At 40.9% G+C, this 115,343-nt stretch carries 119 protein-coding genes and 1 pseudogene (1 of these 120 only partly in view); 69 read left to right on the top strand and 51 right to left on the bottom strand.

Translation table 11 applies throughout. The features are described from left to right. The 9 genes from NSQ36_RS09175 to NSQ36_RS09135 form a co-directional block, all read left to right on the top strand. Positions 1-584 carry the 3' end of a family 10 glycosylhydrolase gene (locus NSQ36_RS09175; protein WP_339207283.1) on the top strand. It extends 958 nt beyond the left edge of the window, so only the last 584 of its 1,542 coding nucleotides appear in the window; its start codon lies off the left edge, out of view; the stop codon is at positions 582-584. Between the two features lie 142 nt (positions 585-726). Further along, entirely contained in the window at positions 727-1,869 is a 1,143-nt protein-coding gene (locus tag NSQ36_RS09170) for an acyl-CoA dehydrogenase family protein (RefSeq protein WP_251190445.1), read from the top strand. Positions 1,870-1,911: 42 nt separating this feature from the next. Further along, positions 1,912-3,549 carry an AMP-binding protein gene (locus tag NSQ36_RS09165; RefSeq protein WP_339207281.1) on the top strand — a complete coding sequence of 546 codons (1,638 nt, stop codon included), beginning with the start codon at positions 1,912-1,914 and terminating at the stop codon, positions 3,547-3,549. Between the two features lie 8 nt (positions 3,550-3,557). Continuing rightward, positions 3,558-4,907 carry an acetyl-CoA carboxylase biotin carboxylase subunit gene (locus NSQ36_RS09160; RefSeq protein WP_050944833.1) on the top strand — a complete coding sequence of 450 codons (1,350 nt, stop codon included), beginning with the start codon at positions 3,558-3,560 and terminating at the stop codon, positions 4,905-4,907. Continuing rightward, positions 4,904-5,119 (top strand): acetyl-CoA carboxylase biotin carboxyl carrier protein subunit, encoded by a 216-nt coding sequence (locus NSQ36_RS09155; protein ID WP_050944834.1) that lies wholly within the window; start codon positions 4,904-4,906, stop codon positions 5,117-5,119. Before NSQ36_RS09160 ends, NSQ36_RS09155 begins: the two co-directional genes overlap by 4 nt. Positions 5,120-5,130: 11 nt before the next feature. After that, entirely contained in the window at positions 5,131-6,039 is a 909-nt protein-coding gene (locus tag NSQ36_RS09150) for a hydroxymethylglutaryl-CoA lyase (RefSeq protein WP_339207279.1), read from the top strand. A gap of 14 nt (positions 6,040-6,053) precedes the next feature. Next, positions 6,054-6,836: an enoyl-CoA hydratase gene (locus tag NSQ36_RS09145; RefSeq protein WP_212046640.1), complete on the top strand. Its 783-nt coding sequence runs from the start codon at positions 6,054-6,056 to the stop codon at positions 6,834-6,836. Positions 6,837-6,854: 18 nt separating this feature from the next. Beyond that, a complete protein-coding gene (locus NSQ36_RS09140) occupies positions 6,855-8,378 on the top strand; it encodes an acyl-CoA carboxylase subunit beta (RefSeq protein WP_339207276.1) in 1,524 nt (507 codons plus the stop codon). A 14-nt stretch (positions 8,379-8,392) separates the two neighbouring features. Continuing rightward, a complete protein-coding gene (locus NSQ36_RS09135) occupies positions 8,393-10,330 on the top strand; it encodes an AMP-binding protein (RefSeq protein WP_339207274.1) in 1,938 nt (645 codons plus the stop codon). Positions 10,331-10,424: 94 nt separating this feature from the next. Here NSQ36_RS09135 and cysI read toward each other — a convergent pair whose 3' ends face one another. Next, positions 10,425-12,143, bottom strand: coding sequence for an assimilatory sulfite reductase (NADPH) hemoprotein subunit (gene cysI / locus NSQ36_RS09130; RefSeq protein ID WP_339207272.1), 1,719 nt, complete (start codon positions 12,141-12,143; stop codon positions 10,425-10,427). A gap of 37 nt (positions 12,144-12,180) precedes the next feature. Then, on the bottom strand, positions 12,181-14,001 hold the full coding sequence (locus NSQ36_RS09125; protein ID WP_339207270.1) for an assimilatory sulfite reductase (NADPH) flavoprotein subunit: 1,821 nt from the start codon (positions 13,999-14,001) through the stop codon (positions 12,181-12,183). Between the two features lie 180 nt (positions 14,002-14,181). On the opposite strand from NSQ36_RS09125, the gene NSQ36_RS09120 reads away from it, so the two are divergent. Then, on the top strand, positions 14,182-14,856 hold the full coding sequence (locus NSQ36_RS09120) for a hypothetical protein (protein ID WP_339207268.1): 675 nt from the start codon (positions 14,182-14,184) through the stop codon (positions 14,854-14,856). Positions 14,857-15,035: 179 nt separating this feature from the next. On the opposite strand, the gene NSQ36_RS09115 is transcribed toward NSQ36_RS09120, so the two are convergent. Then, positions 15,036-16,463 carry an aldehyde dehydrogenase family protein gene (locus NSQ36_RS09115; protein WP_251190451.1) on the bottom strand — a complete coding sequence of 476 codons (1,428 nt, stop codon included), beginning with the start codon at positions 16,461-16,463 and terminating at the stop codon, positions 15,036-15,038. Positions 16,464-16,674: 211 nt separating this feature from the next. Between NSQ36_RS09115 and NSQ36_RS09110 the strand changes: the two genes are divergently transcribed. The 3 genes from NSQ36_RS09110 to NSQ36_RS09100 are packed head-to-tail and all read left to right on the top strand — an operon-like array spanning position 16,675 to position 18,301. After that, positions 16,675-17,100 (top strand): DMT family transporter, encoded by a 426-nt coding sequence (locus NSQ36_RS09110; protein ID WP_012010174.1) that lies wholly within the window; start codon positions 16,675-16,677, stop codon positions 17,098-17,100. Between the two features lie 13 nt (positions 17,101-17,113). After that, entirely contained in the window at positions 17,114-17,794 is a 681-nt protein-coding gene (locus NSQ36_RS09105) for a Crp/Fnr family transcriptional regulator (protein WP_003211382.1), read from the top strand. 21 nt (positions 17,795-17,815) lie between these two features. After that, on the top strand, positions 17,816-18,301 hold the full coding sequence (locus NSQ36_RS09100) for a DMT family transporter (RefSeq protein ID WP_106035454.1): 486 nt from the start codon (positions 17,816-17,818) through the stop codon (positions 18,299-18,301). Positions 18,302-18,311: 10 nt separating this feature from the next. Here NSQ36_RS09100 and NSQ36_RS09095 read toward each other — a convergent pair whose 3' ends face one another. Then, entirely contained in the window at positions 18,312-19,718 is a 1,407-nt protein-coding gene (locus NSQ36_RS09095) for a phospholipase D family protein (RefSeq protein WP_339207346.1), read from the bottom strand. A gap of 159 nt (positions 19,719-19,877) precedes the next feature. Here NSQ36_RS09095 and NSQ36_RS09090 point away from each other — a divergent pair, with 159 nt between their 5' ends. From NSQ36_RS09090 to NSQ36_RS09070, 5 genes are all read left to right on the top strand, one after another. After that, positions 19,878-20,654, top strand: coding sequence for a MurR/RpiR family transcriptional regulator (locus NSQ36_RS09090; RefSeq protein WP_339207265.1), 777 nt, complete (start codon positions 19,878-19,880; stop codon positions 20,652-20,654). Positions 20,655-20,784: 130 nt separating this feature from the next. Continuing rightward, entirely contained in the window at positions 20,785-21,699 is a 915-nt protein-coding gene (gene pfkB / locus NSQ36_RS09085; protein ID WP_339207263.1) for a 1-phosphofructokinase, read from the top strand. Between the two features lie 12 nt (positions 21,700-21,711). Further along, complete coding sequence (locus tag NSQ36_RS09080) at positions 21,712-23,130, top strand: PTS fructose transporter subunit IIBC (RefSeq protein ID WP_268460070.1); 1,419 nt, start codon at positions 21,712-21,714, stop codon at positions 23,128-23,130. 15 nt (positions 23,131-23,145) lie between these two features. Then, entirely contained in the window at positions 23,146-23,604 is a 459-nt protein-coding gene (locus NSQ36_RS09075; protein WP_339207260.1) for a fructose PTS transporter subunit IIA, read from the top strand. 2 nt (positions 23,605-23,606) lie between these two features. Continuing rightward, complete coding sequence (locus tag NSQ36_RS09070) at positions 23,607-24,476, top strand: class II fructose-bisphosphate aldolase (protein WP_226805267.1); 870 nt, start codon at positions 23,607-23,609, stop codon at positions 24,474-24,476. Positions 24,477-24,515: 39 nt separating this feature from the next. On the opposite strand, the gene NSQ36_RS09065 is transcribed toward NSQ36_RS09070, so the two are convergent. Beyond that, positions 24,516-26,036 (bottom strand): MDR family MFS transporter, encoded by a 1,521-nt coding sequence (locus NSQ36_RS09065; protein WP_226805266.1) that lies wholly within the window; start codon positions 26,034-26,036, stop codon positions 24,516-24,518. A gap of 170 nt (positions 26,037-26,206) precedes the next feature. Between NSQ36_RS09065 and NSQ36_RS09060 the strand changes: the two genes are divergently transcribed. From NSQ36_RS09060 to NSQ36_RS08980, 17 genes are all read left to right on the top strand, one after another. After that, positions 26,207-26,626, top strand: a complete 420-nt coding sequence (locus NSQ36_RS09060) for a MarR family transcriptional regulator (RefSeq protein WP_226805343.1) — start codon at positions 26,207-26,209, stop codon at positions 26,624-26,626. Positions 26,627-26,949: 323 nt separating this feature from the next. Continuing rightward, positions 26,950-28,467, top strand: a complete 1,518-nt coding sequence (locus NSQ36_RS09055; RefSeq protein ID WP_339207343.1) for a T7SS effector LXG polymorphic toxin — start codon at positions 26,950-26,952, stop codon at positions 28,465-28,467. A 14-nt stretch (positions 28,468-28,481) separates the two neighbouring features. Then, a complete protein-coding gene (locus NSQ36_RS09050) occupies positions 28,482-28,922 on the top strand; it encodes a rhs-associated protein (protein WP_212046441.1) in 441 nt (146 codons plus the stop codon). A gap of 445 nt (positions 28,923-29,367) precedes the next feature. Beyond that, positions 29,368-31,440 carry a BglG family transcription antiterminator gene (locus NSQ36_RS09045; protein ID WP_267875504.1) on the top strand — a complete coding sequence of 691 codons (2,073 nt, stop codon included), beginning with the start codon at positions 29,368-29,370 and terminating at the stop codon, positions 31,438-31,440. Positions 31,441-31,455: 15 nt separating this feature from the next. Next, positions 31,456-31,722, top strand: a complete 267-nt coding sequence (locus tag NSQ36_RS09040; protein WP_050944853.1) for a PTS sugar transporter subunit IIB — start codon at positions 31,456-31,458, stop codon at positions 31,720-31,722. Between the two features lie 25 nt (positions 31,723-31,747). Beyond that, positions 31,748-33,010 (top strand): PTS ascorbate transporter subunit IIC, encoded by a 1,263-nt coding sequence (locus NSQ36_RS09035; protein ID WP_106028859.1) that lies wholly within the window; start codon positions 31,748-31,750, stop codon positions 33,008-33,010. Positions 33,011-33,027: 17 nt separating this feature from the next. Further along, positions 33,028-33,720, top strand: a complete 693-nt coding sequence (gene alsE, locus NSQ36_RS09030) for a D-allulose 6-phosphate 3-epimerase (protein ID WP_226805264.1) — start codon at positions 33,028-33,030, stop codon at positions 33,718-33,720. Positions 33,721-33,901: 181 nt separating this feature from the next. Beyond that, positions 33,902-34,942, top strand: coding sequence for a LacI family DNA-binding transcriptional regulator (locus tag NSQ36_RS09025; RefSeq protein WP_226805263.1), 1,041 nt, complete (start codon positions 33,902-33,904; stop codon positions 34,940-34,942). A 216-nt stretch (positions 34,943-35,158) separates the two neighbouring features. Continuing rightward, positions 35,159-36,415, top strand: a complete 1,257-nt coding sequence (locus NSQ36_RS09020; RefSeq protein ID WP_226805262.1) for an ABC transporter substrate-binding protein — start codon at positions 35,159-35,161, stop codon at positions 36,413-36,415. A 30-nt stretch (positions 36,416-36,445) separates the two neighbouring features. After that, entirely contained in the window at positions 36,446-37,378 is a 933-nt protein-coding gene (locus NSQ36_RS09015) for a sugar ABC transporter permease (RefSeq protein WP_226805260.1), read from the top strand. After that, positions 37,378-38,208, top strand: a complete 831-nt coding sequence (locus tag NSQ36_RS09010) for a carbohydrate ABC transporter permease (protein ID WP_339207254.1) — start codon at positions 37,378-37,380, stop codon at positions 38,206-38,208. The genes NSQ36_RS09015 and NSQ36_RS09010 overlap by 1 nt, the downstream gene beginning before the upstream one ends. A 31-nt stretch (positions 38,209-38,239) precedes the next feature. Then, positions 38,240-39,580 carry an alpha-glucosidase/alpha-galactosidase gene (locus NSQ36_RS09005; RefSeq protein ID WP_226805256.1) on the top strand — a complete coding sequence of 447 codons (1,341 nt, stop codon included), beginning with the start codon at positions 38,240-38,242 and terminating at the stop codon, positions 39,578-39,580. A 336-nt stretch (positions 39,581-39,916) separates the two neighbouring features. Beyond that, positions 39,917-41,377: a CoA-acylating methylmalonate-semialdehyde dehydrogenase gene (locus tag NSQ36_RS09000; RefSeq protein WP_003211356.1), complete on the top strand. Its 1,461-nt coding sequence runs from the start codon at positions 39,917-39,919 to the stop codon at positions 41,375-41,377. Positions 41,378-41,599: 222 nt separating this feature from the next. Continuing rightward, entirely contained in the window at positions 41,600-43,135 is a 1,536-nt protein-coding gene (locus NSQ36_RS08995) for a glycoside hydrolase family 43 protein (protein ID WP_003212282.1), read from the top strand. A 53-nt stretch (positions 43,136-43,188) separates the two neighbouring features. After that, positions 43,189-44,454, top strand: coding sequence for a glucuronoxylanase (locus NSQ36_RS08990; RefSeq protein WP_226805255.1), 1,266 nt, complete (start codon positions 43,189-43,191; stop codon positions 44,452-44,454). 128 nt (positions 44,455-44,582) lie between these two features. Beyond that, positions 44,583-45,290: a response regulator transcription factor gene (locus NSQ36_RS08985; protein WP_180310718.1), complete on the top strand. Its 708-nt coding sequence runs from the start codon at positions 44,583-44,585 to the stop codon at positions 45,288-45,290. 2 nt (positions 45,291-45,292) lie between these two features. Beyond that, positions 45,293-46,696 carry a HAMP domain-containing sensor histidine kinase gene (locus NSQ36_RS08980; RefSeq protein WP_226805254.1) on the top strand — a complete coding sequence of 468 codons (1,404 nt, stop codon included), beginning with the start codon at positions 45,293-45,295 and terminating at the stop codon, positions 46,694-46,696. Between the two features lie 55 nt (positions 46,697-46,751). Here the strand turns inward: NSQ36_RS08980 and NSQ36_RS08975 are convergent, their stop codons facing one another. Further along, on the bottom strand, positions 46,752-47,060 hold the full coding sequence (locus NSQ36_RS08975; RefSeq protein ID WP_050944865.1) for a DUF4870 domain-containing protein: 309 nt from the start codon (positions 47,058-47,060) through the stop codon (positions 46,752-46,754). 345 nt (positions 47,061-47,405) lie between these two features. Here NSQ36_RS08975 and NSQ36_RS08970 point away from each other — a divergent pair, with 345 nt between their 5' ends. The 4 genes from NSQ36_RS08970 (at position 47,406) to NSQ36_RS08955 (ending at position 49,814) form a co-directional block, all read left to right on the top strand. Beyond that, entirely contained in the window at positions 47,406-47,816 is a 411-nt protein-coding gene (locus NSQ36_RS08970) for a MerR family transcriptional regulator (RefSeq protein ID WP_268458538.1), read from the top strand. An 18-nt stretch (positions 47,817-47,834) separates the two neighbouring features. Then, entirely contained in the window at positions 47,835-48,761 is a 927-nt protein-coding gene (locus NSQ36_RS08965; protein WP_339207248.1) for an alpha/beta hydrolase, read from the top strand. 233 nt (positions 48,762-48,994) lie between these two features. After that, positions 48,995-49,267 (top strand): DUF2651 family protein, encoded by a 273-nt coding sequence (locus NSQ36_RS08960; RefSeq protein ID WP_050944871.1) that lies wholly within the window; start codon positions 48,995-48,997, stop codon positions 49,265-49,267. Positions 49,268-49,391: 124 nt separating this feature from the next. After that, positions 49,392-49,814, top strand: coding sequence for a cytidine deaminase (locus NSQ36_RS08955; RefSeq protein ID WP_310023920.1), 423 nt, complete (start codon positions 49,392-49,394; stop codon positions 49,812-49,814). Positions 49,815-49,857: 43 nt separating this feature from the next. Here the strand turns inward: NSQ36_RS08955 and NSQ36_RS08950 are convergent, their stop codons facing one another. Beyond that, on the bottom strand, positions 49,858-50,625 hold the full coding sequence (locus NSQ36_RS08950; RefSeq protein ID WP_226805249.1) for a pentapeptide repeat-containing protein: 768 nt from the start codon (positions 50,623-50,625) through the stop codon (positions 49,858-49,860). A 168-nt stretch (positions 50,626-50,793) separates the two neighbouring features. Between NSQ36_RS08950 and NSQ36_RS08945 the strand changes: the two genes are divergently transcribed. Continuing rightward, complete coding sequence (locus NSQ36_RS08945) at positions 50,794-51,939, top strand: choline esterase (RefSeq protein WP_310023918.1); 1,146 nt, start codon at positions 50,794-50,796, stop codon at positions 51,937-51,939. 95 nt (positions 51,940-52,034) lie between these two features. Here the strand turns inward: NSQ36_RS08945 and NSQ36_RS08940 are convergent, their stop codons facing one another. Then, complete coding sequence (locus NSQ36_RS08940; RefSeq protein WP_003210842.1) at positions 52,035-52,352, bottom strand: monooxygenase; 318 nt, start codon at positions 52,350-52,352, stop codon at positions 52,035-52,037. An 11-nt stretch (positions 52,353-52,363) separates the two neighbouring features. Continuing rightward, the gene (locus NSQ36_RS08935; protein WP_339207244.1) at positions 52,364-53,287 is read right to left on the bottom strand and encodes a DsbA family protein; all 924 of its coding nucleotides are present in this window, start codon (positions 53,285-53,287) and stop codon (positions 52,364-52,366) included. Between the two features lie 268 nt (positions 53,288-53,555). Here NSQ36_RS08935 and NSQ36_RS08930 point away from each other — a divergent pair, with 268 nt between their 5' ends. The 3 genes from NSQ36_RS08930 to NSQ36_RS08920 all read left to right on the top strand — a co-directional run bounded on the left by NSQ36_RS08930 (position 53,556) and on the right by NSQ36_RS08920 (position 55,062). Next, complete coding sequence (locus NSQ36_RS08930) at positions 53,556-54,125, top strand: TetR/AcrR family transcriptional regulator (protein WP_251190474.1); 570 nt, start codon at positions 53,556-53,558, stop codon at positions 54,123-54,125. Positions 54,126-54,197: 72 nt separating this feature from the next. Then, entirely contained in the window at positions 54,198-54,623 is a 426-nt protein-coding gene (locus NSQ36_RS08925) for a MarR family transcriptional regulator (RefSeq protein WP_339207242.1), read from the top strand. Between the two features lie 91 nt (positions 54,624-54,714). Then, the gene (locus NSQ36_RS08920; protein WP_339207240.1) at positions 54,715-55,062 is read left to right on the top strand and encodes a DoxX family protein; all 348 of its coding nucleotides are present in this window, start codon (positions 54,715-54,717) and stop codon (positions 55,060-55,062) included. A gap of 71 nt (positions 55,063-55,133) precedes the next feature. On the opposite strand, the gene NSQ36_RS08915 is transcribed toward NSQ36_RS08920, so the two are convergent. Beyond that, the gene (locus tag NSQ36_RS08915) at positions 55,134-55,322 is read right to left on the bottom strand and encodes a hypothetical protein (protein WP_339207239.1); all 189 of its coding nucleotides are present in this window, start codon (positions 55,320-55,322) and stop codon (positions 55,134-55,136) included. Between the two features lie 219 nt (positions 55,323-55,541). Between NSQ36_RS08915 and NSQ36_RS08910 the strand changes: the two genes are divergently transcribed. From NSQ36_RS08910 to NSQ36_RS08885, 6 genes are all read left to right on the top strand, one after another. Continuing rightward, positions 55,542-56,711, top strand: a complete 1,170-nt coding sequence (locus tag NSQ36_RS08910; protein WP_339207237.1) for an NAD(P)/FAD-dependent oxidoreductase — start codon at positions 55,542-55,544, stop codon at positions 56,709-56,711. Positions 56,712-56,753: 42 nt separating this feature from the next. Then, complete coding sequence (locus NSQ36_RS08905; protein ID WP_335355818.1) at positions 56,754-57,434, top strand: TetR/AcrR family transcriptional regulator; 681 nt, start codon at positions 56,754-56,756, stop codon at positions 57,432-57,434. A gap of 162 nt (positions 57,435-57,596) precedes the next feature. Next, the gene (locus NSQ36_RS08900; protein WP_339207233.1) at positions 57,597-58,247 is read left to right on the top strand and encodes a PAS domain-containing protein; all 651 of its coding nucleotides are present in this window, start codon (positions 57,597-57,599) and stop codon (positions 58,245-58,247) included. Positions 58,248-58,258: 11 nt separating this feature from the next. Then, positions 58,259-58,633 (top strand): RidA family protein, encoded by a 375-nt coding sequence (locus NSQ36_RS08895; protein ID WP_050944882.1) that lies wholly within the window; start codon positions 58,259-58,261, stop codon positions 58,631-58,633. Between the two features lie 72 nt (positions 58,634-58,705). After that, positions 58,706-59,809: a threonine synthase gene (locus NSQ36_RS08890; protein ID WP_339207231.1), complete on the top strand. Its 1,104-nt coding sequence runs from the start codon at positions 58,706-58,708 to the stop codon at positions 59,807-59,809. A gap of 33 nt (positions 59,810-59,842) precedes the next feature. Further along, positions 59,843-59,989 (top strand): hypothetical protein, encoded by a 147-nt coding sequence (locus NSQ36_RS08885; protein ID WP_251190478.1) that lies wholly within the window; start codon positions 59,843-59,845, stop codon positions 59,987-59,989. Between the two features lie 282 nt (positions 59,990-60,271). On the opposite strand, the gene uxaC is transcribed toward NSQ36_RS08885, so the two are convergent. The 3 genes from uxaC to NSQ36_RS08870 all read right to left on the bottom strand — a co-directional run bounded on the left by uxaC (position 60,272) and on the right by NSQ36_RS08870 (position 64,105). Further along, entirely contained in the window at positions 60,272-61,705 is a 1,434-nt protein-coding gene (uxaC, locus tag NSQ36_RS08880; protein ID WP_137054570.1) for a glucuronate isomerase, read from the bottom strand. Positions 61,706-61,788: 83 nt separating this feature from the next. After that, complete coding sequence (locus NSQ36_RS08875) at positions 61,789-62,886, bottom strand: Gfo/Idh/MocA family oxidoreductase (protein ID WP_137054571.1); 1,098 nt, start codon at positions 62,884-62,886, stop codon at positions 61,789-61,791. A gap of 52 nt (positions 62,887-62,938) precedes the next feature. Next, positions 62,939-64,105: a Gfo/Idh/MocA family oxidoreductase gene (locus tag NSQ36_RS08870; RefSeq protein WP_137054572.1), complete on the bottom strand. Its 1,167-nt coding sequence runs from the start codon at positions 64,103-64,105 to the stop codon at positions 62,939-62,941. Between the two features lie 347 nt (positions 64,106-64,452). Between NSQ36_RS08870 and NSQ36_RS08865 the strand changes: the two genes are divergently transcribed. From NSQ36_RS08865 to NSQ36_RS08850, 4 genes are all read left to right on the top strand, one after another. Further along, positions 64,453-65,130, top strand: coding sequence for a GntR family transcriptional regulator (locus NSQ36_RS08865; RefSeq protein ID WP_339207227.1), 678 nt, complete (start codon positions 64,453-64,455; stop codon positions 65,128-65,130). A 38-nt stretch (positions 65,131-65,168) separates the two neighbouring features. Further along, the gene (gene uxuA, locus NSQ36_RS08860; RefSeq protein WP_339207226.1) at positions 65,169-66,266 is read left to right on the top strand and encodes a mannonate dehydratase; all 1,098 of its coding nucleotides are present in this window, start codon (positions 65,169-65,171) and stop codon (positions 66,264-66,266) included. Then, entirely contained in the window at positions 66,260-67,114 is an 855-nt protein-coding gene (locus NSQ36_RS08855; protein WP_137054575.1) for an SDR family oxidoreductase, read from the top strand. Before uxuA ends, NSQ36_RS08855 begins: the two co-directional genes overlap by 7 nt. An 84-nt stretch (positions 67,115-67,198) precedes the next feature. Next, the gene (locus NSQ36_RS08850; RefSeq protein ID WP_137054576.1) at positions 67,199-68,752 is read left to right on the top strand and encodes an MFS transporter; all 1,554 of its coding nucleotides are present in this window, start codon (positions 67,199-67,201) and stop codon (positions 68,750-68,752) included. A gap of 470 nt (positions 68,753-69,222) precedes the next feature. On the opposite strand, the pseudogene NSQ36_RS08845 reads toward NSQ36_RS08850, so the two are convergent. Then, positions 69,223-69,391, bottom strand: a pseudogene (locus NSQ36_RS08845) (acetyltransferase); the annotation flags it as partial. Beyond that, on the bottom strand, positions 69,382-69,555 hold the full coding sequence (locus NSQ36_RS08840; protein ID WP_249118362.1) for a maltose acetyltransferase domain-containing protein: 174 nt from the start codon (positions 69,553-69,555) through the stop codon (positions 69,382-69,384). The pseudogene NSQ36_RS08845 and the gene NSQ36_RS08840, both read right to left, overlap by 10 nt. Positions 69,556-69,760: 205 nt before the next feature. Between NSQ36_RS08840 and NSQ36_RS08835 the strand changes: the two genes are divergently transcribed. The 3 genes from NSQ36_RS08835 to NSQ36_RS08825 all read left to right on the top strand — a co-directional run bounded on the left by NSQ36_RS08835 (position 69,761) and on the right by NSQ36_RS08825 (position 71,637). Then, positions 69,761-70,939 (top strand): MFS transporter, encoded by a 1,179-nt coding sequence (locus NSQ36_RS08835; protein ID WP_253622574.1) that lies wholly within the window; start codon positions 69,761-69,763, stop codon positions 70,937-70,939. A 193-nt stretch (positions 70,940-71,132) separates the two neighbouring features. Further along, positions 71,133-71,468 carry a hypothetical protein gene (locus NSQ36_RS08830; RefSeq protein WP_003210975.1) on the top strand — a complete coding sequence of 112 codons (336 nt, stop codon included), beginning with the start codon at positions 71,133-71,135 and terminating at the stop codon, positions 71,466-71,468. A 43-nt stretch (positions 71,469-71,511) separates the two neighbouring features. Further along, positions 71,512-71,637, top strand: coding sequence for a hypothetical protein (locus NSQ36_RS08825; protein WP_003210976.1), 126 nt, complete (start codon positions 71,512-71,514; stop codon positions 71,635-71,637). Positions 71,638-71,691: 54 nt separating this feature from the next. Here NSQ36_RS08825 and parC read toward each other — a convergent pair whose 3' ends face one another. The 3 genes from parC to NSQ36_RS08810 all read right to left on the bottom strand — a co-directional run bounded on the left by parC (position 71,692) and on the right by NSQ36_RS08810 (position 76,930). Continuing rightward, complete coding sequence (parC, locus tag NSQ36_RS08820; protein ID WP_251190484.1) at positions 71,692-74,130, bottom strand: DNA topoisomerase IV subunit A; 2,439 nt, start codon at positions 74,128-74,130, stop codon at positions 71,692-71,694. Positions 74,131-74,132: 2 nt separating this feature from the next. Beyond that, complete coding sequence (parE, locus tag NSQ36_RS08815) at positions 74,133-76,100, bottom strand: DNA topoisomerase IV subunit B (RefSeq protein ID WP_095117801.1); 1,968 nt, start codon at positions 76,098-76,100, stop codon at positions 74,133-74,135. A 416-nt stretch (positions 76,101-76,516) separates the two neighbouring features. Beyond that, positions 76,517-76,930, bottom strand: a complete 414-nt coding sequence (locus NSQ36_RS08810; protein WP_050944892.1) for a CoA-binding protein — start codon at positions 76,928-76,930, stop codon at positions 76,517-76,519. 154 nt (positions 76,931-77,084) lie between these two features. Here NSQ36_RS08810 and plsY point away from each other — a divergent pair, with 154 nt between their 5' ends. Together plsY and NSQ36_RS08800 are read left to right on the top strand one after the other, a co-directional pair. Then, positions 77,085-77,666 (top strand): glycerol-3-phosphate 1-O-acyltransferase PlsY, encoded by a 582-nt coding sequence (gene plsY, locus NSQ36_RS08805; RefSeq protein WP_003212462.1) that lies wholly within the window; start codon positions 77,085-77,087, stop codon positions 77,664-77,666. Between the two features lie 99 nt (positions 77,667-77,765). After that, on the top strand, positions 77,766-78,053 hold the full coding sequence (locus tag NSQ36_RS08800) for a HesB/YadR/YfhF family protein (protein ID WP_003210876.1): 288 nt from the start codon (positions 77,766-77,768) through the stop codon (positions 78,051-78,053). 39 nt (positions 78,054-78,092) lie between these two features. Here NSQ36_RS08800 and NSQ36_RS08795 read toward each other — a convergent pair whose 3' ends face one another. The 7 genes from NSQ36_RS08795 to acnA form a co-directional block, all read right to left on the bottom strand. Beyond that, positions 78,093-78,404, bottom strand: a complete 312-nt coding sequence (locus tag NSQ36_RS08795) for a hypothetical protein (RefSeq protein WP_113387039.1) — start codon at positions 78,402-78,404, stop codon at positions 78,093-78,095. 3 nt (positions 78,405-78,407) lie between these two features. After that, the gene (locus NSQ36_RS08790) at positions 78,408-78,830 is read right to left on the bottom strand and encodes a thioesterase family protein (RefSeq protein ID WP_003211985.1); all 423 of its coding nucleotides are present in this window, start codon (positions 78,828-78,830) and stop codon (positions 78,408-78,410) included. A gap of 103 nt (positions 78,831-78,933) precedes the next feature. Continuing rightward, a complete protein-coding gene (gene tlp / locus NSQ36_RS08785) occupies positions 78,934-79,176 on the bottom strand; it encodes a small acid-soluble spore protein Tlp (RefSeq protein WP_003211760.1) in 243 nt (80 codons plus the stop codon). A 13-nt stretch (positions 79,177-79,189) separates the two neighbouring features. Then, on the bottom strand, positions 79,190-79,333 hold the full coding sequence (locus tag NSQ36_RS08780) for an acid-soluble spore protein N (protein WP_008357830.1): 144 nt from the start codon (positions 79,331-79,333) through the stop codon (positions 79,190-79,192). Between the two features lie 51 nt (positions 79,334-79,384). Further along, the gene (locus tag NSQ36_RS08775; protein WP_003211002.1) at positions 79,385-79,510 is read right to left on the bottom strand and encodes an FbpB family small basic protein; all 126 of its coding nucleotides are present in this window, start codon (positions 79,508-79,510) and stop codon (positions 79,385-79,387) included. 71 nt (positions 79,511-79,581) lie between these two features. Continuing rightward, a complete protein-coding gene (locus NSQ36_RS08770) occupies positions 79,582-80,085 on the bottom strand; it encodes a TlpA disulfide reductase family protein (protein ID WP_050944895.1) in 504 nt (167 codons plus the stop codon). 72 nt (positions 80,086-80,157) lie between these two features. Beyond that, the gene (acnA, locus tag NSQ36_RS08765; RefSeq protein WP_003212077.1) at positions 80,158-82,887 is read right to left on the bottom strand and encodes an aconitate hydratase AcnA; all 2,730 of its coding nucleotides are present in this window, start codon (positions 82,885-82,887) and stop codon (positions 80,158-80,160) included. A gap of 220 nt (positions 82,888-83,107) precedes the next feature. Here acnA and sspO point away from each other — a divergent pair, with 220 nt between their 5' ends. The 4 genes from sspO to NSQ36_RS08745 all read left to right on the top strand — a co-directional run bounded on the left by sspO (position 83,108) and on the right by NSQ36_RS08745 (position 84,610). Continuing rightward, positions 83,108-83,254: a small acid-soluble spore protein O gene (sspO, locus tag NSQ36_RS08760; protein WP_113387037.1), complete on the top strand. Its 147-nt coding sequence runs from the start codon at positions 83,108-83,110 to the stop codon at positions 83,252-83,254. Between the two features lie 16 nt (positions 83,255-83,270). After that, the gene (locus NSQ36_RS08755; protein WP_012010105.1) at positions 83,271-83,417 is read left to right on the top strand and encodes a small acid-soluble spore protein P; all 147 of its coding nucleotides are present in this window, start codon (positions 83,271-83,273) and stop codon (positions 83,415-83,417) included. A gap of 102 nt (positions 83,418-83,519) precedes the next feature. Continuing rightward, the gene (locus NSQ36_RS08750) at positions 83,520-83,921 is read left to right on the top strand and encodes a spore coat protein (protein ID WP_050944897.1); all 402 of its coding nucleotides are present in this window, start codon (positions 83,520-83,522) and stop codon (positions 83,919-83,921) included. A gap of 260 nt (positions 83,922-84,181) precedes the next feature. Beyond that, positions 84,182-84,610: a DUF2621 domain-containing protein gene (locus NSQ36_RS08745; protein WP_044141405.1), complete on the top strand. Its 429-nt coding sequence runs from the start codon at positions 84,182-84,184 to the stop codon at positions 84,608-84,610. A 172-nt stretch (positions 84,611-84,782) separates the two neighbouring features. On the opposite strand, the gene NSQ36_RS08740 is transcribed toward NSQ36_RS08745, so the two are convergent. Then, positions 84,783-85,265, bottom strand: coding sequence for a CcdC protein domain-containing protein (locus NSQ36_RS08740; protein ID WP_050944898.1), 483 nt, complete (start codon positions 85,263-85,265; stop codon positions 84,783-84,785). Positions 85,266-85,359: 94 nt separating this feature from the next. Then, positions 85,360-86,067, bottom strand: a complete 708-nt coding sequence (locus NSQ36_RS08735; protein ID WP_113387035.1) for a cytochrome c biogenesis protein CcdA — start codon at positions 86,065-86,067, stop codon at positions 85,360-85,362. A 214-nt stretch (positions 86,068-86,281) separates the two neighbouring features. Between NSQ36_RS08735 and NSQ36_RS08730 the strand changes: the two genes are divergently transcribed. Continuing rightward, on the top strand, positions 86,282-86,449 hold the full coding sequence (locus NSQ36_RS08730; protein WP_003211291.1) for an aspartyl-phosphate phosphatase Spo0E family protein: 168 nt from the start codon (positions 86,282-86,284) through the stop codon (positions 86,447-86,449). A 263-nt stretch (positions 86,450-86,712) separates the two neighbouring features. On the opposite strand, the gene NSQ36_RS08725 is transcribed toward NSQ36_RS08730, so the two are convergent. The 6 genes from NSQ36_RS08725 to yneA form a co-directional block, all read right to left on the bottom strand. Then, positions 86,713-86,931 carry a YneF family protein gene (locus tag NSQ36_RS08725; protein ID WP_003212379.1) on the bottom strand — a complete coding sequence of 73 codons (219 nt, stop codon included), beginning with the start codon at positions 86,929-86,931 and terminating at the stop codon, positions 86,713-86,715. 84 nt (positions 86,932-87,015) lie between these two features. Continuing rightward, positions 87,016-87,462: a sporulation inhibitor of replication protein SirA gene (gene sirA / locus NSQ36_RS08720; RefSeq protein ID WP_003212113.1), complete on the bottom strand. Its 447-nt coding sequence runs from the start codon at positions 87,460-87,462 to the stop codon at positions 87,016-87,018. Positions 87,463-87,660: 198 nt separating this feature from the next. Next, positions 87,661-89,664 carry a transketolase gene (gene tkt / locus NSQ36_RS08715; RefSeq protein ID WP_137054580.1) on the bottom strand — a complete coding sequence of 668 codons (2,004 nt, stop codon included), beginning with the start codon at positions 89,662-89,664 and terminating at the stop codon, positions 87,661-87,663. 187 nt (positions 89,665-89,851) lie between these two features. Then, entirely contained in the window at positions 89,852-90,082 is a 231-nt protein-coding gene (locus NSQ36_RS08710) for a DUF896 domain-containing protein (RefSeq protein ID WP_212046465.1), read from the bottom strand. A gap of 69 nt (positions 90,083-90,151) precedes the next feature. Then, entirely contained in the window at positions 90,152-90,799 is a 648-nt protein-coding gene (locus tag NSQ36_RS08705) for a recombinase family protein (RefSeq protein ID WP_003211322.1), read from the bottom strand. A 17-nt stretch (positions 90,800-90,816) separates the two neighbouring features. Continuing rightward, positions 90,817-91,128: a cell division suppressor protein YneA gene (yneA, locus tag NSQ36_RS08700; RefSeq protein ID WP_003211955.1), complete on the bottom strand. Its 312-nt coding sequence runs from the start codon at positions 91,126-91,128 to the stop codon at positions 90,817-90,819. 159 nt (positions 91,129-91,287) lie between these two features. On the opposite strand from yneA, the gene lexA reads away from it, so the two are divergent. Continuing rightward, positions 91,288-91,908 carry a transcriptional repressor LexA gene (gene lexA / locus NSQ36_RS08695; RefSeq protein ID WP_003212311.1) on the top strand — a complete coding sequence of 207 codons (621 nt, stop codon included), beginning with the start codon at positions 91,288-91,290 and terminating at the stop codon, positions 91,906-91,908. Between the two features lie 46 nt (positions 91,909-91,954). On the opposite strand, the gene NSQ36_RS08690 is transcribed toward lexA, so the two are convergent. Continuing rightward, positions 91,955-92,389 (bottom strand): hypothetical protein, encoded by a 435-nt coding sequence (locus NSQ36_RS08690; RefSeq protein WP_003212431.1) that lies wholly within the window; start codon positions 92,387-92,389, stop codon positions 91,955-91,957. Between the two features lie 294 nt (positions 92,390-92,683). Here NSQ36_RS08690 and NSQ36_RS08685 point away from each other — a divergent pair, with 294 nt between their 5' ends. Further along, positions 92,684-93,226, top strand: a complete 543-nt coding sequence (locus NSQ36_RS08685) for an IseA DL-endopeptidase inhibitor family protein (RefSeq protein ID WP_003211360.1) — start codon at positions 92,684-92,686, stop codon at positions 93,224-93,226. Positions 93,227-93,258: 32 nt separating this feature from the next. On the opposite strand, the gene NSQ36_RS08680 is transcribed toward NSQ36_RS08685, so the two are convergent. The 7 genes from NSQ36_RS08680 to NSQ36_RS08650 all read right to left on the bottom strand — a co-directional run bounded on the left by NSQ36_RS08680 (position 93,259) and on the right by NSQ36_RS08650 (position 102,962). After that, positions 93,259-94,107 carry an STAS domain-containing protein gene (locus NSQ36_RS08680; protein ID WP_044141412.1) on the bottom strand — a complete coding sequence of 283 codons (849 nt, stop codon included), beginning with the start codon at positions 94,105-94,107 and terminating at the stop codon, positions 93,259-93,261. 148 nt (positions 94,108-94,255) lie between these two features. Beyond that, positions 94,256-94,636 (bottom strand): NucA/NucB deoxyribonuclease domain-containing protein, encoded by a 381-nt coding sequence (locus NSQ36_RS08675; protein ID WP_223251181.1) that lies wholly within the window; start codon positions 94,634-94,636, stop codon positions 94,256-94,258. A gap of 262 nt (positions 94,637-94,898) precedes the next feature. Further along, positions 94,899-95,807: a trypsin-like serine protease gene (locus NSQ36_RS08670; protein WP_003212025.1), complete on the bottom strand. Its 909-nt coding sequence runs from the start codon at positions 95,805-95,807 to the stop codon at positions 94,899-94,901. A gap of 196 nt (positions 95,808-96,003) precedes the next feature. Then, positions 96,004-99,147 (bottom strand): bifunctional cytochrome P450/NADPH--P450 reductase, encoded by a 3,144-nt coding sequence (locus NSQ36_RS08665; RefSeq protein ID WP_339207220.1) that lies wholly within the window; start codon positions 99,145-99,147, stop codon positions 96,004-96,006. Between the two features lie 21 nt (positions 99,148-99,168). Beyond that, complete coding sequence (locus NSQ36_RS08660) at positions 99,169-99,714, bottom strand: TetR/AcrR family transcriptional regulator (RefSeq protein WP_050945461.1); 546 nt, start codon at positions 99,712-99,714, stop codon at positions 99,169-99,171. 256 nt (positions 99,715-99,970) lie between these two features. Then, positions 99,971-100,681, bottom strand: coding sequence for a DUF421 domain-containing protein (locus tag NSQ36_RS08655; RefSeq protein WP_113387033.1), 711 nt, complete (start codon positions 100,679-100,681; stop codon positions 99,971-99,973). Between the two features lie 64 nt (positions 100,682-100,745). Beyond that, entirely contained in the window at positions 100,746-102,962 is a 2,217-nt protein-coding gene (locus tag NSQ36_RS08650; RefSeq protein WP_339207218.1) for an RNA ligase, read from the bottom strand. A gap of 110 nt (positions 102,963-103,072) precedes the next feature. Here NSQ36_RS08650 and NSQ36_RS08645 point away from each other — a divergent pair, with 110 nt between their 5' ends. Further along, entirely contained in the window at positions 103,073-103,264 is a 192-nt protein-coding gene (locus NSQ36_RS08645) for a TIGR00366 family protein (RefSeq protein ID WP_137054585.1), read from the top strand. Between the two features lie 12 nt (positions 103,265-103,276). Here NSQ36_RS08645 and NSQ36_RS08640 read toward each other — a convergent pair whose 3' ends face one another. From NSQ36_RS08640 to NSQ36_RS08610, 7 genes are all read right to left on the bottom strand, one after another. Next, complete coding sequence (locus NSQ36_RS08640; protein WP_050944906.1) at positions 103,277-104,185, bottom strand: DMT family transporter; 909 nt, start codon at positions 104,183-104,185, stop codon at positions 103,277-103,279. Positions 104,186-104,329: 144 nt separating this feature from the next. Next, the gene (locus NSQ36_RS08635; RefSeq protein ID WP_339207216.1) at positions 104,330-105,052 is read right to left on the bottom strand and encodes a lactate utilization protein C; all 723 of its coding nucleotides are present in this window, start codon (positions 105,050-105,052) and stop codon (positions 104,330-104,332) included. Then, on the bottom strand, positions 105,052-106,473 hold the full coding sequence (locus NSQ36_RS08630; protein WP_113387029.1) for a LutB/LldF family L-lactate oxidation iron-sulfur protein: 1,422 nt from the start codon (positions 106,471-106,473) through the stop codon (positions 105,052-105,054). The genes NSQ36_RS08635 and NSQ36_RS08630 overlap by 1 nt, the downstream gene beginning before the upstream one ends. 21 nt (positions 106,474-106,494) lie before the next feature. Then, on the bottom strand, positions 106,495-107,211 hold the full coding sequence (locus tag NSQ36_RS08625; RefSeq protein ID WP_339207338.1) for a (Fe-S)-binding protein: 717 nt from the start codon (positions 107,209-107,211) through the stop codon (positions 106,495-106,497). A gap of 191 nt (positions 107,212-107,402) precedes the next feature. Beyond that, entirely contained in the window at positions 107,403-108,254 is an 852-nt protein-coding gene (locus NSQ36_RS08620; RefSeq protein ID WP_339207214.1) for an SDR family oxidoreductase, read from the bottom strand. A 101-nt stretch (positions 108,255-108,355) separates the two neighbouring features. Beyond that, on the bottom strand, positions 108,356-108,769 hold the full coding sequence (locus NSQ36_RS08615; protein ID WP_251190495.1) for an Rrf2 family transcriptional regulator: 414 nt from the start codon (positions 108,767-108,769) through the stop codon (positions 108,356-108,358). A gap of 48 nt (positions 108,770-108,817) precedes the next feature. Next, positions 108,818-109,291, bottom strand: coding sequence for a VOC family protein (locus tag NSQ36_RS08610; RefSeq protein WP_106028907.1), 474 nt, complete (start codon positions 109,289-109,291; stop codon positions 108,818-108,820). Between the two features lie 160 nt (positions 109,292-109,451). Here NSQ36_RS08610 and NSQ36_RS08605 point away from each other — a divergent pair, with 160 nt between their 5' ends. Continuing rightward, positions 109,452-109,895 carry a DUF2188 domain-containing protein gene (locus tag NSQ36_RS08605; RefSeq protein ID WP_268493759.1) on the top strand — a complete coding sequence of 148 codons (444 nt, stop codon included), beginning with the start codon at positions 109,452-109,454 and terminating at the stop codon, positions 109,893-109,895. Positions 109,896-109,918: 23 nt separating this feature from the next. Here the strand turns inward: NSQ36_RS08605 and NSQ36_RS08600 are convergent, their stop codons facing one another. Beyond that, the gene (locus NSQ36_RS08600; RefSeq protein WP_003211891.1) at positions 109,919-110,767 is read right to left on the bottom strand and encodes a Ku protein; all 849 of its coding nucleotides are present in this window, start codon (positions 110,765-110,767) and stop codon (positions 109,919-109,921) included. A gap of 116 nt (positions 110,768-110,883) precedes the next feature. Between NSQ36_RS08600 and NSQ36_RS08595 the strand changes: the two genes are divergently transcribed. Continuing rightward, a complete protein-coding gene (locus NSQ36_RS08595) occupies positions 110,884-112,749 on the top strand; it encodes a DNA ligase D (RefSeq protein WP_339207210.1) in 1,866 nt (621 codons plus the stop codon). A gap of 34 nt (positions 112,750-112,783) precedes the next feature. Further along, complete coding sequence (locus tag NSQ36_RS08590; RefSeq protein WP_310426692.1) at positions 112,784-113,479, top strand: YoaK family protein; 696 nt, start codon at positions 112,784-112,786, stop codon at positions 113,477-113,479. 41 nt (positions 113,480-113,520) lie between these two features. On the opposite strand, the gene NSQ36_RS08585 is transcribed toward NSQ36_RS08590, so the two are convergent. Both NSQ36_RS08585 and NSQ36_RS08580 read right to left on the bottom strand, forming a co-directional pair. Next, entirely contained in the window at positions 113,521-113,739 is a 219-nt protein-coding gene (locus tag NSQ36_RS08585; protein WP_339207208.1) for a hypothetical protein, read from the bottom strand. A gap of 458 nt (positions 113,740-114,197) precedes the next feature. Continuing rightward, a complete protein-coding gene (locus tag NSQ36_RS08580) occupies positions 114,198-115,310 on the bottom strand; it encodes a tetratricopeptide repeat protein (RefSeq protein WP_339207207.1) in 1,113 nt (370 codons plus the stop codon). Positions 115,311-115,343 lie beyond the last annotated feature (33 nt).

Raw genomic sequence — 115,343 nt, 5'->3', positions numbered from 1 at the left:
AGGCAGCCGCCTATGACGTGCTCACGAAATGGTGGTCAAATGAAGTGAAGGGAGAGCCTGTTCACCTGTACATTGGTCAGGCGACGTATAAAATTAATCAAAACAGTGATCCTGCTTGGTCAGATCCAGAAGAATACTTTCGGCAGATCAAACTAAACAGACAGTCACCTCTCGTACAGGGAAGCATGCACTTTAGCCTAAAGGATATCAACCGTAACCCTTTGAATGTCAAAAATCGATTGATAGAAGACGCCTACCGTAAACCGGCTCTCATTCCAGAAATGCCTTGGCTTCATCAGAATGCGCCAAAAAAACCAATCATTCAATCTATTAAAAAAACAGCAGATGGTGCAGCTTTACAGATCAAAAATGATCCGCAATCTACCGCATCCTATTATGCAGTCTATCGATTGACGACGAAAGGAACATATGAGTTGCTTCAAACTGTTAGAAAAGAAACTGGTACGCTGACATCCGTCAAAGATGATCTTTCAGTTCACCAGAATAAGAGTGTTACTTACAAAGTAACGGCTCTCAATCGTCTTCATCACGAAAGCAAACCTTCTACAAAAAGAGTGAGATAACGAAAAAGCATGAATGAGGATTTTCTTCGTTCATGCTTTTTTCTATTATTTTTGTTTTAATTTTCTGAATTCAGCCAAGCTTGGCATGAAGCAGCCACTTGATTAATAAATATGATAGAAAAGAGCCAAAGGGGGAAACATGATGGATTTTGAATTAACGAAAGAACAACAAATGATTCGGCAGATGGTCAAAGAATTCGCCAAGGAAGAAATTGCACCACTCGCTCAAACCATTGATGAACAGGCTATATTCCCAGCCCAAACTTTTCAAAAAATGGGGGAGCTCGGCTTGATGGGTATTCCTTTTCCAGAGAAATACGGAGGCTCAGGTGGAGATACAATCTCATATGCGCTCGCTGTAGAAGAAATCGGAAAACAGTGTGCCAGTACAGGTCTTAGCTATGCCGCGGCCGTTTCCTTAGGCGCAAGCCCGCTGTATTATTTCGGTACAGAGGAACAAAAAATGGATCACCTCGTCCCTCTGGCATCTGGAACAGCACTCGGTTCCTTCGGATTGACGGAACCAAATGCAGGATCAGATGCTAAAGGGACAAAAACAAAAGCGGTCAAAGACGGACAAGAATATGTGATTAGCGGGGAGAAATGCTGGATCACAAACGCCAATTTTGCCAGAACCATTATCGTTACCGCCGTATCGGATCACGATGAGCACGGCCGCCCGATCATTTCCGCCTTCATTGTAGAGAAAGGGCAAAAAGGGCTGACCATTACAAATCCATATGACAAAATGGGGGTGCGCGGTTCAGATACGGCTGAAATCATTTTAGACAACGTACGTGTACCAGCACATCATATATTAGGAGATCCAAACAAAGGCTTCAAGCAATTTTTATACACTTTAGACGGAGGACGCATATCCATTGCTGCCTTATCTGTTGGGATCGCACAAGCTGCACTAGATGCTTCTCTCTCCTATGCAAAGGAAAGAAAGCAATTTGGGCAGACCCTTTCTTCCTTTCAAGCCATTCAGTTTAAGCTGGCAGATATGGCGATGCAAATAGAACTCGCTAGACAAATGGTGTGGAAAGCCGCCTGGCTGAAAGATCATGGCAAGCCATTTACAAAAGAAGCTGCCTATGCCAAACTTTTCGCTTCAGAAATGGCGACAAAAGCAAGTCTTGATGCTGTCCAAATTCACGGAGGAACAGGCTATATGAAAGAGTGCGGGGTAGAACGGCTTGTGAGAGATGCCAAGCTCATGGAAATTGGAGAAGGCACCTCTGAAATTCAGCGTTTAGTCATCGCAAGACAATTGTTAGCTTAATTCTGTTATGAAAACGCTTACTATTGGTGGAGGAGGAAATTCATGATGTCGATTCATCCACAAACGATTGGCTCCCTATTAAAAGAGAAAAAGGAGCAGCACCCAGCACATGAAGCCATTGTGTATCCAGAACGTTCATTACGTTATTCATACGAAGCGTTTTTTAAAGAGGTCAAGGAAACAGGGAAAGGTCTTATGGCATTAGGCGTTCAAAAAGGAGATCATATCGCCATTATGGCACCCAATGTACCTGAATGGCTCATGCTGCAATTCGCCTGCGCTTCTATTGGAGCCGTTCTTGTCACCGTGAATACGAACTTTCAATCACAAGAACTCGCTTACTTACTAAAGCACTCTGATAGCAGCATGCTGTTTATCGTAGACGGGTTTAAAGAGACATCCTATGTCAGAATGCTTGAAGACCTCATCCCAGAGCTCCAAACAGCTCATCAGGGCGAGATCACTTCAACAGCATTTCCATATTTAAAAAGTGTCGTTTATATTGGCGAGCACACGCCAAAGGGCATGCGCAGCTGGGACAGTATTCAAGCTGCTGCCAAAAGAACGGGGGATGATGAATGGGAGAAACGAATGGAGGAGCTGACGCCTGATGACGTCATTAATATGCAATATACGTCAGGGACAACCGGCTACCCAAAAGGTGTCATGCTCAGCCATACAAACATCGTCTGCAATGCCAGTCAAATCGCAGATTGCATGAAGCTCACCCGTGAAGACCGCATGTGTATCCCCGTGCCGTTTTTTCATTGCTTTGGGTCTGTTCTTGGCGTACTTGCTTGTCTCGCAAAAGGTGGCACGATCATTCCAATTGAATCTTTCCACCCAGAGCGAGTCCTTCAAACAGTGGAAAAAGAGAAGTGCACGGTTCTTCACGGCGTCCCGACAATGTTCATCGCAGAGCTTGATCATCCGAATTTCCACAAGTACAATCTGTCCACATTACGCACCGGCATTATGGCAGGATCTCTCTGCCCATCCCATGTGATGAAAGCCGTCATTGAACAAATGGGTCTGAAGGAGCTCACGATTGCCTACGGCCAGACTGAAAGCTCACCTGTCATTACCCAAACAAGAACGGATGATTCATTTGAAAGGCGGGTTCAAACAGTCGGACGGGCGCTTCCTCACATCGAGGTAAAAATCACCGCCCCAGGTACCCCATATGAAGTACCAAGAGGAGAACAAGGCGAGCTGTGCACGAAAGGCTATCACGTGATGAAAGGCTACTATAAAAATGAAGAAGCCACAAATGAAGTCATTGATGAGGACGGGTGGCTTCATACAGGAGATTTAGCGGAGATGGATGAGGATGGCTATGTGAAAATCACAGGACGGCTAAAAGATATGATCATTAGAGGCGGGGAAAATGTTTATCCAAAAGAGATTGAAGACGTTCTTTACACGCATCCAGCCATTCTTGATGCACAGGTCGTCGGTATTCCTGACGAGACTTACGGAGAAGAAGCCGCCGCATTCATTCGGCTCAAACAAGGTCGCACGGTGACGATTGAGACATTAACCAGCTACTGTCAGTCACAAATGGCACGCTACAAAATTCCGAAATATTTTTTCATCACAGACGAGTATCCGATGACCGCCTCAGGGAAGATTCAAAAATTTCGTCTGAAAAAACAGGCACTTGATCTAATAAAGGAGTGAGGGCAGCGATGTTCAAAAAAGTATTGATCGCCAATCGAGGCGAAATTGCTCGTCGAATTATTCGGACTTGTAAAAGGCTCGGGATCAACACCGTGGCTGTTTATTCAGAGGCAGATCAGCATGCACTTCATGTGCAAGAAGCAGACAGCGCCTATCTTATTGGAGGTGCAAAAGTATCTGAAAGCTATTTAAACATGGAAGTGATCATCGAGGTAGCCAAGCAGACAAATACAGACGCCATCCACCCTGGGTATGGCCTTTTATCAGAAAATGCCGCCTTTGCAGAACGCTGCCGCAGCGAAGGAATCGCTTTTATTGGTCCATCTGCACAGGTCATTCAGCGCATGGGGAATAAAATTGAAGCGAGAAAAACGATGGATCATGCGGGAATCCCCATTGTACCTGGCGTTTCAGCACCTCTCCATGACGCAGAAGAAGGAGTCAGTAAAGCGCAGTCACTCGGTTATCCGATCATGCTCAAGGCATCAAGCGGAGGCGGAGGTATCGGCATGCAGCTTGTCCGAAATGATGAGGAGCTGCGTAAAGCTTTTGAGGGAAATCAAAAAAGAGCGCAAAGTTTTTTTAACGACGGGACGCTTTATATGGAAAAGGTCATTGAAGACGCGCGGCACATTGAAATCCAGGTCCTCTTTGATTCATTCGGCCACGGGGTTCACTTATTTGAGCGCGACTGTTCACTCCAGAGAAGACACCAGAAAATCATCGAAGAAGCACCAGCTGCCTGTCTCGATGAATCCGTAAGACAAGAGATGGGACGGGTGGCGGTGAAAGCAGCCAAAGCCATTGGCTATGAAAATGCAGGGACAATTGAATGTTTAGTCGATCAAAACCAACAATTTTACTTTTTAGAGATGAACACGAGATTACAAGTAGAGCACCCTGTCACAGAAGAAATTACAGGTATTGATCTTGTCGAGGAGCAACTGAAAATCGCTGCATCAGAGCCGCTTTCCTTCAATCAGGGGGACATTCATCAAATCGGGCATGCCATCGAGGTCAGAATCTATGCGGAGGATCCCGTCACCTTTTATCCGTCACCAGGAACAATCACTCGGCTATCTATACCAGAAGCTCCCTATATACGCCATGAATCAAGTGTGACAAGCGGGAGCGTCATTACCCCATATTACGATCCAATGATTGCGAAGATGGTCGTTTACGGTGATACACGAAAACTTGCAATAGAACGATTAAAACAGGCGTTACAAGCATATGAAATAGAAGGGATCAAAACCAACTTACCGCTTTTGAGGGAAATGGCTGAATCATCTACTTTCTTACATGGCAGCATCACAACCGATTTTCTCATGAAAAAAAGGGAGGGGAACCGTTCATGAAAACGGTCACGATACAAATGGCGGGAAACTTATGGAAGCTTCTTGTGAAACAAGGCGATGAAGTGCAAAAAGGGCAGGAGGTCGCTATCTTGGAATCAATGAAAATGGAGATTCCAATAGTGGCAGAAGAGGCAGGTGTCATCAGCAAAGTGTATAAAAGAGAGGGAGAATTTGTCGATGAAGGGGAGGTTCTTCTAGAGCTGACAGAATAGGGGGAAGCGAGATGGCATTACCAAAGCGTGTACTTATTAGGGAGGTTGGCCCGCGGGACGGATTGCAAAATGAATCCACTTGGCTGGACACAAGTGAGAAACAAAGATGGATTGAACTGCTCACAACAGCCCGGCTTCCTTATATTGAAGTCACCTCATTTGTTCATCCTAAATGGGTCCCAGCCTTAAAAGACGCCAAAGAGTTAGCCCAATCCTTACACAAAAGAGGCGACATCACCTATGCAGCACTCATTCCTAACGAAAAAGGCTTAGCTCACTTTTTTGAAGCAAATCTTGACACAGGCGCTATGTTTATCTCCTCGAGTGAAACACATAACAAAAAGAATATGAATCAATCCATCCACGAAACACTTCCTGTCATCAAACAAATGACAGCTGATTTAAAAGTAGCAGGAAAACAGACACGCGCATATATTTCCACCGTGTTTGGCTGTCCTTATGAACATCAAGTGTCGATGGATCAAGTGTTGCGGTTAACGGATATGCTGCTTTCTTATGGCATTGATGAAATATCACTCGGCGACACCATTGGAGAAGCCCATCCGCTTCAAGTAGAAAGACGCTTAGACATTTTACTTGAACGTTTTCCTGCTGATAAAATCGCTCTTCATTTTCATGATACGAAAGGGATGGGTCTTGCCAATATTTATACGGCATTAAAAGCTGGAATCACCACATTTGACGCCTCTAGCGGCGGGCTAGGCGGCTGTCCATATGCGCCTGGCTCTAGTGGAAATGTCGCGACAGAAGATGTCGTGCATATGCTTCAAAAACTAGGAATTGAAACCAATATCGATTTTCCAGCATTGATAAAAGCGGCAGAATGGATCGAATCAAAAGTAAATCGAACCTTGCCTAGTCATTGTTTACGCGCTTTTCACTCTCATACTACTTCATAAAGGATGAATGTGACATGACATCATTGGTCAATTTTACGATACAAGATGAACAGATTGGAATCATGACCTTAAACAGACCAGCACAAGCAAATTCCCTATCTGCTGCGATGCTTGAGGAGATCAATCAACTCATTCAAGAAATCAAACATGATGAAAGCATCCGCTGCCTGCTCATGACAGGAGCTGGTTCTAACGTTTTTTGCGCAGGTGCTGATTTAAAAGAGCGACGATTGATGACAGAAGAAGAAGCAAAAGCGGCAGTTCTGTCAATTCAGCAAACCTTTACAGAAATTGAATCCCTTCCTGTACCTGTCATTGCCGTCATGAATGGACACGCACTTGGCGGAGGACTTGAGCTCGCACTGGCTTGTGATATTCGCATCGCACGAGCCGGAGCAAGACTCGGTCTGCCAGAAACAGGACTAGCTATCATACCAGGGGCAGGAGGGACGCAGCGGCTTCCTCGTCTCATTGGACTCGGTAAAGCAAAAGAACTCATTTTCACAGGTGCTTCATTACAAGCTGAAGAAGCCATTCAAATTGGACTAATTGAGCACCTCTCTTTAGCAGATTCCCTTATGAATGACGCCATTTCTCTCGCAAAACAAATCGCCAAAAACGGCCCAATTGCTTTAAAAGAAGCGAAACGAGCGATTCAAATGAGTCTTGATCACGATCTGCGTACAGGTTTGATGAAGGAATACGAAGCCTATGTACGGCTCATTGATACAGAAGATCGAATGGAGGGTCTTCAAGCTTTCCAAGAAAAACGAACGCCTCAATACAGAGGCAACTAGCAAGAAAGGGGAATGGGTATGATTGAAGAATATGAAGTGAAAAAACAGCGGATTGTCAAAGGAGGAGCTGAACGATACCATCAAAAAAACAAAGAAAAAGGAAAATTGTTCGTCCGTGACCGGCTCCAGTTGTTATTAGATCAGGATTCGTTCATTGAGGATGCGATGTTTGCCGAGTGTAAAGATGAGCATTTACCAGCAGATGGTGTTGTTACAGGGACGGGGCGGATGAATGGGCAAACCGTATGCGTTATGGCAAATGATTCTACTGTCAAAGCTGGATCATGGGGCGTCAAAACGGTCGAAAAAATCATCAGAATCCAAGAAACAGCAGAAAAGCTCAACTGCCCAATGCTGTATTTAGTCGACTCTGCGGGTGCTAGAATCACCGATCAAATTGCGATGTTTCCAGGCAGAAGAGGAGCGGGACGCATTTTTTATAACCAAGTGAAGCTGTCTGGACGTATCCCGCAAGTTTGTTTACTATTTGGTCCTTCTGCGGCAGGAGGTGCTTATATTCCTGCTTTTTGTGACATCGTTGTGATGGTCGAAGGGAATGCCTCGATGTATTTAGGCTCTCCGAGAATGGCCGAAATGGTGATTGGAGAAAAAGTAACACTTGAAGAAATGGGCGGGGCAAACATGCACTGCAGCATATCAGGATGTGGTGATATTTTAGCCAAAACCGAGGAAGAAGCCATTCAAATCGCTCTCGACTATTTAACCTACATGCCTGCCAACTATACAGAAAAACCAAAACTGGCAGCCGCAAAAGCACCTAAAGCATCTGAGAGGACCATCCAAGACCTTATTCCTAAAGGGCAGAATACCCCTTTTGATATGTATCAGCTCATTGATTTACTCATTGATGAAGGATCATTTTTTGAAATCAAAAAACTGTTTGCCGCAGAGCTGATCACAGGCTTTGGCCGCATGAACGGGCAGCCTGTCGGTCTTATTGCCAACCAGCCGAGGGTAAAAGGCGGGGTGCTGTTCCATGACTCAGCTGACAAAGCTGCCAAGTTTATTCAGCTATGTGACGCCTTTCATATCCCGCTCCTTTTCCTTGCGGATATACCGGGATTTATGATCGGAACAAAAGTGGAACAAGCTGGCATTATTAGGCACGGGGCGAAAATGATCTCCGCTATGTCAGAGGCAACCGTTCCGAAAATATCGGTCATTGTGCGTAAAGCATACGGTGCAGGTTTATATGCAATGGCAGGACCAGCGTTTGAACCAGACTGCTGTCTTGCTCTTCCATCAGCGCAAATTGCTGTCATGGGGCCAGAAGCGGCTGTAAATGCTGTCTATGCAAATAAGATTGCCGAATTGCCTGCTGAAGAGAGAGCTGCATTTATCCAAGAGAAACGCAAGGAATATCAAGAAGATATGAATATATATGAGCTTGCATCTGAAATGATTGTCGACGGTGTCATCCCGTTCGACCACCTGCGAGATGAGCTTTGTCATCGATTACAAGCCTATTCCTCAAAAGAGATGACATTTACAAGACGAAAACATCCGGTCTATCCGGTCTAAAGGGGGGCATCCTCATGATGAACCTGAAACCAGTGTGGAAACCGGAAGAGCAAATGATCAAACAGACACGTCTTTACCAATGGATGCACTCGCTTGGTTTTTCTACTTATGATGCATTCTACAAAGCTAGTATCGAGCGTACCGATTGGTTTTGGAGAGAAGCTGAAAAGGCGGTCGGTATCAAGTGGAAGATGCCGTATGAAGCCGCATTAGGTCAAGATTCACTCATGTGGCCAAACTGGTATAAAGGCGGCCAACTCAACATAACCGAAACGGCCGTGGACAAATGGGCAGAGAACGAAGAAGCGCAGCATCAGCCAGCCGTGATTTGGAAAAACGAAATGGGCGAAGAGAGTAGATGGACGTATCTCGATCTTCAGGAAAAGGTGAATCGCCTCGCTGCTGGCTTTTTGAAGAATGGGCTTCAAAAAGGAGATGTGGCAGTCATTTATATGCCGATGCTTCCTGAAACGGTCGCTGTCATGCTAGCCTTTGCAAAAATTGGCGTTATCTTTAGCCCCGTCTTCTCTGGATATGGAAGCGAGCCTCTTGCCGTACGTATTCGTGCGTCAGGTGCAGCCATTGTCGTTACAGGCTCAGGCATGACGCGCCGCGGGAAGAAGATCAATATGCGGGAATGTGCAGCAGAAGCCATAGGCAAAACCACGACCGTCAAAACCGTCATTGTACACACCTCCTCTGATACTGAATATGAAGGAGATATCAGGCTAAATGATTTGTTAAAAGAAAATCCGATAAGTGAAACGACCTATCTCTCAAATGAAGAGCCTCTCATGATCTTATACACTTCTGGAACGACTGGTACGCCAAAAGGAGCGGTTCATACACACGCAGGATTCCCTGTAAAAGCAGCTTTTGATGCCGGTCTTTGTATGGACGTTGCAAAAGGAGACCGCTTGTTTTGGCTCACAGATATGGGCTGGATGATGGGGCCATTTCTCGTCTTTGGCGGCTTGATCAATGGAGCTGCGATTGTTTTATATGACGGCGCACCCGATTATCCAGATGGACAGCACCTCTGGTCATTCATTCACGAGCAAAAGATCACCCACTTTGGCCTTTCACCTACGTTTGTTCGATCCGCGATGCAGCAAAATCTTGCAGGTATAAAGCTGCCGCATGTCAAAGCCATCATATCTACAGGTGAGCCATGGAATGAAGCACCATGGCAATGGCTTTTTGACAGTATTGGTCATAAGCATATTCCAATTCTCAACTATTCGGGAGGAACAGAAGTCTCAGGCGGAATTGTAGGAAGTACGCTGCTTCGCCCAATTAAACCAGTCCTTTTTAATGCGGTGATTTTAGGAATGGCAGCTGATGTATATAATGAAGCAGGTGAGAGCGTCATAAATGAAGTAGGAGAGCTCGTTGTGAAAAAGCCATGGGTTGGCATGACATGTGGGTTTTGGAAAGATCCTAAGCGTTATGAAGACACGTATTTCAAACGATTTGATGGGGTGTGGACACATGGGGATTGGGTGGTGCAATCAGAGGATGGCACGTTTCATATCACTGGCAGGTCGGATGATGTCATTAATACAGCAGGAAAACGTGTCGGTCCAGCAGAAATTGAATCCATTCTTGTCGGACACCCAGCTGTACACGAGGCCGCTGTGATTGGGGTAAAGGATGAGGTGAAGGGGGAGGCACTCGTGTGCTTCATCGTGAGCAGCCCGCAGTCTTGTGACGAATCAAAACTGATTCAAGAGCTCAAAACTCATGTTGGTTCATTTGCGGGAAAAGCGCTCACGCCAAAGGAAATTCATCTTATTTCAGCTTTACCGAAAACAAGAAACGGAAAAATCGTCCGGCGTTTATTAAAAGGAGCTTATGAACAGCAGCCTCCACCAGATCTTTCTTCTTTAGACAATCCTCATGTGTACAAAAGCATTTGCGAGTACTTGAAACGGAAACAGAACAGCGTGTAAACAAGAGCCATCGCATCGGTGTTGAGGTCTGCGTGCCGGTACTCGTTCTTCCTTCCTAGGGATGAAAAAAGACAGGAGAGTGTCCTGTCTTTTTCTATTGCACATGAAAATTCGTGCCATCTGTTGTTTCTTTGACAATCTCTGCCCGAACAACAAAATCACCGAAATGTTCTCGGTCTTCTCGTTCTTTTGCATAGCGGGGGAGAAGAGAGCCAAGCTCGTTTAAAATCTCTTCCTCACCAACATTTTCACGGTACAGCTTACTTAATCTGCTACCATCAAACGCAGCGCCAAGATACATGTTGTATTTGCCAGGTGATTTGCCGATAAAACCAATTTCACCTAGCGCATGGCGGGCACAGCCATTTGGACAACCAGTCATACGAATCGTGATTTCTTTATCACTTAAGCCGTTTTCTTCAACAATCTCTTCAATTTTGTCAATCAAGCGCGGGAGGTAGCGTTCTGCTTCTGCCATTGCTAAGCCGCATGTTGGAAGAGAAACACAGGCCATTGAACTGCGGCGGAGTGCAGAGTGCTGCTGACCAGCTGATAAACCGAACTCCTGTATGAGCTGCTCGATTTGTTTCTTTTTATGAGAAGTGACATTTCCAATGATCAAATTTTGATTCGCTGTTAAGCGGAAGTCACCCGTATGAATTTTTGCGATTTCACGAATGCCTGTCATCAGCGGATAATCATCATAATCTGTGATACGTCCGCCTTCTACAAACATCGTATAATGCCATCTGCCATTGATGCCTTTTACCCAGCCATAGCGGTCCCCATTATGATCAAAGTGATAATCTCTTGCGCCTAAAAGGGCAAACCCGAGGCGGCGCTCCAGCTCTTCTTTTACATTCTCAAGACCAAGGCGGTCCACTGTATATTTAAAGCGGGCATTTTTTCGCACGGAACGGTTTCCGTAGTCACGCTGAATAGTAATCACTTGTTTCGCAATCTCTACAACTTGTTCCGGTGTACAAAAGCCAATTACTTTTGCAAGCTGAGGATAGGTCGCTGTATCACCATGAGTCATACCCATTCCGCCGCCAATTGCGACATTAAAGCCGATTAATTGCTCATTTTCGATGATCGCAATGAAGCCTAAATCCTGCGAAAAGACATCAATATCATTAGCAGGAGGGACCGCCACACCAATTTTGAATTTCCTTGGTAAATAAAGCGGGCCATACATCGGTTCAACTTCTGTATCTGGCGTTGCCGCAACCTTTTCCTCATCAAGCCAAATTTCGTGATACGCTCTTGTTTGCGGAAGCAGGTCATCACTTAATTTTTTCGCCAGCTCGTATACATCATGGTGCACTTCTGATTGATAGGGGTTTGATGTACACATGACATTCCGGTTCACGTCGCCGCAAGCAGCAATTGTATCAAGCATAGTAGAATGAATGTCTTGAATGGTTTTTTTCATATTCCATTTTAAAATACCGTGAAGCTGAAAGGTTTCACGAGTAGTCAGCTTTAACGTACCGTTTCCGTATGTGTGAGCAAGCTCATCCATCACTAGCCACTGCTTAGATGTGGCGATTCCGCCAGGCAGGCGTACGCGCAGCATAAATTGATAGGCAGGCTCAAGTTTTTGTTTCTGCCGTTCATTTCTGAGGTCCCGATCATCCTGTAAATAACTGCCGTGATGTTTCATCAGGCGGTTGTCATCATCAGGAATTCCCGCTGAAATCGGATCAAGCATTACTTCTTTTAACGTACCCCGTAAATAATCACTTTTTTCTTTGATTTCTTCTACGTCGCTCGGAGGTCCATCCGGCGCTGTTAATGCTGTCTTCACCATGTAAGTAAAAGCTCCTTTCTTTCAAGCATCAAGTCCATTAATATACGTCGCGCTGATAGCGTTTTTGCTGCTGCAAGTTAGCTAGATAGCTTTCTGCTTTCTCTTTGCTCATCGCTCCTTCTTCTTGGATAATCGATAGAAGGGTACGATGCACATCATGCGCCATATGCTTTTCATCTCCGCAAACATATACATACGCACCTTGCTCCAGCCATTCGAATAATTCTTTACTTTGTTTCCTCATTTGATGCTGAACATATACTTTTTCCTCTGAATCTCTTGAAAAAGCCACATCCATTTTCGTTAAGACGCCATCTTTTAACCACTTTTGCCATTCGGTTTGATATAAGAAGTCCGTCACAAAGTGCTGATCGCCGAAGAATAACCACGACTTTCCGCTTGCACCGATTTCTTCTCGTTCCTGCATAAACGAACGGAAAGGGGCGATACCTGTGCCTGGTCCCACCATAATGATCGGTGCATCAGGGTTTTCAGGAAGCTTAAAGTTTTGATTGTGCTGAATATAAACAGGCAGCGTATCACCTGGCTCTAAGCGCTCTGCACATAGAATGGAGCAGACACCTTGACGTTCTCTTCCGTGCGCATCATATCTCACAGCACCGATCGTCAAGTGAACTTCTTCTTCATTCGCTTTCAGACTGCTTGCAATCGAATAAAGGCGGGCAGGAATTTTTCTTAAAATCGCAGTGAAGTCTGCGGCTGTTCCTTCAAAAGGACCGAAGTCGCGCGCAGCATCGACTAAATCTCTTCCTGCTAAATACGCTTTTAACTTTTCTTCATTTCCTTCTTTTAAAAGGGCATGGAGGGCTTCATTTTTCGTCAAGTCCGTCAACTTTTGAAGAAGGGGTTTTGTTAATACTGTAATCTCAAAATGTGAGGTAAGTGCTTCTTTTAAAGGAAGAGTGTCACCGTTTTTATGAACAGTTACGGCTTCTTCCACGCTCCATCCACATGTCGTGATCAGTTCATCAACAAGCGCAGGATCATTTGTTGGATAAATCCCAAGGCTGTCACCCGGTTCATACACAAGTCCTGATCCTTCTAATGAAAGCTCCAAATGGCGGGTTTCTTTGTTCGAGCCGCGGCCATTTAGGTTGATATTTTCAAGAACTTCCGCATAAAAAGGATTCGTTCTTGAGTATTCAGTAGCTGCTGTTTGGTTGCTCTCTCCTGCTGATTCTTGCGGGAATGCTGCGGCTTCACCTTCGCTAAGTGACGATGTCACCCCTTGAAGCCATTCAGAAAACGGCTCATCATAATCAAGGTCACAATCCACTCGATCTGTCAGGCGCGTTCCGCCAAGCTCTTTGAAGCGCTCATCAAATTCTTTTCCAGTCTGACAGAAGAATTCGTAGGAGCTGTCACCAAGCGATAGAACAGAAAAGCTTAAATGATCGAGCTTTGGCGCACGTCTACCATGGACATATTCATGGAAAGAAAGGGCATTGTCAGGCGGATCTCCCTCGCCATGTGTGCTGACGATCAACAGTAAATTGTGTATTTTTTTCAGATTATTTGGTTTAAAATCTGACATAGAAGAGAGCGTCACTTGAAAGCCTTTCTCTTCAAGATGCTGTGCTGTCTTTTTCGCTAACCCTTCGGAATTACCTGTTTGCGACCCGTAAAGCACGGTCACATCTTTACTGACAGGCTGCGCAGGTGCTGCGGCAGAAGGAGATAGGGCTTGAGTAGCTGTTTCTGATCCGGCTAGCGCAGCTTGTGCTGATAAATAACCGGTAAGCCAAATTTTTTGTTGATCTGTTAAAGTCGGAAGCAGCTGATTAAGCAAGTCTGCCTGCTGCTGACTAAAAGGACTGTTCAATACATGAAGTTGCAACGATATCCACCTCACAAGGAATATAAACATAGATTAATTCGATAGGAATTATATATATAGGTTCAATTTGAACTTTACCGAAAGTTTGCCATTAAGTAAAATATATAATATTGATTGTCATGATTAAGATTTCTAATAGCTGTGCATGGTGAAATGAATATGTTTAGTCAAGGAGGTAATATGAGTATTATTAGAGATTTAGAAGATCCAAAAGTTAAGTTTAAATTAGCAAAGAATGTGTCAATCCATAGAAAGGAATTAGAAAAATTAAATCTGAGTCAAGTTTCTGATTTGCGAATTTATGCGAAAGATAAATACGAAAGAGCTGCCAACTTTTCTACAAAAGCTTCAATTATTACAATAACAATTGTGCCAATATTTTTATTTTTGAACTCTTACTTTAATTCATATTTTAACTTTGGATTAAATTTCATTTCTACAAAATACAATTCTAACGATCCGAAATTACTTGATAGCTCACATGAGCAGCAGAATGATTTTGATAAACTTTCATTCAGTATATTTGATACTTATTTATATTTTGCTTCAAGTATTTTAATAATTGTTTTTATTGTTCTTCTCATTAGAAGATTTGATGTTTCCAAAACAAATAAACTTTTCAATTTAATTGATGAAATATATGTAATGAAATTAAAACGAGAGGAAAAATTCCAAGAGGATTATAAACAATTGCAAAAGATAAGAGCTGTAAATTGGAAAATAATCTCTTTTGGTTATTATTCTGATCGTTTAGAGATTTTGATGAAATCTCCAAATCTAAAAGAAGCTGAATTTTTTATGTTCTATGAATTAGATCATATTAAAGAAGTTGAAGTAATCTTGGGAATTAGTTAAAAATTAAATTCTCGATTATTCATCAAATAAAACTCTTCTTATTAATAAGTATTATCATGATCTAATCATTATGGATAAGAATAAATAGGAGAGTATGAGATGTTCTTAAAATTCGAACTGGGTTCTTATTGTTAAATAAAGAAAGGAGAAAAACCTTAAGGTTTTTCTCCTTTCTTAAATTACGCCGTTGGAAGTCCCATCACTGCTTTCACTTCTAAATATTCCTCGATGCCGAAGTCTCCCCATTCTCTTCCGATACCTGATTGCTTGAAGCCGCCAAATGGGGCAAAGTAATCTGTTTCGGCATTGTTAATGGTGATTTGGCCAGCACGAATATGTTCAGCGACATATTTTAATGTTTTTTCATCTTTTCCAACAACATACCCAGCAAGGCCATACACTGTATCATTGGCGATCTCAAGGGCATGATCCAGGTCCTGATACGTGATAACACTCATGACTGGTCCAAAGATTTCTTCTTGTGCAATGGTCATATCATTTTTTACATTGGTGAAAATGGTATGCTTGGCGAAATATCCTTTATCGATTCCGTCTGGCTTTCCAGTTCCCCCTGCAAGAAGGGTAGCACCTTCTTCGATTCCTTTTTCAATATAAGATTGCACGGTATCCCATTGCTTTTTAGATACAAGCGGGCCTGTAGCGTGATCTTCTCTCGGATCACCCACTGTAAACTTCGGCAGGGCGTTCAGCAGCGCTTTTTCAAACTTGTCTTTCATTGATTCTGGAATAAGCACACGCGTAGCTGCAGAACACACTTGACCTGTATTCATCGCAATATGATGAACAGCGGTTTCTGCTGCTACATCCACATCTGCATCATCTAAGACGATAAGAGGGGATTTCCCGCCAAGCTCAAGAGCCACTTTCTTCACATTGTCCGCCGCGTTTTCCATAATTTTAGAGCCGACGGCACCTGATCCGGTAAATGAAACAAAGTCAATATCAGGATGTGAGCTAATGCCGTCACCAATCACGTCACCCGTTCCGTTTACTAAGTTGAAGACTCCTTTCGGTACACCAGCTTCATCCATAATTTCTGCAAGAATCATCGCAGCAAATGGTGTAATTTCCGCTGGCTTTAAGACAACTGGTGAGCCTGCCGCAATGGCACCTGCGATTTTAAGAGATGTCTGATTCGTTGGGAAGTTCCACGGTGTAATCAATCCGCTGACGCCAATCGCTTCTTTTATAATGGTATGTCCGCCGCGGTCCTCTGTAAATGTATAAGATTTAAGTGCTTCCGCTGCTTTAGAAAAATGTTCATAGCCCATTTTGTAATGAACTTCTTCGGATACTTTTAGCGGTGCACCGAGCTCTTGTGTCATCACTTCTACAAGTTCATCTTTGCGTTTTTCGTAGCCGCGCACAATGTTTTCCAGCATCTTCACTCGGTCATTTCGAGATGTTTTGGAGAAAGAAGGGAAGGCGGCACGAGCTGCTTTCACTGCCTTATCTAAATCTTCTTTTGTTCCTAAGCTAATGGTGCCAATGACTTCCTCTGTCGCAGGGTTGATGACCTCTGTCGTTTCGTTTCCTGTTGATGCAATCCATTCTCCGTTAATAAAATGTTTCTCTTGATTTCTCATTCTGACATGTCTCCTTTTTGTATATGATTCATTCAATATTCTGTTTTCAGCTGATATAAAACTGTACCCACTGTGAAAAATCTAAAACGAACAAACTGCAAAAGAAAAAGTTTCTGATATAATACGCAAAGTGGGACATATGTCCTTTTCAACCGGCAGGCATGTATCATTTAATGGAACTAGACTGAAAAAAGAAGGAGCTTTTGAACGAATGAAAGGTGTTATTTTCGCTTTATTAGGAGGCGCTTGTATTACACTACAAGGCGTAGCCAACGCAAGAATTAGCCAGGATATCGGCACATGGCAGGCAGCCACCATCACGCAGCTGACCGGCTTTATCATCTCGCTCGTCATTTTACTCATCGTACGAGACGGACACTTTAGGGAATATCGAAAGGTGCAGCCACTTTATTTAATAGGCGGCGCATTTGCAGCGATTATTATTTTTAATGAAGTCACCGCGATTCAAATAATCGGTGTGACACTCACTATCGCAGCTTTATTGATTGCACAGCTTGCTTTTACCTTTGCAATCGATGCAAAAGGATGGTTTGGTGTTCAGAAAAAGAAAATGAAATGGCCACATTACGCAGGAATTTTATTGATGGTCACAGGCGTGATCATTTTAAAACTATAAAGGAGGGCGTCAGATGGAGGAGCTTCAAGATGAATCTCTTTTTGCCTCATATATGAAGGCACATCAATTAGAAAGTGTCTTTCATCAAAAGCTCATATCACACGTAAGTTTGTGGCGCTATGAGCAAGGGGAGCTCGTTTGTTCAAAAGGGGATAAGAGGGAGTACCTGTACTTGTTAGTGAAAGGAAAATTAAAGATTTTCACGACAACAAAAGAAGGGAAAACCTTTATTCTTAGCTTTAAACATCCCCTTGAAGCGATTGGAGATATCGAATACGTTCAGCAGACGGACATGGTCAATACAGTCGAAGCGGTCACAGAAGTACATATGTTAAGGGTTTCTCATCAAGCGCTCATGCGCCATGCGAAGGATGACCCGCGCATGCTAACCTTTCTGCTAAAAGGGATCACAAACAAATTTTATACAAAATCAAACGATTTGAGTTTCCACCTGTTATATCCTGTGGAGGTCAGGCTCGCAAGCTACTTATTGTCTGTTGTCACAGATGACGACAGCGCGAGCGCCCTTCGTCTCACTGATGCGGCAAGCTTAATCGGTACGAGCTACCGTCATATTAACCGAGTCATTCAGCAATTCTGTGAAAAAGGGCTGATAGAAAGGCAGAGAGGAAAGATTACGATTTGTGATCGCAAAGGGCTCCTAGAAATAGCCGAGCACAACATTTATGAATAGAGGAAATGAAGGGATTTATATATGATCATAGGAATAGTATTAGCCATCACGGCTGGCGCACTCGTCAGCTTACAAACCATTTTTAACAGTAAGGTCAACGAGCACACAGGCTCTTGGTCAACGACAACCCTCGTTCTTGGAATGGGCTTTATTGCTTCACTCCTGATGGGGCTCTTACTAGAGGGGACTGGCATGTTTCGATTAAGACATATGGAAGCATGGTACTGGATCAGCGGGGCCATTGGGGTAGGAGTGGTCATTTGTCTTGTTCAAAGTATCAAACGTCTTGGACCGACTTATGGCATCTCGATTGTCCTCACGTCACAGCTCGGCTGCGCGCTTTTGTTTGATTCGCTTGGCTGGCTTGGGTTAGAAAAAGTAGAATTCTCTTTGACAAAACTTTTAGGTGTTATTGTGATTGTTGCTGGAATCTTGGTGTTTAAATTGACCAAATTGGAGTCAGCTGAAGAGCAGCAATCGCAAGAAAAAGGGCTGCCACAGGAGTAGCTGCCCTTTTTTAAATCAATCTCCTCCATAAAACCGTTATCGCGGATAATCCATTTAAAAGGAGCCTTTTCATCAAAGGCTTTTTTTTCTGTCCATAAGCGCTCGTCTGGTAGACAGTTCGATCTTTAGCAACGAGATAACTATAGGCGATTTTTCGTTCAATTGCTTGCGTAAGTGATAACGCAAACGGGGCACTGTCAATGACCAAAATGGACTCTGTGTTTAAAAAACTAGACCTCGCATCTAAGTTATATGTCCCAATAATACTCAGGTAATCATCAATCACCATTGATTTCGCATGAATCGAATATGGACCTTCGTATTCATACAAATGAACGCCTGTTTTCATCAATTCCTTTTTTGTACTTAAATATCCAGCAAAGGCTAATGGATTTGGCGTCGCCGTAAGAGAATTCGTCACCACTGTCGTCTGAATCTCACTAGGTAAGGGGGTGAGTCCGGATTTCATTGGGCGTGTTGGAATGACATAAGGCGTCTGTATAAGCACAGAACGCTTTGCCCGGTGCGCAAGATCGTTCAGTTTTTTCAGCACAAGTGGCCGCTTATTAAAGCGTTCCACAGGATTTGTGAAAAAGGCAACCTGTTTCACAGAAGTGGAATCTGCTGCCCAATCAAATGAGGACATCACAAAAGGTTCTTTCGTGCGCACTGCATCATGATAAGATCTGAGCAGCTGTTTTCTTAGCTTTAACCCTTTTTTCGCTTTTGGCTTAGAGAACACAGCTTTTGTTCTTTTTGTGAAATCATGATTCCACAGATAAACGAAATATTGTTCCATTTCATCTAATACTTTTCCCTTTTTGGGGTTATAGAGCAGCACATCACGGTCAAAAGCAAAGTCTTTCGGCGGCTGGTCTGCAAAGTATTTATCACCGATATTTCTTCCGCCCATCACAGCCACTCGGCCATCTGCTAGTAGCAGCTTATCGTGTAGCCGATTATGCCACGTCCAAGGCTTGAACAAACGAAAGGGCTCATAAAAACGAATCGACATGTTCGGATGATTTGCTACCGCATAGCGCAAATGCTTTAGCGGACCGCGCAAACTGTGACAGATGCCATCTAACAACAGCTGCACTTTCACACCTCGATCAGCTGCTTCAATTAAAGCACCTAGTATCCATTCGGCTGTTTTTCCCTTTTGAATGGAATAGTAACTGAGACGGATCATCTTCTTTGCCTCACGAATCATTTGAATCCTCACCTGACCAGATTCAAACCCGTCGTCAAGAAGCATCACTTGATTTGTCCCCTGATCGTCTCCTGAAATAGAAGAGGCTTTATAAATGCAATGTTCTTTGCATGTTTTTCGTATCGGTAAATAAAACAAAACAAATGCGGTCAAAAATACATAGACGACATAAAGAAGGATGAGATAAAACAAAAGATGAAGCATCATGATCAGCTCCTTTCACACAGACACAACTTTTCCTTAGTGTATGTCAAAAATGAAATTTCACTCATTTTGGCTTTTTAACAAAATACATGACAAAAGAATCAACTTGTTTTTATTGGGCATTTAATTATAGTATGAAATGAGTAAGGGGGAATCAAATTGAATGAACCACTATTTAACATTCCAACCGAAGTGTATCAAACGTTAAGTGAAACAGAACGTTATTTACTCAACTATATTCACCAGCATTTAGAGGATATCTCCACCTTATCCATCGTCACATTGAGTGAAAGAGCGAATGTGTCGACAGCCACAATTGTCAGACTGATGAAAAAAATTGGCTACAACGGCTATACATCCTTTAAATATCGATTGAAACAAGAAAAGAAAATGACCGATGCAAGTGATCAGCTCAAAAACATTGATGAAGACATTAAACTAGCGATTCGGAAAAATGAAGAAGAGGTTTTAAAGACGATCCAGCTGCAAAGTATTGGGCAAATTGAAGATGCCGTTCAAAAAATACATAATGCGGACAAAATTTATATTTTCGGCAGAGGCTTCTCAGAGATGATTGCCAAAGAAATGACCATCAAATTACAGCTCATCGGAAAAACATGCGAAGTACATGACGATCCGAATATCATTCGGCTGAAATCGAGAGACATCAGTAAAAACGAACTTGCGATCTTTGTTTCATTAAATGGCGAAACAGCGGAGCTCGTTGAAGCGTGTCAAAACCTTAGCATGAAGCAAGTCACGACCATTACCGTCACCACAAGAATAGATTCTACATTAAGTAAAATATCAGATATGACTCTAGTCGGATATAAAGGCGAACAATCTTTCTTCCCAGATTATGAGGTCAGATCGCGCCTGTCTCTTCATGTCATTGCCCGCATTTTACTAGATGCCTACGTGATTCGAATGAAATAACCGATAAAGAAGCCTTCGAGACTTTGATCTAGAAGGCTTTTTATCATGAAAACCTTTACACAATCTGAAAACATTTTCACTCCTGCGTATGAGATACTTTCTTTAGAGAAAAGAAAGAAGGTGAAACCAATTGATTTATACCTGCACCTTAAATCCTGCTATTGACCTATATATTGCATTAAAAGAAATGAAGGCAAATGCAGTCAACCGCACGGAAGATGAAGATTATCAGCCGAACGGCAAGGGAGTCAATGTCTCCATTATGCTAAAGAAATATGGATTCACCAGCACTGCATTAGGATTTATTGCTGGGTTTTCAGGCTCTTATATTGAACAATCCTTAAAGGACCTTTCCATTCAAACCGATTTTATCTCAGTTGAAGGAATTACACGCATTAATGTTTTTATTAATACGACAGAAGAATACAAGCTCGTGAACCAAGGACCTGCGATTGAAGAAAAAGCACTTCACGCCTTTCGTGAAAAAATAGCGGCCATTCCGCAGGGGGACATCCTGATCATGTCAGGCAGCCTGCCAAAGGGCATACCAGCCAGCATTTTTTCAGAAGTAGCAGCTATTTGTCATCAGCACAACGTCAAGTTTATTTTAGACACAAGCTCCGCAGCAGTTCTTGAGACGCTTCAATACAAGCCGTATTTATTAAAACCGAATGAAGAAGAAATCGCTGCTTTTTTCGGCAAAACACATCCTATGTCAGAAAAAGAACTCATTCAATCAGGAGAAAAGCTCATTGAGATGGGTGCAGAGCAAGTGCTTATTTCCCGCGGGGGAGAAGGGGCTTTGTTCATTACAAAAGACGCCGTCTTAAAAGGAAACGCACCGACAGGCACTGTAGTAAATACAGCTTGCTCTGGAGATGCGATGCTCGCAGCCTTTCTTAGTAAACAGCTTGAAGGTCATTCACCTGAAGAGTGCTTACGTTACGGCATTGCAACAGGCGCATCTACTGCATTTTCTAAAGGCTTAAGTGATTTACATGACATTCATTCATTAATTGATCAAGTACACATTGACAAGATATAAGGGGGAATAGACATGAGCCGCAAAAAAATTGTCGCTGCAACTGGCTGTCCAACAGGCATTGCACACACATTTATGGCAGCTGAGGCATTAAAAATAGCTGCTGAGCAACTAGGGGTCGACATCAAAGTTGAAACGCACGGTCAAGTAGGAATTGAAAACGCTTTAACCGATCAAGACATTCTGGAGGCCGATGGGGTCATTGTCGCAGCTGACAAAGATGTGAATACAGATCGTTTTCACGGCAAACCACTGATTGAAGTGCCTGTAGCGAAGGGTATCCGCACGCCAAATGAACTGATCCAAGGCATTATCAATGGAGAAGCTCCCGTTCATCAAGTGAAAGGAAGAGCTACTGGAACAGAAAAAACATCTGCTTCTTCTTCACCAGCTCAACAAAAGTCGGCGAATAAGTGGATACACACCATCTACAAACATTTAATGAACGGTGTATCACACATGCTTCCATTTGTTGTTGGAGGCGGGGTCTTAATTGCTTTATCTTTTCTATTCGGTATTTACTCAGCTGATCCTCAGCATGAAACGTATCATCCGTTTGCTGCCTATTTGAAAAGCATTGGTGGACTCGGCTTTAGCTTAATGGTGCCTATTTTAGCAGCATTTATCGCTGATTCAATCGCCAGACGCCCAGGGATGGTTGTCGGATTTATCGGCGGCCTGCTTGCAAACGATGGAGGCGCTGGATTCTTAGGTGGTATTATCGCAGGTTTTGCAGCAGGGTATATCATCGTACTCCTTCAATTCCTGCTTCAAAAATTACCTGCATCACTTGACGGATTAAAATCAATCTTCATCTATCCTGTTATCGGTATTTTCTTAATTGGGGCTGTGATGACACCACTATTAGTTCCAATCACAGGGCTAAATAATTCATTAATGGATTTTCTCTCAGCTGTTCAATCCACGAATCCGCTGCTCTTAGGTTTAATTGTTGGAGCGATGTGTGGATTTGACATGGGAGGACCTTTTAACAAAGCAGCCTATGTCACAGGAACGGCTTTACTTGCAGAAGGTAACCTTTACTTCATGGCAGGTGTGTCAGCAGCATGCATCACACCACCGCTTATCATTGCGATTGCCACAACGATTTTCCGAAAACATTTCACACCGCAGGAACGAAATGCAGGGGCCATCAACTATATTCTAGGAGCGACACATATAACAGAAGGGGCCATCCCATTTGCGGCAAAGAACCCGATCGTTGTCCTGCCAATTATCATGTTTGGCTCCGCCATCTCTGCTATATTGACGTATCTCTTTGGCGTACAGGTTCCAGCTCCGCATGGCGGGTTCCTTGTCCTTCCAGTCGTCACAGGCGCATTCCAGTGGGTACTATCCATACTGATCGGATCATTTGTAGGTGCCATTCTATACGGACTTTATCGTAAAAAAATAGACAAACCAGCAGTTTAATAGGGAGGAAGAGAAATGATGGAACATATTTATATGAATCTTCATGAAACCGCGTCGTCACAGGCTGGCGTTTTCGCAGCCATTGCTGACATTGCCTACAAAGCAGGTATTTGTACATCACCAGAGGATGTTAAAAAAGGCTTAGCTGAAAGAGAAGCACTGAGTACAACTGGATTTCAAGATGGATTTGCGATTCCACATACACAAACAGACGCCATCACAAAACCAGCACTCGTGATCGTCCGCACGGAAACAGGCATTGAATGGGACGCTTTTGATGGGAAGCCTTGCTTCTTCTTCTTATCCTTACTGATCCCCAAAAGTGAAGCAGGGACCACTCATCTAAAGGCTCTTTCTGACCTTTCACGAGGATTAATGGATGAAGCGAAACGACAAAAGCTACTGGAAACAAGAACAAATGAAGAGATGCTAACTGTATTAGAAACAGATATTTTAACGAGAGAGGATGTTTGATCATGCCTTTACTATCCACAACACCGATGCTTGAGACTGCGAAAAAAGAAAAATACGGAATCGTTGCATTCAATGTACATTCCTTTGACAGTATTTATTGGGTGCTCGAAACGGCCGCAGAATTAAAGTCACCTGTCATTTTGCAAACAACGGTTGGAACCGTTCAATCTCTTGGAGCAAAAGCGATTGCAGATACAGTCAAAGCCGCGGCTGATCAATATCAAATCCCGATCGGCCTGCACCTCGATCACTGTACGGACTTTGATGTGGTTCTCACCTGTATTCGTGCGGGATATACATCCGTCATGATCGATGCATCAATGCATTCATATGAAGAAAATGTTCGCCGCACAAAAGAAGTGGTGGACCTCGCATTAAAAGTAGGGGTGAACGTTGAAGCTGAACTAGGCAAGGTGGGCGGCGTAGAGGATGATATCGTTGTTGATGAAAAGGATGCTGAAAAAGCCATTCCATCAGAATGCCGTCAATTTGTAGAAGAAACTGGGGTACCAACTTTAGCACCTGCAATTGGTACCGCACACGGCATTTATAAAGGGGTACCGGATATTGACTTTGACCGCATTGAACAAATTGCATCGCTGGTCGATGTTCCCCTTGTGCTACACGGGGGTTCCGCTGTACCGGATGAAGACGTCAGACGATGTGTGGCACTTGGTATGGCAAAGGTCAATGTCTCAACTGAATTAAAAAATGCGTACTCTGAAGCCATTCGTGATCATTTCTCAAACGAACCGGAAAGCTTAGATCCACGGATGTATTTACAAAAAGCGAAACAAGCAGCAAAAGATATGGTCACATCGAAAATACGTATCGTTGGCAGTGAGGGCAAAGCCCATCCTCTATATCAGTGAAACAAAAAAGCAGAGCCGCTTAAGCTCTGCTTTTTCACATTATTCGTTTTCTTTCATTTCATTTGATGTGCGTACCCGTGCATTTCCCATAAACAGGACCGTAATCGCTGCAAGGGCAATAGGGAATAACGCAATCAAAAATACGTACGTGATACTTTGTGACATCGCATCGATGACTTTATTTAAAATATCAGGCGGAATTTGTGAACGGGCACCCTCTTGAAAAATGGCCTGTGGATCACCTATTTGAGAAGGGGCTCCTTTCATTCCGCTAAAGGCATCTGCTAAGCGATTCGATAGGACATTGGTTTGAATCGTCCCAAAAATCGTGACACCAAGTGTCATCCCAAGTGATCTCATAAATGAATTGGTCGAGTTTGCACTGCCTCGGTAACGAGGGGCAAGATCATTCATTGAAGCTGACGGCAGAAGGGAGAAGCTGAAGCCGACACCAAAGCCTGATATCATCATAAAGATTGTGAGCCACAGTCTAGCTGTATCTGGTGACATATTGGCAAGCAGCAGCATCCCCGCGAAAAATGAAATGACAGAGATCGCCATAAGACGTCTGAAAGGCACTTTCGTCTGCATCGTTCCGCCAATCATACTGCCAATGACAGACCCTATCATCATCGGTGTTAAAATGAATCCTGCACTTGTCGCTGATTCACCGTACACCGCCTGGACGAAAATAGGAATGAAGACGGCAAGAATAATAAATGTTCCGCCATATAAAAACGCCAAAATTTGAGATGTCGCAAATAAACGATTTTTAAACATCCAAAATGAAATAATCGGTTCCTCCGCTTTACGCTCAACAATAAAGAAGATGGTACCAAACACAACAAACACGGCAAAAAGTGTGAGGATTTGCACCGAATCCCATGCATAGGATTTACCGCCAAGCTCAAGAGCGAACATCAAGCTCACAACCGCCACGACAAGTGTAATAGCACCTGACCAGTCAATTTTCTGCTTGCGATGTTCTAGGGATTCATGATAGTATCTGGCGATCAAGAACACACTAACAATACCAATTGGCACGTTAATATAGAAAACCCAATGCCAGCCGATTGAATCTGTGATAATAGCTCCTAATAGTGGTCCTAGTACACTCGATAAACCAAACACTGCACCAAACATACCGGACATTTTCCCGCGTTTTTCAGGCGGGAAGATATCAAAGATGATCGTAAACGCGATCGGAAGAAGGGCACCGCCTCCAAGCCCTTGAATGGCTCGGTAAATAATGAGCTGATCCATCGTTTGTGCGATACCGCAAAGCGCAGATCCAATTAAAAAGAAAATAAGTCCAAACAGAAAAAAACGCTTTCGACCATACATATCAGAAAGCTTTCCGTAAATCGGCATTCCAGCCATTACTGCCACCATATAAGAAGCCGTCACCCAAGCAAATTTATCAAAACTGCCCAAATCTGCTACGATGCTTCCCATTGCTGTTGCAACAATGGTATTGTCCATCGCCGCCATAAAAATTCCTAACAGCAAACCGATGACAACTAAGCGAGTGGATGCCTTGCCTTTATCCACATGATTCATTTCATTTACCTCCTGCTTACGTTCTCTCCTTATTTTTGCTATGATCAACTTAAATATAAAGTAAGAGAACATTTATCTTGATGATCAAGATAAATTGATTTTAAAGGGAGGAGAACAAGTTGTCAATAAAGAACGACGCAGAAGACAGAGCAGACCTGATCATCCATACAATGAGGCGCCTCGCCACACGAACGGTTTTATTCCACCAAGCGGCCGCACAATCGCTTGGCCTTTTCCCAACAGACCTCAAATCAGCCGATTTATTAAACGAACTCGGTCCTCTCACAGCAGGAGAATTAAGTGAAAAAACAGGTCTTAGCTCAGGTGCGGTCACAGCTCTGATTGACCGCCTTGAAAAAGCGGGCTACGCCAAAAGAGAAAAGGACCCAAAAGACAAACGAAGAGTCATCATCGTTCCATTAACAGCAGGGAAATCACAGGTAAAAGAACTCTTTCGATCCTTATCAGCATCAACAAAACTGCTCACAAACGAATACAAACGAGAAGAATTAGACTTAATTATTCAATTTATTACCGAAGCAGCAGATATTATGGATCAAGAGTTGCAATTGCTTAAGTCTAAATCGTAAGAAAGCACACTGTTGCGGGTGTGCTTTTCTATAAGTTGTTCAAATAAGGTAGCGAAGATTATAATTGGCTCAATTAGTGGCCTCTTCTTACCATGGAAGTGCTCTATAACCTTGTTTACAATGGAACATCTCAAATGATTTTAATTAAAGGATGGTTTAAAAATCGCGTCTTAATGATTACTGACGATAGCGGAGCTAAAGCGTTCTAATAAAACACGGTTCATTACATATTAAGTACTTTTTTGTATCTTTATTCCTATTTAATGACAAACTTTGTGTTGGTAAAATTGACCTTGTCAATGAATAGGAAGGAGTGAATTCTTCTGGGGAAGATACTTGATGCAAAAGCACTAACAAGTGCCATGGATGCAAGGGCAAAACACTACCAGGAACTCCGTGAACAAATGGTAGATTTAAAAAAAGCATTACAAGGTGTTTCTAACCTTGGTGACGACTTCACTGGAAAAGGTGCCGATAACATTAAAAGCTTTTATAAAGAACTGGCTGGAAATGTAGATATGTTTATCAGCTTCATTGATAAGCAAAAAGCCTTTCATGAAGGTGTTTCTGGGACACTTGATGATACGAGTTTTGGCGGCGAAACCTTCGTAGAAGAACACTTTTTAGACAACGCTGTACATATGGGCATCAAAAATGCCAAAAGCATTGTGAAGGATCAAAAAAAGGCGCTTAAAACGATTTTTCAAGACATCGACGACCTCATTTCTCTAGAAGTATTTGATAGTCAAACCTTTGATGAAAAAATTGCAGATGCGGAAGACGAGCGAAAAAAGACGATCAAAGATCTAAGAGAGCTTGATCAAAATTTAAAAGATGAATATGCTTTGTCAGAAACGGAGCAGCAAGCTACAATGGCATTGTATACGGAAATGATGAATGCCACAAATGACGGAAAAGCCATTTCGCCTATGAATTTTGACAAGAAAGCGTATCAAAATAGTGAAATCTACAAGGCAAAAAGCGATATTGAGAAGCAAACTTCCGAATATCTCAACATTAAAAAAGAACAACAGGAAGCCCGCGAGATCGCAAAGGAACAAGAAGCACTCGCCAACCGTCCTTGGTATGAAAAAGCACTTGATTATGGTGGGAATATCGTCAATGAATTAACTGGCGTGAACGATGCAAAACGCGCCGCTACAGGTGTTGACCCGATCACAGGTGAAGAGCTCACCGCAGGACAGCGCGTCGCAGCAGGCGGTATGGCAGCAGCAGGTTATATCCCAATCGTCGGATGGGCAGGTCGTATTTTCAAAGGTGGAAAAGCCGTCTATAAAACAACTCAAGCCACATCAGCCGCAGTGAGAGCAGTCGACATTTACAAGACATCGCAAAAATCCTTTGACGCCTTAAAAACATCTCAAAAAGGCTTATATGGTCTTACCGCCACCAACGGCTTCAGCGAAGCGATTACAGGGCGTGATATGTTTGGGAATAAGATCTCAAAAGAACAGCAGGAAGCGAGTATGAATGCGGCTCTGGGAATGCTTTTGCCGTTTGGGGCGAAAGGGATTCACGGTAAAATAGGGGTTAAGGCTACAAATAAAAACAAGTCATATGAGCAATCTCGAAATGAAGCATTGGTTTGGTTGGAGGAAAGAGGCTTCAAATCTGAAAAACAAACCTTTGGAAAATTTGGATATACTAGAAATAAACCTATAGGTAGACAAACTGAGGACGGTAAAGTAGGTTTCCGAATCGAACATGATAGTAGAAGTGGTGCTCATATTAACGTTTGGGCTGGGAAAGAAAAGGGACCGCATTTTCAATTTGATGCATCCGAAAAAACAGTTAAAAAAATACAAAAACATTTTAGATAAAGGGGTTAATTTTATTGAATACTTATGATGAAGATCTAATAAAGGATTTGGAATTAAAAGACCTTCTTAATTGTGTCAAAGTAAATAAAAATCCAGAAATTTATTTAGATTTAATAGAACAAAAATTTGAATTTGATGGGTCGAAAATAGATTGGTTACAAACTAATAACCATCATAGTAAGAACTCAAATAATGAATCTTTACTTCCTGATGCTCTTCTATTTATAACTGAATTAAAAGAAAAATATTTAGCTAATAACTTACAAGTAATTTACATAGGGGATAATCTTACAGAGTTTGGGTACCAGTTTGAATTAAAGCATATAGAAGAGTTACTAGTCTATTTTTTAGATATCCCACAGCATCACTACTTTGTACCATTAGAAGGTGATTGGTGTATTTGCATTTCTTATGAAAACTATTTGGATTTCGGTTTTAGTTTAAACAAGAAATAATTTTAAGCGTCACGTATAGGAAAAATAAAAGATTATAGAAAGTAGAAAAACCTTGATTGACTTTATGCCTTTCAAGGTTTTTGCGTTTATTGGGCTTTAAACCGAGAAAAAGCCGACAAAAAGGGAACCTTTTTCAGCGTGGATCATCAGTACATATTGTGTGAATAAGAATGCCAAAAGCATTGTGAAGGGTCAAAAAGGCATGTGAAACGATTTTAAGGACATTCATGACCTCATTACGAAGGGTTTGTTTCTATCACGAAAAAAAGACAAAGGACTAAAATAAACATTACAAGTCTCAAAGCACACTCAAGCGGGTGTGCTTTTTCTTATAGCAAAAGAACACCCAAAAAGCTGCACAGCATTTGCTGAAGACATTTGGACTTCTTTGACGCAGGGGAGTTGATTAGACTTATAACCAAAGGGAAGAAGGGAGGAATTCGAACTGCACTTAACCAAAAGGGGTACGACTTTATTATCGATGCTGATTCACACGACATCTTATTTATCAATTGAAGATTTACAGAACCGACTGAATGTCTCTACTCGAACCGTCTACTCTGAAATCAAACGAATGAATAGCTGGCTGAAAACTCATGAGCTTAGTGGCGTTCAGCGAAAAGATCAACTTGGCTACTACTTACTCACACATGAAAAAGAAGTCATTATTCAAAAAGCGAACACCATTCTCGTTGGTTCTGATTATGAACCATGTGTAAAGGAAAGAAGGGCGATCCTGCTCTTATCCATTGCATGCAGTGAGAAACGTCTAAAAATTGATGATTTTATGAAGCTGACCAAAGTGAGCCGAAATACATTGCTTGAAGATATGAAACAGCTAAAAGAAGCACTTTCAAAGCAGCAGCTCACGCTTCACTATCAGGCAGCCTGCGGCTATTTGATTTCAGGAGAAGAAAGAATGATTCGATTGGCGCTGAAACCTTATATTCATTCCATTCGCACCATGATAAAAAACGAAAAAGCGTTTCCATCTTTTTGGTTAAAGGGGCCCATTTCATATAACAGGTTAAAGCATCTCCTCGAGCAGTCAGAACAAGAGCTTAAGCTCGAGTTTGCAGATGACATGCTGGATCAGCTCTCTTTGGATCTCTTTTTCTACTTTAAGCGGATGAAGCTAGGACGTGCTTTACACCTTTCAAACGAAGAAAAGCGTACATTGCAGGAAACAGATGAATGCTTGGCGGCTATTCGTTTCATGGCACGAATTCAAAGAGAAACCGGCCTTCAAGTTCATGATGATGAAATCTATTTTCTTAGCACTCTATGGCTCAGCGCCAAGAAACAAAAGCTTCCATCAAGTCAAAAGCCAGAAGAGCATCTCATTCGCACCATTGCCAGACAAATGATTGTTGATTTTCAGCGGTATGCATGTATCTCCTTTCAAGATTACGAAGCCTTGGAGCAAAACTTAACCATGCATCTCATCCCTGCCTATTACAGACTCATCTATCACATCGATATCAACAATGAATTAACAGAATCTATTAAAAAAACACAGCCAGAGGTGTTTGACATCACTCAAAAGGTCGTATGCCATTTAGAAAAGGCGACCTGCTCCAAGATAAGTGATCATGAAATTGCTTACGTGGCGATGCATTTTGGTGGTTGGATGAGAAGAGAAGGGATTTCGCCAATTGTGCGGCGTTCTGTATACATTGTTTGCGGCGAAGGAATTGGCACAAGTCATATGCTGAAAACACAGCTTATCGAATTAATCGGTTATATCGATGTACGTGATCTATTATCAAAGCGCTCATATGAACAGCTGTCATCGATTGATGTCGACTTTGTTGTGTCAACAACACCTATTTCGTTTAAAGGAAAGCCAGTTCATCTCGTTCATCCCATCCTTACTGCCTATGAGAAAAAAACCTTACTTCAATATGGAGAAGGTGCAGAAACTAGGTTTGATGAGAAAAATGTGAACGCTTTATTCAACATCATTCAACAACATACCATCGTACAAAATGAAAATGCACTGCTTCGTGATCTTAAAGCGCTACTGCATCCCGCATATGTATCCCATCAGAAAGGGTGGAAACCAGTGTTAAACGATTTATTAACAGAAAAAACCATTCATCTCCAGCAAACAGCAGAAACATGGCAAGAGGCCATCACAAAAGCAGCGCAGCCTTTACTCGATCAAAATGCCATTCAGAAAGGTTATGTGGAGGCCATGATTCAGTCCGTTCATCAAAATGGACCTTATATTGTGATCGCGCCACAAGTAGCCATTCCGCATGCTAGACCAGAGGACGGCGTGAACGAATTAAGCATGTCACTCATGTCATTCGAACGGCCCGTTTTTTTCTCTAAGGATGAAAAAAAACAGGTTCGTCTCATCATTGTGCTAGCAGCCATTGACAGTATCACTCACCTGAAAGCGCTCAAACAGCTGACCAGGCTGTTAAGTGATGAAAAACGGAGGAAACAACTGATTGAAGCAAAGGATTTAGCATCGGTGCAAAAACTAGTTGATCAATTTTCACAACGATAAAGGAGGAAAAAGAGAATGAAAAAAATTCTTGTTGTGTGCGGAAACGGATTAGGAAGCAGCTTTATCGTAGAAATGAATGTCAAAAAAGCATTAGAAGAGTTAGGGCTTGTAGCTGAAGTGGACCATACCGATCTCAGCACAAGTAAAAATGAACTGGCTGATCTATATATCGGAGCAACAGACATTATCGATCAGCTGGATGACGGCACAAGAAAGGTCGCTGGATTAAATAACTTGTTAGACCAGGAAGCCATTAAAGACGTCCTTCGTAAACACATTTAAGCCACGAAAAAGGGGGATTCACATCATGATAGAACTGATCATGAATGATATATTGGGCACACCAGCCATTCTCATCGGTTTGTTTGCACTAGCTGGTTTACTTTTGCAGAAAAAATCAGCTGCCGATACAGTATCAGGCACCTTAAAAACAACGATGGGTTTTTTAATATTAGGAGCGGGCGCCACAGTCGTGTCTGATTCACTTGGCGTTTTTCGAAAAATGTTTGAAGCAGCATTTCACATTCAAGGGGTTGTCCCAAATACAGATGCCATGGCAGCCATTGCTCAAAAGGAATTCGGGACACAGACGGCTCTCATTATGATTTTTGGCATGCTGGTCAATTTATTATTGGCAAAATTCACCCCCTTTAAATACGTCTTTTTAACAGGACACCATACCTTGTATATGGCTGCAATGCTCGCAGTCGTTCTTTCGACAGCAGGAATGCAAGGAGCGCTTCTTGTCACTATCGGTTCAATTATATTAGGGACCGCTATGGTCATTGCACCCGCTATTCTTCAGCCATTCACAAGGAAAGTCACTGGAAGCGATGATCTTGCGCTTGGACACTTCAGTACCTTCGGTTATTTTACAGCGGGAATGATCGGAAAATGGATCGGTCGTCCAGAGAGATCAACAGAAACCATTCAAGTGCCTAAATCACTCGGCTTTCTACGAGATACATCTGTGGCCATTTCAATCACGATGGCTTTGCTCTTCTTTGCGATTGCACCGTTTGCTGGTATTCCCTTTATAGAACAAATGAGTGGGGGCACGAACTTCGCCGTCTTCATTCTCATTCAGGCGATAACCTTTGCTGCTGGTGTGTACATTATTTTAGCCGGGGTTCGGATGGCAATCGGTGAAATCGTGCCTGCTTTCAAAGGGATTGCCGATCGTTTTGTGAAAGGGGCAAAACCGGCACTTGACGCACCAACCGTTTTTCCATTTGCTCCAAATGCAGTCATTATCGGTTTTTTATGCAGCTTTGCAGGAGGCATTGTATCCATTTTTCTTTTACCTTTGTTTGGTTTAACTGTCATTGTTCCTGGTCTAGTCCCGCACTTTTTTTGCGGCGCTACAGCAGGAGTGTATGGCAATGCAACAGGAGGCGTGAGAGGGGCTGTCGCTGGGGCATTTGCAAATGGATTGCTTCTTTCTTTTTTACCTGCTTGTTTATTACCTGTGTTAGGAACCCTTGGTTTTGAAGGGACAACTTTTGGAGATACAGACTTTGGTATCATCGGAATCTTGATTGGATTGATCAAGCTTTTATTTCAACTGTAAAAAGGAGGATTCTGAGAATGACAGCCATTTTTTCACCTTCGCTGATGTGCATGGATTTAACGCACTTCCGCGAACATATTCATATTCTCAACACAAGAGCAGATCGATATCATGTCGACGTCATGGATGGTCATTACGTGAAAAATATCACCTTATCACCCTTTTTCATAGAACAGCTTCGAAAACTGACAGATAGACCAATTGATGTGCATCTTATGGCAGAATACCCCCAAGAATTTTTAATCGATGCCTGCATTGATGCAGGCGCAAGCATGATCTGCTTACACCCAGAGGTCGTGCAAAGAGACGTTTTTAGAATCATTCGGCATATCCATCAAAGAGACTGCGAGGTTGGCTTTGTCTTAAATCCCGCCACACCAATTGCAGTGTTAGATACCTATCTACATTTAATAGACCGAGTGACGATCATGACGATTGATCCAGGCTTTGCAGGGCAGCCTTTTATTAAAGAAATGCTTCAGAAAATGAAACAGGTGAAAGATGTAAAAGAGAAGGGAGGCTACTCGTTTTCAATTGAAGTAGACGGCTCTTGTAATGAGAGCACGTTCCGGCTGCTTGCTGAGGCTGGAAACGAGATCTATATTATCGGTACCTCAGGTTTATTTGGACTTCACCATCAACTTGATACGGCTTGGGAGACAATGAAGCAATTGTTTTCAAAAGAAACAGCCTCAATTGAATCACGTTAGTAAAAGAGGATGAAACCCATCCTCTTTTTTACGCAACTTTACTAAAACATCGTATCTAACCAAAACATACTCGAAAACAAAATAAAAAATCATAACTTCACACTTGAAAGCGCTTTATCAACATGTTATCCTTCAAATATCTTTAGTAAATATTTAGTCAAAAACCAAGAGGAGTTTGCCTATGACCACACTCAAAGATATTGCTCATGATGCAAAAGTGTCCGTATCCACTGTATCCCGTGTGTTAAATGGTGATCAAACCCTTGCCGTTTCTCACGTAACAAGACAAAACATCCTCGACATTGCAAAGAAGCTAAACTATACCCCAGTGAGAGCAAGAAAAGCCGATCAAGCAGAGGAAAAAAGCCCATCTGAATCCCCAGTCATCGGTATCGTTGTCGCTCAATCCATTGACGAAGAATTAAATGACCCCTTTTTTTCATCGATTCGAAAAGGAATTGAAAAAGAATATGCCAAACAAGGGCTCTCCACCCTCCATACCTTTCGCCTGAGAAGCATGGATAAAGGGGCAATGCTAAAGGATATTGACGGTTTGATCGTCATTGGACGAATTAGCCCTGATACGGTGGAAAAAATGACAAATCGAATGGAACACATTGTTTTTATCAATCATTATGCGGATGAGGATTTATATGATTGTGTACATGTCGATTTTGTCAGAGCGGCAGATCGAGCGATTCGCCATCTGCAATCGCTTGGCTATACACATCTAGGCTATATTGGCGGAAAGGAGCGAGAGCATTATTTCGAAGGTAATGCTGTGATTGAAGACGAAAGACAAACGACGTTTATGAAAAGAATGCAAGAGGCAGGTAGTCTTCATCTGGATGACATCCATATTGGAGAATACTCCATGCAAGAAGGCTATACGCTCATGCAGAAGGCCATTAAAAAAGGAAACATGCCACAAGCCTTTTTTATTGGAAGTGATTCAATGGCGATCGGTGCAATGCGTGCGCTCAACGAAGCGGGTCTACGTGTTCCTTTCGATGTATCCATTGTTGGGTTTAATGACATTGAAGCGGCTTCATTTTCAAGCCCGCCGCTTACAACCGTCAAAGTATATACAGAAGAAATGGGGGAAGTCGGTCTGAAGCTTTTGCTTGAAAGAATAAACGGCAGAAAGCTTCCTCTAAAAGTTGTCATGCCAACAAAACTCATCGAACGAGGCAGCACATGTCTCATCCATGAAAGGGGGTGAACCGCGATTTCAGCAAACAAAAAAGAGACAAAAAAGCAGAAAGCAAGCTGCTAGCATGATGGCAAGATCATGCGAAGAACAAGGCAGCCTACTGGTATGCTCTCTTATCTCTTTGAAAAGAATAGAATTCCAGTATAATGGACTTCTTTTGTTTCCGCAACTGCATGAATTCTACCGATTATCGTCTGAATTTTCAGTGATTAAAAGGAGGAAACCATGAATAAAAAAATCATGCTACTCACTGCGGCCTTTATCTTGACCATTCTTTTGTCTGCTTGCAGCAATAGCGGAACGTCCGAAGCAAACGGAAAGGTCACCCTAACTCTCTTTTCGACGATGAGCAACAGCGGGGAAAGAAAAGCGTTTGAAGAAGTGATCCGTAAATTTGAAAAAGAGCATCCACATCTTCGAATCGATGCCAACTTCCCAGGCAACAGCTATGAAGATACGATCCGTGTCAAAATGGGGGCAAATGATATGCCAGATCTGTTTGACACACATGGCTGGGCAAAACTGCGCTACAGCGAGTATGTGGCTGATTTAAAAGAAATGGATTGGGTGAAACAGCTTGATCCTTCACTCGATCAAATTTTAAAGGACCAAGATGGCAAAGTATACGCGTATCCGCTGAATCAAGCAAAAGACGGGCTTAGCTTTAATGCCAATATATTAAAGGACTATGACATTGAAATCCCTAGAACACTTGATGAGCTAAAATCCGCTTTGCTGACAGTGAAGGAAAAGAGCAAAGGAGAGGTTGTGCCGCTCTGGATACCAGGAGGAGACAACTCAAATATCGCCCAAGTCTTTGATGAACTCGCCACACCTTTATTGATCACCAGTCCAAACCACCGATACGGAAAAGACCTTGAAAACGGATCATTTGATTGGTCTCTCTATACACCGCTTGCACAGTTCATGAAGGAGCTGAAGGATCAAGATCTTTTAAACAAAGATGTCCTCACAGCAAAACTATCTCAAGCACCTGAACTGATGGCACAAAACAAAATAGCCTTCACCTTTGTCGGCGGCTCATTAGGACCTGAAGCATCTGAACTCAATCCATCGATCAAAGTAGGGACGATGCCAGTTCCATCTATTCATGAAGGAGATAAGCAAAGCTGGATTGGAGGAGAACGGTTTACGGTCGCTGCATGGAAAGACTCCAAGCATCTAAAAGAAGCAAAACAATTCATTGATTTTCTCGAAAAGCCTGAAAATGCGAAAAAGATCGCAGAAGGCACATCCTCTGAAGCAGCCTTAACGCAAGTGAAAGCGAAAAACTATTACTCTACGTTTTACGATCAATACGAACAGGTGAAGATTGAACCGTATTTCGATCGAAAATACTTACCAAGCGGCATGTGGGCTGTCATGGCAACATCGGGTCAAGAATTATTAGCAGGCTCCATTACACCAGAACAATTATCGAAGAAGATGGAAGAAGAATATAAGCGTCTGAAAAAACAATAGCAGGCTCATGCTGAAACAGGAGTGAAGCCAATGAATGACATCACAAAAGCACAGCAGCCAGCCGCATTCACCTCTTTACCAAAGCAGAAAATGAAAAAAAGCCAGAATTCATCCCTTTGGTGGATGTACTTGCCAGCTGTTCTCGTTGTCAGTACCTTTATCATTTATCCTTTTTTGAACGGAATTCAGCTATCTTTTACGAATTGGAATGGGTTCTCACAAACTTATGAATGGATTGGGCTGGATCAATATAAGCGTCTGCTTCAGGACCCAACGACATGGCTTGTTGTTAAAAATACACTTCTATACGGCATCGGGAGCACCATCTTACAAAATATCATCGGACTTGGATATGCTCTTTTATTAAATCAAAGCTTAAAAATGAGAGCGATCGCAAGAACAGTTGTCTATTTACCTGTCATGATTAGTCCGATTGCGATGGGCTATATTTGGTATTTTGTGTTTGCTTACCAAGGCGGTGCCTTAAACGATGTGGTGACGCTTTTTGGATTTGATCAAATGAATGCGCTTGGCAATCCGCAACTAAACACATGGATCATTGTGCTCGTCAACACCTATCAATTCGTCGGGATCGCAATGATCATTTATTTAGCAGGACTGCAAAGCATTCCTAAGGATTATTATGAAGCCGCACAATTAGACGGTGCATCCAGCCTCCAGCAATTCAGGCGAATTACATTGCCTCTCCTTATACCGTCTATCACCATTAATGTTGTGCTAAATGTCATTGGCGGGCTCAAGCTCTTTGATGTCATTGTGGCGCTTACTGGCGGCGGACCTGGAGATTCCTCGCAATCGATGTCGACCTTTATGTATGATCTGTATTTCAAACGTCAGGATGCAGGCTATGCAGCAACGCAAGGGGTCTTCATGGCGGTCATCATCCTTGTCATTAGTGTCGCAGCGTTGATGTATTTCAAACGAAAGGAGACCGAGGTGTGATGGAAAATGCCTTTAAACGTAAGAAGAGATGGTACACCTTCCTCGCCCTTTTGGTGACACTGCTTCATCTCATTCCATTTTATATCTTGGTGACGACATCATTAAAGGGGATAGGAGATTTTAGTTCAAAATGGCTGTTTCCTAAAGCGCTTCATCTTGAAAACTTTCGCACGGCATGGACAGAGGCTCAGCTTGGCCAATCCTTTTTGAATACCGTGATCATTACGTTCGGCTCTGCTGTATGCCTCATCTTTCTTGGCTCTCTTGCAGCCTATCCGCTCGCAAGGAGAAGCACAAAGCTAAATCAAGCAGTTTATGTTTTATTCCTCGCCATTATGGTCATTCCACCACTCACAGCCCTTGTCCCGCTCTATAAAATGGTCGTTCAAATCGGGATGATGAACACCTATCAAATCGCTATTTTAAATAATGTCGCTGCTTTTTTGCCGCTAACGATTTTCTTATACGCAGGCTTTATCCGGTCGACCATTCCAAAGGAGCTCGAAGAAGCAGCCCGTATTGATGGAGCGGGGACACTTAGAGTTTTTTTCACCGTCGTTTTTCCGCTTCTGAAACCCATTACCGCTTCTGTTTTAATTATTGCCTGTGTGTATATTTGGAACGACTATCAATTTGCCATCTTCTTTTTGCAAGATAAAGAGATGCATACACTCACAGTCGCCTTATCCCATTTTTTTGGTCAAAATCAACATCAGCTTCAGCTCGTTGGTGCTGCTGCGCTCATTGCAATGCTGCCGATGGTGACGATGTTTTTACTGTTGCAAAAATATTTTATCGCAGGGCTTTCACAAGGCTCTGTCAAAGGATAGTTCAATATGGATGCGAAAAGGAGAGTCGTCTATGTCTAAAATTACATTTATCGGTGCAGGGAGTACCGTGTTTGCTAAAAATATATTAGGAGATTGTTTGTTCGTCCCTGCACTAACCGGTTTTGAATTCGCTTTATATGATATCGACCACAACCGGCTGAAAGAATCCGAAACGATGCTCCGCCATTTAAAAGAGAACTACGGTGCACATGTGGCCATTAAGTCCTATCACAACCGAAAAGAAGCCTTAAAGGATGCGAAATATGTGATCAATGCCATCCAGGTTGGAGGCTACCGGCCAAGCACGGTGATTGATTTTGAGATTCCGAAAAAATATGGGTTAAGACAAACGATTGCGGATACGGTTGGCATCGGCGGCATCTTCCGCTTCCTTCGAACAATTCCTGTGATGCTTGATTTTGCAAAGGAGATGGAAGAGGTTTGCCCAAATGCTTTATTGTTAAATTACACAAATCCAATGGCCACACTGACAGGTGCGATGCTGCGCTATACACAGGTTCAAACAGTGGGTCTTTGTCATAGTGTGCAGGTGTGTACAAAGGATCTATTTGAATCACTTGAAATGGATCATGAAGGCATTGAAGAAAAAATTGCCGGCATTAATCATATGGCATGGTTATTAGAAGTGAAACGGGACGGAAAAGACTTGTACCCAGACATCAAAAGAAGAGCAAAAGAAAAGCAGCAATCGCGGCATCATGATATGGTACGTTTTGAGCTGATGGATAAATTCGGCTACTATGTCACAGAATCCTCAGAACACAATGCCGAATATCATCCTTATTTCATTAAATCACGCTATCCAGAACTGATCGGTCAATTTAACATTCCGCTTGATGAATACCCGAGACGCTGCGAGGAACAAATCAACAACTGGAATACCATGAAGCATGACCTTGTGGGCAATACACAGATCACACATACTCGCTCAAAAGAATATGGTTCTCGTATCATTGAAGCAATCGAAACGAACGTTCCCTTTAAATTTGCTGGGAATGTGCTGAACACAGGAGGCCTCATTCACAACCTGCCTGAAAAAGCATGTGTCGAAGTGCCGTGTGTTGCAGATCGGAGCGGTATCATGCCATGCTATGTCGGAGAGATCCCTGAACAATTGGCTGGACTGAACCGGACCAATATCAACTCACAGCTCATGACAATCGAAGCAGCAATCAGCGACAAAAAAGAGCACATTTATCAAGCGGCATTACTTGATCCACACACAAGCGCTGAACTATCGATTGATGACATCATCAAATTATGCGATGAACTCATTGAAGCACATGGTGAGATGCTTCCGCATTTTGCAGAACCGAATCAATATGCCGCATCAACCAACTTACAGAAATAAACCAGCCTCTACCTGATGCTACGCGCATCAGGTTTTTTTATGCTGCAAAAAGAGGATTGACTGAAACCGTTTTTAATATTATGATTTTTCTAAAGTTAACCAACAGTTAATCAAAAATACACCATGAATGAATCACATTCCGGAATCATTTCTCACAAACAAATGAATGGGCGACAACCTTTCACACGTTAGAGCAAGCTTTTATCACAACGTAAACCAAAACGACAATAATATTTGACAAAGAGTGTATACAGATGGGCGCCCATTAGATGAGACAATGACAACCAAACACATCCTATAAGCATGACATTTTTTCATAAAAAGGAGAGAGGGAACATGACCAAAACAGATGTACAAATGTTGAAAAATTATATTGGCGGACAATGGATTGAGGCAGAAACTAGTCAAACAGAGGCAGTATATAACCCAGCTACTGGCGAGATCATCGCAGAAGTGCCGCTATCAACAAAAAAAGATGTCGAACGTGCGGTACAGGCAGCACAACAAGCATTTACCACTTGGTCGAAAACCCCCGTTCCCCGCCGTGCCCGCATTTTATTTAAATATCAGCAGTTACTCGTTGAAAAATGGGATGAGCTGGCTGAACTCGTCACGATTGAAAACGGAAAAAGCATAACAGAAGCAAAAGGAGAAGTGCAGCGCGGGATTGAATGTGTCGAATTTGCCGCTGGTGCACCAACCTTAATGATGGGAAAACAATTACCAGATATCGCATCTGGACTCGAATCCGGCATGTACCGCTATCCAATAGGCGTCATCGGGGGGATTACACCATTTAACTTTCCGATGATGGTCCCTTGCTGGATGTTCCCGCTTGCCATTGCGTGCGGAAATACGTTTGTTTTAAAACCTTCAGAGCGCACGCCGATTCTTGCCGCGCGTTTAGCCGAGCTATTTGAAGAAGCAGGTCTTCCAAAAGGTGTTCTCAACATTGTCAATGGGGCTCACGATGTCGTCAATGGTCTGCTTGAACACCAAAAGGTCAAAGCCATTTCATTTGTCGGCTCTCAACCAGTCGCAGAATACGTCTATAAAAAAGGCACAGAGCATGGCAAACGTGTCCAAGCACTTGCAGGAGCAAAAAATCACTCCATTGTTCTCAAAGATGCAGATTTAGACGCGGCAACGAAACAAATCATTGGTGCTGCCTTTGGATCAGCAGGAGAGCGCTGCATGGCTGCGGCCGTTGTCGCAGTGGAAGAAGAAGTGGCAGATGAGCTCATTCAAAAATTAGTTGATGAATCGAACGAGCTCGTCATTGGAAATGGAATAAATGAAGAGGTCTTTCTTGGTCCAGTCATTCGAAAGGAACATAAAGAACGAACGCTTCAATACATCCAGTCAGGGATTGAAGAAGGCGCAAGTCTCATTCGTGATGGCAGGAAAGATCACGAAACAAATGGAAAAGGGTATTTCGTTGGACCAACGATCTTTGACCATGTGACAAATCAAATGAAAATTTGGCAGGACGAGATTTTCGCCCCAGTCTTATCCATTGTTCGTGTCTCTTCACTAACAGAAGCAATCGACCTGTCCAATCAATCAAAATTTGCGAACGGTGCCTGCCTGTATACAGACAGTGCATCAAGCATCAGAGAATTTCGCGAAAACATCGACGCAGGGATGCTCGGCGTCAATATCGGTGTTCCTGCACCAATGGCATTTTTCCCGTTTTCCGGCTGGAAGGATTCTTTCTACGGGGATTTGCACGCCAATGGAACAGACGGAGTAGAGTTTTACACAAGAAAGAAAATGGTGACCGCGCGTTATATGTGATCAACAATCATGAATAAGCTAAGAAAATGCAGTTCCAAAAGGAGAACTGCATTTTTTTGTTGTCTCCTAGTCAAAAAGTAAGGGTTTTCATCGTTGTTTTAGCAGCGATTCTCCCAAGAAATCATCCTTTGTATTCATTCTTCATCAGCGTCTATCAACATAATTTGAAATTGGGCGTAAACCCCAAGATTAGGAAGATGAAAACAGGAGGAAAATGACACGATGAGAAAGAGGATGAAGTGCGGTTTAGGTTTATTGATTCTTGCTTTGGTACTAAGCTGTATACCTGTATATGATGCGAGTGCAGCAAGTACCCCCATTGCAAAACGAGTAGGAAATGCAAATCCGCTCATAGACCATCACCTGGGGGCAGATCCGTTTGCGCTCACCTATAACGGAAGAGTGTACATTTATATGTCGAGCGATGACTATGAGTATCACAGCAATGGAACGATTAAGGACAATTCTTTTGCAAATTTGAATAGGGTTTTTGTCATCTCTTCGGCGGATATGGTGAACTGGACAGATCACGGAGCGATTCCAGTAGCAGGTGCCAATGGGGCCAATGGCGGGAAAGGGATTGCCAAATGGGCAGGCGCATCTTGGGCTCCAGCCGCTGCGGTGAAGAAGATCAATGGGAAGGATAAATTTTTCCTTTATTTTGCTAACAGCGGCGGAGGGATTGGCGTCCTGACAGCGGACAGCCCGATTGGTCCCTGGAAAGATCCTATCGGAAAAGCGCTCGTCACGCCAAATACACCAGGGATGTCCGGTGTTGTATGGCTGTTTGATCCAGCCGTATTTGTAGATGATGACGGGACCGGTTATCTATATGCTGGTGGAGGCGTTCCAGGCGGTTCAAATCCAACGCAGGGACAATGGGCCAATCCTAAAACAGCAAGAGTTCTGAAGCTAGGGCCTGACATGACAAGTGTGGTCGGCAGTGCATCAACTATTGATGCTCCTTTCATGTTTGAAGATTCGGGAATGCATAAGTATAACGGTACCTATTACTATTCCTATTGCATCAATTTTGGCGGCTCCCACCCAGCAGATAAACCACCAGGCGAGATCGGCTATATGACGAGCTCAAGTCCTATGGGTCCCTTTACGTATAAAGGACACTTCTTGAAAAATCCGGGTGCATTTTTCGGTGGCGGCGGTAACAACCATCATGCTGTGTTCAATTTTAAAAACGAGTGGTATGTCGTGTATCACACACAAACGGTGAGTTCTGCCTTATACGGAGCAGGGAAAGGCTACAGATCTCCCCACATTAATAAGCTTGTGCATAATGCTGACGGCTCCCTTCGAGAGGTCGCAGCCAATTTTGAAGGCGTTAAACAGCTTTCCAACTTAAATCCTTATCAACGGGTAGAAGCTGAAACATTCGCTTGGAATGGGCGCATTTTAACAGAGGCCTCCTCAGCACCTGGTGGGCCAGCCAATAACCAGCACGTCACAAACATTCAAAACGGCGATTGGGTGGCTGTCAGTAATGTCGATTTCGGATCGAGAGGTGCCAGAACCTTTAAAGCCAATGTAGCAGCCGCTTCAGGCGGACAAATTGAAGTACGTCTTGGCAGTCCAGACGGTAGAATTGCTGGAACACTCAATGTCCCTTCCACAGGCGGAAACTGGCGAGAAATAGAAGCGGCAGTAAACGGGGCAACGGGAGTACACAACGTATTTTTTGTCTTCAAAGGAAATGGTGCCAACCTATTCCAATTTGATTCCTGGCAGTTTACTCAAAGGTAAACAAAATCTGATGCTACGGCATCGATTAATGGTTGATGGGAGAGTGGGAAAATTTGATGTCCATAATCAAAAAACCAATTTGCACTTTATTGGTCTGCTTCACTATGTTGTCTGTCATGTTTTTAGGGCCTGGGGTAACTGAGGTGTCAGCGGCAGATGCGAATATTAATGTCAACGCGGAAAGACAAGTGATCCGCGGCTTTGGCGGAATGAACCACCCGGCCTGGATTGGTGATTTGACCGGCCCTCAAAGGGATACCGCCTTTGGCAATGGACAGAATCAGTTAGGATTCTCCATTTTACGGATTTATGTAGACGAGAACAGAAATAATTGGCACAGAGAAGTCGCCACCGCCAAAAGAGCGATAGAGCACGGCGCTTTGGTGATTGCTTCGCCTTGGAATCCTCCAAGCCATATGGTAGAGACTTTCAACCGTAATGGTGCGTCTGCAAAGCGGCTGAGATACAATCAATACGCCGCATATGCTCAGCATTTGAATGATTTTGTGACATTCATGAAAAATAACGGCGTCAATCTCTATGCCATTTCTGTACAGAACGAGCCTGATTATGCACATGAATGGACATGGTGGACACCTCAGGAAATCCTGCGATTCATGAGAGAAAATGCTGGCTCCATTAATGCACGTGTGATTGCACCAGAATCCTTTCAATACCTTAAGAATATCTCAGATCCTATCTTAAACGATCCGCAGGCGCTTAGAAATATGGACATTCTCGGTGCCCATCTGTACGGAACCCAAATCAGCCAGCTTCCGTATCCTCTTTTCAAACAAAAAGGAGGGGGAAAAGAGCTGTGGATGACAGAGGTCTACTACCCGAATAGTGATAACAATTCAGCGGACCGCTGGCCTGAGGCATTAGGGGTATCAGAGCATATTCACCATTCAATGGTGGAAGGGGACTTTCAGGCGTATGTGTGGTGGTACATCCGGAGATCATACGGTCCTATGAAAGAAGATGGAATGATTAGCAAGCGCGGATACAACATGGCGCATTTCTCCAAGTTTGTGCGTCCAGGGTACGTCAGAATTGATGCAACGAAAAGCCCTGAACCGAATGTTTTCGTCTCAGCCTATAAAGGAAACAATCAGGTCGTCATTGTCGCGATTAACAAAAACAATACAGGAGTCAATCAACACTTTGTCATGCAAAACGGAACTGCTTCACAAGCGTCAAGATGGATCACGAGCAGCAACAGTAACCTTCAGCCTGGAACTGACTTAAACATATCAGGAAATCAATTTTGGGCTCATCTCCCTGCTCAAAGTGTGACAACATTTGTGGTCAAACGCTAAAAAACACCAAAAGCCAATTTTCTCATTAAAAAAGAAAATTGGCTTTTTTGTGTCAATAGAAAGTTGATTTTTCACGATGTCTACACTTTGGGTATAATAATAACAATGACTTCAGGAGAGTGATCATAATGCCAAAACTTCAAAGCAAAGTCTTGATTATAGATGACGAAAAAGAAATCTTAGAATTAATCCATACCGTATTAACAAGAGAAGGCATTGACCGGGTGATAACAGCTTCAACTGCCCGTGATGGGCTCTCACAATTCCATCAAGAACAACCCGATCTCGTCATACTGGATATTATGCTACCAGACGGTGAAGGCTACGATATTTGCAAACAAATCAGAGACGTCTCGCATGTTCCGATTATCTTTTTATCAGCAAAGGGAGAGGAATCAGACAAAATTGTAGGACTTGCCATTGGCGGTGATGATTATATTACAAAGCCGTTCAGTCCAAAAGAAGTCGCCTACCGGGTAAAAGCCCAGCTTAGACGGTCGTCATACTTACAGCCTTCTCAAGCAGATCCCATCATCAAAAAAGGGCCATTTGAGTTAAACGAGCAGCAAGCCGAACTGACGAAAAACGGAGCGGCGATTGAGCTCACTCCGAAAGAACTTATGCTGATGACCTATTTCTTGCAGCACCCGAATCGCGTGATCAGTAAAGAAACGCTTTATCAAACGGTTTGGGGAGAGGATTTCTTCGGTTCTGATAATACGGTGATGGTTCATATACGAAGACTTCGGGAGAAAATAGAAAATTCCCCATCTACACCAGAATTTCTCGTAACGGTTAAAGGACTTGGCTATAAATTCGTTGTAAAGGATGCGTAAAGATGAAATGGCGATTAACAGGCAGATATATGGTCTCTGTCATTATCGTGACCATTATCACGGTCTTTATTAACTTATTTGGATTCATGATTTGGCTTGTACTACAAGCAAGCAGCCAGCAAAACGAAGAAAATACGCCGGAAACCTTCACAAGAACATTTGAACAATACATCACCTTGTCCGATCAAGATATCACTGTGAGCAAAGAAGGACAGCAAGCCTTAAAACAACAAAATGCATGGATTCAGATATTAGACGAAAATGGACAAGATGTTTATCATGCACAAGCACCTAAAGGCTTAAAAAGCAAATACACACCTATAGAAATCGTAAACTTACATAAATATAAAGATAAGCAATTGATGTCGACTATCTATGCTGGGGGGAAAAATGGAAAGGGCAAGGAATACAGCTACTTTATCGGATTTAAGGACCCTTCCATCGGAAAATATTTATTTTCGTTCAATACGAAAGACTTAATATCGCAATTCAATATCGGGACGATGATTTTATTATCGATTGATGCCATCATTGCCTTAGTCATTGGATACTTATTCAGCCGGCAGCTCATCAAACCGCTCGGCCGTGCCATTTATGGCATCCAGCGGCTCGCAAACGGAGATTATACGACGAAGCTGCCAACTAAGGGGATATATAAAGATGTCTTCTATAATGTCAATCACTTATCAGAACAGCTCGCTTCAAGCCAAAAAGAAAAAGACAAATTAGAGCAAATGCGGGAAGAGTGGATCAGCCATATTTCTCATGATATTAAAACACCATTATCCTCCATTCAAGGCTATGCAGAAATCATGAAAGATCCAAATTATCCACTTTCAGATCAAGACATCAAACATTATGCCAGCATCATAGAGAATAAATCACTGTACATCAAAGATGTCATGGAGGATCTCAATTTAACAACAAGGCTGAAAAATAACGACGTGATGCTGCATAAAGAGCTGGTGAACATTGTACCGTTGCTGCGGGAAACGTTAATTGATATCCTCAACGATTCGAGATATGCAGATCAAAGCATTGAGCTGCAAACGAATGTAGACAAGCTTATGCTGAATATTGATACGATCCTCATACGAAGAGCGGTCACCAATCTCATTTTAAATGCCCTTGTTCACAATGATGCTGATGTGAAAATCATTGTACAGCTTGAACAAAAAGAAAACACCCACATTACGATTCAAGACAACGGCAAAGGAATCGAAGAGGCAGAGCTAGAAAAAGTGTTTGACCGCTACTATAGAGGGACAAATACAGGAGGGACACATGCAGGCTCTGGTCTTGGAATGGCGATTGCAAAGGATATTATCCAAAAACACGGCGGGGATATTACGATACAAAGTATGATTGGGGAAGGAACAACGATTGATATCCAATTACCCGCATGAACGGACATACAAAAAAAACGGTTCTGCTCAATCACAGAACCGTTTTTTTCAACTATTATTCTGAAAACACTTTAATGCCTTTCACAATGTTCCAAATGAAGAAGTAGATCGCGACAAGGAATGTCACAGCATACGTTGCAATTAAGAACGGACCAGCATGACTGATATCGTTCATGCCAAGTAACCCTGAACCGGCAATACCGATGCCGAAAATCAAATAAGGAATTAAATGCGTCCAAAGCGATTTTTTCGCATGATATTTCACTTCGTCCTTTCCTAAGAAATAGACGATAATTGGAAACAGAAACGGTGCAAAAAAGATACTGAAGTAACATAATGAAGACAAAATTTTATTTTCTCTCAAACCTTTTCACCTCTATGATTGATTTAGAAGAGGGGACCATTTGACTCATCCCTCACTTCCTTACAACCCCATTGTACAACCTCAACCTTAACTTGTATTAATCCGAACCTTACAGCAACCTTAAAAATGTTAAACAGTAGAATGATCAATGAAAAATAAAATACAAACAAGGTATTTCAATTTAATCTATTAGAAAAAAACGTTGACTTTGTTCATCTCTCTGATCCTCTGGCTTCGTCATTTTTTCCCTAACATAAAATAAATGTTTCACCTTGACCTTGAAGTATAGTTCAACCTTTATAATATATATATATAGTAAGACAAAATAATGACAAAGGAGTAACGATGGAGTTGATGACTAGAGGAGAACTTGCCAAAAAAACAGGAATAAGTCCTGCCGCAATTCGTTACTATGAAGAGCACAACATATTACCTGCTCCAAGACGACGTTCAAACGGTTACAGATTCTATACAGAAGACTATGTTGTGAAGATTCAATTGATCAAAGATGCGAAAACATTGGGTTATTCATTAAAGGAAATAGCTGAAATCATGGACATGCTAAGTCAAGACATAGAACTTGATACGCTAAGTAAAATTGTCCATCTTAAACATGAAGAAATTGAAAGGAAAATCAAAAGCCTTCGTCTCATTCAAGACCTTTTATCTAACTTATTAAAAACTCCTGAAAAAAAAGTACAAGTCTACCTGGAATCATTTCGTGTACCAAATCAGGATGATCAATCATCATATTGAGTGAAAGGAGAGAAAAAAATGAGTGTAGAAATTTATCATGGTGAACGTTCTGAAGAAAGTATTCAATTTGAAACATTATTCGCTTCGCAAAGTAATAAAGAGAGTTTTTCTAGTATCGAGCACACAAAAAAATTTCTTGAGCAAAAAGGAATGGAAAATACGCAGCCTTATGCCATTGGAGATGATGTGAAGTTAATGAGTGAGGTACAAGAGCAGACATTCGAAGGCATGCAAGTTTTCACATTGAATGAACAAGCATCACAAAACCAAAAAGTCATTCTCTATCTACATGGAGGCGCATGGACAAATCAGCCTTTGAATGTCCATTGGTGGTTCATGGATAAAATGGCGCAATCACTAGGTGCGAAAGTAGTCGCTCCTATTTACCCAAAAGTGCCTCATTATAGCTACCAGGATACGTATCCGAAAATACTTAACCTATATAAAGACCTTCTGAAAACTGCCGGAAGTGCCAATCAATTGACGATCATGGGAGATTCAGCTGGCGGAAATATCTCACTTGGTCTGGCGCACCTTTTAAAGAAGGAGGATCTGCCGCAGCCGAAGGATATTATTTTATTATCTGCATGTGTTGACATGAGCTTAAGCAATCCTCTCATGTTTAAATATGCAAAAAAGGACCCGATTCTAGGTTATGAAGGAATGGAAGCCATTGCAAAGATTTGGACAGCTGATCAACATGTAACTGACCCATTGATCAGTCCCATTTACGGTGAATTCAAAGGACTTGCGAAGATTACTCATTTCATTGGAACACATGATATGTTATATCCAGATGCCATAAAGCTCGATGAAAAACTAACAGAACAAGGAATTGACATCAAAACCTTTGTTTATCCCGAAATGCTTCATGTATTTGTTGTCATGCCAATCCCTGAGGCACAAGATGCTCAAGAGAAAATCATTCAGGTGATCAATCGTTAAGAAATATAGAATGATTTGATTGAAATAGTCGAAAGTTTAGTGAATGGGCTGCTTTCATGAAAGCAGCCTTTTTCAATTCAACTTGAAATACATCCAGAATGTCAACTCACTACAGATTAAACTTCTTTAAATTCCAATTTTTGTTTACAACGATCGTATTTCCCATTAATATAATGATTGTTCGCTTCTTCATTGGATTTAAATAAATGACGGCTAGTAAAGGAGAGTGAATGATGATTGTTTCCTTTCTTCAACCTATGGCTCTGATCTTGTTTACATTGCCTTTGTTATCTTTGATATGGGGGATTGTCGGCTATTTCATCTTTAAGCGGGTCTACGTCGTTCTAGTGATCACATTTGCAGCTTCAACCGTTTTTATCTTTGCCTATACGGGGTTCGATTTGTCGAATATGTATTGGGTCGTCGCAATGACTTTTCTATGCATGTGTACCTCTCTCATCACAAAAATCATCCAATTTATGATTCAACGCTATAAAAAAGCATAAAGAAGCTTATGCCTGCAAACATAAGCTTTATTTTTGTTTCCACTCATCTTCGGGCAAACAGTTCATTACCTAATGTTTGGTATAATAGATACGAGCATGAGCATGGAAGGGGAAGGAGAACACGTTGGAAACTTTTGATTTATCCCAAGAAGATCTTGAATTAATAGACGAAGCAAAAAAGAAGATTATCAGTCTTTATGAAGATGATAAACACCATGTAGGGGCAGCGATCCGCATGAAAACAGGAGAAATAATGTCGGCTGTCCATATAGAAGCCTATATCGGACGGGTAACTGTTTGTGCAGAAGCCATTGCGATTGGCAGTGCTTTATCGAATGGACATAAGGATTTTGATACAATTGTGGCAGTGAGACATCCCTATTCAGATGAAGAAGATAGAAAAATTAGAGTAGTAAGCCCTTGCGGCATCTGCCGAGAGCTCATTTCAGACTTCGGACCAGCATGTTTTGTCATCATTGAGATGGATGGGGAGCTGGTCAAGGTGAAAATCGAAGAACTCATTCCGCTCAAATATACTCGAAGCTGATGTACCACATAAAGATAAAGTAGGAAAAGGGATGCAGCAAACGTTAAGTGTGATCCTTGCGGCATCCAAGATGACTGAAAAATCGCTCAACAAAAGCAACCCCATATATTTTCTCCATATGATTCATGTTAAAAATATACTGTTCCATATGCTCAAGCTTGCGCAGACTGCGCACTAGTATTTTCCGTTCATCGTCAGAAAGAGCAGGGTCATCATTTACCTTCTCCAAAGCCTTTTTCACTCGTGCATATATCTTTTCAACATAGAGATGGTTTTTGGATGCTGGCGGAATACATGCCGACAGGTCACAGCCTGTAAAACGAACACCGTCAAGGGTGCAGTTTTCAAAATCGGCAATCAGCTTTTGTTTGCCATTTCCCTCAAACGTTATATCTATTAGCTTACCAGCAAAGGTACAATTGACGATATTCGCTACCTGTAAAACGCGGTCATTGAATCTACATTTAGAGAAAATGCAATCGATAAACGTAGCATTCTCCAAGGTCATTCCCCTCATATCGCAAGAAGAAAATACGCAATTGGTGAAGACAGCTTCGTTTTTGCCAATGCCCACAGAACGCAAGTCGGAACGACTAAAAGTACAATGATCAATCGTACTACCGGCAAAAAATCTTGCATTCGTGAGATCACACGTATCAAATACAAGATGATCCAGGTGACAGCTCCAAAAAATAGGAGAACGAACATTTGAGTTGATGATTGTCGTTCTGCTGATTGTTTCGTGTTCATACCTGGCAATATCAGAAAATGATTCGTAGTCTATTGATATACCAGACTCAAGTCTTCTCATCGCTATCACCCTATCATTTCTTCAGAATTTTTTACAATCAAGAATTCCATTCAGCAAGTTCATTTCATTTTTCTTATCACTTGTATTTGACTCAAGATTATATCACAAAACGATACTCACCCAGCAAAGAACAGATATCCATTTTCAAGATGAAAGGGGCATAAAAGAATGAAAAGGTATGACACATTCCCAGAACCAATCGGTAGCTATATAGCCGGCCGAATCCAGATGGATTTTGAGTATACGGCATCAGATCACTCAAAAAGAGAATTGACCGCGTTTGTGTACTATCCGTCCGATAGCAGCGAAGGGAAGACTGCATCAACGTACATGTTTCCTGAAGTCTACGAGATGCTTCATGAGCAGCCACTTGTCACTGAATATTTGAAGGAAATAAACTTCTTCTCTACCGATATCAAGACTCATTGTTATGACGATCTTGCTCTTTCCGGGAAGGAAAAGCGCTATCCAGTGTTATTCTATGTTTGCGGCGGGGGTGGTTCACCAGAATGGGGGACAGCCATCTGTACAGACATGGCAAGTTTGGGGTATGTTGTCGTCAGTATCGGCCATCAGGATAGCACCATGTATAAACGGAAAGATGGGAAGCTGGTGAATGTCTCAAAGGATTTTTCGGATGTCATGATGACGTTTTCTGAAGATACAGAGATGATGGCGCTGGCTAGTAAGATGAAAATGCGGCCTGACGATGAAACGGCTATTGAGATGTGCCGTAACGTCCTTACCTTGCCAACCATTAACGAGTTAACAAGATATAGTGAACGACAGGCAGAAGATGTAAGGTACGTAGCCGATTATCTTCACAAACTAGACTCTGGAGAATGGAAGTCTATCTTTCGTAACAGACTGCTGCTCGGCATTGGCATGGGCATCGCAGGGCATTCTTATGGCGGGCCTACAGCGGCTATTGTTTGCCGGGATGACGACAGGTTTGTCTGCGGGGTTGGCTTAGATAGTGGTGCATTCGGACTTCTCGACAGCGACCTCAATAAACCCTTTTTGCTGCTGTTTTCTGAACCGAATTATTATATGAATGCGATCATTGGCGCTAACAACAGCATGGAAACCTATTATTTCTCCGTTGATCGTGCTGCACATTTAGATTACTGTGACATCGTGTTTACCGGCGTAGATGAGGAACTTAGAGGCACAAGGGATGCATTAGAGATGCGAAATCTTGTGACGGACTATACGAAGACCTTTTTTGATCATTATATCCTGCAAAAGGCTGTACGTGTGGAAAACCTGTCATATGAAGGTGTAGACTTAATCAAGAAAACCAGTAACAAGTGAGATAGGGGAAGCTGCTGATAGCAGCCTTAAAGTTGAATATCTTATTTAATTCATAAGCAAAAAGAGCAGCCAACAACTGCTCTTTTTTTCGTTTGTCAATCTTTATGCGTTTTTAATGGGCCTTTTGTGATATGAGTCAGCTCAGAGTTAATGTCAAAGATTTTCGCGTTGATGTCTGTTATGCCAAAGCTAGTGATTCTTTTAGAATGCATATCGAGATATGTTTCAGCTGCTTCTTTTGTTTCGAATAAATAAATCCCGCCAGCCTCATTTTCCTCAGAATTCTCCGTCCATATCTTCCAGATGAACCCGTCCTCTTGATTAATACTTCTCGCTAAATCAGAAAACTCTTTTGCCATTTCATCCCCAAAAGGGCCATTCATCTTAAAATCTACTTGTAATACGTAAGCCATCGTCATTCTCCTTATGTTGAAGTTGTGAAATACTGTTCCCCTAGAACTTCTTTCATTTGAAACGGTTTTTGTGAAAGTTCTTTCTCCATAAATGACCGCACATCCGATTGGTCAATATCGTACATTACTTCAATCTCTTTAGAGAATAGTAGTTTTTCTTTTTCGAGCAAGGCAGAAACAGCTTGGAGCTTCTTCGGTTGAATCTCTACAGTGTTTAAAGCTTGCTTTAATCCATCAACATAGACGTCTAACGGTCGACCACCCGTGATTTTAACTCCTTTATTTTCTTCGTTGACGAAGATGATGGTTGGAAACCCTCTTGCACCGAGGTCTCGAACAAGAGTAAAATCTTGATTTAATAAGTCTTGTCCGCTAGGGAGCTCCGCTTCATGTAAAATAACATCTCCGTTCAGTCCAAGGTTGTTGACGATATCAATCAAAACCGTAATATCAGATATATTTTGATTGAATGCAAATAGTGCTTCTCTTGCACGGCGTAAAAACGTATAGGCTCGTTCATCACCGTGATGTTTTTGAATCACTTTGAACACGCGAGAGGACGGGTAGGAGGATTGAAGAGGATTGTCAATCATTAAGGACCCATCAATTGGCATGCGAGAATGTTCTCCGACTTCTCTCCAGTGACCCGCGACATCAGCAGGCTTATAAATTCCATTTGCGGGATCAATTGGACCGTCATGCCATTTCTCTAGCAGTCCACCAAGCACAGTCTGGAAATGAAAATAATGTCCATATTGCTCTTTAAAACGACGCAGGACAGGTTCAATTGCCCAACAATGAGAACAAATCGGATCTGTTACATAGTAGAGCGTAATGGATTTTTTAGGTTGGTGAAAGTCAATGACCTGGATATCTTCTTCACCTACACCGCATACACCAGTTTCTAAATCACAAAACATGTCATTGTTTTTCAAGTTGTTTTCCTCTTTTCTTTTTCATTATCTATGTTCATTAAGTTCTAATGGTTTTTAAGGCAGTAGACCAAGATACAACCTCATTTTCATCATTATTTTTCCTCCTTAATTTTGCAGGAAACGTCATTTCCTATAAGTTGTTTGAATCAATCATTTGCTTTACAATTGAATCTTAAGACAGAATGAGTGAGATCAACACCAATAATTTCTTCAATTTGTTGTTTATCCAACAGATTCAAGCATGTGTTTAAAAAGAAGGAGGAAGAAGATGACGCAGCCAAAGACAGATCCGCGCGTATTAAGAACGCGCAAATTAGTCATGGAGTCTTTCATCAAGCTTTCATCGAAAAAGGAATTTAAGGATATTACGGTGAAAGATGTGACAGCAGAAGCCATGATTAACCGAGCGACGTTTTATTATCATTTTGAGGATAAATACGATTTATTGGATAAAACACTCTCAGAAGTATTGTCGATTAATTTAGAAAGTATCAATTTTAATAATAGTAAACTAGATGAAGATACAATGATGAATATCTTTAAAGCGCTAGCCAGTTTTCAACAATCTCTGCATAACCGCTGCCAAGTAGAATATGAAACTGAACTTGCTCCGATTGTTCGAGAACAGCTTGAAATTATTTTTTATCAATTGTTAGTGAATCAATATACAAATGTCGAAAAACAAGTGTTGAAGGTCACGGCTGTTTTTTTAAGTTGGGGAATTCACGGAGCTTCTGTTGAGTGGAGAAAGAATAGTTCGCACATTTCTTCAGAAAAATTTATCAAATCAGCATTGCCGTATATCATGTCAGGAATTGATTTTAAGCATAACAGGTAGACAATTTGACAATGTTTAACCACTCCACTAATATAAATGCTATAGCATATAAAGTTGTTAGAGGGTGTTTACATGAAGTTACATGATTTAATAGGTTTTCTCGTTCATCGCACTGATGTGAAAATGACGAATTATTTTACAAATAGGTTAAAGCCGTACGGAGTTACACCAGAACAGTGGAGCATTATTAGTATTCTTAGCCGTGATAAAGGCTCGACTCAAAAGGAATTGGCAGAAGGCATTGATAAAAATCAAACCACTGTCGTAAGAATGATCCAGTCAATGGAACGAAAAGGGCTTGTCAAAAAAATCTATAATGAACAAGACCGGCGCTCACATCACCTGTTTTTAACAGAAAAAGGGAACGAGATCAAAAAGGCGATTCTTCCTGTCGTCATGGATGCACATCGAACTGTGACAAATCAATTAAGCGATGAAGAGATTCAACAATTAAAATTACTTTTAAACAAATTATTTCATTCACACTATTCATCTTGATAAATCTGTAAAGTAGGAACAACCTCTATTTTTGTACGATATATGCTATGACATATAAATGACACCATTTGGTCAAATAACTTAGAAAGATGTGATCACTATTTTTATTCTTATTCTACAAATTGTATTGGCCGTTTTCTTTTTCCTCACAGGAACGAAAATCATATCAGGGAAAATGGCAGAAGAGTTCAAACGATTTGGTTTACCCGCATTTTTCAATGTTTTAACGGGGGCTCTTGAGCTAATAGGCGCTGCTGGAATGCTAGCCGGCATATGGATGCCAACATTAGCATTATTATCAGGCTTATTGTTAGGAGGCACGATGCTGGCAGCTGCATTTACTCTGATCGTATTGGCCAAAGATCCCTTTAAAAAAGCAATCCCTGCACTTGTTTTATTCGCTCTTAGTATTGCGGTCAGCTTATACCACATTCTTTAAATTCATATCAAGAAGTCGCAATAACCTAAACAAATCTCCATTGTTCTAATGGTGGATTGTGTTTAGGTTTTTTAGCGATTGAATCGTTTTCGAAGAACTAGGCATGAGATAGCAAAAACTGCGAAAGCGCCTGCTGATACAGCAGCAAACATCAGCCCAGATTGTTCTAGTTTGGATTTGAATAACAAAGGGACAGAAAGAATGAGCGCGGCACCACTAAAGCCCAATCCTAATATCAACATTGCCAATAATTTATTCATAGAAACACCTCTTACACTCAGAATTTTAACAATGAAAACCTTTAATATTCCTAGATGGAGTGTATCATATGATGGCGGGCGAGTGGTTTCTTTTCATTAAAACACAATCGTGAAACAAACAATTTTAAACGAACACTGTTCTTTACGAACAATGTTCGTTATAATATAAATGAGATGTAGTTTTAAACGATTTCCATAAAAGATGAGGAGATGCATACGATGACGGCATTATCTAAGAACCAAAAGCAAATCGCTATTATTGGAGGAGGACCTGGGGGGCTAACACTCGCCTTAATTCTGCAAAATTACGGTATACAAACAACTATCTACGAACGGGAGATGCATGACAAGAGTCTTGAACGAGGAGGCTCACTGGATATTCACGAAGAAACAGGCCAAAAAGCATTAAAAGAAGCAGGAGTTTATGAGAAATTTCAAAGGAATGCCCGTTATGAAGGAGAAGATTTCCGATTACTTGATAAATCAGGAAGAATTTATTTAGATGAAGAAACGGAATCAGATCAAAAAGGCACTCGTCCAGAAATTGATCGTGGTGTGTTGTGCGAACTGCTGTTAGATCAAATTGATGCTGCAAACATCAAATATGGATATAAACTAGAAAGATGCGTTTCATTAGAAAACGGCATGACGGAGCTTCATTTTGAAAACGGAGTTGTCGAGACAGTTGATCTTTTGATTGGGGCTGATGGTGCATTTTCTCGTGTGCGTCCTCTGTTAACAGATATTGAGATTGAATACTCTGGGCTCACGATGCTGGAATTGAATGTCCTAAGCGTAGAGGCGAACCACCCTGATTTAGCTGAATTTAATAAACGTGGTAAGATGTTTGCTTTAGCTGATCACAAAGGGATAATTGGGCAGTTAAACGGAGATGGACGAATCAAAGTGTATGCAAGCCTTATGGTAGAACGCAGCTGGATCGAGACTTGTGGTATACCGTTTCATCAAGCGAAAGAAGCAAAAGAACAATTATTAGAGTTATTTAGTGATTGGGATGATCAGCTGAAAAAGTATATTCGTTATGCAGAAGATGCCATCATTCCAAGACGGATTTATACGCTTCCTACCGGTTTTAAATGGAACCGTCATAAAGGAGTAACGCTTATCGGTGATGCAGCTCATGTCATGTCACCATTCGCAGGCGAGGGTGTAAACATGGCGATGTTTGATGCAAGGGAGCTAGCACTTGCTATTGTCCGACATCCTCATGATATTGAAAAGGCCATTGAGGAATACGAAGACATGATGTACAAATATTCATCGGAAAAGGCACATGAATCGGAGAATAGTTTAAAACTGTGTTTTTCAAAAGACGCTGCGGTCAAGCTTGCAGATATGATGAATTCTTTTCAAGAAAACGGTGATTGATGCTCAATTTACTATTTTACTTTGACATGTTATAAAGAGAGTATGAACAATTCAAATCGTCGTATTATAAGTCGCCGGTCTCGGCCGGCTAAAGAGCCCTTAAGCCGTGAGCTCATTGTGAAAACGGCCTATGAGCTTCTTAAGGAGCAAGGGATAGAGGGCATGAGTATGCGTAAGGTGGCTAAAGCATTGGATACGGGACCTGCATCCTTGTATGTCTACGTGAACAATTTTCAAGAACTCAGTGCTTACGTATTGGATTATGGTCTCGGCCAAATGGTTTACCCAGATTCAGAGAATCGCACATGGAAAGAACAGTTATTTGACATATTGCATACTTATTTCCTACTGCTATTCGAAAAACCTGGTCTCGCTGAAATTTCTCTTTCCACCATTCCACAAGGAACGAACTTTCTTCAGTTGACCGAACGTATTCTCGCTGCATTGCATGAAGGCGGGATCAAATCTACATCCGCTGCATGGGGAGTAGACCTATTGCTGTTATACGTATCTTCGGTAGCTTACGAAAAGGTCTCTTGGAAGAAACATGACTCTTCGCAGATTTCAGACATTAAAAAAACATTTCATGATGCAGACAAAACGCGTTTTCCTTTCATTCATAGTGTAAAAGAAGAAATGTTTGCAGGTGATACCGTATCAATGGAACGGTTCAGGTGGGGAATTGACGTCATTTTGTATGGAATCCAGAAAGAAATCAATTAGAAAGGAGCACAAGCAAAAAGCAGTCAATGGCTGCTTTTTTTATATGGTGATTTTCACATTTATGATCTTGTGAGCATCATGATATATAAATAAATCTATATATTGTTTTTATATATAAAAAATTATATAATCTAGTGGAATAAAAAAATGAGGTGCTTAGGCATGGAACATATTAAAAATTTATTAGAGAGTTATATTCCTTTAGCAAAATCTACAGCAAAAATGTTTGGACCAAATTGTGAAGTGGTGATTCATGATTTAACGAACCCTCAAGCATCTGTCATGTTTACAGTAAATAACCATGTGACAGGAAGACAAATCGGCCAATCATTTGATCATCTAGTAAAGACTGTATTACAATCAGAAGATTTTAAAGAAGATTATCTGGCTGGTTATACATTTGTAACAGAAGATAAGCGTACGATTCGTTCTTCGACTTCATTAATACGTGATTCAAAGCAAAAAGTGATTGGTGCTTTCTGTATCAACTTTGATGTTGAAGCACTGAATCAAATGCAGCAATTTATGGATACTTTTCTTTCTACACAAGTGGAAGCTCCAGAGAAAGAAACAACATCAAATGATGATCTTGAAAATGTGGAAGAAATAGTAGATCAATTGATTCAACAAATCATTCAAAACAGTGTTCATCCAGTCATGAAACGTCATGAAAAAATTGAACTAATTAAATTCATGGATGAAAAGGGCATTTTTTTAATGAAAGGATCTGTTGATAAGGTCGCTTCTATGTTAGGCATTTCCAAAGTAACCGTCTATAGCTATTTGGATGAAATCAAAAATAAATCGAGATAAGGAGAGTCAAAATGGAAAGCATACTCGAAGTAGGAAATCTAAAATCAAACGGACACTATGCATTCGCAACCATTCATCAAAACACGGTCTATGTTTCAGGACAATTTGCCATCAATCCCGAAACGAGAGAAAAAGAGTTCGGCCCCATTGAAGAAGAGACATTACAAGCGCTTAAGAATGTAGAGATGATTGTAGAGGCTGCTGGAAGTAACAAAGAGAAGATTTTGCGCATGACATTATACATTTCGGATATTCACTTATGGGACAAAGTTGATGCGGTTTATACTGACTTTTTTGGTGAACATAAACCAGCACGTACTATTGTACCAACGAATGAATTACATTTTGGTTTCAAAATTGAAATTGATGCCATTGCATATATTTAAGATCTTTTTTTGCCTACTCTATATAAAAAATTATATTTCGTATAAAAAAATATTTGAAGGGGTTGATGATTGATGAATCAATTGATTTGTAACCATTGCGGGAAAAAGTATGAGATGACACCAACTCTATGGAGATGTGATTGTGATGGAGTATTAAACCTAGTGAAAGATACCCCAAAAATAGATATCGCAGCTTGGGATCACTATCCAAACTCATTATGGCGTTATGTTGAAACCATGCCATTTTCAAAAGATTCTAAGACTTGGGAAACTGTCACAATGGGGGAGGGTCAAACCCCTTTAATCGTTCTAGATCCTAATGAGCCAAACACCTATGTCAAAGTTGATTATATGATGCCGACCTTATCCTTTAAAGACCGAGGAGCCGCTGTTTTGATGACAAAGGCTAAGGAACTCGGGGTATCAAAAGTGATTGCTGATAGTAGTGGGAATGCAGGAACGGCGATTGCAGCTTATGCAGCACGCTGCGAGATTGCCTGTGACATCTATCTAAGCGATGACACTTCTCCTAAAAAGGTCGCTCAAATAAAAGCACATGGAGCAACGATTAAAGAAATTCACGGGACCCGAGAGGACATTGCAGCTGCGGCACAAAAGGCAGTTGACAATGAAAACGTTTTTTATGCAAGCCATGTCTATAACCCTTATTTTTTTGAAGGAACAAAAACATACGCCTATGAAATCTATGAGCAATTAAAAGGAGCACCTGACGCTTTAATCATTCCGGTTGGAAACGGCACTCTCCTCCTAGGTGCGTATTATGGCTTTAAAGAGTTATTTGAAAATGGTCTCATTCATAAAATACCGAAAATCGTTGCCGTACAAGCGAAAAACTGTGCACCCCTTGTGAAAGCTTATCAAAATGAAGAAAAATCAGCAGCACCTGTGACGAATAAAGGGACCTTAGCAGAAGGGATCGCCATTGCTGCCCCGGCGCGCTCCAAACAAATTTTAGAAGCTGTACTAGATACGAATGGTACGTTTATTGATATTGAAGAAGATGAGATCTTAAATGCACGATCTAAACTGAGTGAAAAAGGATTTTATGTCGAAGTGACATCTGCAGTCAATTTTGCTGGCTACATGAAATATCAAAAGGAATCAAAAGAAACAATCGTCATACCTCTTTGTGGTGCAGGGATTAAATCAAAATAACCCGATAATGACTAGAATATGGAGGAATATTTCATGGGATTGGATTTTACTCATTGCGAAGCACATTGGTCATACAGTGACTTCCATGATTTTAGAAAAAGGTTAGCAGCTGGTATTGGCATGAATTTAGATGATCGGAAGATACAAGATAAAGAGAATAAGCTGTTACATTCAATTTAAAGTTAAAATATGGTACAGAGCTCAAACGGTGTTTCTTATTTTCAGCAGCAGATGGTCCTGAATCACATGCAATTATAAATTTAAACTTAGCTACCAGATTGTTAAAGAATGAAGAGGTAGTTTATCTTCAGCAGTTTGATGAAAATTTCGGTGACTTTTCAGACAACGTATAAGTTTCCGATATTGATTAGAAAAAGCTCGTCAAAAAAAGCTTTTCTCTATAGGAGAAAACTCTTTTTCGAGCTTTTTATTCGGAAAGAACATTTATATCTTACGGTATTATTAAGTCGTTTTTATTGGTACTGTCTCATTTATTTCAATGTTAAAATAATTCACGGCATTGTTATAACAAATATCTTTGACTATTTTTCCTATAAATTCGTAATCCCTTGGAAGCTCACCATTTTCTATCCAAGTCCCAAATAAATGACATAAAATTCTTCTGAAATATTCATGGCGAGGGAACGATAAAAAGCTTCTTGAGTCTGTAAGCATACCTACGAAAGTGCTAAGCAAACCTATATTAGATAATGTTTTCATTTGATCTAGCATGCCGTCTTTTTGATCATTAAACCACCACCCGGATCCAAATTGAATTTTTGCTCTCGCATCAGAAGACTGAAAATTCCCTATAGTAGAGGCCACAATCGCATTATGAACGGGGTTTAAATTATAGATGATCGTTTTAGGTAAAAGATTATCTTTGTCTAATTCATTAAGAAAACCATTTAAATGTCTTGCTAGGTGGAAGTCAGACATAGAGTCGTACCCACTATCTTTTCCCGTTAACTTGAACATTCGTGTGTTATTATTCCTTAAAGCACCTATGTGTAATTGCATGATCCAATGAAGAGAATGATATTTTTTACTCAGGTGAATAAGAGTGTTTGTTTTAAATTTATTGATATCCTCTAGGGATAGAGTTTTTCCTTGCAGAGCACGTACAAATATAGAAGACACTTCTTGTTCAGTAGCTGGTGAAAATGGAAAACTTTCAAAACCATGATCAGAAATTCTGCATCCATTCGCGTGAAAATAATCAATTCGTGAATGTAATGAAGCGATAAAGTTTTCATATGTTAAAACAACGCCGTTGATTGATTCACCTAATTTTTCTATATAATTCACAAAATTTGATTGTTCAATATTTAAAGCATGATCCGGTCTAAATGTAGGGAGGACCCTAGTTGTAATTCCTACATCTTTACGTATGATTTGATGAAATTCTAAAGTATCGATTGGATCATCAGTAGTACACACAACTTTTACATTAAATTTTTCTAAAATTCCATTTGTGGACATGTTACTTTCATTTAATCTCTCATTACAGATATCCCAAACTTTATGTGCATTTTTTTCTGAGAACAACTCATTTATATTGAAATAACGACTTAATTCTAAATGTGACCAATGATAAAGAGGGTTTCCTATTGTATATGGAACAGTTTGGGCCCAAGCTAAGAATTTTTCCTTGTCACTTGCATTCCCCGTGATGAATTTTTCTTCTACGCCTAACCATCGCATAGCCCTCCATTTATAGTGATCTCCATTAAGCCAAATGTCAGTCATATTTTCATATTTTTTGTTAGTAGCAATTTCATCAGCCATTAAATGCGTATGAAAATCATAGATTGGCATATTTTTCGCGTAATCATGATAAAGAACTTTTGAACTTTCGTGATTAAGCATCATATCTTCGCTTAGGAATGTAGACAATATAGTCACCTCTATACATTTTATCGTTTCTTTATCCTTTAAATGAAATAAGGTGTTATTAACAAAAATAACACCTCACTTTTTTAGATCTTACTTAATTCAAACTCCGTATTTACGTAGATTGCGTCTCGTTGTGCAATTAAGCATAGTTCTGCAGCTTTAAAAGTATGTTCTTGAGTCATAGCATTTTCAGTATCGTTTAAACAATCTAAAATAAGTTCACCAAAGTAAGGGAATCCTACTTCTCCATTTAGAGAAAAATGTTGCTCTGTATGTTGATTTACTAAGTATAAATGGTCTCCTGTTTTATCCCTTGCTATGTCTACGTATTTGCGAATTTCAATATACCCATCTGTTCCGAGAATGAATGTGCGCCCATCCCCCCAAGTGCTAAGGCCATCAGGTGTCAGCCAGTCTACTCTAAAGTAGTTTGTAGCCCCATTATCAGCAATCAACGTAGCATCGCCAAAGTCTTCTAATTCTGGATATTGAAGATGTTTATAATTGCCCACTTTACTATGTACAACTTTTGCATCTTTTGCGCCAGAATAGAAGAGGAATTGTTCAATTTGGTGACTACCAATATCACATAGAATACCTCCATAATATTCTTTTTCAAAAAACCAGCTTGGTCTGCTTTCTACGTTACTACGATGTGGGCCAGTTCCAAGAACTTGTACCACTTTGCCAATTGCTCCTTGTTCAATCAATTGACCAGCAAATACGGCACTCTCTACGTGCAAACGTTCACTATAATAAACAGCCCATTTAAGTCCCGTTTCAGCTGTTTTTTTACGAGCAAGCTCCAATTGTTCTAACGTTGTAAAAGGGGATTTATCCGTAAAGTAATGCTTACCATGATCTAAAACACGCAGCCCTAAATCACAGCGTTTAGATGTAATGGCTGCGCCTGCCACGAGCCTTACATCTGGATCTTCGAGAATTTCTTTCTCACTTTTGGCTATCTGTACCTCCGGATATGCTTTACAAAATTCTTGTACTTTTTTCTGATCATGATCATAAACCCATTTTAATGTAGCCCCAGCCTCAGTTAATCCATTGCACATTGCATAGATGTGTCCATGATCAAGACCTATAGCTGCCATGACGAATTGTCCTTCTGTAACGACAGGGGCACTTTTTCCCTTAGGAGCATAATTCATTCCATCACTTTTCTGCATGATTGTTCCTCCTCAAGCTAGTTTTAATACTTATAACTTAATAACGTTAAACTCATATTTCCTCGTAATTTCCTCCAACGGTTATCGTATCGTCTGAAAAATTTTCTACACTGCTTTGTTTTTCATAAAAATGCTTAACGTTCGCGAGCATTCCTTCACGTGTATAAAAAGGATCGTCTGCTAAAAGGGGAAGCTTCACATGAACACCTAGGTTAGCCGATTTATAGATGGCTGTAATAAGTTCTAGTGTTTTTCTTCCTTCTGTTCCATCAATTAGCAGCTTCTGGTTACCCTTGATAGCCATTAAAAAATTATTTATTTGTCCTTTATGTCCTTCAAATAGTAATTCCGGATATTGATGAAAAGCTTCCTGAATACGATTTTCTAAATCCTCATCATTTTTCTCTTGAGGAAACCCATTTTCTTTAGCTATTTGAGCATTTACTTTCCATGGGACAGATACTCTAGCTTTTTCACCTTGAAAAATCAGTTGTTGTTCTTCTCCATGATGAACCACAGAACTGGTTACTTGTGCTAAGCTGCCATTTCCATAACGAAGTACAGCAATAGAAAGGTCTTCAACCTCTGCATTATCATGCAAGGTATTACTAGTTGCTGCAAAAATGTCAGTCGGCAATCCTAACATCCATTGCAGCATATCAATATGATGGACAGCATGATTAAGTGTACAACCTCCACCTTCTTTTTCCCATGTACCGCGCCACCATAAATCATAATAACTATGACCACGCCACCAAAAAGAATCGACTTGAGTATGAGCGATTTTTCCAATTAGGTTTTGATCAAGGACATGTTTTAATCTCATAATGGGAGTCATAAATCTGTTTTGAGCAACAACGGACAAAAGCTTCTGGCTTTCAATAGATGCTTTTATCATTTCGTCACATTCTTTTAGAGAGGAAGCCATAGGTTTTTCTACTAAGACATGTTTGCCTGCTTTAAGAAAATCAATGGCAATGGCTGCGTGCATATAAGGAGGTGTACAAATGGAAACGGCATCAATAGTAGGATCATTCAATAACTCTTGGTAGTTAGCGACAACTCGTGCTTCTAGGTTATATTTTGTTGCTGCAGACATTGCTTTTTCAGGATAAATATCAGCTAAAGCTACAATTTTACTAATCTCAGGCATTGCAAGATAAGCTTCGATATGGGCAGTTGCAATAGATCCAGTTCCTATAATTGCGATGTTGGACATATAAATCTTTCCCTTCTGCAAGAAGATAATTTTTCACTTCTAATAATGAGATAGCGCTTTCAAAAAACTGAATGATTCACCTAACTGATAGAACAGAGTACCGTTAGTCTTATTAATATTCTAGTTATACTAGTATGGTAGCTCAAAAACATTATAACTCAACCTTTTTGAATTTTGTATAGTTTTTTGAATTTTCTTTTTAATCTCTCGCACTTTTATTATTGATCATGGCTTACATAGTTGGAATTATCAAATGCTCACAGTACAAATATTCAGAAAAATGAAATGAATGTCTACCATTCTAATGAACTTGTATGGTAGTATGTTAGAGAAAGGGGATTAGAATAATGAATATTGATTTAAAAAACCCAAACCTCTCTACGAGGGAACAAGTTTACAATATGCTAAAAGATCAAATATTAAGCCTGAAGCTTCCACCTGGGACAAATATTTCTGAAAAAGAAATATCAGTTCAATTTAATGTGAGTCGAACTCCTGTAAGAGAAAGCTTTTTAAAATTATCTCAAGAAGGATTATTAAGTATCTATCCTCAACGAGGTACATTTGTTTCTTTAATTGATTTGAACCTTGGGGAGGAAGCACGGTTTATGCGAGAACATCTCGAGAAGGCAGTGATTAGACTAGCCTGTCAGGAATTTTCTGAAGAGTTGATTAATGATTTAGATATGAATTTAAGTATGCAAAAAATTTGCGTTAAGAAAAAAGACTATAAAAAAATGTTTGAATTAGATGAGGAGTTTCATAGAACTATTTTCAAACGGTGTAAAAAAGAAAAAACATGGTTAGTTATTCAACAGATGAATGTACACTTTAATAGGAGTCGCATGTTAAGGCTAGTAACAGATTATAATTGGGATAATATTTTTTCTCAACATATAAATATCTTCAAAGCTATACAAGATCAAGATGCTGATAAAGCTGAAAAAATCATGGAAGAGCATTTGAAAATTGCACTTGTTGATAAAGAATTATTGAAGAAAGAATATCCAAATTATTTTAAATAAAAATAGGTTGTTACTTATATTTTTAGGGGTGATGGTAGATGAGGATGACATTTAGATGGTTTGGAGAAGGAAACGACACGATCACACTGGAACAAATAAAGCAGATTCCAGGAGTGGAAGGAATCGTTTGGGCACTGCATGATGTGCCCGCAGGAGAAGAGTGGCCAATAGAAAGAATGTTAGAAATGAAAAAATTAGCTGATAAACATAACCTTCATATTGAAGTGGTTGAAAGCGTGAATGTTCATGAAGACATTAAGCTCGGACTTCCAACTAGAGATCGATACATAGAAAATTATAAGAAAACAATTCAGAAGCTAGCAAAGGTGGGTGTTAAAGTCATATGTTATAACTTTATGCCTGTCTTTGATTGGATCCGTACAGACTTAAATAAAACACTTTCTGATGGATCTACAGCTCTATTTTATGAACATAGTCGAATTAAAGATATTGATCCGAAAGACTTAGTAAATAAAATTAGTGAGAACTCCAGTTTAACCATGCCAGGTTGGGAACCAGAGAGGTTAAATCACCTTCACCAACTGTTTGAAGCCTACAAAAATATAACAGAAGATGATTTATGGGCCAACTTGAAATATTTTTTAGATCAGGTTATTCCAATTGCAGAACTTCATGATATTAAAATGGCTATTCATCCTGACGATCCGCCATGGCCTGTCTTTGGTCTCCCGCGAATAGTAACTAACCAAAAAAACATCAGAAAAATTTTACAAATAAATAGCAGCCCATACAATTGTATAACGCTCTGTACAGGATCTTTAGGAGCAAACTTAGAAAATGATTTAGTTTCTATGATTCACGAATTTATTGATAGAATACCATTTACTCATATAAGAAATGTACGTGTATATGATAACGGAGACTTTGTTGAAACATCGCATCGATCAAAAGATGGATCAGTAGACATTTCAGCCATTATACACGCTTATAATGAAAGCGGATTCAAAGGTTATTGTAGACCCGATCATGGAAGACACATTTGGGATGAACAATGCAGGCCTGGATATGGTCTTTATGATAGAGCACTTGGAATTATGTATTTGTGGGGAGCTTGGGATGCTTTAAAAAATAAACAGTCTGTACGAAAAGAAGCAAAGGAGGAAGCTACATGGTAAACATACAAGAAAATAAAAATTTAGCTGGTAAAGTAGCTGTCATAACAGGAGGAAGTGGCGTACTTTGCAGCGCCATGGCAAAGGAACTTGCTAGACATGGCGTATCTGTGGCTATTTTAAATAGAACCGTCGAAAAGGGCGAAAAGGTAGCCGAAGAAATTAACCTTATGGGTGGGAAAGCGATTGCGATTAAATGTGATGTTCTGAATAAAGAGAGTGTTGAACAAGCCGAGAAGATTGTAACAGAGGAATTAGGCATGTGTACAATATTGATAAATGGAGCTGGTGGTAACCACTCAAGTGCAAATACAACCAACGAAATATTTCAAACAGAAGACCTTACTAATCCTAAGTTAAATACTTTTTTTCATTTAAGTACAGATAGTGTGCAAAATGTATTTGATTTAAATTTTATGGGGACTTTCATTCCTACACAAATTTTCACTAAACATATGGTTCATCAAAAGGGAGCAGTTGTCATCAACATGTCATCTATGAGTGCCCCTTCTCCAATGACCAAAGTGCCTGCTTATAGCGCGGCAAAAGCTGCAATTGAAAATTTCACCAAATGGTTAGCTGTTCATATGGCCGAGGCAGGAATTAGAGTAAATGCTATTGCACCGGGCTTCTTTTTAACCTCACAAAATAAAAACCTTCTCCTAAATGAAGAAGGAGATTATACAGAAAGGTCTCATAAGATTATTTCGAACACACCAATGAGAAGGTTTGGTACGCCAGAAGATCTTCTTGGTACCCTATTATGGCTTGTTGATGATCATATGTCAGCATTTGTTACCGGCGTGACAATTCCTGTTGATGGAGGTTTTATGGCGTATTCAGGTGTTTAATATTTTTATTTTTTTCCTTGTCATACATCTTTATTTTATATGTTTTTTTAAATTTATAAGTAGGCTTGGAAAGGAGAAATAAGAATGCAGACTGAGAACAGGAAACTAACACTCAAAAATTATATTGGTTATGGAACAATGGATTTATTTGGAGGGGGAGCATTCGCTATAATAGGCGCATGGATGTTATATTTTTTCATTACATACTGTGGTCTTACCCCTGTTGAAGCAGGATCTATTATTGCAATTGCACGTATTATTGATGCGATAGCAAGCCCAATTATGGGCCATATCACTGATAATTTTGGTCGTACAAAACTTGGGAAAAAATTTGGAAGACGCAGGTTCTTTTTGCTAGTTGGAAGCCCTTTAATGGTTATTTATTCTCTTCTTTGGATTTCTGATATGAATTACTGGTACTATTTAACGGTTTATATTTTGTTAGAATTCCTTGCAGCAATGGTATTAATTCCATTTGAAACACTTGGAGCTGAAATGACGAATGATTTTAATGCACGGACCAAGCTCTCAACAATAAGATTAATCTATTCAGGACTAGGAACATTTTTAGCTACCTTTATTCCAGGCAGATTATTCGAAATATTCGGAAAAGATTCACCTCAAGTTTTTCTTTACAATGGGATTATCTTCACCTTTATTTTTATGGCGGCATTATTAATTACACATAGAACAACATGGGAACGTAAAATAGAAGAAGACATGATAGAACCTGATGATGTAGAAAAAGTACCTGCTATAGAATCCATAAAAAAAGTCATCATTGACTTAACATCTACTTTTAGAATAAGAAGTTTCCGTCAGCACCTCACGATGTATATTTGTTCGTTTACGGCCATGGATATTTTAAACGCTGTCTTTGTCTACTTTGTTGTGTTTTCTTTAAATAAAGATGCAGTGCTCGCAGCCGATTTATTATCTATTGGTTCATTACTTCAAATGTTATGTACAATATTGTTTGGTTGGCTCGTGATTAAAATAGGTCCTGCGCCATCTTTGAGAATATCTTATATTGCTATTATTACATGTATAAGTGGTTATATATTTTTATACTTCACACAACCAACTTATATGATTATAGCGCTGTATGCTTTCTCTGTTATCTTAGGAATCGGAAAGAGTGGATTATATTATATACCATGGAATATTTACACTTTCATTCCTGATGTAGATGAAATGGTCACTCGTAAAAGAAGAGAAGGAATATTTGCAGGTATTATGACTTTTACACGCAAGAGTACTACAGCTTTAGCCACATTCTTGGTAGGAGTTATTTTACAGGAAAGTGGTTTTGTTGCAAGCGCGACGACACAGTCTACGACAGCAATAAATGGGATTGTAGGTATTCTGTTTTTCGGAACTGTAGGGCTAGTCGGTATTAGTTTAGTTATTTCATTTAAATTTAAATTATCTAAGAAAACCCATTCCATTATGATTAATGAAATTAATAGGTTAAAGAATAATGGTTCAATGGAACAGGCTGATGATGAAACAAGAAGTGTTTTGAAAGCGCTAACAGGATGGGATTACGAGAAGCTTTGGGGTAATAATAACGTAGGATATCAGAATAAACTCCAACATTTTGAACAACAAGATTTTAAACAGCAGGATATGAACTAACTTTTGTTGTTAGTTGAGAACTACAGCACAGTTAAATAGTACTTCTAAAGGTTCTGCGAATTTTTATCTCAGTTCTATAATGATTTTGTGATGATTTCACTTATACAAATGGATATAAAACATGGGCAGGAGCAATATTTGTAGGATTTTAATGATTGGATTAATAATGGAATGAATGAGACAAATTAAATTAAATTGGTTGTAAAGGTTCTCGAGGATCTTTACGACCAATTTAATTTAATAAGGACGTAGAGGTTTTTAAATATTACATTTCACGAAGGGGAATCTGAATGGACCCTTGTACATGTCTTGTATTCTCATTTATTAGTTTACATAATATATATTCTAGGAAGTTAAACAACGAATACATTTTTCATGTCTCAAATCTAAGTATACTTATCTTATTGAGACAAAAAAGGAAAAATCAAAATCCTTCGCTTATTCGCCAGATTTTGATTTATCTAGATATTTCATGATTTTGCAGGATTTCCGCCAACCACGACGTTTGCTGGAACACTTTTTGTCACAATCGCCAATGGTGACACCTGGATTAATAATAACACCGCCGCCAATCCAGACGTGGTTTCCAATGGTGACTGGCTTGCCAAATTCAATGCCTTTTGCACGTTCTATTGGTTCAAAACGACATCATTTCCGCAAGCGCCTAATAATTCCTTTAATAAAATGGCTGTTCTTTTTTCTGGCTGATTGGTTTGCTGGTATGCAAAGGTCAATTGTCTCGCTCTTTCACGATCTGCGATCAAGGTTTGGTCACTAGATACATAATGTTTTCCTTGGATCATTTTATCCTTCTCACTTTTCATATTGATCCTCTCCTCCCCTTTTTCTTTATTTTACCTTCTCTTCAGAAGAATTTGTGAAGGCATGATTTCTTTTGAATAGAATTGGCCATGTTCCTGCCATAGGTTATTTACGAATCGACCCGTCTCATTTATAATCGAGTAGATTTGTTCAGTAACAGATACATCTTTAAATGTGAGGGATTACATGGAATTAAAGTGGTATAAAGCAATCATCATCATTTTCACGATGTCTGGTATTTCCATTTCCACATGGTTTTCACGGACACCAGAAGTGAGAGATTTATTACAAGCCAATACAGGAACGATGGGACTCATTTTACTCGGATTATCCGTTGGTTCAATTGTTGGGCTTGTTCTTTCAAATGTATTTGTTCGAAAAAAAGGCGGACGATTGGCAATTGTGATTAGTGCTTTTTTGATGTTTCTTGGATTCACCACTCTTGCTATTGGTTCGACCCTCTCTTCTATCTTTGTCGTCACGGCCGGGCTATTTCTTTTTGGAGCAGGCTCAGGGATGTGCAATGTGGCGATGAACCTAGAAGGGACAGAAATTGAATACAGGATTAAGAAAACCATTTTGCCTATATTGCACGCTTCCTTTAGCATTGGCACTTTAATTGGAGCAGGTGCTGGCATTCTTTTTATTCATCTAGGGATCTCTGTGTTGATTCATTTACTTGTCATTGCCCTTCTCTTCTTTCTCAGCATCCTAATTTGTACCCGGTATATTCCGCATGGGACTGGAATGGATCAGCATGAGAAGCAGTCGCAGTCAGATACAATAGATGATACTCAAACGCCATGGCTGAATAAACGTACGGTCTCTCTTGCGATGATCGCCTTATGTCTTGCGTTTGTCGAAGGGTCTGCTAATGATTGGATTCCACTTGCAATGGTGGATGGATACCAGGTTTCACATTCCATGAGTACCGTCATCTATGCATTATTTTTATGCGGGATGATTAGCGGCAGATTAATCAGCGGACGTTTGATCGACCGTTTCGGCAGGGTGTTATTGCTAAGAGTTGCGATTGTATCAGCTGCTGCTGGACTATTCTTGGTCATTTTAAAGATTTCACTTGTGGTATGTATGATATCGATCTTTTTATGGGGACTTGGCGCTTCTTTAGGCTTCCCGCTAACCATTTCTGCAGCTGGTGATGATAGCCGGTACGCCGTGAAACGCGTCAGCATTGTGACCTTATCAGGTTACACCGCCTCTCTTTCTGGACCGCCTATATTAGGGCTGCTTGCCAATCAAGTAGGATTGCTTCATGCCTTTATTTTTGTGTTATTCGCCATATGTATTGCAGGAATCTTTACAAAAGCTGTCGCAAAACCGCGTACATCACAAGTTCACTAAAAGTGTCTGATCCTCGATCATGGCACTTTTTTTAAATTAAAAAATAAAATTGAAACCTTTCATGAAGTGAAACAGTCCTATAAATGTCCTGATGTTTATCGCTTTTTTAAAGAGGGAAAGTAAAAAAATAAGACTTTTCAAATAACAGAAAACGTGGTAAGATCATGAAAATAAACAGGAAGGGGTGAGATAAATGAAAAAAAATATGCTGCTAAAATTAGCTGTCTTATTCATAGCACTCGCAAGTTTTCATTTGTTCTCAATGCCTCATTCCGTTCAGGTATACCATCATGCAAAGGTGGTTGCCGATCAAGAATCACATGAGATGAAAATCGCTCAGACCATGGGCGATGAAAAGAAACAAAAACATGTGAGCGCAGTATTTGCCGCATTTACAGTACTGCTGATGATTGGCAGTATGACAGCTGGATTTGCACGCATCACTCATACTGATCAATATGACCGGAAAAAGAAGCATTTACTTGCAGTGTTCTATCAATCTTCTTATTTCCGACTATCTCGTGTTTAACCCAACCATCTAAATCAAAACAAAAATTGGGAGGTTTTACACGATGTTATTTTTCTTAAGAGTATTCATTCTAGGTCTATTCTCTGTCACTTCACTTTCTCTTTTCGTCTACCAAGGAATTGAAGTAGTGCACGCCATTACAAACATGTTTGGCAGCCACGAGAGCTAAATGACCCGTATATAAAAGAAACCCCCTGTTTATCGCAGGGGGTTTTTCGTTTGCTTATTTATTGTCATCTGGTGCAGGTTGAGGTGTGACAAGGACATGCGTTACTTCTCCCTGCTCTTCCTCATCTACAATAAATGATCCATTGCTATAACGGTCATTCGCTCTGAGAGTAGAGATATCAAGCGGAATCGTTGCACCCTTCTCTGTATCCATTTCAAGTGTGTCGTGCAGTGATGCAGCAATGACAGCCACAATACGATGCGGGTTTTTCTTTAATTCTCTTAGCATCAGAACTCCGCGTTTGGCTCTAGATGTTTTATCAAATTCAGAGAGGTTCATTCGCTTCACAGCCCCTCTTTGTGTCGTCAACACAAGAACATCGTTTTTCGGATCAATGATCTGGCCAGAGACTACTTCGTCCCCGTCCTTCAAGTTGATGCCTTTAACACCAGCCGCTCTCGGACCAACAACACTTACTTCTTCTTCATCAAACCACAATCCGTAGCCATTTTTCGTCGCAATAAACAATTCCTGCTGTCCTGTTGTCACATGGACATCCACGAGTTCATCGTCCCCTTTTAGGTTCAAGGCGACAAGCGGTTTTGAATAGCGCTGCGCTTTATATTGAAGAAGCTCTGTTTTTTTCACCATTCCGCCCTTTGTAAAGAACAGCAGATACGATGTTTCATCAAATTCTTTAATTGGAATGGCTTTTTGGATGGATTCATCACGATCAATAGAAATGATATTCGTAATATGCTGCCCCATGTCTTTCCATCGTATGTCTGGCAGCTGATGCACAGGACAATAAATGTAGCTCCCTTTATTCGTAAACAATAGAAGGACATCTGTTGTGTTCATTTCAAACTGATGAATCAGGCGGTCTGTATCCTTCATGCCAAAGTCCTTACCGTTAGATGCAGCATAGGAGCGCTGGCTTGTCCGTTTGATGTACCCATCCTTCGTCACCGTGACGTAAACATCCTCTGAGGCAATCATCACTTCTAGGTTAATCTTAATTTCTTCGATTTTTTCCTCAATGACAGATCGTCTCTCATCAGCATATGTCTTTTTGAGCTTTTTCAAACTGTTTGTAATGACCTTTAGCAGCTTTTTCTCGTTACCTAAAATGTCTTCAAGTTCTGCTATACGCACATCAAGCTCACTTGCTTCGTCTCTTAATTGCGTAATATCCGTATTCGTTAAACGATATAACTGGAGGGAAACAATCGCTTCTGATTGTGCTTCTGTAAAGTCATATTTATCCATCAAGTTGTTTTTCGCATCTCGCTTATCATTAGAAGAGCGGATTGTGGCAATGACTTCATCTAAGATGGATAGCGCCTTAATTAATCCGTCTACAATATGGTGGCGTTCCTTCGCTTTTCGAAGCTCATATGCTGAGCGATTCGTCACCACTTCTTTTTGATGAGCAATATATGCATCAAGTATAGTTGTGAGCGTCATTAAGGTTGGTCTACGATTATGTATCGCCACCATATTAAAGTTATACGGGATTTGCAGATCTGAGTTTTTATATAAGAAATTCAAAACACCATTTGCATCTGCTTCTTTTTTCAGCTCTACTACGATTCGAAGCCCAGTCCGGTCAGTCTCGTCTCGAACCTCTGAAATTCCTTCCACTTTTCTTTCAATTCGGAACTCGTCCATCTTTTTGACAAGGTTGGCTTTATTCACTTCATAAGGAATCTCTGTGATCACAATTTGCTGGCGCCCGCCGCGGATGGTTTCAATCTCCGCTTTTCCCCGAATCATGATCTTTCCTTTGCCTGTTTCATAGGCCTTCTTAATGCCGTCTACCCCTTGAATGATACCGCCTGTTGGGAAATCTGGACCTTTGATGACCGTCATTAAGTCCTCAACCGTACAATGCGGCTGTTCGATTCGTTTAATGACACCATCAATCACTTCTCCTAGATGATGCGGCGGGATATCAGTGGCATAACCAGCAGAAATCCCTGTTGATCCATTCACGAGAAGGTTTGGAAACATTGCTGGTAAAACAACTGGCTCCTTGCTTGTATCATCAAAGTTTGCGACAAACTCGACCGTTTCCTTGTCTAAGTCCTTTAATAGCTCTGAAGCAATCGCAGATAGCCTTGCTTCCGTATAACGCATGGCAGCAGGCGGATCACCATCGATACTCCCGTTATTTCCATGCATCTCAATGAGCACATTCCGTACTTTCCAATCCTGACTCATTCTCACCATCGCTTCATAAACAGATGAGTCACCGTGCGGATGATAGTTACCAATCACGTTACCGACTGTTTTCGCGGCTTTACGGAAGTTTTTATCTTGCGTGTTTCCTTCTGCGTACATCGCATATAAAATTCTTCGTTGTACAGGCTTTAGTCCATCTCGCGCATCTGGAAGCGCGCGGTCTTGGATAATATATTTACTATAGCGACCAAACCGGTCTCCGATTACTTCTTCTAATGGTAAATCATGAAATCGTTCTTGTTGTGCCATGTTTAAACCTCCTCAGCTAGCGACAAGTTTTCATTTTCAAGAATGTTGCTTTCCTCATCAAGTCCAAAGGCGACATTCTTTTCAATCCATTTACGACGTGGTTCTACTTTGTCACCCATCAATGTCGTGACGCGGCGTTCCACACGTGCAGCATCGTCGATTTTAACCCTGACAAGTGTTCTCGATTCTGGATTCATTGTCGTTTCCCATAGCTGGTCGGCGTTCATTTCACCTAAACCTTTATAGCGCTGAATCGTGTACCCTTTTCCAACTTTCTTCAGTACGTCGTCCATTTCTTCATCAGACCATGCGTACTCAATAACTTCTTTTTTTCCTGAGCCTTTGCTGACTTTATATAAAGGTGGTAGTGCAATAAACACTTTACCATGCTCAATCAGCGGCTTCATATAGCGGTAGAAGAACGTGAGCAGAAGCACTTGTATATGCGCTCCATCCGTATCAGCATCTGTCATGATCACGATTTTGTCATAATTGATGTCTTCTACATTAAAATCGACACCGACGCCTCCACCGATCGCATGAATAATGGTGTTGATTTCTTCATTTTTGAAAATATCAGCAAGTTTCGCTTTTTCTGTGTTAATGACCTTTCCACGAAGCGGCAGCACCGCTTGGAATTTACGGTCACGTCCTTGTTTTGCTGACCCGCCCGCTGAGTCGCCCTCTACTAGGTACAATTCATTTCTTGCGGGGTTTCTAGATTGAGCAGGTGTTAATTTACCGCTCAGTGTTGCTTCGGACTTTTTCCGTTTCTTGCCGCTCCTTGCTTCTTCACGTGCTCTTCTAGCAGCTTCTCTTGCCTGCTGCGCTTTAATCGCTTTTCTCACAAGAAGAGTCGCTGTTTCACGGTTTTCTTCAAGGAAATAAGCCAGCTTTTCAGAAATAACAGCATCAACAGCTGAGCGAGCCTCACTTGTCCCAAGCTTTCCTTTTGTCTGCCCTTCAAATTGAAGCAGTTCTTCAGGAATTCTGACAGAAATAATAGCTGACAGCCCTTCGCGAATATCAGTGCCCTCTAAATTTTTGTCTTTTTCTTTTAAAAGGGCTACTTTGCGCGCATATTCATTAAAGGCTCTTGTCATCGCCGTTTTGGCACCAGACTCATGCGTACCGCCATCTTTTGTTCTCACGTTATTGACGAAAGAAAGAATATTTTCCGAGTAGCCGTCATTGAATTGAAATGCAAAGTCTACTTCGATGGATTGATGCTCTCCTTCAAATGAGACCACTTCACTCAGAACATCTTTTTCTTCATTTAAATAAGCAACGAAGGCTTCAATGCCCGTCTCATAATAAAAGGTTTCTTGTACATCATGTCGTTCATCAATCAGCTCTATTTTTAATCCTTTCAATAAAAAGGCAGATTCTCTTAAACGTTCTGATAATGTATCGAAATTATAGGTTGTAACGCTGAACATCGATCGATCTGGTTTAAAATGAATCAGTGTTCCCGTTTTTTTCGTTTTTCCGACTTTTTCAAGTGATGTGGCAGGCTTTCCGCCGTTTTCAAAGCGCTGATGATAAATAAAGCCATCACGTTCAATTGTGACAGTAAGCCACTCTGACAGCGCGTTTACAACAGATGCCCCAACTCCGTGAAGCCCACCACTTGTTTTATATCCGCCTTGACCAAATTTTCCGCCTGCGTGAAGGACCGTTAAAATGATCTCAGGTGTCGGTTTTCCAAGCTTATGCATACCAGTAGGCATCCCGCGTCCTTTATCCTGGACGGAAATGCTATTATCTTTATGTATTTTGACAACGATATGATCTCCATGGCCAGCGAGTACTTCATCGACAGAGTTGTCTACAATCTCATAGACAAGGTGATGAAGACCGCGTGAATCCGTTGACCCAATATACATTCCTGGACGTTTACGGACCGCTTCAAGTCCCTCTAGCACCTGAATAGAATCATCGTTATAATCTACTTGCTGCTTTTTAACCAAATGCTTAATCCCCTTTCACTAACAAACATAACCGGCAAACCATCAAATGATCTCTCTAGATTTTAATGATGATCATGCTGCTCATTACTGTCCACTTTAATAAGCTGCATCATCACCATGCATGTATGGTTCAACAAAACATGCTCCTTTGCACGGCTATGAGAATGTTCTACATTCTGCAATGAGAACTAGAAGTCCATTATAAACAAGACTGTTTGATAAGCCAAATGCAATCATATGATGATTTTTACAAAACGGAACAAATGTTCTGTTTTTTATCTTATCGCTCTTTTGCTTGTTATGCAAGATCACCGATATGTCCCTGTCGCCTTATTTTATCGCTTTCTTCTAGAATCGCAAATATATTTCTGTAACAAAAAAGCAAAAATCCTTGAAAACCAAGGATTTTTGACGATTTAATGAGTTTTTGTCATTGCATGAGCCACCTTGATACATACATCCATGATGGCGACCTTGCCATTTTCCTCAATCAGCCTTTTCGCTTCTTCGTGATAGATGCCTTGCTGCGCCCAAAAAACAGGTGCGTCTATTTCAAGAAATTCTTCTGCTACCTCGGGCAAAAACTCTGAACGTCTAAAAACATTCACGATATCAACAGGCTCTTTGATATCTTTTAGTGAAGCGACTGCTTTCACACCAAGTGCTTCATCGATCGTTGGATTCACCGGAATGATCTCATAACCGGCATCCTGCATCGCTTTAGACACCATATATGACGTTCGGTGCGGTTGATCTGATAAACCAACAACAGCAATTCGTTTACTGCTTTTTAATATGCGGCCAATTTCTTGTTTCGAAGGATGATTCATCCAAACACCCCTTTTCCTCTATTTTAGCGAACTTCTGCTTAAAAACAAAGCTGAATCCATCTGCTTTTGATTTTTTCAAAAAAAGATCCCCATGTTTTTCATAAGATCATGTTAAAATGTAAGACAAGAGGGAGAATATAAAGGAGTTATGCAGATGTTAATTGCTTTGATGTTTATTTTGGCTTATCTTCTCGGCAGTATTCCATCCGGTCTCATTGTCGGGAAAGCTGCAAAGGGTATTGATATCCGTGAACATGGCAGCGGCAACCTAGGTGCGACGAATGCATTTCGTACGCTTGGCGTAAAAGCAGGGTCTATCGTTATTTCTGCTGATATTTTAAAGGGGACTCTCGCTTCTGCTTTACCGTTTTTCATGCAACTGGACATTCATCCCTTATTAGTAGGGGTTGCTGCTGTTATTGGTCACAGCTTTCCTATCTTTGCAAAATTTAAAGGGGGAAAAGCAGTCGCTACATCTGGCGGCGTGTTATTATTTTATGCCCCATTCTTATTTATCACGATGATCGCTGCTTTTTTCTTATTTTTATACATTAGTAAATATGTTTCATTATCATCTATGCTGACCGGCATCTATACATTCATTTACAGCATATTCACCAAAGACGTATTCTTAATCATTGTTGTTGCCGTTCTTGCTGGTTTTGTGATCTACAGACACATCGCCAACCTCAAACGAATCCTCAACAAAACTGAACCGAAAATCAAATGGCTCTAGCCGTTTCATAAGTTTCATTCTGTGGTAAAAGTAAAGAAAAGCTGTTTTTTGCATCCTGCATTTTAAAAAACAGCATGACTTCAAAAAGGGGCGATCACATTGAAATTAACGATAAAAGAAGATGCACTTAATTGGTACAAGGATGAATTAGATTTAGAAAAAGGTGATCAAGTTCGCTTTTTTGTGAGATATGGCGGGTGCAGTAATGTACAAAAAGGCTTTTCTCTCGGCGTCGCAAAAGATGAACCTCAAAATGCCGGCGCAACCGCTGAAATAGAAGGTATTACTTTCTTTGTAGAAGAAAGTGATATTTGGTATTTTGACAACCATGATCTGCATATTGATTATAACGAGTCTGTAAAAGAACCAGAATTTCATTATGAATAAACAAAAAAGATACCTCATCCCTCGGGTATCTTTTTTGTTTTATCCTTCAATATATAGTCCATACTCCTGAATGTTTCCTAAAGACCGCTCCTTTTGCAGGATTCTTTTTTGTGGTTCACCGATCAAGTCAAAGTGAGGAAACCCTGCGCGGTCATGAACCCATTCTTTTTTAAGTCCATGCTTTTCTCCCCATTCAATTAACTGCTTCATATCCTGACAGGCTGCTTTAGTGACGGTATTAGCATGCGGGAAACGGTCATCAAGCCAATAATGAGTTAAAAAGGCCATTTTTCCCTGCTGAACAGCTGATTTCCACGCATTTAGATCGCTTCTTTTAAGACCAAACGCCATAAGTTAAACCTGCTTCTTCGACTGTTCATATACTTTGTGCCAGGCAGGAAATGCTTTTCTAAATTGAATAGGTCTAAAGGTGTCTTTGTCTACACAAATATGCGAGGTTGTCCCTGTAATCGCTGTTTGTCCATCAGGCTTTTGAATTTCGTAGCCATACACCGTTTTGAGTCCATTGTATTCTTCAATCCAAGTATGAACGGTCGCTGTTTCACCGTACAGGAGTGGTTTTTTATATTTCACCTGCAAATCTATAACGGGTGCAAGAGCGCCGTCTGCTTCTAGCTGCGCATAGGAAAATCCTAATTCTTTAATCAGTGCTGTTCTGCCGACTTCCATCCAGATTAAATAATTGGCATGATACACAATGCCCATTTGATCTGTTTCTGCATAACGGACTTCTATTTCTTTTTTAGATACATACACGTTTTCATCGCTCTCCTATCAAAACCTAATATCTCTGCCATTTTACCACAATCGAAATGGTTCTTCTAAAAGGAGGCAATAAAATAAACCAGGGATCCCTGGTTTATTCAGTATAGCCATTTTTTCTTGCTGCTTCTTCGTCCTTGATTTCAGAACGCATCGCATCTATGCTCATTTTTCGATTTTCATTTTTTTGCTTAATCATCTGTTTTTCTTGATCTGTCGAAAGGGCCATCGCTGCTTCAGATTCATCGATATTGTCAAGGGTGTTTTCAATCATATCTTGCAGCTTTTCAACATTATCAGAACGATCATCTGGATTGGATTGATATGACTTTCCATTCATCTTGATTCCCTCCTTATTCGCCCTTCGTCTGTATCACATCAGGCTGTTCATTTGATTTATTATGCATCTTTTTACCTTTATTGCGTTTGTATGCTACAGGTTTTGTCCCTAAATGGTCTGGTGTAAACTGCGCTTGTTTATCATGCTCTCTACCCATCATTCATCCCTCCCTCTTCTTTAGGATGAACGAAAAAGGATAATTCATAACTTATTTCTGTCTAAATCGCTCTTCCAACTTTTCTTCAAGCTGGTTTAAAAATTCCTCATTGCTTAATAATTCTTTTTTATTTTCAAGTACAAGCTCTTCAAATGTACGTCGTTTTCTTCTTCTCATTGTACTCACCTCCAGTGTTTGTATTTCATTTTCGCCAAAACATTTAGAAAATAAGCAAAAAAGCTGAATCATTATAGATCCAGCTCTTGCTCAATTTCTTTTTTTGTCAGCATTTGATGCTTCACAGACATGATGCGTCCTTTTTCATCTAATATGTATGTTGTTGGGTATGAAAGCACCTGATATCGTGCTTGAATGCCTTTTTGATCCAATAAAATAGGAAAGCTCAGCTTTAATTCATCTGCAAATGCTGCAACATGATCTTCACTTTTTTCAGTGGTCGTTAAATTCACTGCAAGTACTTCGACCTGATCATATTCGCTTCTAATTGCGTCTAGATCCGGCATTTCTGTCCTGCATGGCTTACACCATGTCGCCCAAAAATTGACGAGCACCTTTTTCCCTTTGTAATCAGATAACGAGGCCGTTTGACCATCAAGGGTTTTAAGTTCAAAATCAGGGGCTTGATCCCCTTTTTCAAGACCGATTGCGGGCTCTTTTGGTTCAAGTAAATTCCACACAAGTAAACCAATCAACACAAGTAAAACAGCGCTTGCTATTCCTTTTTTCCACATGATTGATCCTCCACTATTTTAAAAAAGAAGAGAAAGCTATCTAGGCGCCTTCTCTTCTTTGCTGTATGAGTATTAGTTGCTTGCCAATTTTTCACGAAGTACCATTTGAAGGATACCACCATGACGATAGTAGTCAATTTCGACTTCACTGTCAAAGCGAACAACCACTTCAAATGTTTTCTCATTGCCATCTGTATCAATTGCTTTCACAGTGACAAGATCACGTGGACGAACTGTTTCATCAACTTCAACTTCAAATGTTTCTGTTCCTGTTAGTCCATAAGTTTCTGCACTTTCTCCGTCTTTAAACTGTAACGGAAGTACACCCATGAAGACAAGGTTACTTCTGTGGATACGCTCAAAGCTTTCAGCAAGAACGAATTTAATTCCAAGAAGGTTTGTTCCTTTTGCAGCCCAGTCACGGGAAGAACCCATTCCGTAGTCTTTACCTGCTAAAATCGCAAGACCTGTGCCATCTTCTTTATAACGCATGCATGCATCATAGATGGATGTCACTTCACCAGTTGGCCAGTACGTTGTATATCCGCCTTCTGTTCCTGGTGCGATTTGGTTCTTAATACGGATGTTTGCAAAAGTACCTCTCATCATGACATGGTGGTTACCACGGCGAGATCCATATGAGTTAAAGTCTCTAGGAGATACGCCTCTTTCTTGCAAGTATTTACCCGCAGGTGTGTCTTTACCAATCGCTCCAGCAGGAGAAATATGGTCAGTTGTCACAGAGTCACCGAACTTCGCAACGACGCGCAAGCCTTTAAGCGGTTCAACTTTACCAGGCTCGACTGATAAGTTTTCAAAGAATGGCGGGTTGTCAATGTATGTGGAATTTTCATCCCATTTATACAACGCATCATCTGTCGTTTTAATTTCATTCCAGCGGTCATTGCTGTCAAATACAGTTTCATACTCTGAACGGAAGAGTTCAGGTGTGACTGTGCTTTTCACGACACTGTTGATTTCGTCCATTGATGGCCAAATGTCATTGAAATAAACGTTCTCACCGTTTTTATCCACACCGATAGGGTCTTTTGTTAAATCAATATTCACCGTGCCAGCAAGTGCATACGCCACAACTAATGGTGGAGATGCAAGGTAGTTTCCTTTCACAAGCGGATGGATACGTCCTTCAAAGTTACGGTTACCTGATAAAACAGAAGTGATCAGCAGATCATTTTCAGAGACAGCATCCTCAATTTCTTGTGCAAGCGGTCCTGAGTTACCGATACATGTTGTACAGCCATACCCAACGATGTTAAATCCTAGGTCTCTTAAGTATGGAAGAAGTCCTGAGTTCACGAGGTATCCTGTCACAACCTTAGAACCTGGCGCTAGTGACGTTTTCACGTAGTTTGGCACCTTCATGCCAAGCTCACTTGCTTTCTTCGCAACAAGACCTGCTCCGATTAAGACGTAAGGGTTTGATGTATTCGTACAGCTCGTAATCGCTGCAATCGCAATCGCACCTGTCTTCATCACAGCCTTTTCACCATTTGCTAGATCAAATTCAATTTGTTTATCCAGCTCTGATTTTTCTAATCCAAACCCTTGGTTACCGGCTGGGCTTTCGATGTGCTGATGGAACGTCTCTTTCATTTCTGAAAGTGGAATCAAATCTTGTGGACGCTTTGGACCAGATAAGTTTGATTCAATTTTAGAAAGATCAATTTCCACAACATCCGTAAAAATTGGGTCCTCTACATCTGGCGTATAGAATAAGCCATTTGCGCGAGAATATTCTTCAACGATATTAATTTGCTCTTCATCACGTCCAGTAAGGCGAAGGTAAGCAAGAGCTTCCTCATCTACTGGGAAGAATCCGCAAGTAGCCCCGTATTCAGGCGCCATATTCGCAATCGTTGCACGATCTGCTAGCGGCAACTGTGCAACACCTGGTCCGAAGAACTCAACGAACTTGTTCACTACGCCTTTTTCACGCAGAACTTGTGTCACTTTTAATGCAAGGTCAGTTGCAGTCGTTCCGTTTGGAAGCTCTCCAACTAATTTAGCACCAATGACTTCTGGTACTGGGAAGTATGAAGGCTGACCGAGCATACCAGCTTCCGCTTCAATACCGCCAACGCCCCATCCAAGTACGCCGATACCGTTGATCATGGTTGTATGAGAGTCAGTACCAACCAATGTATCTGGGTAAGTGATGATCTCGCCATCTTCTTCAATCGCATGAACAACACTTGCAAGGTACTCTAAGTTTACTTGGTGAACAATCCCTGTTGCAGGCGGAACAGCTTGATAGTTATTAAACGCTTTCTTTGCCCAGCTAAGGAAGTTATAACGCTCTGCGTTACGTTCGAATTCTAAATCCATGTTAATGTTTAATGCATCTTCAGTTCCAGCTTTATCAACTTGTACTGAGTGATCAATAACAAGGTCAACTGGAATTTCAGGGTTGATTTTATCCGGATCCCCACCTACATCTGCCATTGCTTTTCTTAATGAAGCAAGGTCAACGACGGCTGGTACACCCGTGAAGTCTTGTAAAATAACACGAGAAGGTTTAAATGGAACATCAATTTCTTTGACCTCGGCAGTTCCCCATTTTGCCAAGTTTTCAACGTGTTCCTTTTTGATCACTCTACCGTCTACTTGGCGAAGCACTGATTCTAAAAGTACCTTAATGGAATAAGGCAGCTTAGAAACATTTCCGATTCCTTGTTTCTCTAGTGCTTCTAACGAATAATAGTGATACGTTTTCCCATTTGTCGAAAACGTTTTTCTAGATTGAAAAGCGTCTTGTTTAGCGACTTGCTGCTGTTTCGACATATCCAAAATCCCCCTTTTGATGATCAAGATCAATTTCAATTCTCAGAAAAATCGTCGTATTTCACCACAATTTTCTCACAATTTCATCTTAAAACAAATTCATACATAAGTAAATAACAATGCTTTTATTAAATTCAATAAGTTTATCTTATCACTAGGAAATGATTACTCTTCATAATCCAAGCAGGGCAGGTTCATACTACAATTGAGGTGATAGAACATGACAAAACGTAAAGCAAATCATGTGATTGAGGGCATGAATGCAGCCAAAAGCCAAGGTAATGGTGCAGGCTATATTGAAAATGACCAACTCGTTTTAACAGAAGAACAAAGACAAAACAATAAAAAACGTAAAAAAAATCAATAGGAAAGGAGCAAGCATCATGACGAATAAAAACACAGGAAAAGACATCCGTCAAAACTCGCCTAAGGAGCATCAAAGCGGACAGCCTGAGCCATTATCAGGCAGTAAAAAAGTAAAAAACCGCAACCATACAAGACAAAAGCACAATTCTCATCACGATATGTAAACATTCTCCTCTCATCCCGTGGCAAAACGGAATGTTTTAGGTCTTTCACACATTTCAGTTCTCAACATATCATTTATTATGAGATGTGATGGAGGAGTGTCTATGGAGAATGAAAAGCAATCGAATTCCTCTGATTTTCTAGAAATAGATGATTGGCTCAATGTTTTAATGGATGATCCATTTGCCTGGTATGATGAACACCTCCCAATTGACCTTTATGAAACAAGCCGTGATTATATTATTGAGATTGATGTCTCCACCCTATCGATCACCGATGTAAAGCTGACCTTCGCTGGACATGAGCTGACTCTCTGTTGCACGGTACAAAAGCCAAATGTTGAAGGCGAACAGCCAATTGAAAAAAGTGTCATGCTCCCTTTTTATTTGAACGACAAAGAGATTGAAACAGAATACGAAAACCGAATCATTTCGATAAGAATTAAAAAAAGTTCCGACCATCCACGCGGGGCATTTTCCTTTCAAATCCCGCACTTCAAACATTAAGAGCCCACCTTCATTTGGTGGGCTCTCTTCCGTTCGTGTCAAGTCAATACCTTTTGCGAACCACCATGGCCAAATAGTAGAGTCGCTATATGATAAGGTATTCTTTTTCTACTAGATGGTTTGGGTCTTTCTAGTAAATGGGCAGTTATGAATGAAAAAAGGCGTTCATAGAGATGAGAGACATACATTTTTGTTATTTTCTTCTATCATCGCTTCATGTAAAATAAGATAGAGAGACGAGGGGTATAAGGAGTGAGAACATGTTAAGCGGCTGGTTTTTGTGGTTCATTTTATTTTGGGGTACGGTGATGATCGGATTACTCGCAATCGGTGGCTTTTTTATGTTTCGCAAATTTTTAAAACGATTGCCGAAGGAAGATGGGAAATCAGAGCTTGATTGGCAGGATGAATATATTCAAAAGAGCCTCCACCTATGGCGGGAAGAAGACAAACAGCTTTTAAATGAGCTTGTATTACCTGTTCCAGAGCTGTTTAGAGATGTCGCCAAAGAAAAGATTGCAGGAAAAATTGGCGAGCTGGCTTTAAAAGAACAAGCTGCCAGCATTAATTTAGACTTAATCATTCGCGGCTATATTATCGCTACACCAAAGCGTGATCATAAGTTTTTATTGAAGCGCCTTCAAGAAAAAAACATCGATCATACGCCATATGAAGCATTATTAAAATAACCTCCTTTATAAAAAGGAGGTTCAGCGTGTAGACAAACCCTCGCATTCTTTGTCAGTCCTGTGCGCTGGTGCTCACCCTTCCTAGACTTCAAAGGTTTTCTATCACACTGAAAAGAAAGAAGACAAAGGGCTAAAATAAAGATCATTTTAGCCCTTTGTCAACAATCTGGGTTTAATTCATTTGAACCTGCTGCGGATCTAATTGCTTAGACAGCTTTCTAAACGACAAATACATGGCAACGCGCCAAGGTACAATCATGCCAAAGGCAAGTATCCAAAACATTCCGCTTAGAGAGCCATAATCAATAGAAGAACTCAGGATCGTCTTCATCCCGATACGAAGAACAAGAAGTCCAATGAGAATAAATACAAATGCTTTTGAACGCTTTAAGTAAATCTCGTTCCCTCTAATTTCAAACTTCGATGTTTTGATTAAAAAGATGGAGAAAAACATCCCCACTGTGATCGCTTCAAGAAATTCAGCTCCAGTTACTCGAAACATAGGAACAAAAAACATCAAAGCTCCAGTGCTCATGAAAATAGGAGGTAATATAATTTTTTTCGCGGTTGCCGGTTTTGCAGATGACTTAATGCGAATAAACATGACGGCTACCGCCATACATATTGCAATTATAGAAGAGATTAAGACCATCATATCAAATCATTCCTTTATTCTTTAAGGTCAGCCTATGTATAATATACTCCAATTGACGAAAAAAAACCATTCGCCGCGACTGTAGAAAACGATTTCAAAAGCCTGTAAATCCGCCAAACAAGGATGAGAACATGATGATAATCCATGTGAGGAGATCAAAGAACAGCAATATCCCTACCACAATCATAATGATCCCGCCAATTTTCATGATGAGCTGCTGACGCTTTCTGATCCACGCCATTTTCGTAATGAAAAAGGAGAGAACAAAAAAGGGAACGCCAAATCCAAATACATACGCAATCATATAAGGCACAGCCGACTCAGGATTGTTACTCGCCAGTGCGATAACAGCAGATAAAATAGGTCCTGTACAAGGTGTCCAACCAGCGGCAAAGCCCATTCCAATGAGAATCGATCCAAAAAAACCAGCAGGTCGGTTTTTGAACTGCATTCTCTTTTCGCCCATGAGGAAAGAAGGCTGAAATACACCAAGCGTCATAAAACCAAAGAAAATAATGAGGATAGCTCCAACCTGGCGAATCGCTTGATGGTAATCATCAAAAAACTTCCCAACAAACGATGTCCCAAAGCCTATCGCAATAAAGATAATAGAGAAACCAATTAAAAAGAATAAGGTATGAAGCAGACTTCTTCTTCTCAGCATCACCTTCTCAGATTTCACTTCATCCATACTAACGCCCGTAATATAAGATAAAAACGCTGGATAAAGCGGCAGACAGCACGGTGAGATAAAAGAAAGGAATCCTGCTCCGAAAGCTAAAAAGTAATTCAAATCTGTCAAAAAAACACCCCCTTCTTACAATATACAATAAGAGATGACAAAATCATTTCATTTTTTTTACATCCTCTCAATAAAGATGGTCTATTCTCTTAAAACCTTATATAATTTAATTTGACATCGAGATAACGAATCCTTTAAATTTGAAAATAAACCTGAAAATGGATATAATAGAATCGATTCTTTTTATCAAGATTTGCATGAAAGGAACATGACTTTGGTAAAAACATCATTATTAACTCAAATCGAAGAAAAAAGAGAAGAGCTGATGAAAGTTGTGATGCACAATGGGATGACCTCAACAGTGACCATCGAACATAGCCAGCAGCTAGATCATCTCCTCTTACAATATCAACGACACTTACACTCAAACTCAGCCAACTAATCATATCTCATGATATTTATCATGCTGCACGATTTTTAGAACAGTTGATATGTGTGACCATAAACGAAACAAAAACCTCTGATAACAGGGGTTTTTGTTTTTTTACAGGAAGCTGACGCCAAAATAAAAACCACCTTCCCTGCTTCATTTAGGCAAGTACAGTGGTTTTAAAGCGTCTGATGAAGGTGAATTCAATAAAGAAAGGACAACGCTTGTCCATTCTTTATAACCATGTTCCATCTATGATCATAATATCGTACGTATTATTTCGCTTGGTTGTTCATGGCTTTCATCATTTGATTGATTTTCTTCTGGGACGGTTTCATGCCCATTTGCATCATCATCATTCGAAGCATTTGTTCATTAATTGGTGGATTCTTTTTCAAGTAGCTCATCATATACTTACGAGCAATAAAGAATCCGAGTGCAACTCCTGCAAGCAGTGCAACAACGCCTACAAGGATGACAACCCATAAATCCATAATTCTTCCTCCTTCATGTTGTCTCGTATAAAGTGTACTAAACAAAAGGCTATTATACAACATTTCACGTTCAATTTTATTTTTTTAAACAAAATTCCTCACTTTTACCGGATTGAGCCACCCGTGCTTCTTTGAACCGAAGTCCATCGCAAGGAAGCAAGGACTAATTTTTCTCAGCACTTCAAAAAACACTGCTTCTGCTTCATAACTACCGGTGGCAGACATTTGGATATAACGATCTTTTATGATAAATGCAGCCGTTCCTTTTCCATCAGGTAAGGAAGCGCTGTATATCGAGCCAATTTGTGTATAGTGAACGTTCGTTAAGTTGTTCATTAATCGCTGATGCATATGAAAAGCAGGGATTCGTTTCGTCACGTAATCCACTTGTTTCACAAGCATCACCAATTCATCTTCCGTGCGGTTCGTCCAGTGTAACGACTCAAACAAATGAAACAAAATTGATTCTCTGCCAAAATAATGATGCGCAAATTCATCCTCAATCCAATAAATATAATAATGGCGTTCCATGTCTATCCCTTCCTTTCACATTTCGTCAATCTCGTATATTGCTTGTATTATACAAAAATGTGAAAGAAAGAATTGTCTATATATGAAGCAAGAAGAAACTAGTTTTGTCAAAAAAACAAGAAAAAAGAAAAAAGTTTGCAGAGCGGATGAAAATGCTCTGCAAACAGATGAAAAAAAGCATGATGCTTGGAGACTTCGTTATTTGTTCAGCTTCGCTTTCACACGGCTGACGACATTACTGACCGTAAAGCCGTATTTCTCAATAATGGTTTCACCAGGTGCAGAAGCGCCAAATTTATCAATGGCAATTACGTCACCATCAAGACCAGTGTAACGCTCCCAGCCAAGTGAAGCCCCCATTTCAATCGCAATACGAGCCCGCACTGCTGTAGGAAGGACTGATTCTTTGTATTCGTCTGACTGCTGATCGAAACGATCCCATGCAGGAAGACTGACAACAGACGCGCGGATTCCTTCTTTCTCAAGTGCTTTTTGCGCTTCAATCGCTAAACCGACTTCAGATCCAGATGCGAGTAGAAGTGCTTCTGGCTGCGCATCAGCAGCTTCAACGACGACGTATCCACCCTTTTCTACTCCCTCATACGCCTTCTCAGGTGCTTGGTCAATCGTTGGAAGGTTTTGACGAGTCAGAACTAGTGCTGTCGGTTTATCCGTTGAAGATACAGCCAGTTTCCACGCTGCAGCTGTTTCGTTTCCATCCGCAGGGCGAATGACAGAAAGGTTCGGCATCGCACGTAATGAAGCAAGCTGTTCAACCGGCTCATGCGTCGGACCATCTTCACCAACAGCGATACTGTCATGAGTAAAGACATAAGTGACTGGAAGTCCCATTAAGGCAGCAAGACGAATCGCTGGTCTTAAGTAATCTGAGAAAACAAAGAACGTTCCGCCGAATACACGAAGGCCGCCGTGAAGCGCCATACCGTTTAACGCGGCACCCATTGCAAATTCTCTGACGCCGAACCAAATGTTCTTACCAGCATAATGATCTTTACCAAAATCGTCTGTGTTTTTAATCGTTGTTTTGTTTGAACCTGCAAGGTCAGCAGACCCGCCAATGAAGAAAGGTACTTGCTTCGCAATGCCATTTAATACTTCGCCTGAAGAAGCGCGGGAGGCAAGACTTGAACCTGCTTCATAAACAGGAACCTCTTGATCCCAATTCTCAGGAAGCTTTCCTTCAATCGCAAGCTGCAATTGAGCTGCAAGCTCAGGGTATTCTTTTTCATATTGCGCAAATAGTTCATTCCAAGCTGCTTCTTTTTTCTGACCAGCGTCTTTTACAGCTTCTTTGAAATGATCGTACACTTCAGAAGGTACATGGAAATCTTCTTCAAACGTCCAAGAGTAAGCTTCCTTCGTCAGCTTGGCTTCGTCGCTGCCAAGTGGTGCACCATGCACACCAGAAGTTCCTGCACGGTTTGGCGATCCGAAACCGATTGTTGTTTTCACTTCAATCAGTGTAGGTCTGTCTGTGCTTTGTTTTGCCTTTTCGATAGCAGCCGTCACTTCTTCAATGTTGTTGCCGTCTTTCACATAAAGAACTTCCCAGTTCATCGCTTCAAAACGATTCTTCACATTTTCAGAGAATGAACGATCTAGGTCGCCATCTAAAGAAATATCATTTGAATCATAAAGGACAATTAAACGGCCTAAGCCTAAATGACCAGCAAGGGAAGCAGCTTCAGAGGAAATTCCCTCCATTAAGTCTCCATCTCCGCAAATGCTGTATGTATAGTGATCTACAACATTAAAGTTGTCTTTGTTATACGTTTCCGCAAGATGTCTTTCTGCAAGTGCCATACCAACTGCCATGGCAATCCCCTGTCCTAAAGGACCTGTTGTAGCATCGACGCCCTCTGTATGTCCAAATTCAGGATGTCCAGGTGTTTTGCTACCCCATTGGCGGAATTGTTTTAGATCATCGATGCTCAAGTTGTATCCGCTTAAATGAAGCATGCTATATAGAAGCATAGAACCATGTCCCGCAGATAATACAAAACGGTCTCTGTTAAACCAATTTGGGTTTTGCGGACTTACGTTTAAGTGATTCGTCCATAAAGCGTATGCCATTGGCGCAGCACCCATCGGCATTCCAGGGTGGCCGGAATTCGCTTTTTCAATTGCGTCTATGGAGAGAGTACGTATTGTTGCAATAGATTTCAATTCAATCGTTTCCATATAAATCCCCTTCCGTATCTTGTGTACACCATTATCATAAATCTACTGTCCTTTTTTCACAACTATTTCACGCTGAAAAAGAGTGATTTTGTCACATTTAGTTTATCGATCACCTAAAAAGTTATGCAAATATGAAAAAAGATGAGAATATCCTTCCCATCTTTTCAAAATTCAAGAAACCGAAAACTTAATGAAGGTTTTGATCTCTTTCTCTTTTTAATTTTTCTGGTGTGACATCGTTTCCTTCAGGGTCAACGATTTTCACGGTTTTAAGTGTATTTTTCATAGAAGAACGAAAAGCTTTTAAATACTCTTCTCTTAATTGCTTTTGTTCTGTTTTTTCATCGTCTGACAAACCGGTCTCTTTTGACTTTTTTGAAAGCTCATTGATTCTTGCAAGCTGATTTTTAGAAATCATGACTAACTCCTTTAAAGCATTTTCTCTACATACTACTAAATATCAATCATTTTGACAACAAATCAAGCTTTAGGTGGTCAGACCTTTTTCATATTCTTGATACCTTCTATGGACCGTTGCTTTTGAAATGTCGAAACCTAGTGCCTGAAGAGTTGCTGCGATTTCTGCGAAGGTCATGTTATTTTTTCTTAATCGAACAATTTCTGAAATCGGCACTTCAATACGCTCACGGCCAGGCGCATGATCCTGCTGTTTTAAATTCAGTTCGGGCTGATACCCTCGTTCAACGGCTCTTCTCATTCCCCGCTTGATTTTCAGGTTATGAATTTTTCGTTGATACTCTTCAACGACTCCTACGATCTCAATCACCATTTCATCTGCTTCTGAAAGCTCAAGTTCGCCTCTATGAAACGTACTGTACACCTTCACATTCTCTTTAAAAAGACAATGAAGAAGCGCAATTTTTGCTTGTCCTCTTCCGAGACGTGTTTCATCCTGGATAAGAACAGCATCAATTGACTCTTCTTTTAGTGTAGCTAGCATATCAAACACACCATCGCGATCTAGATCATACCCGCTTGCTTTTTCTTTAATGACTTTAACCACATTCATCTTGTGCATAGCAGCTAAAGCTAGCAATTCTTCTTCTTGTCTCTTCAGCGAGGTTTCCTGCTCTTCTTTGACAGTGCTTACTCTCGCATAGATGATTGCATTCATGTCTTCAATCGACCTTTCTACTGTACTGTTGCAAGTTGATATACGACTGGATGCTCTTTTTTGACTGGTATGACAAGGATGTCACCAGGCTGGATTTCTGTTGAAGCAAGATCGTTGTGCTGAGTGACCCAGTCAATAAACGCATTTTTATCGATTGATTTGCTGTCGTTTACTTGATCAGCTAACCCCCAAAGAGTATCCCCTGATTGAACTTCTATTTTAACATACTGATTTGGATCATTATGGCTTGTGACTGCAATAAGTGAGAGAAATATGCCAACGATGAATGAGAATACCCCAATAAAAATAATAGATTCTTTTAACCTCATAATGTCATCTCTCCTAATAGAATGTGTGTTCGTTCTTTCTGACACTTATTATAAATACGAACAAACGTTTCTGTCAAACGTTTTTTTCGAACCTATGTTTGTACTGTTAGGAAAAACATGCTATAATTTCTTTAAAATTGACGTTTTGAGGTGCAAAAGATGACGAAGCTATCAAAAAGACAACTCGATATCCTGACATTCATCAAAGAAGAAGTAAAAAGCAAGGGCTATCCCCCATCCGTTCGTGAAATTGGAGAAGCTGTCGGTCTAGCATCCAGTTCAACGGTTCATGGACATTTAGCTAGACTAGAAACGAAGGGCTTAATTAGAAGAGACCCGACAAAACCTAGAGCGATCGAAGTACTAGATGAAGAGGAAATGAATATTCCAAAGAGTGCTGTAATGAACGTACCAGTCATCGGAAAAGTAACAGCAGGCCTGCCTATTACGGCTGTTGAGAATGTAGAAGAGTACTTCCCTCTTCCAGAGACTTTTGCAGCACCAGATGAACAAGTATTTATGCTTGAAATTATGGGAGAAAGTATGATTGACGCAGGAATTTTGGACAAGGACTATGTCATTGTGCGTCAGCAAAGCACTGCTAACAATGGAGATATTGTCGTCGCCATGACAGAGGAAGATGAAGCGACAGTGAAACGTTTCTATAAAGAAGATACACACTTTAGATTACAGCCAGAAAATCCATCTATGGAACCGATTATTTTACAGAATGTAAGTATACTAGGTAAAGTGATTGGCGTATTTAGAAATATTCACTAAAAAAAGCCGGTATTTCATCAGTTAATGATGAGAACCGGCTTTTTTTTTATGAACAAGAATAGGCAAGAATACTCGAGCTTGGGAAGGAACCAAATGTAAAGTTCGGCCAAATAAAGCCAGTTGTTCTCCCGAAAGGCTGTGAAGATAGAACATACATTAAAAATACTTGACCGTTTCTCATAAACACAATCGTCCACCTTCTATTACATCCCGCGGCAAATTGAACCGATTGCTGACCTCCACCTGTTTGCCCTGAAATAAGTGACTGCATGCTTTGAGGCTGTGATAATGCTTGCTGATATTGCGAAACGATATGCTGTGGTGGGGCTGGCGGGGCTGATCCACTAGATCCGGGCCCAGTGCCTCCTCCTCCGATTGGAAACCCTGGAAATCCTCCAACTTGAGAAGGGAGCGACGGCCAACCTTGCATCTGCCTATCATATGAGTACCCATTCCACATACCTTCATACGGATAATACATATTCAACACCACTTTCTTAGACATTCATCACGATAGTATATGTCATAAATGAAAAAGCGTGTTGAACGTCCAAACAGAAACTTTTCCAAAAAACGTTTTGTTCTTCTTTAGAACGGTTAAATAGTAGATATAAAGAAAAAATAAAAAAATGAAAACTTTTTGCCACCCTCAAACGTTATATATATAGAAAGAAAAGAAATAAAAAACATTTCGATTTAATACTTGTAATGTCACTGTAATTATTGTAACATTTGTAACATAAGAAGTTTTCATTGAGAAAAGGAGGCAATCGCCTTGAAAAAATTATTCGTTTTATTAACTGCTATTATGCTTATGATCTCATTACAATCTACAACATTGGCCGCTTCTAAAAAACCAGCCACTTTGACAAATAAAGAAGCGTTACATATTGCCCTTGATGCACGGGAACACTTTTGGAGTGCGATGTCAGGCTACAAAATTAATGAACATTCTGATTACAAATTAAAATCATTTAGCTATAAAGACATGACTTACAACTATCTTTCTAAAACATTTGATACAAAGAAAAAACTAAACAGCTACCTATCTCAAGTTTTCACAAAAGAAGCCATCAATCAAGGTTTAAAAGACTACCAGTTCATTGTTCATAAAGGCAAAATGGCTGTTCCAGTCGGCGACGGAGACAATATGCTTAATTGGGATAAAGCGACACCTAAACTTGTCTCTAAAAAACAAACAGTCCGCACATATGAATTCACTGTCCCAACACTTGATGGACGCAAAGTACAAAGAACGGTTACGTTCGAAAAAGGACAAAAAGATTGGAAAGTCACTAAAATTGACGCTGTTATCTAAATAAAAACCAGGCCATTCAATCGGCCTGGTTTTTATATTGAAGTAAATTCAGTCATGCGGTCTAAGGCGTGAGCAAGTGATGATGCCGTGCGAAATTCATTAAAAGGAAGCCCGAGCTGCACAGCGGTTTGGGCAATTTCTGGTCTGATTCCTGAAATAGTTGTCTCTACTCCAATTAACCGAAGTGATGTGACAAGATCAAAGATTTGATGAGCCACCATTGTATCAATGATGACAACGCCCGATAAATCAATACATAAATGCTGTACACCTTTTTGTGAGCACTGTTTTAGCGTATTTTCTAAAATAATCTTTGCTCTTGCTGTATCAATATCACCTACTAATGGCAATAACGCAATATGACTTTTTAAGACAATGACAGGTGAGCTCAGCTCGTAAATCATGTCTCTTTGTGCCACGAGCTTCCTCGTTGTATTTTTCACATATTGCTGGATGAACATATGAATGGAAATATTAAACGCCTCTGAAATTAAATCATACCAATAAAAGATGCGGTCAATATCAATTTCATCTTGACGCTGTTTAATAAATTCTTTTAAGTAATGAAGGACCACTCTTTGATTGGACATGTATTCTCTCACAACATAATCTAATGGTGTGTTTAAATGCTTTGGGTCACTGGCTAAGTCTTCAGACCACTTTTTAAACTCAGTATGTAAATACGTCTTGTCTTCAATAAGAGCACGTATAAAATGCTGGTAATAATCTTGATTTTGCCGTTTTAGCTCTGATATGATGCTGGAATCTGTTGAACGATATATTGATTCTGGATCATCATCTTCAATTGAATCATACCAAGTTTCAGTCAGTTTCTCCGCATGTTGCATGAAATAATCGTATAATGCACGGTTCTTATCCATAAGCATATGTCCCTTCACATTTTCTTCTTGTCTGTCTTTGTACCTTATAGGATCCATTGTACCACTGAATCTTTTGTCCCTGCTAGCTCCAATACGCTCTGATCATCATCAAAAAAGGCACCTACTCACAGGCGCCTCCCTTTTAGTTTTATTTCACAATAAATAAAATTCTTTTCCCATCAGGATACCCGCTCATCTGGTGTCCGACCCATGAGCCCGCTCCCCTATTATCAGACGGACTGACATATTGAACACTCGCCCCTTTTCCTCCTTCAAGACAAACTGCCATCGGCCACTCATCTCGGTCGAATCCAGGCTTAGTCGGAATGCCTTTTAATGATTCTTGCCTGCGGGCATCTGCTCCATTTCGGTCTATCGTACACACATCTGAATGCCCTTTTCGAATGGCTTCTTGAATATGACTGCCAGTTTCAGGGTACCGTTCCTTTGGAAATTGAATGACATGATCATATCGATCCGCACCTTTTGCCGCATGTTCCTCCCCAAATCCACCTAGCAGCGTGCCCATCCATATCACAAAGCATAAGGCGACAGCAGTAATCCAGCCTCTTCTCATTTTCAAAAATGCGTGACCTCCTCATTTTTCTCAAGTAGAATCTTGACTTAAAGGAAATGTGTCATTTTAATGTATGAGTTGTTCACGAATGACATGTGAAAAAAATGAAGAGGCTGAAAACTCAATGAATCTTTCAAGCATAGACAGATAGACACTTGTATCCACATAAAAAAGCTTGTCCCCTATGAAGGAAACAAGCTTTATGTTCTAGCTTTTATTGCGCTTTTGCATAGTTGATAAATTCAACAAAGGCAGCTGTCGCTTTTGGACCGCCATTAATCGTTCCGTTTGAATACCCTGCGTTATGAACCCCAACGATTTGCTGATTTTGATCTAGCATCGCTGAGCCTGAATTTCCGCTAAATGTATCAATCGTATAGTATGCGAGATTCGTATCTTCTCTTGTCACAGGACCTGACATCTCCCACTGCGACACCTTGCCAGTCGATCTCATTTTATCACCTGGATATCCAGAAATTTTAATCGTTGTTCCAGTTAAGTTTGTCACCTGACGGATGGAACGATAACCGACTGTATTGCCAATGTTCGTATCTGTTTTGATCACGGCAAAATCATATTGGCTCGCACCTGTATTGATATATCCGCTTGGTACATAGAACTCTGTCATATTTGCTGACCCATTTACCGCAGTGCTATCATTCATCCCTGGATACACCGATCCTTTTGCACTATAACTTCTCGATGCTGTATTGTACACGCAGTGTCCGTTTGTCAAAATTTTGTTAGGGGCAATGAGTGTCCCCGTGCAGCTGGAGCCGCCAAATGTAATATAAGCAATTGAATTATATGGTGCTACTCTTGTATTTGCTACTTTTGTTCTACCATCGTCTCCAATGACGACTTTAGTTTGAAAGTCTTTTACATATTTTGATAGTGGTTTTACTTTTTCACCAACAGTTGAAGATAGATCATCCACTTTATCAAAGGATGAGGGGGATTTCGTATCATTGTGGAAATCACTTGAAGAGATCACCTTTCCATCAGAAGTCACCATGTCATAATCAGATGTTAGTACTGAATCCGATGCGGCATGGGCAAAACTAGGCACACTTAAAGCACCAAAAACGAGTAGAGAAGGGAGTAACATTTTCACCTTTTTCATCATATTCCTCCTTTATGTCCTATATCAAAAATGATACGATTGTTCCATATTGGAGTAAATGAGAGAATATTCTTATTTTTTACAAAATATTTCATTTTCAAATTAGGTGTTTTGTATCTTTCAAACTTTCATTCTATCGATCTCACCTCTCTTGATGAAACAGAAAAAACCGCCTAATTGGCGGTCTTCCCTCTTGTCAGCTCCATACATCTTTTACATATCTATTATTATTCGCAAGGGTTGTCAGCCAATTTTCAGCTGCTTCCTTCGAGCATTGTTTCTCGTGTTGATAGAGGTCGATCAGTGTAGCCTCTACATCTGGTGCCATGACTTTTCCGTCCCCGCACACGTAAAGATACGCACCTTGGTCAAGTAACTTGATTAACATGCCGCCGTCTTCTTTCAACAAATGCTGGACATATACTTTTTGCTCTTTGTGACGAGAATAAGCCCGGTGGATGTGGACAACTCCTTTTTGCGCTGCAAGCTGCATTTCTTCAAAATACAGATCATCTTCATGAGGGTGACGGCAGCCAAAATATAGGTGAGCTTCGCCTAGTGGCTTGCCTTCCTTCTGCCATACTTCTCTTGCCTGAACAAACCCTCTAAATGGAGCGATTCCTGTACCCGGTCCGATCATGATCATCGGAACTTCAGATGAAGGCGGCAGCTGGAATCCTGCCTGCGCTTCGTGGAGGAAGCAGGCGACTTCTTCTCCTTCCTGCAGACCGCATAAATAGTTTGATGCGACTCCGGCATATTCTCCGCGGCCGCTCCACGCTTTCCCTTTCACAACCGCCACTGTGATACTGACTCTTTTTTCATCGACCTTTGGTGAGCTAGAAATAGAATAATAGCGCGGCTTCAAACCTGGTAAAAGTGCTAAAAAGTGCACAAATGACAGCTCACATGCTTCATATTGATCTAGTAAGTCAAGCATGGTTACTCGTTTCTTTAAAATAGCTTCTTGATACGCTTCACCAGCCATTTGCTCAAGCTCCACGCGGTGAGGCGGACAAACTGTATATGCGGCGAGCTCTCTTAGCTGCGTACGTGTTGCAGGCTCTTGAAGCTCAACATGCGACGCAAGTAATTCTCTCATTTGAATCGGCTGATCTAAAGGTAAATGATTTGCTTTTTTCTCAGAAGAAAGCTTGATGTGCTGCTTAGGATCTAGATTGAAGCGATTGATCACCCGCTGAACGAGTGCATCACTATTTTTCGGAACAATTCCGATATGATCCCCTTCTTTGTACTTTTTCCCTTCAGGCAATTGCAGCTCTATATGTCTTGTTTGCCGCTCACTTTTTTCAGATTGTAATTCTTCATTTTTCAGTACAACAGCTGAAAAGGCACCATATGTTTTCGCCACAGGACGTTCTACTAGCTCATTGGTATAAGCAACTGATAGCTTTGGGTTTTCTTTACCTTTTTCTTGGAAGGTGAGCTTAAATTCTTTTGCGAGCTGCTTGAAGACCGTTTTCTGAAATGCTTCTTTATCCTCATCCATATCTCCGCCTGCATCACCTTCTCCTAAATCAGCTGCACGCTTCGCACCTTTTCTTTCAAGTGCTTCATCAATGAGACGAGGAATACGCTGGTACGTACTCGCCCAATTTCGATCTCCGCATCCAAACACAGCAAACGTCACGTTTGTTAAATCCTGCTCTTTATCCTGCGTGACCCAATCCACAAATTTTTTCGCATGGTCAGGCGGATGTCCATTATATGAAGCGGTCACGATGAAGACTGCACCCTTATCTGGTAATTGACGTGTATAGTCATCAAGCGGAGCAGTGGTCACATCAAACCCTTTTGCTTTTCCTTCTTCAGCCAATTCGTTTGCGATTTGTTGCGCTGTGCCAAGATTTGATCCATATAAAACAAGCAATGGTGTACCATGACTCTCCACTTTTGACTCATCAGATTTTGTGCTTTTTTTCGCCTCTTCTTTCGGTGGTGCCATAAAGAGTTGCTGCTTTCTTGGCCGCACTTTGATTTTAAAATCGTTTGGCTTAATCGTCAGAGATTCTTTTAAATCAAGTTCATATGATGTGTGATCAATCAATTCCAGGTTGTGCAGGACCATTGCCAGTACCATTGTGGCTTCATGAAGGGCGAATTGCATGCCGATACATGCACGCTGTCCATTCCCAAAAGGCTTGTAGGCATGCTGCGGGATCTTTTCAGGGTGTAGAAACCGCTCTGGTTTAAATTCTTCCGCATCCTCTCCCCATACCGCTTGATCACGATGTAACTTAGGTAGCAGCACGGAGACACTTTGGTTCTTTTTAATCGAATATTTCCCTCCGATGACGGTGTCCTCTTTCGCATAAAAAGAGAACGTAGGCGCTGTTGGCCAGAGGCGAAGAGATTCATTTAAAACCATACGTGTGTAATTTAGTTTTTGTACCTGCTTAAATGTTGGCAGTCCGCCTTGCAGCACATCATCTGCTTCTTGGACAGCTTTCTTTAATTTTTCAGGATTCTTTAATAAGAAATAAATCGCAAAGGATAGTAGCCCGCTTGTTGTTTCGTGCCCAGCTATTAAGAAGGTAATGATTTGATAGCGAATATTTTCATCTGACAGGCGCTCTCCTGTTTCAGGGTCCTTTGCATGCAGCATGAGGGACAGTAAATCATCGCCCGTTTTATCTTGTTTTTTCCGTTCTTGAATAATGTCATCTACTAATTGCTTCATAAAATCGACATTTTCTTCAAATTTTTTTCTTCTTTTGATCATTAGCTTATCTGCAACCGGCAACCGGCTCGCCTGATCCATCGCTTCGCTTAAACCATTCACCATACTTTCGATGAATGGATGCTGATTTTCTTTATAAAAACTGTTAAACCTGAAATCAAAACCACAAAGTCCGATCGTATCTAAAGTAAGCTTTGTCATATCCTCTGCTACTTCAATTTCTTCATCACGGCCTGTTCTTTGCCATTTTTGTACAAGCTGTGTGGCAATATCGAGCATCATTTCATGATAGCCCTTCATGGCCTGCTGACTAAACGCCGGCATCAAGATGTGGTGAGCCTTTCTCCAGTTCGGTTCTTCTGTCCAGCTCGTAAATAACCCATCCCCTGCAAATGCTCTTACTTTATTGAGACTAGTCCCAATGTATTTATCAAAACGGCTCTCATCACATATTTCTTGGAAAAGTTCATGATTAGAAACAAAAATACTTGTTGCTTTTGAAAATTCAAACTGAAAGATCGGTCCTAATTCATCTGCCAGCCGCCAAAAGGTTTGAGAAAGCTCCCCCTTTTTGATATGGGGAATATTTTTAAAAGGTCCGTATGTTTTTGGTTTTGGAATGATTGATGTTTGTTGCATGTGCCCACTCCTTTTCATTCATTAAGATGCGACGCTGATAGCGCGCCATAAACTTTGCTCAATGTCCTCTAGAAATTCAATCGTTGGCTCTATTTCTTCTGCAAGAATTTGTTTATGCAGCTGTACAAAGGCACCAAATACAATCGATAAAATGGTTCTACCTGAAAGATTTGGATGAATCCCATCCTTTTTCCCTTCTTCAAAGATAAGGAATAGCTCATGTAACAAATGCTGCATTTTCTCTTTGCTCGTCTCGTCTAAGTAATGGGATCGTTTATCAATTTCTAAGAAATATAGCCCGCTTGGATTCTCCTTTGTAAATAAAACCAAGCAATAAAATACATGCTTAAAGTACGCCCGAATACTCGCCTTTGGATCTGGACTGTTTGTGTTCATTTTTTCGATAAATGCAGAAAGGCTGCGCTGGTACAAAATATTGACGAGTGCCTCTTTACTGTCGAAATAACGGTAAATGGTTCCCGCTCCGACGTTTGCTCTTTTTGAAATCATTGGCATCGTGGTCCCATCAAAGCCCCGTTCAATAAATAAGTCTAGTGAAGCCTTCATGATCTGTTCTTGTTTATCAGTCACTGCTTGCACTTCATCCCCTCCTCGCCACAGGAATGAACGTTCATTCCGCAAACGGTATATTATATTAATATTTTAATTTGTTCTATATACACTTAAACACATTTATTTTTTTCCGTCATCACATTTTCTGAAAATAATAATAATTGAGAAATGATGCCTAGTCAGACAGCATCCAAACGACTTATAAACATTGACGGATATGTGTCATGCGGGTGACCTCCGCACTATACCTTCATTCTTGATCAATCGGAGAGTGAATGTGGTCGTCATATGTATCAATATATAAGCTGCCATTACTTGAACGGACTGCGTATACAATGTCCTTTAAGGAGAGCTGCCTTTTCTTAAGCTCTTCATCTATCCACTCCACCGTTAATTGATTTTCATGAATGTTTTTCAAAATGAGCTTTCCGTCCATGATCACTTCAATAGGCATGTAGCCCTCTGCCTTCATATACAATTGAAGATCCTTTCGAGTGACATTTTCAAACGAAGGATATTTTTTCACTGACATATGTCCATCTGTTTCAATTATGGCAAATTCAACTTCGCTAATATCAAAAATGTCTTTTTCTCTCAGCTGCTGATTTAAATAATCAAGGGTATATCTCATTCCCTTCATATTCTCTTCAAGAATTTTGCCATTTTGTATGACAAGGGTTGGTTTACCGGCCATAAATCCTCTCAATTTTCGGCTCCTTAAAGCAATGAGCGAAATCACATAAATGATCATGACAAGCGTGACAAAGGAAATCGTCGTGTGATGAAACGGAAGCGTTGTATTAAACGCGAGACTCGCCGCAATTGAACCTAAGCTAATGGCTGCTATAAAATCAAAAATATTCATTTGCGCTATGGTTTGCTTTCCAAGAAGACGTGCTCCGCCAAATAAAATCGCAAAAGCAAACATCGTCCGTAAAATGACTTCAATATGGTCAGGCATGTAAGGGTCCACCTTTCAATTGCATCAAAAAAAGCCTTTTCCTTAGAAAAGACTCCTTTTTAGACTATGCATTTATTCCATCATTATTCAATTGGGCTGCATCGCTTTGCTCAAATTGTGAGCGCAGCTCAATAATGGAGCTATTTCTGACAGCATTGGCATCTTGCTCAAGAAGCCACGTATAAAATCTAGCTTGCTCCGCTGTTTGCAATGCCTGCATATATTTATGCGTGGAACGCTTCTCTGCAACGCGCTGTTTGATCGCGCGCATCTGCTTCCAGAATTGATAATAAGGAAGCTTGAGCTTGGTCATCAAGCCGCGATCATCCTCAATGACATATCCCTCTTCTTTGATCGAGTCGTCATGAGAAACGGCCTGATACCATTTATAAAAAGACGTCCAATCATGGAACACAGCCACTTCCTGCTTGCTGGATATTCCAAGCTGTTCGCTTACTCTTTTCACTTCAGTAAATGGTGCCTTTTCATAGCTTAGCTGACGCTTCACTATATCAAGCAAAATGAGTTGATCATGATCATATGTGATAATATGTGGGTCTTTCTCTGGCAAAATGACTTCAAACACAAGAGATGCATTGTGGTCACGTACGTATGATTTGATGTAGTCGACCTGCACGTCTCCGAAGGTCTGATAGAATAACTCCTCGACCCAGGAAGCATGCTGATTTTGTTTCACATGAGATGTATACGATTTGGACGTAAACACCAATTCATCTTCCATTTGGTTATACCCAACCGTCCCTAAATATCCATTTGCTTTATCATAGACGGTGACAGGAAATTGAAGGTGGTTTACTAGATGATGCATTTTTGTCTCCGGACGCTCATCAATGTTAAAAAATTTGTTGTAGCTTCTTGAAACAATCTGCTTTGACACCATATTGACAAACAAGCCTCTTGCCTTCACATTCACATCATCCCACTGCCGTTCACTAAACGCTTTTTTCGTAAAATTAAAAGATGAAATGTGGTGCGGAAGCTTTAATTCCTGTACATACTCATGCTGATCTAAGTGAGCTAAAAAGTCATCTAGTGAGATATCTGGTTGAATAGTGGCTGATGGTTTTTTCTCAGAAGCTCTATAGATTGGGTTGTCAATTTCATGAGTCTCAATCCCGTCAGCTGTGATTTTCAACACCCTCAGCTGTCCCCCGAATTCAACCTGGCCTTCTAGATTATAAGACCTTTCCGCTGCTTGAATAGGCAGCCTGTATAAATTGCGATGCCCGTGAATTTGAATGACATCTAATCCAGCAGTATTTTGAACAAACAAGTGATCAATGTCATCTGAATATTCACCTACACCGTGGATGAGCTGCTGTGTTGAGACATGCAATAGCTCTTCTGGCAAATGAGCAAGCCCCCCGTGGGTAACAAGAAATGTCTTGCCATGGTACGTAAAATAAGTAAGCTGATGAAATGTCCTAACAAACTTTCGTACTTCTTTTAAATCAAAGTCTGCTGCTTCAATCTCAGGTGCAGTATGCCGGTTAAACATATTACTTCTTACTTTTTCACCATGTGCAAACCGGTATAAATGCTGATCATGATTGCCCTCAATCACGATGACATTCCGGCATTCTCTATGTGCGAGCATCCATTCTAATACTTCCTTGTTTTCTATACCTCTATCAAGCAAATCACCTGCAAAGATATAAAGTTCATTTTCTTTAATATCTCCTTGCAAATAGGTGGTCAGAGCGGTATGACAGCCGTGAATATCTCCAAAAACATGAATGGCCTCATATTGATCGAAGGATCGAGGCTGATAGGTCATCACTTGCGGATATTCCTCAGGCTGCAAGACAGTCACCCATGATGGGACCTTTTCTGTTTTTAACCGCTCATTCATTTGATATAAAACAGACTCCCGCACAACTTTGTGAGCTTCCCGTGAGCGATTTTGCAATAGAGCTGTTTCAAGCGACACCTGCGTGAAATCGACGACATACACCCTGTAACGATACGATGTGGCCAGCGATTTATATTGAGATATCGATTTGCTTGAAATATGCGTGGCATCAATCACAGTAAAGTCTCCGCGTTCCATACGTGCTGTAAGCAATTCAAATAATAAAGACCAGACTTTGTGGTCATGCTTGCTTGAAATTTCTGGTTTCCCATTGACAGATAACTGCGGAGGCTGGGTCAAAAGACGAATCTGATCCGCTGATAATGTGTAAGGCTCTAAGCCTTGGGCTTTGATCCAAGTTGATTTCCCTACGCCTGGGAGACCTCGTAAAAGGACTAAAGTTCTCATATTGGTTCTCCTTTAATAAGTGATATTTTACCTATTATAGATAAATGATGGATAAATCTCAATCTTTTATCGATTATGGTAATATATAGATAGAAAGGGAGGTTTTACGTATGTCTAATGGGGAGAATATGGCATTTAATATTGGTGATCTTCTATTTCAAGTGTTCTCTCTTCTATTCATTGCTGCTATCGTGACGATCATTGTCATCGCTTTTCGAATGATCAGAAGAAAACGAATGGAATTGAAGAAGGTTGAGGAAAGATTGAACAAAGTGATTGAAAAAAACGATTTAAAAGAGTAAAAAATCCGGAATTTAACCAGATTTTTTTTGTTTCATCACAATCCCTTGCCGCTGCTGCATCAAAAAGAAAAAGACGCCTAAAAGGACAAGAAAACCGCCACACATTTGGAGCAGCGTGACTTTCTCTCCAAGCAGCCATACAGCAAGAATCGTGGCTCCAACAGGTTCGCCAAGGATACTCATTGAAATGGTTGTGGCATTGACATAGGTTAAAAGCCAATTATTAATGACATGAGACATGGTGGGAATGATCGCAAGCAATAAAAAGATTCCCCACTCTTTACCCGGATAGCCTGTAAAAGGCGTTTGCTGAATCAAATTGAATAAAATTAAAAAAAGACCGGCAAAACCAAACACACAAAAACTATAAATCCAATGAGATATCTTTCTGACAGCCTGTTGACCTATTAATAAATAACAAACAACCGCGATCACACTTAAAAAGGATAAAATGTCTCCTAGGATGGCTTCCTGGCTATGACCTATGTCTCCCCACCCAATCATAAGTGCACCAACAATTGCGGCACACATCGTCAAGAGTGCAGGCAGCGTGGTTCGTTCACGGAAAAAGAGAAAGCCGCCTAATAAGGAGACCATCGGCTGAAGGGCGATGATAATAGTAGAGCTTGCCACAGTCGTCAGCTTCAGTGAGCCAAACCACAACACAAAATGGAGTCCTAAAAAGAAGCCTGACATACATAAGAAAAACCAATCTCTTCGCTGAATCGAGAGAAATTCTTTTTTTCGTGGCAGAATAAACGGCAGCATAAAAATCGCGGCAAAGATCATTCGATACATGCTTAAAATAGCAGCAGGTGCATTTGACCATTTCACAATGATAGCAGAAAACGAAATGGCAATAATTGAAATCACAAGCGGTAGTGCAATTGATTTCTTTTGAGCAGTTGACTTCATGTCCATAAGCAGCTTCCTTTACATCAGCAGTAGATGAGAAGTTCATCTTGTATGTCGTCATCTTACTATGTCCAATCCGCTAGAGGCAAGATGATTTTAAAACTTATGTACGCTTTTTTTGCATGAAAAAAGGCTTTCTTCTCGAAAGCCCTATTCATCATCTATCAATAGATAAACCGCCCGAACTGGACCATGAACCCCTACTACTAAATTCATCTCAATATCCGCAGAGTTACTCGGACCTGATATGAAATGAATAGCACCTTTCGCCTGCTCTCCCTCCTCTACTGAGCGATTAAGAGCCGAAACAGCTTGAATCATCCGCGGAACCACCGTGCTTTTTTCGATACACACGATATACATCATCGGTAAAAAATGGAGCGCTCTTCCTTGGCCCTGATGGGATGAAAGGACGACTGTACCTGATTCTGCTAAGGTGTAATCACTGAATACAACCGAATACGCCGCTTGTTCTACCAGCCTGATATTTTCTTCCCTTGAAGCCTCAGCATTCCAGCTGGTGACTGCGAATCCTTCGTGCTGCAAGGTGTCAAACATCGGATAAAATCCATATTGTTCAAAACGATGATCGCCCGATGTCATCACAGAACCCTCTCCATACTCTGTCATCAATGATCGTAATACAGAGGGCGCTTCCTCTGGTGTTGTTTCGACCACTCTTGTATGAATTCGTTGACATTGCACCTTCAATTGCTCGACTAGCTCTTCTTTAGACAAAAGTCCGTTTGCTTCCCACTGAACTTGATGCTTCCAAGCTGGACGCTGAATAGATGCAGACGAGGAGGAATCCTTCCCTAATTGCTTACGGATATGAGCTAAAAACGATTCTCGGTGAGAAATGGTTCCCTTCATCACTGTTCCTCCTTCTGTCTCTTTTTAAACCAATCCCTGAATCTTTCTTTACTTGGAGCTGGCAGGTCACGAATATCTGTCCAATTCTTTAAAGGACCTATTCCTTTTGAAATCTGTCCGTTTGAAGCCATACGATTCATCAATACAGGAGCTGCTTTTGTTCCGAATTGATACATCCCGGGAGTCGAAGCGCCCATTCCGAACATTTTCATCGCCATCATTTCAGCTTTAGACGCTCTCCCCTCTTTTTCCACGATGACTTGACGATGTTTTATTAATAACTCGTGAAGCGGGATCTTTACTGGACAAGCATCTGTGCAGGCCGCGCAAAGGCTGGATGCAAAGGGGAGCTCTTGGTAGTCATCATAGCCGCCAAGAAGCGGTGATAAAACAGCACCAATTGGCCCCGGATAAATCGATCCGTATGAATGTCCGCCCACATGCCGGTAAACTGGGCACACATTGATGCAGGCTGCGCACCTGATACATTGGAGAACAGTCTGAAAGGCAGTACCTAATATATTGGACCGCCCATTGTCCACAATGACCAAGTGAAATTCTTCTGGTCCATCCACTTCTTCTTCTCCTTTTGGTCCAACGACAGAAATGTAACTCGTTAATTTCTGACCGACTGCACTTCTGCACAAAAGACCAACGAGGACATCCAGCTCCTCCATCGTTGGAACAATCCGTTCCATGCCCATAACGGCGATATGTGTCTTCGGGATAGCCGTGACAAGATCCGCATTCCCTTCATTTGTCACAAGGCAAATGGAACCTGTATTGGCGACAGCAAAATTACAGCCGGTGACACCAATATCTGCTTCGAGGAACTTTTCACGTAAGATGGCTCTCACAAAACTCGTCATATCTTCAGGTGTCTCTGACATCTCATATCCGAGCTTTTCGTGAAAGACTTCTCGTATTTGTTCTTTCGTCATATGAAGAGCAGGTGCCACAATATGTGAAGGAGGTTCATGATCATCTACTTGCAGAATATACTCGCCAAGATCGCTTTCCACCACCTCACAGCCGATCTCTTCAAGGGCTTGATTCATTTCAATTTCTTCTGTGACCATTGATTTTGATTTAACGATCTTTTGGGCCGCCTTTTTCTGTGCCACATGTTGAATATACGCCGATGCCTCTTCCTTTGTTTTTGCAAAAAAGACATGTCCCCCGCGTGCACTAACACTTTCACTTAATTGGTATAAGTAGTCATCAAGATGCGTCAGCGTATGCTGGCGGATTTCCTCGCCAAGCTCACGCCACTTTTCCCAGTTGCCAAGCTCTTCGCTCGCAGCTAGCCGCCTTTCATACAGGCGTTCCTGTGCTGAGGAAACAGCACCTCTCATGACTTTATCTTCTAACCCTTCCCCGATTCGTTCTTTAAAGGCCTTCTCTCCAATTTTCATACTCATGTGCCGTTCCCCCTCTTAAAGTCAGCGGCTATTTAATACCTCTGCGATATGCATCACTTGAATGGGCTTATCAAGACGATTCAGCCTCCCGCCAATATTCAGCAGGCAGCCGCAGTCAGCACCAATGATGTATTCAGCGTGTGTCTCCTCTATGCTTTGGACTTTCTCATCGACCATTTGCTCAGAAATAGGAGTCATTTTTACTGAAAAGGTTCCTCCAAATCCGCAGCAATTTTCGGCGCGCGGCAATGGTGTCATCGTCAAATCTTTGACATTTGACAACAGTGTGAAAGGGGCTTTCTTAATTCGCAGCAGTCTCGTCATATGACAGGATGTGTGATAGGTTGCGTTTCCTTTCAGGCTCGCTCCGACATCTGTGACGTGTAATATATCAACAATAAACTCGGTTAATTCATATGTTTTCTCAGCAAGTGCCTTAGCTTTTGCTGACCACACTGGGTCTTCTTTTAAAAGATGAGGATATTCTAAAAACATCGCCTTACAAGAACCTGACGGCGTCACGACATATTCAGCTGATTCAAAGGCTTTGATCATGTTTTTTGCTGCTTTAATGGTTTCTTTTGTATAGCCGCTGTTAAAGGCTGGCTGCCCGCAGCACACTTGTGCCTCTGGAAATTCCACTTCTACACCGAGCCTTTCTAATACTTCCACTGTGGCCTTTCCTACATTTGGCTGCATGGTGTCAATTAAACAAGTAACGAATAAATGGACTTTCATCGGCGAACTTCCCTTCTTTGCTGCAATTTGATTCATCAATTTGGTCATCTGATGACGAAATAACAGGCCTTATTTTCATTTTAATCCCAAATTTCTGAAATTTCAACGAGGTGATTTGTCTAAATTTGGACATATGGCTCGTGTAGCTTGAATGAAAAAAAACGCCCTTTTGATAGGACGTTTGAGAAAATTTATTTTGTAATCATTTCACGAATTTTTTCGTCGATAGGCGTTAAAGGCCGGCCTAATAAGATTTCGAAATCATGGCTTCCAACGGCTAAGGCACCATCGCGAATTCCGCTTTGAATGGCTTTGACAAATGGAACAGCTTCTTTTGGTACACCATTAGAAGCTAAAAATTCCCCAAATGTGTCGACATCAATTTGCTCCACTTTGATCTCTTTTCCGCTCACCTCACTGACAATGTGAGCAAGTTCAGTGTGTGTCCGAAGAGGGCCTGACAGTTCATATATCTCCTTGTCATGTTTAGAAAGTGTTAACGCATTTGCGGCCGCTTCTGCGTAGTCATTTCTTGTTGCCCAGCCAACCTTGCCATCACCAATTGGACTTAAAAATGGTGCGCCACTAACGGCTGCTAGTATCGTATCTTTTTCATTTTCTACATACCAGTTGTTTCTTAGAAACACATGAGGAATGCCAGAGGCCACAATGGCTTCTTCAGTTTTTGCGTGGTCGTGTGCAAGGACAAGCTGACTCTCTCTTGCATTCACAACGCTTGTATAAGCAATAAAGGATACACTGGCTGCTTTCGCCGCTTGGATGGCAGCCGTATGCTGCTGCACGCGGTCACCATCCGCAGTTGAAATGATCAAAAGGCGGTCAATGCCTTGAAAGGCTGCCTTAAGGGTGTCTGGCTGAGTAAAGTCTCCGCGGCGTACATCCACCCCGGCTTCCTTTAAATGTGCTGCTTTTTGCGGATCTCGAACACTCACCGCAATTTGTTCAGCTGGTACCTTTTTAAGTAAATGCTGGACGACGAGCGATCCAAGCTGTCCTGTTGCGCCTGTTACTAATAATTTCATTTGTTTGACCTCCTCATTTTGTGATTCACGGTGATGTGCATACGTTATAATCAAAATGGTTACAACAAAAGTGTAAAAAAAGCTCCAATGTATGAGCTTTTTTATTCCGCCTCTGTCAATAATTGCTGAATTGTCACTTGCTTTAGGTGATTCTCAAGTGCAGCTTGTGCTTCTTTTAGTTCATGCCGCAGTCTCGTATCCATCGCTTGACCAATCGGACATGCGATGACTGGCTGATGGAAGTTAAACAATTCTTCATCCTCGCTTACATCGACAGCACGGTACACATCTAACAGCGTGATTTCCTCTGCCGGCCTTTTTAAGTAAGCACCACCTACTCCGCGGCGGATCTCAATGAGACCTGCCCGTTTGAGCATTGCCATCATTTTTCGAACAATGGCTGGATTTGAATTCACGCTCTCTGCAATAAAATCACCTGTACACTCTTTTGGAACACCTGCAATAAATGACACAATATGAACAGCAATCGGATACCTGTTGCTAATTTGTTTCACAATCTTTCACCACCGTTGTAATCAATATAGTTACAACGAGTGATTTTGTCAATCAATAAACGGATTTTTCTTTCGATCCCAGTCCTCATATGTCATGATATCGTAGTCTTCTTCTGTATCAAGCTCAAGCGGGGCAATGCATTCAAGCAGATTTCCATCTGGGTCAAGAAAATAGATCGCTGCATGAAATTGCGGCGGATTATCGAGAACTAAAGGCTGCTTCTCTTCTGAAAAGCCAAACATTGGGTGAATGCTGATGCCTTTTTCAACCAGCCAAGCCTTGATTTGTTCGATACTAGACGTTGTAATTTGAAAAGCAACGTGCCGTGTCGAGGGATGATATGGGAAGTCATTGATATCTACTTTCCACAAGCCAAGCCAGCTCTTCCCTTTCTCAATCCATAAAAAAGCAACTCGTTCATTTGCGTGAGCAAGTGTCAATTCCAATTTTTCATAAAACGCAATAGATGTCTTTAAGTCACTCACAGGTAAATGGGCTTCATACAAACCTTTTATCATCATCAAAATCACTCCTTTTCTACCTTCTATTCTGCGGGAATTGATGAGATTCTGCCTCAGCAAAACGATGTATTTTATCCCCTTCATTGGTTTGAGAAGAATGATATGTTTGATCGATTACATATGGGGGAAGTTGTTCAAATAAAAGAAAGGAGCGCTTTATATGCCTTGGACGATGAATGATTATCCTGCTTCATTTAAATCATTAGACAACGTCATTCGAAAAAAAGCGCTTGAGATTGCGAACAAAATGATGCAGGAAGGCTATGACGAAAGTAGAGCCATCCCAATTGCAATCAGTCAAGCGAAAGAATGGAAAAAGAACGCAACGGAGAAAGAGATCGAGAATGTCTCAGCTCATGGTTCTGTCACGCCATCTAAAGACAGCAGCTCCGCAAGACCAGAGCTTATGGATCATGCGCAGCATGTCGTCAAACACGAAGAAGGCTGGGCGGTTCAAACAGAGAAAGCAAAACGAGCAAGTGAGGTCAAAGAAACGAAACAAGAAGCCATCGACCGGGCAAGTGAGATTGCATCTAATAAAGGGACTTCTGTTGTTATCCATAGAAAAGATGGGAGCATTCAGGATGTGTTAAAACCGCAGTAAGACCGCTCATAAGCGGTCTTATTTTATGCATTCTTTTCTTTTTTCGCTGGTGCTTTTCTTTTTTTAGGTGCTGCCTTTTTCGCTTTGGCTGGTTTTGATCGGTCGATTGAAGCCTGTAGAGCTGCCATTAAATCGGTCACATTGGATGCAGGATCTTTTTTGCCAGTCGTTTCTGGCTGAACTGTATGTTCTCCAGATATTTTATCTCCAATTAAATTCATCAGCTGTTCTCTGTATTCATCCTGATAGGCAGCTGGATCGAAAGTTGTGGTTAATTGCTCGATTAAAAGAAGCGCTGTATCTAACTCCTTTTTTACAATGTTTTCTTCTTGGGGGATATTCGGTACATCTGATACCTGTCTAATTTCATCAGGGAAATGAATGGTTTCCATCAGTAAAATATGTTCATAGCATCTAACGATTGCTAATTGCTCCTTTGAGCGGATCATAATCTTTGCGACACCAATTTTCCCCGATTCCTCTAAAGCTTTTCTTAATAATGAATAAGCCTTCGCTCCGCCGGTATCTGGTGATAAAAAGTAACTTCTTTCATAATAGATTGGATCAATCTCTTCTATCTTCACAAAATCAATGATTTCAACGGCTTTTTCTTCATTTTCTTTTCGCAGCTTTTCAAGCTCTTCCTCGTCTAATTCAATGAATTTATTTTTCGCATACTCGTACGCTTTGACGATTTGTTCTGGTGCCACCTCTTCCCCGCAGTTGGCACAAACTTTTTTATAGTTAATGGGCGTGTGACACTCTTTATGCAGCTGCCTTAATTTAATGTCTTTGTTCTCTGTAGCGGTAAACAGCTTCACTGGAATATTGACTAGTCCAAAGCTAATGCCGCCTTTCCAAACTGTATGCATCGCGTCGCCTCCGTTCTTTTCTCCTTACTATGCAATGTTTTCGTTAGACTTATGTATGTGAATGAAAATTTCATCCCACTCTAAGAACACATCATATGAGGAAGTGACATGCACAAATGAAACCTATGCGATTAACGGCTGCACATGAGGTTCCTACCGGTGCAGACTGGGTGTATGAATTAAAATATGACGGCTTTCGAGCCATTCTGACGTGGGATCAAAACGAGATTCATTTAGAAAGCAGAGCCGGAAAACGATTAAATGAACAGTTTCCTGAGGTGATTGAACAGTGCGAACAATTAAGGGATCAGTTTGCTCTTTTTTTACCTCTGACGTTTGACGGGGAATTGGTCTTTTTACTGGATGAACAGCAAAGCGATTTTGCGAGGGTTCAGCAAAGAGGTAGGCTGAAAAACAAAGAGGCGATTAAGCAACAGGCTGAGCGGTTTCCATGTCATTTGATCGCATTTGATCTATTAAGATGCAAAGGGCAATCTCTAATTGATTTACCGTTGATAGAAAGGAAAAAACAGTTACAGCAAGTTTTCCAAGCAGCAAAACTTCCGCCATCTGTACAGCTTGAGCACCCTTCCCTTCTTCAACTCATTCATACAGACACAAATCCTGAAAATATGAAAAAGCTGATGACGACGTATTTAGCAGAAGGACTCGTTGCGAAAAAAGGGACGAGTAAATGGCACGACAATACCCGGTCAAAAGAATGGTTGAAAGTCAAAAACTGGCGATATGTCTCTGTCATAGTGACTCATTTTGATAAAGAAAATGGCTACTTTCAAGGCTGTATTTATCAAGATCATCAACTCACTGAGGTTGTCCAATTCAAGCATGGATTTTCTAAAGAAGAAGAACAAACGCTTCGTACGCTCTTTCAAACAAAAGGCAAGCAAATAGGGGCATCAGGATATGAAATCCCACCTTCTATCGTCGCGAGCATTGCTTGTATCTCCTTTGATGGATCCGCCTTAAGAGAGCCGCGTTTTTCTTCCTTTTTACTAGATACTGATCCAGCGACGTGTACGTTTCAGCAAATGCTCAAACAGCTATATCCGCTCCCTGCTGTGATTGACATCACTCATCCCGAAAAACCGATTGTGCCAGCTCTTCATCTGAACAAGGCAGATTACTTACTTTATTTGAGACAAGCCGCTCCCTATCTCTTGCCCTTTTTACGTGAAAGACGGCTGACTTTAATTCGGTTTCCTCATGGCGCCGGGGATGAATTCTTTTATCAAAAGTCGACACCTGATTATGCGCCAGATTATGTGTTGACCGATCAAGCTGATGATATTGCTTACACGGTCTGTAATGACCCTCAGACGCTTCTTTGGCTCGGCAACCAGCTTGCAATGGAATTTCATATTCCTTTTGAAACAAGGGATACGAACCGGCCGGTCGAAATCGTCTTTGATTTAGACCCGCCGTCTGTTAACGAGTTTCATCTAGCCATAGAAGCTGCCAAGCGAATCAAAACGCTTTTAGACGGTCTCTTTCTCACAGCCTTTATTAAAACAAGCGGTGGTAAAGGACTTCAAGTTTATATTCCATTAAAGAAAAATGCCTTCACATACGTAGAAACGAGGACATTTACCGCGTTTATATGCCAATTTTTATGTGAACAAGCCCCTGAGCTATTTACTTTGGAACGTCTTAAGAAAAAACGCGGCAAGCGCTTGTATTTAGACTATATTCAGCACGATGCTGGAAAAACAATCATTGCGCCCTATTCACCAAGAGGAAATGAGCTTGGACTTGTAGCGACACCGCTTGAATGGGACGAACTCCATCAAGATGGACTTCATCCTTCTTTGTTTACCATGCCAGCTGTGATAGAGCGTCTAAAGGAAAAAGGCGATCCATTCCGACGCATGAGGCACCTTGCAAATGATGACACTTTCAGACAAGTTTTGCACCGGCTTGAGGACATTATCCCGGCACATAAGATGGACATACGCGGTCATTAAGCGTTACACTTACTCATTAGAGAGTAAGAAAGGGATGACCATTTTGACCGCACATTCATTTCGAAATATAGCACTTATTTTCTTGTGCCTTGCAGCAGGTATTGTGGATGTGATTGGCTATTTGAGCTTAGGGCATGTATTTACAGCCAATATGACAGGTAATATTGTGCTGCTTGGCATTGCAGCAGGAAGCTCCTTGCAGCTTACGGCCCTTCATTCCATCACCGCACTGAGTGGATTTGTATTAGGGATTTTACTTGCTGTTGTGATAGGCGGAAAGCATGAGAAAACATTTTGGCCGAAAGCCGTTACACGTATCTTTATCATAGAAGTCCTGATACTGCTTCTATTTGTTCTCATGACCATTTTCCCTTATACACAAGGTGCTTATTTTATGCTCATTATCCTTTTAAGCATGGCCATGGGCCTGCAGACAGCGGCCGCCCGCAAATTAAATGTGGCTGGCATTTCCACAACGGTTCTAACGAATACACTCGCCAACCTATTTGAGGATTTGGCTCAGCGCATTTCACATCGGGAAAAAAGAACAGCTCCCATTCAGCATGTCAGTTTCATGCGAATAGGCTCTATTGTCTTTTACTGCCTAGGTGCTGCATTAGCGGCATACACAGATGCATTCGATCCGTTTATCATCATTTGGCTGCCTATCTCTATCCTAGGGCTCATTGTGATCACTGCTGCATTCAAGCACTTTCATCAATTGAAATAGCCAATCGAAAGATGGCTATTTCAATCTCTGTAATGAAACCACTAATAACTTCTTACATAAAAACCAGGAGGGCGCCCCATAATGAACGTGGAGCCGTACGGGTATCCAGAAAATGTCCCGAATCCACCATATCCAGGATAACCTCCTAAACCAGAGAACACGCCAGGGCTCACATAATACCCGCCAAAGCCAATATGTGGCCCCACTGCTCCTCCGCTAAAACCGCCTCCGTGAAATCCTCCATACACCCGTGGGTCCATACAATCACCTACCTTCTAGATACACTTCATCACATCATATGCATGACAAATGGAGCGGTGTTCCCGCTTTTTCTTTTACTTCTATGTACAATAGACCAATTTGAGAAAATTTGAATGAAAAGTCCTGCAAAAAATTAAATTAAGCAAAGAAAGGTGACCTTTTTAACTTGTTGCTCTGCCCTATGTTTATTTAGAATAATGAGGCAGGTAACAAATTTGCACACCCCCTTTGTTGCGAATTCTTCTTATTAAACGTTCTTGTAGCGTTTAATAAGAAGAGCCTATTAAAAGACAAAAAACCCTTGCTGACGATAATCAACAAGGGCAAGAGATAAATGGTGGATTAACCACCAATGATTTTTTCTGCTACTTCGAAAGAACCCGCAACGTTTTGAGTCAGAACTGACGCAGCGATCGCTAAACCTACAACGAATAATACTTTTAAACCTGTTTTCATCTTAAATCAACCCCATTCTTTTCATATGTAAATCCGCTTCTAAACTTTTGTTCAAATAAAAAACAGACTGCTCATAAAGTGCTTGCTTTTCACAATACTTAGCCGCAAAATGTGAAAGCTCTTTTACTTCATGATATTCATTCTTCTCTTCTAACTTTCTTAATTTCTCATCAATTTGTTGAAATCTTTGTGGTGCATTCGTTAAGTAAAGGTCATGGACGATGCCTATTTTCAGCTGAAACACTTCATGAGAAGCATCTTTTATTCTCGCATACGCAGCCTCTATATAGTGGCTTGCACGCTGCTTTTCACCAATCACACAGAGTTCCCGGCTCATCAGATACGTAGAATGGAAAAAGAAATCCGTCTCGTAATATTCTTGATGGGACAATGCTTTTTCAAGATGACGTATTGATTCTTTCGGTTTATTCCAAAATGAATATAAAATGGCCACATTGTGATGAAGCTGAGCCAGCATAAAATCATCCTGCTCGCTTGTCAAAACCTCTTCCGCCAAACGATAATTTTCAAGCGCCTCTTCATACCGGCCGATCTCTGTTTGATTCGCCGCTATGAGGGAATATGAAAGTGCCGTTCTTCTTTCATAATGCTTGTGCCGTTTATAAACGTGAAGGGCTCTCCTGATATAGCTTAATGAGAGCATGATATGACTAAGCCGGTAGTAAAGCCAGGCCACCTTAAAATCGAAATCAGCACGTTCGATCTCACTTGGAATTTTATCTAAGAGCTTTTCAGCACTTTGATACATTTGCAATGCAACCTCGTAATTACCTTGATGCTGCTCATACACACCCTCATAAAAATCAAAATAGTAGGCAAGGCGGTTAGATAAGTCATCCTCTTTTTTCCCGTGGAGACCTTCCATACTTTTCGTTGAAACACTGCCCTTTTGACCTCTTAAATTGTACATGAGAATGTGATGCCTCTTCTCAAGAAGAGAATAGTACATAAGGATGTCCGCATCATCAATTTCCTCTACTGCTTGTTTCGCTTTAGCAAATAGCCGTTCTGCCTCATCTGCATGATCTTTTTTAATTTCCATGTTCCAGTCATTTAATAATGATGCCAATTCCGCAACAGGAATCTTGCTCATTCTACACCCCCAATCACCTTCAGCTGCATCACA

It is taken from the genome of Bacillus sp. FSL W8-1143, assembly GCF_037965155.1.
GTDB lineage: Bacteria > Bacillota > Bacilli > Bacillales > Bacillaceae > Bacillus > Bacillus pumilus.
Note: the sequence above shows the minus strand (reverse complement) of the source record. Positions and strands in the feature narration are given on the sequence as shown.

Bases quoted from the DNA above. Each gene is read 5' to 3' on its own strand.
- NSQ36_RS09170 (WP_251190445.1), top strand. From the start codon at position 727: ATGGATTTTGAATTAACGAAAGAACAACAAATGATTCGGCAGATGGTC.
- NSQ36_RS09165 (WP_339207281.1), top strand. From the start codon at position 1,912: ATGATGTCGATTCATCCACAAACGATTGGCTCCCTATTAAAAGAGAAA.
- NSQ36_RS09160 (WP_050944833.1), top strand. From the start codon at position 3,558: ATGTTCAAAAAAGTATTGATCGCCAATCGAGGCGAAATTGCTCGTCGA.
- NSQ36_RS09155 (WP_050944834.1), top strand. From the start codon at position 4,904: ATGAAAACGGTCACGATACAAATGGCGGGAAACTTATGGAAGCTTCTT.
- NSQ36_RS09150 (WP_339207279.1), top strand. From the start codon at position 5,131: ATGGCATTACCAAAGCGTGTACTTATTAGGGAGGTTGGCCCGCGGGAC.
- NSQ36_RS09145 (WP_212046640.1), top strand. From the start codon at position 6,054: ATGACATCATTGGTCAATTTTACGATACAAGATGAACAGATTGGAATC.
- NSQ36_RS09140 (WP_339207276.1), top strand. From the start codon at position 6,855: ATGATTGAAGAATATGAAGTGAAAAAACAGCGGATTGTCAAAGGAGGA.
- NSQ36_RS09135 (WP_339207274.1), top strand. From the start codon at position 8,393: ATGATGAACCTGAAACCAGTGTGGAAACCGGAAGAGCAAATGATCAAA.
- cysI (WP_339207272.1), bottom strand. From the start codon at position 12,143: ATGGTGAAGACAGCATTAACAGCGCCGGATGGACCTCCGAGCGACGTA.
- NSQ36_RS09120 (WP_339207268.1), top strand. From the start codon at position 14,182: ATGAGTATTATTAGAGATTTAGAAGATCCAAAAGTTAAGTTTAAATTA.
- NSQ36_RS09115 (WP_251190451.1), bottom strand. From the start codon at position 16,463: ATGAGAAATCAAGAGAAACATTTTATTAACGGAGAATGGATTGCATCA.
- NSQ36_RS09110 (WP_012010174.1), top strand. From the start codon at position 16,675: ATGAAAGGTGTTATTTTCGCTTTATTAGGAGGCGCTTGTATTACACTA.
- NSQ36_RS09105 (WP_003211382.1), top strand. From the start codon at position 17,114: ATGGAGGAGCTTCAAGATGAATCTCTTTTTGCCTCATATATGAAGGCA.
- NSQ36_RS09100 (WP_106035454.1), top strand. From the start codon at position 17,816: ATGATCATAGGAATAGTATTAGCCATCACGGCTGGCGCACTCGTCAGC.
- NSQ36_RS09095 (WP_339207346.1), bottom strand. From the start codon at position 19,718: ATGCTTCATCTTTTGTTTTATCTCATCCTTCTTTATGTCGTCTATGTA.
- NSQ36_RS09080 (WP_268460070.1), top strand. From the start codon at position 21,712: ATGAGCCGCAAAAAAATTGTCGCTGCAACTGGCTGTCCAACAGGCATT.
- NSQ36_RS09075 (WP_339207260.1), top strand. From the start codon at position 23,146: ATGATGGAACATATTTATATGAATCTTCATGAAACCGCGTCGTCACAG.
- NSQ36_RS09070 (WP_226805267.1), top strand. From the start codon at position 23,607: ATGCCTTTACTATCCACAACACCGATGCTTGAGACTGCGAAAAAAGAA.
- NSQ36_RS09065 (WP_226805266.1), bottom strand. From the start codon at position 26,036: ATGAATCATGTGGATAAAGGCAAGGCATCCACTCGCTTAGTTGTCATC.
- NSQ36_RS09060 (WP_226805343.1), top strand. From the start codon at position 26,207: ATGAGGCGCCTCGCCACACGAACGGTTTTATTCCACCAAGCGGCCGCA.
- NSQ36_RS09040 (WP_050944853.1), top strand. From the start codon at position 31,456: ATGAAAAAAATTCTTGTTGTGTGCGGAAACGGATTAGGAAGCAGCTTT.
- NSQ36_RS09035 (WP_106028859.1), top strand. From the start codon at position 31,748: ATGATAGAACTGATCATGAATGATATATTGGGCACACCAGCCATTCTC.
- alsE (WP_226805264.1), top strand. From the start codon at position 33,028: ATGACAGCCATTTTTTCACCTTCGCTGATGTGCATGGATTTAACGCAC.
- NSQ36_RS09025 (WP_226805263.1), top strand. From the start codon at position 33,902: ATGACCACACTCAAAGATATTGCTCATGATGCAAAAGTGTCCGTATCC.
- NSQ36_RS09020 (WP_226805262.1), top strand. From the start codon at position 35,159: ATGAATAAAAAAATCATGCTACTCACTGCGGCCTTTATCTTGACCATT.
- NSQ36_RS09015 (WP_226805260.1), top strand. From the start codon at position 36,446: ATGAATGACATCACAAAAGCACAGCAGCCAGCCGCATTCACCTCTTTA.
- NSQ36_RS09010 (WP_339207254.1), top strand. From the start codon at position 37,378: ATGGAAAATGCCTTTAAACGTAAGAAGAGATGGTACACCTTCCTCGCC.
- NSQ36_RS09005 (WP_226805256.1), top strand. From the start codon at position 38,240: ATGTCTAAAATTACATTTATCGGTGCAGGGAGTACCGTGTTTGCTAAA.
- NSQ36_RS09000 (WP_003211356.1), top strand. From the start codon at position 39,917: ATGACCAAAACAGATGTACAAATGTTGAAAAATTATATTGGCGGACAA.
- NSQ36_RS08995 (WP_003212282.1), top strand. From the start codon at position 41,600: ATGAGAAAGAGGATGAAGTGCGGTTTAGGTTTATTGATTCTTGCTTTG.
- NSQ36_RS08985 (WP_180310718.1), top strand. From the start codon at position 44,583: ATGCCAAAACTTCAAAGCAAAGTCTTGATTATAGATGACGAAAAAGAA.
- NSQ36_RS08980 (WP_226805254.1), top strand. From the start codon at position 45,293: ATGAAATGGCGATTAACAGGCAGATATATGGTCTCTGTCATTATCGTG.
- NSQ36_RS08970 (WP_268458538.1), top strand. From the start codon at position 47,406: ATGGAGTTGATGACTAGAGGAGAACTTGCCAAAAAAACAGGAATAAGT.
- NSQ36_RS08965 (WP_339207248.1), top strand. From the start codon at position 47,835: ATGAGTGTAGAAATTTATCATGGTGAACGTTCTGAAGAAAGTATTCAA.
- NSQ36_RS08960 (WP_050944871.1), top strand. From the start codon at position 48,995: ATGATTGTTTCCTTTCTTCAACCTATGGCTCTGATCTTGTTTACATTG.
- NSQ36_RS08950 (WP_226805249.1), bottom strand. From the start codon at position 50,625: ATGAGAAGACTTGAGTCTGGTATATCAATAGACTACGAATCATTTTCT.
- NSQ36_RS08945 (WP_310023918.1), top strand. From the start codon at position 50,794: ATGAAAAGGTATGACACATTCCCAGAACCAATCGGTAGCTATATAGCC.
- NSQ36_RS08940 (WP_003210842.1), bottom strand. From the start codon at position 52,352: ATGGCTTACGTATTACAAGTAGATTTTAAGATGAATGGCCCTTTTGGG.
- NSQ36_RS08930 (WP_251190474.1), top strand. From the start codon at position 53,556: ATGACGCAGCCAAAGACAGATCCGCGCGTATTAAGAACGCGCAAATTA.
- NSQ36_RS08925 (WP_339207242.1), top strand. From the start codon at position 54,198: ATGAAGTTACATGATTTAATAGGTTTTCTCGTTCATCGCACTGATGTG.
- NSQ36_RS08915 (WP_339207239.1), bottom strand. From the start codon at position 55,322: ATGAATAAATTATTGGCAATGTTGATATTAGGATTGGGCTTTAGTGGT.
- NSQ36_RS08910 (WP_339207237.1), top strand. From the start codon at position 55,542: ATGACGGCATTATCTAAGAACCAAAAGCAAATCGCTATTATTGGAGGA.
- NSQ36_RS08905 (WP_335355818.1), top strand. From the start codon at position 56,754: ATGAACAATTCAAATCGTCGTATTATAAGTCGCCGGTCTCGGCCGGCT.
- NSQ36_RS08900 (WP_339207233.1), top strand. From the start codon at position 57,597: ATGGAACATATTAAAAATTTATTAGAGAGTTATATTCCTTTAGCAAAA.
- NSQ36_RS08895 (WP_050944882.1), top strand. From the start codon at position 58,259: ATGGAAAGCATACTCGAAGTAGGAAATCTAAAATCAAACGGACACTAT.
- NSQ36_RS08890 (WP_339207231.1), top strand. From the start codon at position 58,706: ATGAATCAATTGATTTGTAACCATTGCGGGAAAAAGTATGAGATGACA.
- NSQ36_RS08885 (WP_251190478.1), top strand. From the start codon at position 59,843: ATGGGATTGGATTTTACTCATTGCGAAGCACATTGGTCATACAGTGAC.
- NSQ36_RS08875 (WP_137054571.1), bottom strand. From the start codon at position 62,886: ATGCAGAAAAGTGATGGAATGAATTATGCTCCTAAGGGAAAAAGTGCC.
- NSQ36_RS08870 (WP_137054572.1), bottom strand. From the start codon at position 64,105: ATGTCCAACATCGCAATTATAGGAACTGGATCTATTGCAACTGCCCAT.
- NSQ36_RS08865 (WP_339207227.1), top strand. From the start codon at position 64,453: ATGAATATTGATTTAAAAAACCCAAACCTCTCTACGAGGGAACAAGTT.
- uxuA (WP_339207226.1), top strand. From the start codon at position 65,169: ATGAGGATGACATTTAGATGGTTTGGAGAAGGAAACGACACGATCACA.
- NSQ36_RS08855 (WP_137054575.1), top strand. From the start codon at position 66,260: ATGGTAAACATACAAGAAAATAAAAATTTAGCTGGTAAAGTAGCTGTC.
- NSQ36_RS08850 (WP_137054576.1), top strand. From the start codon at position 67,199: ATGCAGACTGAGAACAGGAAACTAACACTCAAAAATTATATTGGTTAT.
- NSQ36_RS08840 (WP_249118362.1), bottom strand. From the start codon at position 69,555: ATGATCCAAGGAAAACATTATGTATCTAGTGACCAAACCTTGATCGCA.
- NSQ36_RS08835 (WP_253622574.1), top strand. From the start codon at position 69,761: ATGGAATTAAAGTGGTATAAAGCAATCATCATCATTTTCACGATGTCT.
- NSQ36_RS08830 (WP_003210975.1), top strand. From the start codon at position 71,133: ATGAAAAAAAATATGCTGCTAAAATTAGCTGTCTTATTCATAGCACTC.
- NSQ36_RS08825 (WP_003210976.1), top strand. From the start codon at position 71,512: ATGTTATTTTTCTTAAGAGTATTCATTCTAGGTCTATTCTCTGTCACT.
- parC (WP_251190484.1), bottom strand. From the start codon at position 74,130: ATGGCACAACAAGAACGATTTCATGATTTACCATTAGAAGAAGTAATC.
- NSQ36_RS08810 (WP_050944892.1), bottom strand. From the start codon at position 76,930: ATGAATCATCCTTCGAAACAAGAAATTGGCCGCATATTAAAAAGCAGT.
- plsY (WP_003212462.1), top strand. From the start codon at position 77,085: ATGTTAATTGCTTTGATGTTTATTTTGGCTTATCTTCTCGGCAGTATT.
- NSQ36_RS08795 (WP_113387039.1), bottom strand. From the start codon at position 78,404: ATGGCGTTTGGTCTTAAAAGAAGCGATCTAAATGCGTGGAAATCAGCT.
- tlp (WP_003211760.1), bottom strand. From the start codon at position 79,176: ATGAATGGAAAGTCATATCAATCCAATCCAGATGATCGTTCTGATAAT.
- NSQ36_RS08780 (WP_008357830.1), bottom strand. From the start codon at position 79,333: ATGGGTAGAGAGCATGATAAACAAGCGCAGTTTACACCAGACCATTTA.
- NSQ36_RS08775 (WP_003211002.1), bottom strand. From the start codon at position 79,510: ATGAGAAGAAGAAAACGACGTACATTTGAAGAGCTTGTACTTGAAAAT.
- NSQ36_RS08770 (WP_050944895.1), bottom strand. From the start codon at position 80,085: ATGTGGAAAAAAGGAATAGCAAGCGCTGTTTTACTTGTGTTGATTGGT.
- acnA (WP_003212077.1), bottom strand. From the start codon at position 82,887: ATGTCGAAACAGCAGCAAGTCGCTAAACAAGACGCTTTTCAATCTAGA.
- sspO (WP_113387037.1), top strand. From the start codon at position 83,108: ATGACAAAACGTAAAGCAAATCATGTGATTGAGGGCATGAATGCAGCC.
- NSQ36_RS08755 (WP_012010105.1), top strand. From the start codon at position 83,271: ATGACGAATAAAAACACAGGAAAAGACATCCGTCAAAACTCGCCTAAG.
- NSQ36_RS08750 (WP_050944897.1), top strand. From the start codon at position 83,520: ATGGAGAATGAAAAGCAATCGAATTCCTCTGATTTTCTAGAAATAGAT.
- NSQ36_RS08745 (WP_044141405.1), top strand. From the start codon at position 84,182: ATGTTAAGCGGCTGGTTTTTGTGGTTCATTTTATTTTGGGGTACGGTG.
- NSQ36_RS08740 (WP_050944898.1), bottom strand. From the start codon at position 85,265: ATGATGGTCTTAATCTCTTCTATAATTGCAATATGTATGGCGGTAGCC.
- NSQ36_RS08725 (WP_003212379.1), bottom strand. From the start codon at position 86,931: ATGGATTTATGGGTTGTCATCCTTGTAGGCGTTGTTGCACTGCTTGCA.
- sirA (WP_003212113.1), bottom strand. From the start codon at position 87,462: ATGGAACGCCATTATTATATTTATTGGATTGAGGATGAATTTGCGCAT.
- tkt (WP_137054580.1), bottom strand. From the start codon at position 89,664: ATGGAAACGATTGAATTGAAATCTATTGCAACAATACGTACTCTCTCC.
- NSQ36_RS08710 (WP_212046465.1), bottom strand. From the start codon at position 90,082: ATGATTTCTAAAAATCAGCTTGCAAGAATCAATGAGCTTTCAAAAAAG.
- NSQ36_RS08705 (WP_003211322.1), bottom strand. From the start codon at position 90,799: ATGAATGCAATCATCTATGCGAGAGTAAGCACTGTCAAAGAAGAGCAG.
- yneA (WP_003211955.1), bottom strand. From the start codon at position 91,128: ATGAGGTTAAAAGAATCTATTATTTTTATTGGGGTATTCTCATTCATC.
- lexA (WP_003212311.1), top strand. From the start codon at position 91,288: ATGACGAAGCTATCAAAAAGACAACTCGATATCCTGACATTCATCAAA.
- NSQ36_RS08690 (WP_003212431.1), bottom strand. From the start codon at position 92,389: ATGTATTATCCGTATGAAGGTATGTGGAATGGGTACTCATATGATAGG.
- NSQ36_RS08680 (WP_044141412.1), bottom strand. From the start codon at position 94,107: ATGGATAAGAACCGTGCATTATACGATTATTTCATGCAACATGCGGAG.
- NSQ36_RS08675 (WP_223251181.1), bottom strand. From the start codon at position 94,636: ATGGGCACGCTGCTAGGTGGATTTGGGGAGGAACATGCGGCAAAAGGT.
- NSQ36_RS08670 (WP_003212025.1), bottom strand. From the start codon at position 95,807: ATGAAAAAGGTGAAAATGTTACTCCCTTCTCTACTCGTTTTTGGTGCT.
- NSQ36_RS08665 (WP_339207220.1), bottom strand. From the start codon at position 99,147: ATGCAACAAACATCAATCATTCCAAAACCAAAAACATACGGACCTTTT.
- NSQ36_RS08660 (WP_050945461.1), bottom strand. From the start codon at position 99,714: ATGAAGGCTTCACTAGACTTATTTATTGAACGGGGCTTTGATGGGACC.
- NSQ36_RS08655 (WP_113387033.1), bottom strand. From the start codon at position 100,681: ATGCCTGACCATATTGAAGTCATTTTACGGACGATGTTTGCTTTTGCG.
- NSQ36_RS08650 (WP_339207218.1), bottom strand. From the start codon at position 102,962: ATGAGAACTTTAGTCCTTTTACGAGGTCTCCCAGGCGTAGGGAAATCA.
- NSQ36_RS08645 (WP_137054585.1), top strand. From the start codon at position 103,073: ATGTCTAATGGGGAGAATATGGCATTTAATATTGGTGATCTTCTATTT.
- NSQ36_RS08640 (WP_050944906.1), bottom strand. From the start codon at position 104,185: ATGGACATGAAGTCAACTGCTCAAAAGAAATCAATTGCACTACCGCTT.
- NSQ36_RS08635 (WP_339207216.1), bottom strand. From the start codon at position 105,052: ATGAAGGGAACCATTTCTCACCGAGAATCGTTTTTAGCTCATATCCGT.
- NSQ36_RS08630 (WP_113387029.1), bottom strand. From the start codon at position 106,473: ATGAGTATGAAAATTGGAGAGAAGGCCTTTAAAGAACGAATCGGGGAA.
- NSQ36_RS08625 (WP_339207338.1), bottom strand. From the start codon at position 107,211: ATGAAAGTCCATTTATTCGTTACTTGTTTAATTGACACCATGCAGCCA.
- NSQ36_RS08620 (WP_339207214.1), bottom strand. From the start codon at position 108,254: ATGAAATTATTAGTAACAGGCGCAACAGGACAGCTTGGATCGCTCGTC.
- NSQ36_RS08610 (WP_106028907.1), bottom strand. From the start codon at position 109,291: ATGATGATAAAAGGTTTGTATGAAGCCCATTTACCTGTGAGTGACTTA.
- NSQ36_RS08605 (WP_268493759.1), top strand. From the start codon at position 109,452: ATGCCTTGGACGATGAATGATTATCCTGCTTCATTTAAATCATTAGAC.
- NSQ36_RS08600 (WP_003211891.1), bottom strand. From the start codon at position 110,767: ATGCATACAGTTTGGAAAGGCGGCATTAGCTTTGGACTAGTCAATATT.
- NSQ36_RS08595 (WP_339207210.1), top strand. From the start codon at position 110,884: ATGAAACCTATGCGATTAACGGCTGCACATGAGGTTCCTACCGGTGCA.
- NSQ36_RS08590 (WP_310426692.1), top strand. From the start codon at position 112,784: ATGACCATTTTGACCGCACATTCATTTCGAAATATAGCACTTATTTTC.
- NSQ36_RS08585 (WP_339207208.1), bottom strand. From the start codon at position 113,739: ATGGACCCACGGGTGTATGGAGGATTTCACGGAGGCGGTTTTAGCGGA.
- NSQ36_RS08580 (WP_339207207.1), bottom strand. From the start codon at position 115,310: ATGAGCAAGATTCCTGTTGCGGAATTGGCATCATTATTAAATGACTGG.